This window comes from Aeromonas sp. MR16 (assembly GCF_022549315.1).
In the GTDB taxonomy this organism is placed as follows: domain Bacteria; phylum Pseudomonadota; class Gammaproteobacteria; order Enterobacterales; family Aeromonadaceae; genus Aeromonas; species Aeromonas aquatica.
Genome location: NZ_JAKZFK010000008.1, coordinates 1 through 114,567, shown reverse-complemented (window position 1 = coordinate 114,567; position 114,567 = coordinate 1). Strand labels below are relative to the sequence as shown.

Annotated in this window: 99 protein-coding genes, 1 tRNA gene and 2 pseudogenes (1 of these 102 only partly in view); 43 read left to right on the top strand and 59 right to left on the bottom strand. The window is 61.4% G+C overall.

From position 1 onward, the window contains the following. From MM194_RS08595 to MM194_RS08585, 3 genes are all read right to left on the bottom strand, one after another. Positions 1–195, bottom strand: the beginning of a protein-coding gene (locus tag MM194_RS08595; protein WP_241343327.1) for a hypothetical protein. 603 nt of this gene lie to the left of the window's left edge; the window shows 195 of its 798 coding nt (coding positions 1–195); it begins with the start codon at positions 193–195; its stop codon lies off the left edge, out of view. 142 nt (positions 196–337) lie between these two features. Continuing rightward, complete coding sequence (locus tag MM194_RS08590; RefSeq protein ID WP_241343326.1) at positions 338–625, bottom strand: hypothetical protein; 288 nt, start codon at positions 623–625, stop codon at positions 338–340. A 244-nt stretch (positions 626–869) separates the two neighbouring features. Further along, positions 870–2,762, bottom strand: a complete 1,893-nt coding sequence (locus tag MM194_RS08585; RefSeq protein ID WP_241343325.1) for a PTS fructose transporter subunit EIIC — start codon at positions 2,760–2,762, stop codon at positions 870–872. 555 nt (positions 2,763–3,317) lie between these two features. Between MM194_RS08585 and MM194_RS08580 the strand changes: the two genes are divergently transcribed. Then, positions 3,318–3,467: a hypothetical protein gene (locus MM194_RS08580; protein ID WP_152599150.1), complete on the top strand. Its 150-nt coding sequence runs from the start codon at positions 3,318–3,320 to the stop codon at positions 3,465–3,467. Positions 3,468–3,599: 132 nt separating this feature from the next. On the opposite strand, the gene MM194_RS08575 is transcribed toward MM194_RS08580, so the two are convergent. Further along, positions 3,600–4,091: a YgjV family protein gene (locus tag MM194_RS08575; protein ID WP_277605085.1), complete on the bottom strand. Its 492-nt coding sequence runs from the start codon at positions 4,089–4,091 to the stop codon at positions 3,600–3,602. Positions 4,092–4,605: 514 nt separating this feature from the next. On the opposite strand from MM194_RS08575, the gene MM194_RS08570 reads away from it, so the two are divergent. Then, on the top strand, positions 4,606–5,130 hold the full coding sequence (locus MM194_RS08570) for a phospholipase D family protein (protein ID WP_033130344.1): 525 nt from the start codon (positions 4,606–4,608) through the stop codon (positions 5,128–5,130). 98 nt (positions 5,131–5,228) lie between these two features. Here MM194_RS08570 and manA read toward each other — a convergent pair whose 3' ends face one another. After that, positions 5,229–6,452, bottom strand: a complete 1,224-nt coding sequence (gene manA / locus MM194_RS08565; RefSeq protein ID WP_241343323.1) for a mannose-6-phosphate isomerase, class I — start codon at positions 6,450–6,452, stop codon at positions 5,229–5,231. 129 nt (positions 6,453–6,581) lie between these two features. Here manA and MM194_RS08560 point away from each other — a divergent pair, with 129 nt between their 5' ends. Both MM194_RS08560 and icd read left to right on the top strand, forming a co-directional pair. Beyond that, positions 6,582–7,457 (top strand): AraC family transcriptional regulator, encoded by an 876-nt coding sequence (locus MM194_RS08560; protein ID WP_241343322.1) that lies wholly within the window; start codon positions 6,582–6,584, stop codon positions 7,455–7,457. 200 nt (positions 7,458–7,657) lie between these two features. After that, positions 7,658–8,911, top strand: a complete 1,254-nt coding sequence (gene icd / locus MM194_RS08555) for an NADP-dependent isocitrate dehydrogenase (RefSeq protein ID WP_033130346.1) — start codon at positions 7,658–7,660, stop codon at positions 8,909–8,911. A 69-nt stretch (positions 8,912–8,980) separates the two neighbouring features. On the opposite strand, the gene MM194_RS08550 is transcribed toward icd, so the two are convergent. From MM194_RS08550 to dsdX, 3 genes are all read right to left on the bottom strand, one after another. Beyond that, a complete protein-coding gene (locus MM194_RS08550) occupies positions 8,981–9,157 on the bottom strand; it encodes a hypothetical protein (protein WP_152599154.1) in 177 nt (58 codons plus the stop codon). Positions 9,158–9,484: 327 nt separating this feature from the next. After that, on the bottom strand, positions 9,485–10,816 hold the full coding sequence (locus MM194_RS08545; protein WP_033130347.1) for a D-serine ammonia-lyase: 1,332 nt from the start codon (positions 10,814–10,816) through the stop codon (positions 9,485–9,487). Between the two features lie 16 nt (positions 10,817–10,832). Then, a complete protein-coding gene (gene dsdX / locus MM194_RS08540; protein ID WP_241343321.1) occupies positions 10,833–12,170 on the bottom strand; it encodes a D-serine transporter DsdX in 1,338 nt (445 codons plus the stop codon). Positions 12,171–12,401: 231 nt separating this feature from the next. Between dsdX and dsdC the strand changes: the two genes are divergently transcribed. Both dsdC and MM194_RS08530 read left to right on the top strand, forming a co-directional pair. Beyond that, complete coding sequence (gene dsdC / locus MM194_RS08535; protein ID WP_241343320.1) at positions 12,402–13,346, top strand: DNA-binding transcriptional regulator DsdC; 945 nt, start codon at positions 12,402–12,404, stop codon at positions 13,344–13,346. A gap of 407 nt (positions 13,347–13,753) precedes the next feature. After that, on the top strand, positions 13,754–14,161 hold the full coding sequence (locus MM194_RS08530) for an H-NS family nucleoid-associated regulatory protein (RefSeq protein WP_025327689.1): 408 nt from the start codon (positions 13,754–13,756) through the stop codon (positions 14,159–14,161). A 478-nt stretch (positions 14,162–14,639) separates the two neighbouring features. Here the strand turns inward: MM194_RS08530 and MM194_RS08525 are convergent, their stop codons facing one another. The 9 genes from MM194_RS08525 to nadK all read right to left on the bottom strand — a co-directional run bounded on the left by MM194_RS08525 (position 14,640) and on the right by nadK (position 26,329). After that, complete coding sequence (locus MM194_RS08525) at positions 14,640–15,746, bottom strand: 3-deoxy-7-phosphoheptulonate synthase (protein WP_241343319.1); 1,107 nt, start codon at positions 15,744–15,746, stop codon at positions 14,640–14,642. A gap of 257 nt (positions 15,747–16,003) precedes the next feature. Next, entirely contained in the window at positions 16,004–16,810 is an 807-nt protein-coding gene (locus tag MM194_RS08520) for a siderophore-interacting protein (protein ID WP_241343318.1), read from the bottom strand. Between the two features lie 138 nt (positions 16,811–16,948). Next, the gene (locus MM194_RS08515; RefSeq protein WP_241343317.1) at positions 16,949–18,343 is read right to left on the bottom strand and encodes an efflux transporter outer membrane subunit; all 1,395 of its coding nucleotides are present in this window, start codon (positions 18,341–18,343) and stop codon (positions 16,949–16,951) included. Between the two features lie 2 nt (positions 18,344–18,345). Beyond that, complete coding sequence (locus MM194_RS08510) at positions 18,346–20,340, bottom strand: MacB family efflux pump subunit (protein WP_277605084.1); 1,995 nt, start codon at positions 20,338–20,340, stop codon at positions 18,346–18,348. 8 nt (positions 20,341–20,348) lie between these two features. After that, on the bottom strand, positions 20,349–21,512 hold the full coding sequence (locus MM194_RS08505; RefSeq protein WP_241343315.1) for an efflux RND transporter periplasmic adaptor subunit: 1,164 nt from the start codon (positions 21,510–21,512) through the stop codon (positions 20,349–20,351). 239 nt (positions 21,513–21,751) lie between these two features. Next, entirely contained in the window at positions 21,752–22,192 is a 441-nt protein-coding gene (locus MM194_RS08500; RefSeq protein WP_241343314.1) for a universal stress protein, read from the bottom strand. Between the two features lie 313 nt (positions 22,193–22,505). Beyond that, positions 22,506–23,387 (bottom strand): DHHA2 domain-containing protein, encoded by an 882-nt coding sequence (locus tag MM194_RS08495; RefSeq protein WP_241343313.1) that lies wholly within the window; start codon positions 23,385–23,387, stop codon positions 22,506–22,508. Positions 23,388–23,665: 278 nt separating this feature from the next. Continuing rightward, on the bottom strand, positions 23,666–25,330 hold the full coding sequence (recN, locus tag MM194_RS08490) for a DNA repair protein RecN (RefSeq protein WP_241343312.1): 1,665 nt from the start codon (positions 25,328–25,330) through the stop codon (positions 23,666–23,668). 114 nt (positions 25,331–25,444) lie between these two features. Then, positions 25,445–26,329 carry an NAD(+) kinase gene (gene nadK, locus MM194_RS08485; RefSeq protein WP_241343311.1) on the bottom strand — a complete coding sequence of 295 codons (885 nt, stop codon included), beginning with the start codon at positions 26,327–26,329 and terminating at the stop codon, positions 25,445–25,447. Positions 26,330–26,814: 485 nt separating this feature from the next. Here nadK and grpE point away from each other — a divergent pair, with 485 nt between their 5' ends. From grpE to dnaJ, 3 genes are all read left to right on the top strand, one after another. Further along, positions 26,815–27,390 carry a nucleotide exchange factor GrpE gene (gene grpE, locus MM194_RS08480; RefSeq protein WP_033130359.1) on the top strand — a complete coding sequence of 192 codons (576 nt, stop codon included), beginning with the start codon at positions 26,815–26,817 and terminating at the stop codon, positions 27,388–27,390. Between the two features lie 299 nt (positions 27,391–27,689). Next, the gene (gene dnaK, locus MM194_RS08475; RefSeq protein WP_033130360.1) at positions 27,690–29,606 is read left to right on the top strand and encodes a molecular chaperone DnaK; all 1,917 of its coding nucleotides are present in this window, start codon (positions 27,690–27,692) and stop codon (positions 29,604–29,606) included. Positions 29,607–29,719: 113 nt separating this feature from the next. Continuing rightward, complete coding sequence (gene dnaJ / locus MM194_RS08470) at positions 29,720–30,862, top strand: molecular chaperone DnaJ (protein ID WP_033130361.1); 1,143 nt, start codon at positions 29,720–29,722, stop codon at positions 30,860–30,862. Between the two features lie 90 nt (positions 30,863–30,952). On the opposite strand, the gene MM194_RS08465 is transcribed toward dnaJ, so the two are convergent. Together MM194_RS08465 and MM194_RS08460 are read right to left on the bottom strand one after the other, a co-directional pair. Next, positions 30,953–31,681, bottom strand: coding sequence for an MgtC/SapB family protein (locus MM194_RS08465; RefSeq protein WP_033130404.1), 729 nt, complete (start codon positions 31,679–31,681; stop codon positions 30,953–30,955). Between the two features lie 204 nt (positions 31,682–31,885). Further along, positions 31,886–32,254, bottom strand: a complete 369-nt coding sequence (locus MM194_RS08460) for a hypothetical protein (protein WP_033130362.1) — start codon at positions 32,252–32,254, stop codon at positions 31,886–31,888. Between the two features lie 530 nt (positions 32,255–32,784). Here MM194_RS08460 and MM194_RS08455 point away from each other — a divergent pair. The 4 genes from MM194_RS08455 (at position 32,785) to MM194_RS08440 (ending at position 36,632) form a co-directional block, all read left to right on the top strand. Then, complete coding sequence (locus MM194_RS08455) at positions 32,785–33,198, top strand: YeeE/YedE thiosulfate transporter family protein (protein WP_033130363.1); 414 nt, start codon at positions 32,785–32,787, stop codon at positions 33,196–33,198. 11 nt (positions 33,199–33,209) lie between these two features. Further along, complete coding sequence (locus MM194_RS08450; RefSeq protein ID WP_241343310.1) at positions 33,210–33,644, top strand: YeeE/YedE family protein; 435 nt, start codon at positions 33,210–33,212, stop codon at positions 33,642–33,644. A 99-nt stretch (positions 33,645–33,743) separates the two neighbouring features. Further along, entirely contained in the window at positions 33,744–34,760 is a 1,017-nt protein-coding gene (locus MM194_RS08445; protein WP_241343309.1) for a lipoate--protein ligase A, read from the top strand. Between the two features lie 177 nt (positions 34,761–34,937). Beyond that, complete coding sequence (locus tag MM194_RS08440) at positions 34,938–36,632, top strand: pyridoxal-dependent decarboxylase (RefSeq protein ID WP_241343308.1); 1,695 nt, start codon at positions 34,938–34,940, stop codon at positions 36,630–36,632. Positions 36,633–36,701: 69 nt separating this feature from the next. Here MM194_RS08440 and MM194_RS08435 read toward each other — a convergent pair whose 3' ends face one another. From MM194_RS08435 to MM194_RS08390, 10 genes are all read right to left on the bottom strand, one after another. After that, entirely contained in the window at positions 36,702–37,058 is a 357-nt protein-coding gene (locus tag MM194_RS08435) for a copper-binding protein (protein WP_241343307.1), read from the bottom strand. A gap of 46 nt (positions 37,059–37,104) precedes the next feature. Beyond that, positions 37,105–40,224 (bottom strand): efflux RND transporter permease subunit, encoded by a 3,120-nt coding sequence (locus MM194_RS08430; protein ID WP_241343306.1) that lies wholly within the window; start codon positions 40,222–40,224, stop codon positions 37,105–37,107. A gap of 73 nt (positions 40,225–40,297) precedes the next feature. Next, positions 40,298–41,788 (bottom strand): efflux RND transporter periplasmic adaptor subunit, encoded by a 1,491-nt coding sequence (locus MM194_RS08425; protein WP_241343305.1) that lies wholly within the window; start codon positions 41,786–41,788, stop codon positions 40,298–40,300. A 331-nt stretch (positions 41,789–42,119) separates the two neighbouring features. After that, entirely contained in the window at positions 42,120–42,554 is a 435-nt protein-coding gene (locus tag MM194_RS08420) for a hypothetical protein (protein WP_033130370.1), read from the bottom strand. 156 nt (positions 42,555–42,710) lie between these two features. Beyond that, a complete protein-coding gene (locus MM194_RS08415; RefSeq protein WP_033130371.1) occupies positions 42,711–45,839 on the bottom strand; it encodes an efflux RND transporter permease subunit in 3,129 nt (1,042 codons plus the stop codon). A gap of 9 nt (positions 45,840–45,848) precedes the next feature. After that, positions 45,849–47,048, bottom strand: a complete 1,200-nt coding sequence (locus MM194_RS08410) for an efflux RND transporter periplasmic adaptor subunit (RefSeq protein ID WP_033130372.1) — start codon at positions 47,046–47,048, stop codon at positions 45,849–45,851. A gap of 284 nt (positions 47,049–47,332) precedes the next feature. Further along, positions 47,333–48,139 carry an exodeoxyribonuclease III gene (gene xthA / locus MM194_RS08405; RefSeq protein WP_033130373.1) on the bottom strand — a complete coding sequence of 269 codons (807 nt, stop codon included), beginning with the start codon at positions 48,137–48,139 and terminating at the stop codon, positions 47,333–47,335. A 138-nt stretch (positions 48,140–48,277) separates the two neighbouring features. Beyond that, positions 48,278–49,240, bottom strand: coding sequence for an ion channel (locus tag MM194_RS08400; RefSeq protein ID WP_241343304.1), 963 nt, complete (start codon positions 49,238–49,240; stop codon positions 48,278–48,280). A gap of 58 nt (positions 49,241–49,298) precedes the next feature. Beyond that, complete coding sequence (locus MM194_RS08395; protein ID WP_241343303.1) at positions 49,299–50,945, bottom strand: tetratricopeptide repeat-containing response regulator; 1,647 nt, start codon at positions 50,943–50,945, stop codon at positions 49,299–49,301. Between the two features lie 167 nt (positions 50,946–51,112). Further along, complete coding sequence (locus tag MM194_RS08390; RefSeq protein WP_241343302.1) at positions 51,113–52,177, bottom strand: FAD:protein FMN transferase; 1,065 nt, start codon at positions 52,175–52,177, stop codon at positions 51,113–51,115. A gap of 315 nt (positions 52,178–52,492) precedes the next feature. Here MM194_RS08390 and azu point away from each other — a divergent pair, with 315 nt between their 5' ends. Continuing rightward, positions 52,493–52,933, top strand: a complete 441-nt coding sequence (gene azu / locus MM194_RS08385; protein ID WP_033130406.1) for an azurin — start codon at positions 52,493–52,495, stop codon at positions 52,931–52,933. Between the two features lie 189 nt (positions 52,934–53,122). Next, on the top strand, positions 53,123–53,326 hold the full coding sequence (locus MM194_RS08380) for a hypothetical protein (protein ID WP_033130376.1): 204 nt from the start codon (positions 53,123–53,125) through the stop codon (positions 53,324–53,326). 13 nt (positions 53,327–53,339) lie between these two features. Here the strand turns inward: MM194_RS08380 and MM194_RS08375 are convergent, their stop codons facing one another. Then, on the bottom strand, positions 53,340–53,948 hold the full coding sequence (locus MM194_RS08375) for a HutD family protein (protein WP_277605080.1): 609 nt from the start codon (positions 53,946–53,948) through the stop codon (positions 53,340–53,342). 226 nt (positions 53,949–54,174) lie between these two features. Between MM194_RS08375 and MM194_RS08370 the strand changes: the two genes are divergently transcribed. Beyond that, complete coding sequence (locus MM194_RS08370) at positions 54,175–55,143, top strand: nucleoside hydrolase (protein WP_241343301.1); 969 nt, start codon at positions 54,175–54,177, stop codon at positions 55,141–55,143. Between the two features lie 87 nt (positions 55,144–55,230). Continuing rightward, positions 55,231–55,560: a DUF3634 family protein gene (locus MM194_RS08365; RefSeq protein WP_241343300.1), complete on the top strand. Its 330-nt coding sequence runs from the start codon at positions 55,231–55,233 to the stop codon at positions 55,558–55,560. A 65-nt stretch (positions 55,561–55,625) separates the two neighbouring features. Here the strand turns inward: MM194_RS08365 and MM194_RS08360 are convergent, their stop codons facing one another. After that, entirely contained in the window at positions 55,626–56,537 is a 912-nt protein-coding gene (locus tag MM194_RS08360; protein ID WP_241343299.1) for a LysR family transcriptional regulator, read from the bottom strand. A 120-nt stretch (positions 56,538–56,657) separates the two neighbouring features. Between MM194_RS08360 and MM194_RS08355 the strand changes: the two genes are divergently transcribed. The 8 genes from MM194_RS08355 to MM194_RS08320 all read left to right on the top strand — a co-directional run bounded on the left by MM194_RS08355 (position 56,658) and on the right by MM194_RS08320 (position 64,517). Next, a complete protein-coding gene (locus tag MM194_RS08355; protein WP_241343298.1) occupies positions 56,658–57,101 on the top strand; it encodes a carboxymuconolactone decarboxylase family protein in 444 nt (147 codons plus the stop codon). Positions 57,102–57,657: 556 nt separating this feature from the next. Continuing rightward, positions 57,658–58,692, top strand: a complete 1,035-nt coding sequence (gene cyoA / locus MM194_RS08350; protein WP_241343297.1) for a cytochrome o ubiquinol oxidase subunit II — start codon at positions 57,658–57,660, stop codon at positions 58,690–58,692. Between the two features lie 3 nt (positions 58,693–58,695). Then, entirely contained in the window at positions 58,696–60,672 is a 1,977-nt protein-coding gene (gene cyoB, locus MM194_RS08345) for a cytochrome o ubiquinol oxidase subunit I (RefSeq protein WP_033130383.1), read from the top strand. A 4-nt stretch (positions 60,673–60,676) separates the two neighbouring features. Beyond that, the gene (locus MM194_RS08340; RefSeq protein ID WP_033130384.1) at positions 60,677–61,291 is read left to right on the top strand and encodes a cytochrome o ubiquinol oxidase subunit III; all 615 of its coding nucleotides are present in this window, start codon (positions 60,677–60,679) and stop codon (positions 61,289–61,291) included. After that, a complete protein-coding gene (locus MM194_RS08335; RefSeq protein WP_042640022.1) occupies positions 61,292–61,621 on the top strand; it encodes a cytochrome o ubiquinol oxidase subunit IV in 330 nt (109 codons plus the stop codon). A 13-nt stretch (positions 61,622–61,634) separates the two neighbouring features. Beyond that, positions 61,635–62,525, top strand: coding sequence for a heme o synthase (cyoE, locus tag MM194_RS08330; protein ID WP_081966109.1), 891 nt, complete (start codon positions 61,635–61,637; stop codon positions 62,523–62,525). Positions 62,526–62,708: 183 nt separating this feature from the next. Further along, positions 62,709–64,070, top strand: a complete 1,362-nt coding sequence (locus MM194_RS08325) for an MFS transporter (RefSeq protein WP_241343296.1) — start codon at positions 62,709–62,711, stop codon at positions 64,068–64,070. A gap of 78 nt (positions 64,071–64,148) precedes the next feature. Beyond that, the gene (locus MM194_RS08320) at positions 64,149–64,517 is read left to right on the top strand and encodes a DUF1428 domain-containing protein (RefSeq protein ID WP_033130388.1); all 369 of its coding nucleotides are present in this window, start codon (positions 64,149–64,151) and stop codon (positions 64,515–64,517) included. A gap of 64 nt (positions 64,518–64,581) precedes the next feature. Here the strand turns inward: MM194_RS08320 and tauD are convergent, their stop codons facing one another. From tauD to MM194_RS08290, 6 genes are all read right to left on the bottom strand, one after another. Further along, entirely contained in the window at positions 64,582–65,433 is an 852-nt protein-coding gene (tauD, locus tag MM194_RS08315) for a taurine dioxygenase (RefSeq protein ID WP_241343295.1), read from the bottom strand. Between the two features lie 127 nt (positions 65,434–65,560). Then, positions 65,561–66,388, bottom strand: a complete 828-nt coding sequence (gene tauC / locus MM194_RS08310; RefSeq protein WP_241343294.1) for a taurine ABC transporter permease TauC — start codon at positions 66,386–66,388, stop codon at positions 65,561–65,563. Continuing rightward, on the bottom strand, positions 66,385–67,152 hold the full coding sequence (tauB, locus tag MM194_RS08305) for a taurine ABC transporter ATP-binding subunit (protein ID WP_241343293.1): 768 nt from the start codon (positions 67,150–67,152) through the stop codon (positions 66,385–66,387). Before tauB ends, tauC begins: the two co-directional genes overlap by 4 nt. 16 nt (positions 67,153–67,168) lie before the next feature. Further along, positions 67,169–68,143, bottom strand: a complete 975-nt coding sequence (gene tauA / locus MM194_RS08300; protein WP_241343292.1) for a taurine ABC transporter substrate-binding protein — start codon at positions 68,141–68,143, stop codon at positions 67,169–67,171. A gap of 343 nt (positions 68,144–68,486) precedes the next feature. Continuing rightward, on the bottom strand, positions 68,487–69,590 hold the full coding sequence (locus tag MM194_RS08295) for a YdcF family protein (RefSeq protein ID WP_241343291.1): 1,104 nt from the start codon (positions 69,588–69,590) through the stop codon (positions 68,487–68,489). Between the two features lie 146 nt (positions 69,591–69,736). Then, positions 69,737–70,630: a LysR family transcriptional regulator gene (locus tag MM194_RS08290; protein ID WP_241343290.1), complete on the bottom strand. Its 894-nt coding sequence runs from the start codon at positions 70,628–70,630 to the stop codon at positions 69,737–69,739. A gap of 100 nt (positions 70,631–70,730) precedes the next feature. On the opposite strand from MM194_RS08290, the gene MM194_RS08285 reads away from it, so the two are divergent. Both MM194_RS08285 and MM194_RS08280 read left to right on the top strand, forming a co-directional pair. Next, the gene (locus tag MM194_RS08285; RefSeq protein ID WP_241343289.1) at positions 70,731–71,219 is read left to right on the top strand and encodes a DMT family transporter; all 489 of its coding nucleotides are present in this window, start codon (positions 70,731–70,733) and stop codon (positions 71,217–71,219) included. 98 nt (positions 71,220–71,317) lie between these two features. Next, the gene (locus MM194_RS08280; protein ID WP_241343288.1) at positions 71,318–71,752 is read left to right on the top strand and encodes a DMT family transporter; all 435 of its coding nucleotides are present in this window, start codon (positions 71,318–71,320) and stop codon (positions 71,750–71,752) included. Between the two features lie 221 nt (positions 71,753–71,973). Here the strand turns inward: MM194_RS08280 and MM194_RS08275 are convergent, their stop codons facing one another. The 3 genes from MM194_RS08275 to MM194_RS08265 form a co-directional block, all read right to left on the bottom strand. Beyond that, a complete protein-coding gene (locus tag MM194_RS08275) occupies positions 71,974–72,216 on the bottom strand; it encodes a DUF3297 family protein (protein ID WP_033130396.1) in 243 nt (80 codons plus the stop codon). Positions 72,217–72,314: 98 nt separating this feature from the next. Continuing rightward, positions 72,315–73,631: a HipA domain-containing protein gene (locus tag MM194_RS08270; RefSeq protein ID WP_081966113.1), complete on the bottom strand. Its 1,317-nt coding sequence runs from the start codon at positions 73,629–73,631 to the stop codon at positions 72,315–72,317. Further along, positions 73,615–73,908 carry a helix-turn-helix domain-containing protein gene (locus tag MM194_RS08265; RefSeq protein WP_241343287.1) on the bottom strand — a complete coding sequence of 98 codons (294 nt, stop codon included), beginning with the start codon at positions 73,906–73,908 and terminating at the stop codon, positions 73,615–73,617. Before MM194_RS08265 ends, MM194_RS08270 begins: the two co-directional genes overlap by 17 nt. Positions 73,909–74,189: 281 nt before the next feature. Here MM194_RS08265 and MM194_RS08260 point away from each other — a divergent pair. Beyond that, positions 74,190–74,726: pseudogene (locus MM194_RS08260) on the top strand (metal-dependent hydrolase); the annotation flags it as partial. Here MM194_RS08260 and MM194_RS08255 read toward each other — a convergent pair. The 10 genes from MM194_RS08255 to MM194_RS08210 all read right to left on the bottom strand — a co-directional run bounded on the left by MM194_RS08255 (position 74,720) and on the right by MM194_RS08210 (position 84,998). Further along, a complete protein-coding gene (locus MM194_RS08255; protein WP_277605083.1) occupies positions 74,720–74,989 on the bottom strand; it encodes a hypothetical protein in 270 nt (89 codons plus the stop codon). The pseudogene MM194_RS08260 and the gene MM194_RS08255 overlap by 7 nt on opposite strands. Positions 74,990–75,110: 121 nt before the next feature. Continuing rightward, positions 75,111–75,725, bottom strand: a complete 615-nt coding sequence (locus MM194_RS08250; protein WP_241343284.1) for a DUF5710 domain-containing protein — start codon at positions 75,723–75,725, stop codon at positions 75,111–75,113. Between the two features lie 842 nt (positions 75,726–76,567). Further along, positions 76,568–77,320: a hypothetical protein gene (locus MM194_RS08245; RefSeq protein WP_241343283.1), complete on the bottom strand. Its 753-nt coding sequence runs from the start codon at positions 77,318–77,320 to the stop codon at positions 76,568–76,570. Then, the gene (locus tag MM194_RS08240; RefSeq protein ID WP_241343282.1) at positions 77,317–77,559 is read right to left on the bottom strand and encodes a hypothetical protein; all 243 of its coding nucleotides are present in this window, start codon (positions 77,557–77,559) and stop codon (positions 77,317–77,319) included. The genes MM194_RS08245 and MM194_RS08240 overlap by 4 nt, the downstream gene beginning before the upstream one ends. 577 nt (positions 77,560–78,136) lie before the next feature. After that, positions 78,137–78,946, bottom strand: a complete 810-nt coding sequence (gene trpA, locus MM194_RS08235) for a tryptophan synthase subunit alpha (protein ID WP_241343281.1) — start codon at positions 78,944–78,946, stop codon at positions 78,137–78,139. Further along, complete coding sequence (gene trpB, locus MM194_RS08230; RefSeq protein ID WP_042640049.1) at positions 78,943–80,136, bottom strand: tryptophan synthase subunit beta; 1,194 nt, start codon at positions 80,134–80,136, stop codon at positions 78,943–78,945. Before trpB ends, trpA begins: the two co-directional genes overlap by 4 nt. Before the next feature lie 74 nt (positions 80,137–80,210). After that, complete coding sequence (gene trpCF, locus MM194_RS08225) at positions 80,211–81,719, bottom strand: bifunctional indole-3-glycerol-phosphate synthase TrpC/phosphoribosylanthranilate isomerase TrpF (RefSeq protein ID WP_241343280.1); 1,509 nt, start codon at positions 81,717–81,719, stop codon at positions 80,211–80,213. Beyond that, positions 81,719–82,732: an anthranilate phosphoribosyltransferase gene (trpD, locus tag MM194_RS08220; protein WP_241343279.1), complete on the bottom strand. Its 1,014-nt coding sequence runs from the start codon at positions 82,730–82,732 to the stop codon at positions 81,719–81,721. The genes trpCF and trpD overlap by 1 nt, the downstream gene beginning before the upstream one ends. A 9-nt stretch (positions 82,733–82,741) precedes the next feature. Further along, positions 82,742–83,341, bottom strand: coding sequence for an aminodeoxychorismate/anthranilate synthase component II (locus MM194_RS08215; protein WP_033129899.1), 600 nt, complete (start codon positions 83,339–83,341; stop codon positions 82,742–82,744). After that, on the bottom strand, positions 83,334–84,998 hold the full coding sequence (locus MM194_RS08210) for an anthranilate synthase component 1 (RefSeq protein WP_241343278.1): 1,665 nt from the start codon (positions 84,996–84,998) through the stop codon (positions 83,334–83,336). The genes MM194_RS08215 and MM194_RS08210 overlap by 8 nt, the downstream gene beginning before the upstream one ends. Before the next feature lie 441 nt (positions 84,999–85,439). Here MM194_RS08210 and MM194_RS08205 point away from each other — a divergent pair, with 441 nt between their 5' ends. The 6 genes from MM194_RS08205 (at position 85,440) to tesB (ending at position 90,800) form a co-directional block, all read left to right on the top strand. Then, complete coding sequence (locus MM194_RS08205; RefSeq protein ID WP_241343277.1) at positions 85,440–86,321, top strand: PHP domain-containing protein; 882 nt, start codon at positions 85,440–85,442, stop codon at positions 86,319–86,321. Between the two features lie 151 nt (positions 86,322–86,472). Beyond that, positions 86,473–87,093: an L-threonylcarbamoyladenylate synthase gene (locus MM194_RS08200; RefSeq protein ID WP_033129896.1), complete on the top strand. Its 621-nt coding sequence runs from the start codon at positions 86,473–86,475 to the stop codon at positions 87,091–87,093. Between the two features lie 22 nt (positions 87,094–87,115). After that, complete coding sequence (locus tag MM194_RS08195) at positions 87,116–87,970, top strand: ScpA family protein (RefSeq protein ID WP_218290827.1); 855 nt, start codon at positions 87,116–87,118, stop codon at positions 87,968–87,970. Between the two features lie 74 nt (positions 87,971–88,044). Then, positions 88,045–88,608 (top strand): SMC-Scp complex subunit ScpB, encoded by a 564-nt coding sequence (gene scpB / locus MM194_RS08190; RefSeq protein ID WP_277605082.1) that lies wholly within the window; start codon positions 88,045–88,047, stop codon positions 88,606–88,608. 151 nt (positions 88,609–88,759) lie between these two features. Beyond that, a complete protein-coding gene (gene rluB, locus MM194_RS08185) occupies positions 88,760–89,683 on the top strand; it encodes a 23S rRNA pseudouridine(2605) synthase RluB (protein ID WP_033129894.1) in 924 nt (307 codons plus the stop codon). A gap of 253 nt (positions 89,684–89,936) precedes the next feature. Further along, on the top strand, positions 89,937–90,800 hold the full coding sequence (gene tesB / locus MM194_RS08180) for an acyl-CoA thioesterase II (RefSeq protein WP_033129893.1): 864 nt from the start codon (positions 89,937–89,939) through the stop codon (positions 90,798–90,800). 68 nt (positions 90,801–90,868) lie between these two features. Here the strand turns inward: tesB and MM194_RS08175 are convergent, their stop codons facing one another. The 3 genes from MM194_RS08175 to MM194_RS08165 all read right to left on the bottom strand — a co-directional run bounded on the left by MM194_RS08175 (position 90,869) and on the right by MM194_RS08165 (position 93,617). Continuing rightward, positions 90,869–92,047 (bottom strand): dicarboxylate/amino acid:cation symporter, encoded by a 1,179-nt coding sequence (locus MM194_RS08175; protein WP_033129892.1) that lies wholly within the window; start codon positions 92,045–92,047, stop codon positions 90,869–90,871. Between the two features lie 195 nt (positions 92,048–92,242). Beyond that, positions 92,243–92,815, bottom strand: coding sequence for a class I SAM-dependent methyltransferase (locus MM194_RS08170; protein ID WP_241343275.1), 573 nt, complete (start codon positions 92,813–92,815; stop codon positions 92,243–92,245). Between the two features lie 160 nt (positions 92,816–92,975). Beyond that, positions 92,976–93,617: a TetR family transcriptional regulator gene (locus MM194_RS08165; RefSeq protein WP_241343274.1), complete on the bottom strand. Its 642-nt coding sequence runs from the start codon at positions 93,615–93,617 to the stop codon at positions 92,976–92,978. Between the two features lie 162 nt (positions 93,618–93,779). On the opposite strand from MM194_RS08165, the gene MM194_RS08160 reads away from it, so the two are divergent. The 4 genes from MM194_RS08160 (at position 93,780) to MM194_RS08145 (ending at position 100,880) form a co-directional block, all read left to right on the top strand. Further along, positions 93,780–94,970: an efflux RND transporter periplasmic adaptor subunit gene (locus MM194_RS08160; protein ID WP_241343273.1), complete on the top strand. Its 1,191-nt coding sequence runs from the start codon at positions 93,780–93,782 to the stop codon at positions 94,968–94,970. Between the two features lie 18 nt (positions 94,971–94,988). Then, positions 94,989–98,138 carry an efflux RND transporter permease subunit gene (locus tag MM194_RS08155; protein WP_033129889.1) on the top strand — a complete coding sequence of 1,050 codons (3,150 nt, stop codon included), beginning with the start codon at positions 94,989–94,991 and terminating at the stop codon, positions 98,136–98,138. Continuing rightward, the gene (locus MM194_RS08150; protein WP_241343272.1) at positions 98,131–99,546 is read left to right on the top strand and encodes an efflux transporter outer membrane subunit; all 1,416 of its coding nucleotides are present in this window, start codon (positions 98,131–98,133) and stop codon (positions 99,544–99,546) included. The genes MM194_RS08155 and MM194_RS08150 overlap by 8 nt, the downstream gene beginning before the upstream one ends. Before the next feature lie 338 nt (positions 99,547–99,884). After that, complete coding sequence (locus tag MM194_RS08145; protein WP_241343271.1) at positions 99,885–100,880, top strand: sulfate ABC transporter substrate-binding protein; 996 nt, start codon at positions 99,885–99,887, stop codon at positions 100,878–100,880. Positions 100,881–101,132: 252 nt separating this feature from the next. On the opposite strand, the gene MM194_RS08140 is transcribed toward MM194_RS08145, so the two are convergent. Together MM194_RS08140 and MM194_RS08135 are read right to left on the bottom strand one after the other, a co-directional pair. Continuing rightward, positions 101,133–101,208: transfer RNA gene (locus MM194_RS08140), tRNA-Thr, on the bottom strand. Positions 101,209–101,294: 86 nt separating this feature from the next. Then, on the bottom strand, positions 101,295–102,035 hold the full coding sequence (locus tag MM194_RS08135) for a phosphatase (RefSeq protein WP_033129886.1): 741 nt from the start codon (positions 102,033–102,035) through the stop codon (positions 101,295–101,297). Between the two features lie 477 nt (positions 102,036–102,512). Here MM194_RS08135 and MM194_RS08130 point away from each other — a divergent pair. Continuing rightward, a pseudogene (locus tag MM194_RS08130) lies at positions 102,513–103,166 on the top strand (TetR/AcrR family transcriptional regulator); the annotation flags it as partial. Between the two features lie 48 nt (positions 103,167–103,214). Next, complete coding sequence (locus MM194_RS08125; RefSeq protein ID WP_241343270.1) at positions 103,215–105,539, top strand: acyl-CoA dehydrogenase; 2,325 nt, start codon at positions 103,215–103,217, stop codon at positions 105,537–105,539. 200 nt (positions 105,540–105,739) lie between these two features. Here the strand turns inward: MM194_RS08125 and pyk are convergent, their stop codons facing one another. Together pyk and MM194_RS08115 are read right to left on the bottom strand one after the other, a co-directional pair. Beyond that, a complete protein-coding gene (pyk, locus tag MM194_RS08120) occupies positions 105,740–107,179 on the bottom strand; it encodes a pyruvate kinase (protein WP_033129883.1) in 1,440 nt (479 codons plus the stop codon). Between the two features lie 163 nt (positions 107,180–107,342). After that, the gene (locus tag MM194_RS08115) at positions 107,343–108,197 is read right to left on the bottom strand and encodes a MurR/RpiR family transcriptional regulator (RefSeq protein ID WP_193354252.1); all 855 of its coding nucleotides are present in this window, start codon (positions 108,195–108,197) and stop codon (positions 107,343–107,345) included. Positions 108,198–108,545: 348 nt separating this feature from the next. Here MM194_RS08115 and glk point away from each other — a divergent pair, with 348 nt between their 5' ends. Then, positions 108,546–109,514, top strand: coding sequence for a glucokinase (glk, locus tag MM194_RS08110; RefSeq protein ID WP_241343269.1), 969 nt, complete (start codon positions 108,546–108,548; stop codon positions 109,512–109,514). A 545-nt stretch (positions 109,515–110,059) separates the two neighbouring features. Here the strand turns inward: glk and MM194_RS08105 are convergent. Both MM194_RS08105 and MM194_RS08100 read right to left on the bottom strand, forming a co-directional pair. Beyond that, the gene (locus MM194_RS08105) at positions 110,060–111,418 is read right to left on the bottom strand and encodes an ATP-binding protein (protein ID WP_152599071.1); all 1,359 of its coding nucleotides are present in this window, start codon (positions 111,416–111,418) and stop codon (positions 110,060–110,062) included. Positions 111,419–111,452: 34 nt separating this feature from the next. Then, positions 111,453–112,127, bottom strand: a complete 675-nt coding sequence (locus MM194_RS08100; RefSeq protein ID WP_033129908.1) for a response regulator transcription factor — start codon at positions 112,125–112,127, stop codon at positions 111,453–111,455. A 797-nt stretch (positions 112,128–112,924) separates the two neighbouring features. Between MM194_RS08100 and rfbB the strand changes: the two genes are divergently transcribed. Both rfbB and rfbD read left to right on the top strand, forming a co-directional pair. Next, positions 112,925–114,010 (top strand): dTDP-glucose 4,6-dehydratase, encoded by a 1,086-nt coding sequence (gene rfbB / locus MM194_RS08095; protein WP_241343268.1) that lies wholly within the window; start codon positions 112,925–112,927, stop codon positions 114,008–114,010. Beyond that, the coding region (gene rfbD, locus MM194_RS08090) for a dTDP-4-dehydrorhamnose reductase (RefSeq protein ID WP_241343267.1) at positions 114,010–114,567 on the top strand (558 nt) is incomplete at its 3' end. The genes rfbB and rfbD, both read left to right, overlap by 1 nt.

Below are 114,567 nucleotides of genomic sequence, written 5' to 3'. Positions count from 1 at the left end.
TTGCCCCAGGTAACCTTGGTAATAGCGCATTCCCACAAAGTACACAGTTGCCGTCAGCAAGGGGATCAGAGCGCATAGAATGCCGACAAAACGCAGCATTCCCCCTTTCTCTTCCTCTTCGTTTTTCGCGGCTCGCAGCTCTCGCAGGTGTTTTTTAAGCCAGCGTCTGTGCAAAGTCGCCAAATCCCATTCCATTGATCCCTTTCTCCTTTATTCACCTGAATAGTCAGCGCTGTCTTGAAGGCTTTTACCGACACAAGCGTTTCGGTGACGTCGCGACCCCGATCGCCAGCGTAACTCTGGGAGTGGGCAAATTAGCATGGCCACGTTCCTGCGCTCAGAGAATGGCGCTACTGCGAAACAACGCCTTGCCGCATGACAGACAAGTGTGGCGAAGGCGGTAATCGCCGGTGCCGGTGAGGGGGTGAAATAGCACCTTGTCGGAGCCGCAGGCATAACAGCGGGCATTCTCGTCATCGTCGGTGACACACTCGGGGTGCAGGCGAAGATACTCCAGCAGGGTGGGCAGCGCCTCCCAGTCGGGCTGGCCGGTAGATCGGTTCCAGAGGATGATGCCAGCGGTCGCGAGACCCGCCAGGGTAAGAAACAGTTCGCTCAGTTGCATGCGGTTCAAGGCTCCATCATACGAAGGCTGTGCCCGTGTCGATGAGATAGGAAATACGATCTCGTTGCAGCCAGCCAGAAGCCCATATGCTATCGAGCGAGCTGCCGTCTCAGCCATCCCCACTTGGGTCAGCAAAGTCATTGACAGGCGGGCCCTGTCCGCCCGTTCTTTCAACGATGGGGCACCGACCACGCAGATAAGAAAAGGGGCCTTGCGGCCCCTCGTCATGTCAGTCGGCGGTGGCTCAGGCCACCTTGCTGCTTGCCAGGGTGCGGGCCAATAATCCATCTGGATTATGGATAGCATCCTTCGTTTTAACATCGATAATTTCGATATTATTGAAGCGCTCCCGGTTCTTGATGGCCACGTCGTGGGCCAGGATGACGCAGCGGGCGTTCGCCACGTCCTTTGCCGTGATGCGGTTGATGATGCCGTTGGCGCCTTGTGTCTCCACTTTGAGCTTGATGCCGGCCTTGGCGGCCGCTTTTTGCAGGCTCTTGGCGGCGAGGAAGGTGTGGGCCACCCCTGAGGGGCAGGCGGTGATGGCGAGCACTTCTGCCTCACCTTCCGCTTCGATGACGTCATAACCGCCATCCGGGGTGGCTACCTCTTCCTCTTCGGTCACCGGCTTTTTCAGCAGGTTGACGATGAGGGCCGTGGTCAGGGCGCCGAGCACTGTGCCCAGGATATAGCCCATCTTGCCTTCCACCACCGGCAGCACTATCCAGCCGCCCCAGGGGGCGTGGTTGATGCTGTGCATCATGAAGCCGGTGATGTTGCCGACTATGCCCCCCGCAACGATGGCCGGGATGACCCGCACCGGGTCGGCGGCGGCAAAGGGAATGGCCCCCTCGCTGATGCCGATCATGCCCATGATGGCGGCCGCCTTGCCCGCTTCACGCTCTTCCTTCTTGTAGCGCTTGGGTGAGAGCAGGGTCGCCAGCGCCATGCCGAGCGGCGGTACGCAGATGGCGATGCCGACGCCCCCCATCAGCCAGGGCTGGGTGTTGACCTGGGTCTGGGCGAACAGGGTGGCCACCTTGTTGACCGGGCCACCCATGTCGAAGGCGGTCATGCCGCCGAGGATGGCGCCCAGCATCACCTTGCCGGAGCCTGCCATGCTGGAGAGCCAGTTGTTCATCCCGTCCATCATGGCGGCGATGGGGGCGCCTATCACCCACATCACTATGCCGCACACCAGGAAGGTGCCGATCAGCGGATAGATGAAGATGGAGCCGAGCGAACTCATGGAGTCCGGTAGTTTGATGCGTTTGAGCTGATTGACGATGAGGCCCGCGATGAAGCCCACCAGGATGGCACCGAGAAAACCGGTGTGGAACTGCTGCACTGCTATCCAGGAGCCGATCATGCCGGGCGCCAGGCCCGGTTTGTCCGCCATGGAGTAGGCGATGTAGCCGCCGAGCACGGCGGTAAACAGGGTGAGCCCCGCTATCCCCATGTCGGCCATGTCCTTGAGCACGCCCGCCTCGGGCACGGCGCCCTTGCCGCTCATCATCACCGACAGCGACAGCAGCACGCCCCCCGCGACGATGAAGGGGATCATGTGGGAGGTGCCGAACAGCAGGTGCTGCTTGAGGGTGCCGAGCTGGGCCTTGATGCTGCGATCCTGGGGCTCGGGGGCACTGACTTGAGATGCCCGGCTCACCGGTGAGGGCGCCGCTTTGGCGCCGCCCGTGGCCGAGAGCAGTGACAGCACCTCGGCCTTGCTGGTGGCCGATTGCATGCGGGGGATGAAATCGGGCTCCAGCAGCTTGGTGGAGAGCTCCGCCAGCACCTCGATATGGTGGTTGGCGGCGCCGGTGGGGGAGGCAATCATGAAGAACAGGCGGGAGGGCAGGCCATCCTCGGCGCCGTAGTCGATCCCCTGACGGCTGATGCCGATGACGATGGCGGGGGCCATCACCACCTCGCTCTTGGCGTGGGGCAGGGCGACACCTTGCTCGAAACCGGTGTTGCCGAGATTCTCCCGTGCCCAGAGATCGCGCACGAAACTATCCTGATCGGCTATCTTGCCGCTTTTTTTCAGCTGGGCAGCCAGCTCGACAAAGAGCCCCTGCTTGTCGCGAGCGGCAAGGTCGAGGCAGATCAGTCCTTCATCTATCAAGGAGGTGAGCATTGGTGTCTCCTGGCTCCTGCGAGCCTTGGTGAGGTGATTCATGGATGGAGCAAACGATTGACCCCTCTATTGTTTCGTCCAACCCCTCTCACCGAAATCGGACATATGTGCCCTTTACTGGAGTTTTGTGTCAATGCCCTCGGCCTGTGACTCTGCTCGCATTTTGGTGTGTGGGTTAAAACCTGACGAATGGAAGATAAATTCAATTTAAAACAGTTAGTTAGTTTTGAGGTGGTCATGGATTAAAAACGCGACGAGGGCCACCATCACCCTGGGCGGTACCGTCTGAATGGAGATTTGTGCGCCCCGACCTGGCCTTGAAATGTGAGCCGTTTGGCAAAAGCCGACCCCATGACCCATGGGCATGACGGCTTGCGACGAGGGGAGTCGCCGCCCTGCCGGATTGTGTTAATCCAACTTTCAGATTGGGTATGGTTTAATCAATCGCTTATTTCGTTGGGCATTCGGGGAGATCCGCTTGTCCAACGGAGTGAGCAGGTTGGCCAAACAGTGCCGTCAGCCAGTGTGTAACCCGAGATGTAAGGAGACATCCTGATGGAAAAACTTGACCAAGAGATCGACACCATGCGCCAGGAGTTTGAGTCACAGGGGCAAAAACAGGCCCACGACAAATGGCAAGCCAGGGTCGATGAACTGCAGCGGGAGCGCACCGAGACGCCCCAGCCGGAAGCGGCAGAAAACTAGCCAGGGGATGGTCACTGAGGAGTGACCATCGTCAGCTTGATAAAAAAACCACCGCCCGGAGAGGGCGGTGGTTTTTTTTCAGGCTGACTGGGATATGCGGCTCAGTCAGGTTTCATGGATGCAGGCCGAGCCTTAGGTGGGGGTCGTCAGCGGTTGGCGCCACATGTGGTACATGGTGTGGCAGTTGACGAACAGGAAACTGAGCTCGATCAGGCTGCCGCCGATGGAGCCTATCAAGATGTTGTGGCTGGTCCAGCAAAACCCTCCCGCCAGCATGCAGAGCCGCAGCGCTATGCCCTGAGTACGGAACAGGCCCCAGGTGCCGACAGTTGTGCCTATGATGGGGAGCCACTGCACCGGGCTGGTGATCCCGGGGATGCCGAGCCCCCACACCAGCACCAGGAAGAACAGCATCACCCAGGGGCTGCGGGTGCGCCCCGAGATGAGGGTGCGAGCGCAGCTGAGGCCCGCGCTGAGGCCCGCCGTGCTGGCCCCCATCAGCAGGAAGTGAAGGGCGATGGCCCCCTGATAGAGGCACAGCCGCAGTCGAAAACGCCCGTCATCCCGCTGCCGGAAGGCGCTGATGCCGACCAGCATGGCGGCGAGGCCGATACCCTGGGCCAGGGGTTGTTGCTGGAACAGGGTCCAGACAGGTGCCAGCCAGCTCAGTGCCGTGTCCACAGGGAGACCTCCCCTGTGAAGAGTGCCGATGCCTTGGCGTGATAAGGGGCGCCGCCGAGTGTGGCTGTGAGATCGACGTAGGGTGTCAGCGGGTCAGTCATGAAAAACCTTGGGTCCTGGTGCCGCATTGAAGTGGATATCATGCAGCTTGCGTCTGGCCCGCTCGCAGTGGATGGCGGGTTGGACAAGGGGGGCAGGCCGTCGGGAGGGCCTGTCCGGTGGAAATCGTACCCATGTAACCGGTTCCAGTCAATGCGTCTCTCATCGCCGCCTCGTGGCCTGAAGACCGCCAGCAAACCGACCAGAGCCCATGGGATGGTTCTGGTCGGTGTATGCAGGGCCTGACCGCTTGCCACGGGGGAAAAGGGGGCGCACATTGACAGGCCCACAGGGTGGCCGTGCCGGTGATCGAGGATCCCGGGAGGCGGCCCCCGCTTCCCTCATCGAGGTAGACACGATGAAGATCCTTGGATACGCCATGGCGGCGGCGCTGTTCATCTTGCCGGCCATCTCCCAGGCCGCCCCCGGTGTTCAGGTCGGTTTCTCGCCGGAAGGCTCGGCCCGGGTGCTGGTGCTGGCGACCATAGCGGGTGCCAGACACCACATCCGCATGCTCGCCTACGCCTTTCAGGCTCCCGATATAGTACAGGCGCTGGTGGCGGCGAAAAAACGCGGGGTCGAGGTGCAGGTGGTGATCGACAAGAGGCGCAATCAGGGCAAGGCGAGCAGGGCGGCCATGGAGGCTGCGACCCGCGGCGGGGTGGCGCTGCGCACCAACGATCGCTTCCACATCCATCACGACAAGACGATCATCGTCGATGACAGCACGGTCGAGACCGGCTCCTTCAACTTCGCCCCCTCCGCCGAGACGCTCAACTCGGAGAACGTGATCGTTATGCGCGATATGCCGGACGTCACTCGCCAATACTTGGCACACTGGCAGTCCAGATGGGCACAAGGCGTGCCTTATCCTGCGACTTGAGAGGCGTCTTGGCTCGGGGCCAAGCTGCCAGAGAGTGCTGCAACAACGAGGGCCATCGATGATGGCCCTCGTTTTTTATCTGTCCGGCTTGTCACGGCTTAACTGCGGTTACCCGCACGGGCGACCCGGCCCTCGGCCAGCAGCTGGTAGCGGCCGGTGGTGGCGGGGACGAAGGCGGATTGTCCTTTCTCCAGCCGCAGTGTCTCATCACCCTGCTTGAGCAGGACGTCACCATCGATGGCAAACAGGATCTCGGCGCTGGCGGTGGTGAGTGCATGCTCACCGGCCGGATAGACGCTGAAGGTGAAGTCCGGCACCGGCACCTCGAAGTGCTGCACCATGTTCTCGGTCATGCCCTCGACGCGGGGGGCAAGCAGGATCTGATCGTCCGGTTTGGCCACGCAGCGGGTGCAGTCCAGCAGCTCTGCCACGTCTATGTATTTGGGGGTCAGGCCTGCGCGCAGCACGTTGTCGGAGTTCGCCATGATCTCGAGGCCGGTGCCGCGCACATAGGCGTGGGGCGTGCAGGCGTCGAGGAACATGGCCTGGCCCGGCTCGAGGGTCACAACGTTCAGCAGCAGCGGTGAGAACAGCCCCACATCCCCCGGGTACTGGGCGGCCAGGTTGGCGATGAGTGCGAAGGTCTCTTCGTCCTGATGCTCGCAGGCATAGGCCAGCAGGTCCGTCAGGGCGGCTTCCTTGCGCGCGCCGTCCAGGATCAGCAGCTGGTGGAAGAAGTGCTGCAACCCGGCTTCGTTCTGGTTGGCGGCGAGGGCCGCGACCAGATCGGCGATGGCCGCCAGCTTGACCCGCTCGAACAGCGCCAGGATGGCGGGAATGGTGCGAAAACCGTTCATCGCCTGATAGGGGGTGAGGGCGAACACCAGCTCCGGCTTGTGGTTAGGGTCTTTGTAGTTGCGATTGCCCGCCTTGAGGGGGATGCCGGCGGCTTCCTCCCTGGCAAAACCGGCTTCGGCCTGGGCCTTGCTGGGGTGCACCTGGATGGAGAGCGCCTTCTCGGCGCACAGCACCTTGAACAGGAAGGGCAGGCTGCCGAAGCGGGCCAGGGTGGCGTCCCCCAGCACGGCGGCGGGGGCGGCCTCGATCAGGATCGAGAGTTTCTGCGTACTGCCCGCGACGCTCACCTCGGAGCAGCCGTTCGGATGGGCGCCCATCCACAGCTCGGCCTGGGGTTTGTCATCGGGATTGGGGATGCCAAACAGGCGGGTGAGGGCGTCATGGCTGCCCCAGTCGTAGCCCTGGATCGGGTTGTGCATCGGCAGGAAAGGGGGCAGTGAAGAGGGCAAATCGCGACTGCTCATAAGGGACGCCTCATGTAATTTGAAAAAACTCGAGTGAAGAAAAAGGTGGAATTGACCCGCAGAGCCGGACTATAACATGGGCGGTCGCGCGCGCCGCAATCGCTTGCCTCTCTCTTGATCGGGATCATCATGTCACTCATCTTCAGCCAGCTGCTCGACGGCGCCCTCCATGAACAGGTTCCCTTTGAGCAGATCTGGTTTGCCAGCGAGCAGGGCGTGCCCCCGGGTTTCAGTTATCAGGTCAACTTTCCCCGCCTCGAGCTGGTGTTCAGCGGCGAATACTTAAACCAGATCTGGGACAAGGAGCAGGGCAGCAAGCAAGTCAGCGTGTTGCCGGGACAGGCGCTCTACATACCGCCAAACGGCTGGAACAAGCCGCAGTGGAGCACCGACTGCTCGGTGCTGAGCCTGCTGTTTGGCAAGCGCCAGCTCGGTTTCAGCCTGGTGAGCAAGCGCCGTGACGAGCCCGATTTTTTCGACGTGCAAAAACACAGCATCATGGCCCGGGCGGGGCACGTGATCGAACACATACTGGCGGCGCTCAATACACTGACCGAGGATCCCGGTCGCTCCCCCACCGACAACCATCTGCTGCAGGCGCTGCTCACCAGCGCCCGCCAGCTGCTGGCCGAGTCCACCTTCGATCGGCCGAGGGGGGCTGACCTGTTTCACGGCATCTGCATCTACATCCAGGAGAATTTCCACCGCCCCATCAGCCGCGACTCCATCGCGCACCGCTTCAACGTCTCGGCCAGCCATCTCTCCCACCTGTTTCGCGAGCAGGGCCACATGCGCCTGGCCGATTACATCAGCTGGGTGCGGATCGACAGGGCCAAGTTCATGCTGAAAAAATACCGGTTTCGGCTGGAAGAGGTGGCGAACCGCTGTGGTTACGTCGATGTAAATTATTTTTGCCGGGTGTTCAAGCAGAAGACCGGGCTGACCCCCTCCCAATACCGCTCCCTGAGCCAGCCGCAGGGCCAAACCGATGGCCTGGCAGGATGAGGGAGGGCGCTCTCAAGCCCGAGCAGAACAGGCTTTGGATGCGGTTCGGGTTGATCGAACCTGAACCGGTCGGGCGCATTGTGATCCAGTGCTCGACTATGGTCGGACATGCGCGCCCGCCATTTGATTATGAAAATGGATGGGCTAAGATGGCCGCGCTCAATGACATATTTATAACAAACGGAAGTTAGGAGATGCCGATGGAAAGCAGAGTAGTTATCCCGACCACAGGTCAAAAAATCACAGTCGATGCCAACGGCAAGCTGCAGGTTCCCCACAATCCGATCATCCCGTTCATCGAAGGGGATGGCATCGGTGTGGACGTGACCCCGGCCATGTTGAATGTGGTGAATGCCGCGGTCGAGAAAGCCTACAAGGGCGAGCGTTCTATCGCCTGGATGGAGATCTTTACCGGCGAGAAATCGACTCATGTCTATGGCGAAGGCGCCTGGCTGCCGGCGGAGACCCTGGATTTCATTCGTGAATACTGCGTGGCCATCAAGGGCCCGCTGACCACTCCGGTCGGTGGCGGTATTCGCTCCCTCAACGTGGCCCTGCGTCAGGAGCTGGATCTTTACATCTGCCTGCGCCCGGTCCGTTACTACGAAGGCACCCCGAGCCCGGTCAAGCGCCCGGACCTGACCGACATGGTGATCTTCCGCGAGAACGCCGAAGACATCTACGCCGGTATCGAGTGGAAGGCGGACAGCGATGAAGCCAAGAAGGTCATCGCCTTCCTGCAAAACGAGATGGGCGTGAAGAAAATTCGCTTCCCCGAGTCCTGCGGCATCGGCATCAAGCCCATGTCCAAGGCCGGTACCGAGCGTCTGGTCCGTGCCGCCATCGAGTACGCCATCGACAACGATCGCGACTCCGTGACCCTGGTGCACAAGGGCAACATCATGAAGTTCACCGAAGGTGCCTTCAAGGATTGGGGCTATGCCCTGGCCCAGAAAGAGTACGATGCCCAACTGATCGACGGCGGCCCCTGGTGTTCCTTCAAGAACCCGAAGACCGGCAAGACCATCGTCGTCAAAGACGTCATCGCCGACGCCTTCCTGCAACAGATCCTGCTGCGCCCGGCCGAGTACGATGTCATCGCCTGCATGAACTTGAACGGTGACTACATCTCCGACGCCCTGGCCGCTCAGGTCGGTGGCATCGGCATCGCCCCGGGCGCCAACATCGGCGACGGCGTGGCGCTGTTCGAAGCAACCCACGGCACCGCGCCCAAGTACGCCGGTCAGGACAAGGTCAACCCGGGTTCGCTGATCCTCTCCGCCGAGATGATGCTGCGCCACCTGGGCTGGACCGAGGCGGCCGATCTCATCATCAAGGGGATGGAAGCGGCCATCGCCAACAAGACCGTCACCTATGACTTCGAGCGACTGATGGAAGGCGCCACCCTGCGCTCCTGCTCCCAGTTCGCCCAGGACATGGTCGATCAGATGTAAGCGGTAAGACTGAAATGCAAAACCGGCGCCATGAGCGCCGGTTTTTTTATGGGTGAAGAGCTAAGGGACTTACTGCGCCTGCTCTACGTGTTGCTGATAGCGCTGCTGCCATTTGCTGCTTTCGGCTTCGTCGCCCTGGGTCTGCCAGAACTCGCAGATGGAGCTGGCGAGTTCGGATGCCATGGCATGATCGCCATCGCGGCGGCTCATCAGGTATTGTCCCAGCCAGCTTTGATACTGTTTCATAGTCCGATCTCCTTATCTAAGGTGCTCTTGGTGGTTGCCGTCCGGCGGGTTTCCCCAGTCAGACTGGCTCATCCAGGTCACTTTTTGGATTGTGTACCGGCTCGTCACAAGCAGTGAAATTGCCCCTGATCTTGCTGGATCAGGGCGACAACGATACGCAATTGTCAAAAAACGGCCACTATCGTATCACAAAATAACCAACTTGGGGGGATTAGCATCAAACAGACAGGCGCGGGGGCTTGCAGGCACAGATCAAAAGATGTGCCATCTTGCTGATCCATGAAGAGAAAACCCGCCATGAAGGCGGGTTTGGCAGTTGAAAAAAACTTAAATCTTGGCCGTGGCCAGATATTTCTCCATCTCTTCCGCAGGCACCATGCCGCCGCCGGTGGCCCACACCAGGTGGGTGGCCTGTGCCATGCGCCGGGTATCCAGACCGCGCGCTGCCTGCCACTCGCCATCGGCGCTGACCCGCCAGGGGCCCGGCATGCCGGCGAGGGCTGAGGGCTCGAGGCGGATCTGCTCGTCCCGCGCCAGCAGCCCCAGCAGATCGTACATCTCCTGATCGCTTAAGGTGTAGAAGCCATCCAGCAACCGCTCCATGGCGCGGCCGACGAAACCGGAGGCGCGCCCCACCGCCAGGCCATCGGCGGCGGTGAGGTTGTCGATGCCCAGATCCTGCACCGAAATCGCATCGTGCAGGCCGGTGTGCACCCCGAGCAGCATGCAGGGGGAGTGGGTGGGCTCGGCGAAGAAGCAGTGAACGTTATCCCCGAACGCGAGTTTCAGGCCAAACGCCACCCCGCCCGGACCGCCGCCCACTCCGCAGGGCAGGTAGACGAACAGCGGGTGCTCGGCATCCACCTCGATGCCCATCTCATCGAACTGCTGTTTCAGCCGTTCACCCGCCACCGAGTAGCCGAGGAACAGGGTGCGGGAGTTCTCGTCATCGATGAAGAAGCAGTTGGGATCGCGCTCGGCCTCCTTGCGTCCCTGCTCCACGGCGACCCCGTAATCCTCGGCGTATTCCACCACTATGACCCCGTGTTCGCGCAACTTGCGCTTCTTCCACTCCCGGGCATCGGCAGACATGTGCACGGTGACGGTGAAGCCGAGCTTGGCGCTCATGATGCCGATGGACATACCGAGGTTGCCGGTCGAGCCCACGGCGATGCTGTACTGGCCGAAGAAGCGGCGGAACTCATCGCTGAACAGCTTGCTGTAGTCGTCGTCTTCGCGCAGCAACCCAGCTTTGAGCGCCAGCTGCTCGGCGTGGGTCAGCACCTCGTAGATGCCGCCACGGGCCTTGATGGAGCCGGAGATCGGCAGGTGGCTGTCTTTTTTCAGCAGCAGCCGGCCGGTGACGTCAACGCCGTAACGCTCATTGAGAGTCGCTTGCATGGCCGGGATAACCGCGACTTCTGACTCCAACATGCCCTGCATGGCACGGGTCTCGGGGAAGGCCTGGCACAAGTAGGGGGCGAAGCGGGCCAGGCGGGCTGAGGCGTCCGCGACGTCGCGTTGATCCAGCCCCACGTAGGGCAGGCCGGCCGCCAATGTGGTGGCATTGGGGTTGAACCAGGTCACAGGCTCGAGAGAGATCAGCGTCTGAACCAGCGGGTACTGAGAAATGAGCTGCGCAATGTCGGTATTTTTCATGGGATGTCTCTGTCTTTTACACGATATAGGAGAGCAGGAAGGTGCCGGCCAGCGCCATCAGGGAGGCGAGGAGGGTGGCACTGGTGTAGTACTTGAGCGTTTCGTTCAGGGTAGCGCCGCAATACTGCTTCACCAGCCAGAACAGGGAGTCGGTCACCATGGTGCAGCCGATGGCGCCTGAGCCGATGGCCAGCGTCATGATCTCCGGGCTGATGTTCGGGTAGTGCACCATGATGGGGGCGACGATGGCGGTGGCCCCCATCATGGCGACGGTGGCGGAGCCGACGGCAGCGTGCAGCACTATGGCCACCAGCCAGGCCAGCAGTATGGGGTGCATGTCCAGCTGGGAGAGGATGGTGGCGAGGCTGTCCCCCAGGCCACTGGCCTTGAGCACGCCGTTGAAGGCGCCGCCCGCCCCGATGATCAGCAGTATGTTGGCGATGGAGGAGAAGCACTGCTCCGTCTTGTCCAGCAGCCCTTCCATCTTCATGCTCTGGCGGATCCCCAGCACGTAGTAGGCGGTGAAGGCGGCGATGAACATGGCGGTGATGGGGTTGCCGATAAACTCCAGCAGGGTATAGAGGGCGGAGTCATGCGCCATGTTCAGCTCGGCCACCGTCTTGGCCAGCATCAGCAGTATGGGCAGCAGCACGGTGAAGAGGGAGGCGCCGAGGGAGGGGAGCTCGGCCTCATCGCGCGCTTGGATGTCGGCAAAGGCGGCGGGCACGCCCTTGAACGGCACCCGCTTGCCGAGCAGCTTCAGGAACAGGGGGCCGCCGACCAGGGAGGCAAAGAGCCCGACCGCGAGGCCGTAGACGATGACGGATCCGATGTCGGCACCCAGCTGATTGGTGACGTAGAGCGCGGCCGGGTGGGGCGGTACTATGCAGTGCACGGCCATCAGGGCGGTGCAGAGCGGGATGGCCAGGGTCAGCAGCGAGGTCCTGGTCTTGCGGGCGATGGAGAAGGCCAGCGGAATGAGCAGCACGACTCCCACTTCGACAAACAACGTGATGCCGCACACCAGACCAACCAGCACCATGATCACCTGAGGCGAGAGCCAGCGGCACTTTTGCAGGGCGAGACCTATGCGCTCGGCGGCGCCCGATACCTCCATCATCTTGCCGAGTATGGTGCCAAGGCCGATGACGGCGGCGAGGAAGCCCAGGGTGCCGCCTATGCCCTCTTCCATGGCATTGACCATCTTGACCGGGTTCATCCCCATCATGGTGCCGACATAGAAGCTCGCCAACAGCAGGGCGAGGAAGGGGTGGATCCTGCCCTTCACTATGGTGAAGACGATCAGGATGATGCTAGTCAGCAAGGTACCGACGACCCACATTTCAGAATTCATACTGCGCCTCGACAAGGGTGATAAGAGATGAACGATGGGCCTATTGAACGGGAATGGTGCCGGGCTGACAAATGATGAAAATGGCGTCTTGGATGAGCTGGGTTGATGCAAGAGTGCCACATTCATCACATTTTCCTGGGATGTGGTGATTTGGGTTCGCTTGTCGCATCCAAAAGAGCGTGCAGCGGGATATGATGGCGGCATGACCCGGCCCCCTGGTGAGAGATGCGGATGTATACCGAAGACAACTATGTGTCGAGAAACAAGCTGCTCAATGGCTATCAGCTTGCCAAGTTGCATACCTTCGAGGCGGCGGCCCGTCACAGCTCCTTCGCCCTGGCGGCCGATGAACTGGCGCTCAGCCCGAGCGCGGTGAGCCACAGAATAAGCGCCCTGGAGGAAGAGCTCGGCTTCAAGCTGTTCCAGCGTTTTCACCGCAAGGTGGTGCTGACGACGGAGGGGCAGCGGATATTCTGGGCACTCAAGTCGTCGCTGGAGTTCATCAATCAGGAGATCCTGGAGATCAAGAATCAGGAGCTGTCCGGTTCCCTGACCGTCTACTCCCGCCCCTCCATCGCCCAGTGCTGGCTGGTGCCAAGGCTCGCAGACTTCTCCCGCCTGCATCCCCAGATCGATCTCAACATCATGACCGGCAACGAGAACATCAACCTGCACGGTTATGGCATCGACTTGACGCTCTATTTTGACGACAAGACGCCGGAGCGGCTCGCCATTCACCCGCTGATGGACGAATACATGGTGCCGGTGTGCAGCCCGGAATATGCCGAACAACACCAGTTGCTCGGTAACCCGGGCAATCTGCAGCACTGCCGGCTGCTGCATGACAGGCAGGCCTGGGGGCATGACTCAGAGACCGACGAATGGCAGAGTTGGGCTCGCCAATCCGGCCTCGTCATCGACGGCAGTCAGGCAAACATGGGCTTCGATCGCTCCGATCTCGCCATCATCGCCGCCATGAACCATGCCGGCATCGCCATGGGCCGCAAGCACCTGGTGAGCAAGCGGTTGGCAAGGAACGAGTTGGTGGCCCCCTTCCCGGACAAGGAGGTACGCTGCGAGCAGCGTTATTACCTCGCCACGCTCCCCAACCGCCAGTGTCCCAAGATCCAGGCCTTCATCGACTGGATCAGAGCCCAGGCGCAATTGGCAAGTTGAACCGGGAACTATGTTGGGAGTTCATACCGGCATGAGGGTCACGCCATCCGTCGGTAGCGTATTAGCGTGGGAATGAAAAACTCGCGCATCATTTGTGCAAGGCGGCCAACCGTATTGGTCGAACGCTTGCCCCTGGCGGGTGACCGGATTGCGGCGTCGGCATTTATCTGTTCGACAAATGTTATGGGGAAACTGACCCGGCATTAACCTGCGCTGAAGAACATATTGTCTATGGTGCTGGTTTTTCAATAAGTTCAGGAGTGTGAATTAGCCCCAGAAAATAATGAATATGATGTTGTCAATAATCCTTCTACAGTTATAAAATCATTATGTTGTTATCGAGCAGACATGCTATTCTCAAAATGAGTCATCCCTGTGACATACAAAAATAATTCTGTGAGGAAGTAATGAACGAATTTCTAAAGGTTCTGCTGAACATTCGTAGCTTGCGCGCTGCCATCCGTGAATTGCCGTTTGAGCAACTGCAAGAAGCGAAAGAGAAGTTTGATCTGGTATATAACGAGCGTGCCGAGTCTGTTGAACAAGAGCGGGCCGAGCAGGAAGAGCGCCAGCGCAAGCTGAGCGAGTTCACCGAGATGCTGCAGCAAGCTGGTATCGATCCCCGTGAATTGATCGGCAGCGTGGCCACTCCGGCTGCCGCAGGCGCGACCAAGAGCAAGCGTGCTCCGCGTCCTGCCAAATACAAGTATCAGGAAGATGGCCAGGAAAAGACCTGGACTGGTCAGGGCCGTATGCCCAAAGCCATTGCCGAGCAGGTTGCGCTGGGCAAGGATCTGAATGACTTCCTGATCTGATTGTCTTGATCAATTCAGCGATAATGCCGCCTCTTGGGCGGCATTATTATTTTTGAGATCATGTTGCGGTACCACTGCATGGGCTAGAGCAGATATTTACCTCGTGGTCATGGGAATAGCCATGGTCAGCACAGGGCAATAAAAAGATATCTGTCAGTAGTGAGACTGTACTCAACATCAGCCATTCCATTCTTAATCCTCTAGCGAGGACTCACACAACCCTCTTCTGTTGCCGATGATCCTGATGGATAAATGCAAGATCCGCTCGACTCGATGAAATAAGCAAACTCACTTTCGGTCGCTCCTCTCTGTCGCTGCACCCATTTTCTTGGAGATGTTATCCCTGTCAGGCTTAGGCTCCCGTTATCTCTGCCCTATTTGGCACCCTTGCACTGGATATATATGAGGGCAGTCGACGAAGGCGATGATTTTTTAATACGGGGTCTGCTGACCCCGTCGTGAATAAGGAGGGCGTGGGTCAACTCACTAGCTGGATATCCTCACTCTGGCGCGAGCTCGACGACATTCTTGCCAAGCGGCGACGAGCCAGGACGGCATCGGCCAGCATGGCAAGCAAAGCCTGACTATCTTCCCAGCACAGACAGGCATCGGTGATCGACTGGCCATATTGCAGCTCATCCAGCGGTGCCGGCTTTTGGCTGCCTTCTTGCAGGAAACTCTCGATCATGACGGCGGCGATGGCATCGCTCCCTTCGCCCAGTTGGCGGCAGAGCTCGCCGGCGACCCGCATCTGATTCTTGTGCTGCTTCTGGCTGTTGCCGTGGCTGCAATCCACCATCAGCCGATGGTTGAGCCCCAGGCGCGCCAGCTGCTCTGCGGCATCCTCTACGTCGCTCTGGTGGTAATTGGGAAGGGTGCCACCACGCAATATGATGTGCCCGCTCGGGTTGCCCTCGCTCTTGATAACCACAATACCGCCCTGGCTACCGGGCGCGGTAAACAAGTGGGACGCTTCGCTGGCCTGGATGGCATCGATGGCCACCCGGATGTTGCCGTCGGTGCCGTTCTTGAAGCCGACAGGACAGGGCAGGGCCGAGGCGAGCTGCCTGTGTACCTGAGATTCAGTAGTGCGTGCCCCAATCGCTCCCCAGCTGATGAGATCGGCCAGATAGAGGAAGCTGGTGGTATCGAGAAACTCGGTGGCGGTGGCCAATCCCAGCTGATTGATGTCCAGCAGCAGTTGGCGGGCCAGATGAAGGCCTTGACCTATGTCGTTGCTGCCATCCAGGTGAGGATCGAACACTAGCCCCTTCCAGCCGACCGTGGTGCGCGGCTTCTCGAAGTAGGTGCGCATCACGACGAGCAAGCGGTCCTGATACTCAGCGGCCAGCCTGGCCAGGCGCCTTGCATAGTCGAGCGCGGCGAGAGGGTCGTGGATGGAGCAGGGACCTATCACCACCAACAGGCGATCATCGGCGCCGCTGAGGATCTGGCGCATTTGATGTCGATGTTCTTCTATTTTCTCCGCCATCTCCGTGGGGCAGGGGTGCTGTGCCAACAGATCGGCGGGAGTGGGGAGAGCCTCGACCGCGAAGGCGCGCATTACCGAATTCAAAACTGCCATCTGGATTACCTTGCTGTACCTGGGGGTAAGTGAGCTGTTTACGGCTCAGGACCCTGAATGTCAGGGATCGGAGCGCGATGACAGATCACATTATTGAGAGTGATTATCATTATCTTGTTGTCTCTCTCGAATGCAAGCCCTGCAGAGGGGATCACCAAGATGGGGGGGAGGAGAAAAAAAGAGTGGAAATTGGCTCTTGAACAGGCCTGTCTCCTGTCGGAGATAGGCCTGATTTATATAGGGAAAATAAGGTGTTATCAGCTGTCCATCACGGTGTGGCGATCCTGATGATAGGCATCTTCATCCTTGCCATGGCGCCAGTAAGGCACCGCATAGACCCGTTGGCGGTCCACATCCAGAGTGCGTCTGACATGGCGGCGCAGCGGTACCACCAGACCCTCCTCCCCACCGAACCAGAAATAGCTCTGATCCGCCACCATGGGCAGGGCGGTGAAATAGCTCACTAGTTGTTCGGTCTGCTCGGGAGCGCCGACAAACCAGCGCAGGCTGACTCCTGCTGGCAGCGACAGATCCTGCACATCTTCCTGATGGGGCACCAGCAGGGCGATATGGCCCTGAGCCTTGGCGGGCATCACCTCGGCCATGGCGCTGATGGCGGGCAAAGAGGTGAGATCCCCCACCATGTAATAGTGCAGGGCCAGCTGCAGCATGGGATCCGGACCGCCTGGACCCGAGATGGCCAACCGATCCCCCGGCTGCACATGCAGGGCAAAACGGCTAGCGGGGCCAATATCGCCGTGCAGGGCGAAATCGATATCCAGCTCCAGGGCCTCGCGGCGGAAGGCGCGGATGCTGAAGGTACGGATGATGGGTTTCTGGCTTGGGTCTTCCCAGCGGGGCCCCTTGGGGGTTGGCGTCGGCAGTACCGCATGCTCTTGACCCGGTTGGGGCAACATGATCTTGATATGGGCGCCGCCGCAGCTGAAAGGATAATCGGCCAGCTCGGAGCTGGTCAGGCAGATCCGACGCAGATGCGGGCCCACATCATGGACATGTTTGACGGTGAGCAGACGAGGGCGATTGACCGGGGCGGGCTGTGACATATGAGTACTCCTGGCAGACGATGGCGCCATTTTTCATCAAATGAAAATTATTATCAATTGCTTTGTGGGGAGGGGGAGGGCTGCCTGAGCCAGGGTGAAGTCCACCCCGGCCCAGGTGAAGAGAGGAAGTGCCAGAGGCTAGGATCCCCGATCACTGCCCCCCAGCGCCTGATAGATCCCGGCCATGGTCTTGAGCTGGGTCTGCTGCTGGTTGAGCAGACTCAGCTCGGCGTCCCACAGGCGGTTTTGCTCATCCAGCCAGGGCTGCACCCCGGTCGCCCCCGCCTGGAAGCGCGCCTCGGCCAGCCGCTCGGCCTCTTTGGCGTAATCCCGCTGCTGTGTCAGGTAGCGCAGTTGCTGCTCGCCCTGATGACGAGCCGACAGACCATCTTCCACCTCCAGCAGGGCGGTGTAGAGCTGCTTGCGAAACTCGGTCTCGGCAATCTGGTAATCGAGCTCGGAGCTCGCGATGGAGAGCCGGGTCTGATTGTACTCGAGGAAGGGCAGGGCCAGGGTCGCCCCCAGTGTCCCCACCGGGTTGCTCAGCATCTGGGTCAGGGTGTCCGAGGTGGTGCTGGCATTGCCGGTGAGGCTCAGGGTGGGATAAAAGCCGGTGCGGATCTCGTCCCCCTTGGCCAGCGTCTTGCGCAGCCGCAACTCGGCGGCCCGCACATCGGGACGGCGGGCCAGCACGTCGGCCGGGATGCCGACCGCCAGGGTAGGGATGGGGGCCATGACCAGTTCGGTCGGGGCAAACTCCAGCGGGCCACTGCTGCGGCCGAGCAGCAGGCGCAGGGCGTTGGCGGCCTGCTCCCGTTGCTGTATGAGGGCGGCAAGCTCCGCCTGTTTACCGACTTTCTGCTGGCTGGCCTGCACCAGATCGAGCCGGGTGATGGCACCCGCCTCATACTTGGCCCGGGTCAATCGCTCGGCCCGCTCGTAGTTGAGCAACTGCTGCTCACCGAGGGTGATGGCCGAGCCGAGATAGGCCAGCTGCCAGTATTGTTCCAGCGCCTTGCCGATCAGCATCAGGCGGGTCGCCGCCAGATCCTGCTCGCTGGCCTCTGCCTCCCAGCTCGCCTGATCCCGCACCGAGGCGAGCCGCCCCCAGAGATCCACCTCGTAGCTCAGGTTGAGCGAGGGCCCCAGGTTGCTGCTGGTGCTGCCATCCTTCATGTTCTTGGAGCCGCTCGCCCCCAGATTGGCACTGATCTCAGGGGTGAGATTGGTATCGGCCAGATCCGCGCCGAGCAGGGCGCTCCTGAGCCTGAGCCCCGCCACCTGCATGTCCGGGTTGGCGGCCAGCACGGCATCGACCAGCCTGTCGAGGGCGGGATCCTTGAACCCCTGCCACCAGGGACCCGCCTGCTGCTGGGTGAGTTCCTCGTCGGCCTGCTGCCAGTTCGGCGCCACGACCAGATCCGGTTGGTGATAGGTGCTCTGCTGACTGCAGGCGCCGAGGACAAGGCTGACGGCGAGGCAGAGCCCTGTTTTGGAGAAGAGGCAGAGCCTCTGTCTGAATAGGTTGTGCATCATCATTCCCTCGCCAGTGCCTCGACCGGATCGAGCCTGGCCGCGTTGCGGGCGGGCAGGTAACCAAACAGGATCCCGATGAGCGAGGAGCAGCCAAAGGCCATCAGGATGGAGAAGAGCGAGAAGTGCATCTGGAAGCTCTCCACGAACAGGGAGAAGACAAACCCGATGAGCAGGGCCAGGCCGATGCCGAGCAGGCCTCCCAGCAGGCTGACCATCACGGCCTCGATCAGGAACTGCTGCAGTATGTCGGACTGACGGGCGCCCACCGCGATGCGGATCCCTATCTCCCTGGTGCGTTCCACCACCGAGACCAGCATGATGTTCATCACCCCGACCCCGCCGACGATGAGCGAGATCACCGCGATGGCGGAGACCAGCAGCGTCATGGTGGCGGTGGTCTTCTCCACCGACTTGATGATGCTGTCGCTGCTGAAGGTGAAGAAGTCCTTCACCCCGTGGCGCTGGGTCAGCAGGGCCACCGCGGCTTGTTCCGCCAGGGCGGGCTGGATCCCGTCTTTGACTCTGATGGTGATCTGGCTGAAATGGTTCTGGGAGATGAGGCGACTCATCACGGCGCTGTAGGGCAGCCAGATGCTGACCGATTGGCTGCTGCGGCCAAAGCCGGTCTCCTGCGTCACCACGCCTATGATGCGCACCGGGAGAGTACCGACCAGCACTACCTGACCGATGGGATCCTCCTTGCCGAGCAGGCTCTCGATGGTTTTACCGTCCACCACGGCCACCGCCGTCCGATTCTGGATATCCCGTTCATCGAGCAGGCGGCCCTGGGTGAGGGTCATCCCCTTGACCCGGAAGAAGTCGCTGCCGACCCCCACCACATTGCCGCTGCTGGTCTTGTTGCGAAAACGCAGCTGGCCCGAGGTGGCAATCTGGGGGCTGGCCCCCTCCAGATAGGGTTGGCCGAGCAGGGCATCGAGATCCCGCTCGTTCAGGGTCTGGATACTGGCCGCCTTCTCATCCCCCCAGTCCTTGCCGGGGAAGATATCGATGGTGTTGGTGCCCATGGCGTTGATGTCGTTGATCACCTTGGCGCGGGCGCCCTGACCGAGGGCGACCACGCTGACCACGGCAGCGATGCCGATGATGATGCCGAGCATGGTGAGGAAGGTGCGCATGCGGTGGGCGAGCATGGCGTGCAGGGCCATGCGGGCGGCCTCCCGGTAGCGATCCCAGCCCTGGCTGGCGGCCCTGGCAGCCGTGGCTTGGGGGCTGGCTTCTACCTTCTGTTCATCAGGTTGGGAGACGATCTGCTCGGTTGGGTTGGCAGTGGTCGCAGCCTTGGTCGTGGTCACCGTTTTGGCTTGGGTGCTGTCTTCGACTACCCGTCCGTCACGCAATGTAATGATGCGATCCGCATGATTGGCGACTGCCATGTCGTGGGTCACCAGGATGATGGTGTGGCCCTGAGCGTGCAGCTCTTTGAGGATGGCCATCACCTCCTTGCCGCTGTGGCTGTCGAGGGCCCCGGTGGGCTCATCGGCCAGGATCACCTCGCCGCCGTTGGCAAGGGCACGGGCTATGCTGACCCGTTGCTGCTGGCCGCCGGAGAGCTGGCCCGGTCTGTGGTGGCTGCGATCGGCGAGGCCCAGGCGCGACAGCAGCGCGCGAGCACGGGCCTGGCGATCGGTGCGAGAGGTGCCCGCATAGACGGCCGGGATCTCCACGTTGGCGGCCGCATCGAGGTGGGGCAGCAGGTGGTAGCGCTGAAAGATGAAGCCGAAGTGGTGGCAACGAAGCCTCGCGAGGGCGAGTGCATCCAGATGGGCGGTATCCTGCCCGCGAAACAGATATTGCCCGCCACTCGGCCTGTCGAGGCAACCCAGCAGGTTCATCAGGGTGGACTTGCCGGAGCCGGAGGCGCCGACGATGGCGACCATCTCCCCCGCCTGGATGCAGAGATCCAGCGGGTGCAGCACTGTGACCTCCTGCTCCCCGCTCTGGTAGCGACGCTCTATGCCCTTGAGCCGGATCAGGGGCTCGCTCACGGCCTCATCTCCCCGTCATCGTCCTGGACGGGTTTGCCTTGATCCAGGATCACCTTGTCCTGTTCGTTCAGGCCGCTTTGCACCTCGATCTTGATGTCGTCCTTCATGCCGGTCTTGATGCGGCGAGTCTCACGCTGCTGATCGTCCTTCAGCAGGGAGACCTCGTATTCGTTGTCACCGAGCTTTTTGCCGAGCGCGGTCTGGGGGATGGCCAGCACCTGCTTGCGCTCACCCAGCACTATGGTGACCTGAGTCGTCATGGCGACCCTCAGCTGGTGATCCGGGTTGGGCACGTCGAACAGGGCATAGTAATAGATGGCGGCATTGCTGGTGGTCGTGGTGCTGGCGGTCTGCTCGTTGATGTTGGTGGGGGCCAGCTCGACCGTGCGCAGGGTGGCGTGATAGCGGGTATCCGGATCCCCGATCAGGGTGAAGTAGACCGGCATACCGGCCCTGACCTTGGTCACGTCGGCCTCGGAGATCTGGGCCTTGACCGTCATGGTATCCAGATTGGCGAGCTTGAGCAGGGTCGGTACCGTCTGACTGGCGGCCAGGGTCTGACCCTGGCGGGTCACGATGGAGACCACGGTGCCATCCATGGGGGCCTGAATACGGTTATAACCGAGCTCCGTCTTGGTGCGCTCCACCTTGATGAAGGCGCTGTCGATATCGGCCTGGGCGCTTTGCAGCTCGGCGCGGGTGACGGCCAGCTGCGCCTCGGCGCTTTCCAGATCGGCCCGGGAACTCGCCTCCTGGCTGAACATCTGCTGCTGACGACGCCAAGTCAACTCGTTCTGCTTGAGCTGCGCCTGCTTGATCTTGAGCTGGGCGCGGCGGCTGGCAAGCTCTGCCTCTGCGGTCTTGAGGTTGTTCTGGGCTATCAGGGGATCTATCTCCGCCAGCAGATCCCCCTGCTTGACCCGTTGCCCGGCCTCGACCGCCAGATAGGTGACCTGACCCGAGACCTGGGCACCCACATCCACCTGTTCGATGGCCTGCAGGACACCGCTGGCCAGTACGGTTTGCTCCACGTCCTGGCGGGTCACCGATGCAGTCAATACGGGATCTGGCGTCTTGCCGGGCCACACCAGCCAAACGAGGATGGCGAGCGGAATGAGGATGAACAGGGCGAGCTTGCCCTGTCTGGGGAGAGTTTTCATTTTCCACCTGAATGAAACATGTGAAGGCGCGCGAGGCAAACATCCTGCAGCAAACGGGGCCTAAACAAAAGCGAGCAATGTGTAAGAAAACATGTAGATGAATTTGTCACTAGAGGTGGCTGCGGCGAGGCGTGCAGGAGGGCGAGGAGATCCGCGGTGCGGGAATAAAGGGAGGCGAGCGGCAAGAACAAGGGGAGGCCCCGCAGAACGAGCGGGTCCTCCCTGATCTCAGGCAGCCATCAACCGACGGCTTTTAGCTGTTCGGTATAGGGTTCGTGGCAGATCTGGATATCGACGGGCAGCTTGTAGATGAGCAGGCGCGCCAGGGAGCCTTCCATCCAGTGGTGACGGCTGCCAACCAGCAGCAGCGCGGTCGGGTGTGATGCCAGCCAACGGCTCAAGTCTGCTACCACGTCATCCACCACCAGACACTGGTAATCGACCGGGTGGGGCAGGAGGGTGATGAGCTGACTGATGATGGCCTTGGCATCCAGGGTGCCCTGGGCACTGCGCTCTTCTTGTGATAGCGACAGACTGTTGCGCCGGACTTTGCTGCTGTGGGTCAGGTGCAGCAGGGTCAGCTCGCAGCCCATTCCTTGCGCCAGCCGACTCGCCTTGGCCAGCGTCTCCTGCTCGTAATCCTTGCCTTCCAGCAACAGCACAATATTGGTTGGGGTCATAAGCAGTTCTCCTTCTCAGGTGCGGGTCAAGGAGGATGAGGCCCTTGTCTCTCACCATCCCGAGCCCGCGGGATAGTCCCATCAAACGAACCCGTCTCACTCGTTCAGCGTCACCTCTTGTCGGCGATGCCAGCACGCATCAGGTCCGTTTACATCATCATAACAGATTGAGTTGAATGGAAAATGAAGGGATTGGGGGGCAGGGCCGCGAATGGATTCAAAATGTGGCCCGAGCCCTCATGGGGCTGACATGAGATGAGGGTTCGGGCGAGGGTTATCAAGCGGTCCGCCGATGGGCGAGTCTGTCTGGCCGTCAGGCGAAATGCCTGGCGAGCCAGGGCAATCCTTCCTTCTTGCGGCTGACGGCACCGGCAAGGTGGACAGGATCCCTTGGCAAGGCTCCCTGGCTGGCGAAATGGAGTTCGCTGTCCCCCTTGGCCAAGTCCGTCAGCATCAGCACATAGCCATCCAGACCATCTTGCGCCACGCGAGCTTGCATCGCCTGATCCAGCTCGGTTTGACGCGCCTGGATTTCGGCCGGGTTCATCACGCAGATCTGGCTGACGAACAGCTTGTGGCCGGCAATCTGGTACTCCTTTTCGTCCAAAATCAGCAGATCGGCCAGGGCGGCATCACCGATCTGGGTGCGACGCTCCAGCAGAGTCTGGGCAAAGGGGGCCAGCGCAATCTCGGCGATGGGGAGCAGCCGGTCGACCGCGACCCTGTCCTGCGCCGTGGTGGTGGGGGAGGTGAAGTTGAAGGTATCGCTGACGATGGCACCCAGCAGCAGACGGGCCTGGGCGCGGGACAGCTTGTCATAGCCCATCAGTTCCAGCAGCACTGTGGCACTGCAGCCGACCGCCCTGACCCAGGCATCGAGCGGGCCACGGGTGATCAGGGTGCCGATGCGGTGGTGATCGATGAGGCCCTGTACGTCGGCGTCGGCCAGCCCTTCCGGCCCCTGCTCCAGCTCGCTGAAATCCACCAGAAAGACCGGCTTGTCGGCCACGCTGCCGGTGAGCACGGGGGGCGCCTCCACTCCAGCTGTTTCCAGAATGAAGCGCGTCTCGGCGATGGGCGTCCCCAGCGCAAAGGCCTGGGCAGGGCGGCCCTGGCCGTTCAGCCAGTCGGCGGCGACCAGTGCGGTGCAGATGCTGTCGCTATCGGGATTCTTGTGACCAAAGACATGAAGCATGGACGGTTCCTGAGTTGCTGGGCCTGGCAGGGGATCCGTTGCCGGGCTCGGGTAAAAGGGGTGGGCTGATGATGACAGTGTACACGGGGCAGCCCCATAGCCGTCACTCTACCGCTCGGAGGAGAGGGAGAAAATCCAGAGTGAGTGCGTGGCAGTAGCTTGAGATGTTGAAGATTAATCGTTTTGTGGTTGTACCTGTGTTGTTGGTGCGCTTGGCGTATTGAATATTCTGATGAAGGTGAGTGGGAAGGAGAAATATCCCCCTTCCCGTGCGGTACTCAGCAGGTCAGCAACTCGCGCGCGTTGGCCAGGGTATTGTCGGTGATCTGATCCCCCCCCAGCAGACGGGCCAGCTCCTTGAGACGGGCGCCCGGGTTGAGGGCCTGCATCTGGGTTTCCGTGGTCTTGCCGTCCGTGTGCTTGCTGACCACCATGTGCTGGTGACCCTTGCCCGCCACCTGCGGCAGGTGGGTGACCACCATCACCTGGGTGGACTCGCCGAGCTGGCGCAGCAGACGGCCGACCACGGCCGCGGTCGGGCCGCTGATCCCCACGTCCACCTCGTCGAAAATCAGGGTGGGGGTGGAGATCTTGCGGGCGCTGATCACCACGATGGCGAGGCTGATCCGCGACAGTTCCCCCCCCGAGGCAACCTTGCCGAGCGGCTGGATGGGCTGACCCGGGTTGGTGGTGACCATAAACTCCACCCTATCAATGCCGAGGGGAGAGAGACTGCTCTGGGCATCGGCTCTGACCTCGATGGCGAAGCGGCCATCGGGCATGGCCAGCTCGTGCATGCTGCTGGTCACCTTGGCGCCGAGTTCTTCGGCATAGCGCTGACGACTCTGACTGAGCACCTCCGCCGCCTGCACGAAGGACACCCGCGCCTGGGTCAACTCTTCCTCCATCCCCTCCAGCCGCTCTTCATCGGAATTGAGACGGGCGAGATCGCAGGCTAGATCCTGGTGATGCAGCGCCAGCTCGGCGGGTTTGACGTGGTGCTTGCGGGCCAGGTTGATGGCTTTGGAGAGGCGGGCCTCCAGCTCGTTGAAACGCTCGGGATCCAGCTCCAGCAGATCCAGATAGCTGCGCAGCTCGCTGTGGCTCTCTTGCACGCCGATCAGGGCCTCGTTGAGCATGCCGAGCACGTTGCCAAGGCGGCTGTCCATGGCGACCAGGGTCTCCGCCCTGTCCACCGCCACCTGCAGCAGGCCGGCGATGGTGGTCTCCTCGTTGTCATAGAGCAGGTCGAGGCATTGGCCGCACTCTTGCATCAGCTCGGTGCCGTTGGCGAGCCGCTGGTGCTCCTCTTCGATGGTTTCAAACTCCCCCGGTTGCAGGGCGAATTCATCCAGCTCCTGCACCTGGTATTCGATCAGCTGGCGGCGAGCCTCCCGCTGCTGCTGCTCGGCCTTGAGGCGGTTGAGCTCGTTTTGCAGCTGGCGCCACTGCTGGTAGTGCTGGCGCACCTCGTCCAGCAGCAGATGGTGGCCGGCGTACCCATCCAGCAGGGCAAGTTGATAATCGGGCTTGAGCAGCATCTGGTGAGCATGCTGGCCGTGCACGTTGACCAGCAACTGGCCAAGGCTGCGCAGCTGTACCAGGGGCACGGGTACCCCGTTGATGTAGCTGCGGGAGCGCCCCTCGGCGGAGAGCACCCGCCGCACTATGCATTCCCCCTCGTTTTCCAGCTCGTTGGCGGTGAGCCAGGCGCGGGCGGCCGGGTTGCCGTCCAGCAGGAAACGCGCGCTGACCTCGGCCTTGTCGCTGCCCGGTCGCACCATGCTGGCCTCGGCCCGCTCGCCGAGGCAGAGGCCGAGCGCATCGATGGCAATGGATTTGCCTGCGCCGGTTTCACCCGTGATGCAGGTCATGCCGGATTGCAGATCGAGTTCGAGAAACTTGACGATAGCGAAGTTGGTGACGGTCAGCTGGGTCAGCATGGTCTCATCCTATATGGGCCAACATTACTGTGTATGCATCCAGTATATACTGGTTTTCCATACAGTAAAGTGTCGGCCCATCACAGGAGGGGGGAGCGGGTGCGAGTCCGGGGCTTAAAACAGCTTGCTGCCCCAGCCGAGCTTGTTGCGCAACACGTGGAAGTAGCTGTAATCGAGGGGATGCACCAGATGCAGCTTGTGGTGGCTCTTCTTGATGAGGATCTCGTCCCCCGGGTGCACCGCCAGGGTCACCTGGCCGTCGCAGCTCACCTGCATGGCGTCATCCTGATTGTCGGGGGAGACCAGCAAACGCACCTCGCTGTCTGCATCGAGCACTATGGGGCGGCTGCTCAGGGTGTGCGGGAACATGGGGACGAGCGTGATGGCATTGAGTTTGGGGGTGAGGATAGCGCCGCCCGCCGACAGGGAATAGGCGGTCGAGCCGGTCGGGGTGGCGACTATGATGCCGTCCGAGCGCTGGCTGTACATGAAGCTGCCATCGATGTAGACCTCGAACTCGATCATGTGGGCGATTTTGCCCGGGTGCAGCACCGCCTCGTTCACCGCCAGGTTGCTGGACTTGCGCTCGCCGTGACGATAGACGGCGGCCTCCAGCAGGAAGCGGTGCTCGCTCTTGAAGTGGCCGGACAGCACCTGCTCCAGCGGCAGCAGATAATCCTGCGGCGAGAGATCGGTCAGGAAGCCGAGGTTGCCGCGGTTCACGCCGATCACCGCCACGTCGAAGCGCGACAGTACCCGGGCAGCCCCCAGCATGTTGCCGTCACCGCCGACGACGATGGCGAGATCCGCCTGCTCCCCGAGCTGCACCAGATCCATCACGTCATCGTTCTGGATGCCGAGGGTCTGGGCGACCCGACTCTCGAGCAGCACCCGAAAGCCGCGGCTGCTGAGATATTGATAGAGGCCGTTGAGAGTCTGGTTGGCCCCTTCATGATGGGGCTTGCCGATAAGGGCAACGGTTTTGAACGGAGAATCCATGGGTGTCGGGTCTGGAATGAGTATTGAGCGGAGTATACCGCGCTTTGCCGGAGATTTGTCTGTCGCCATGCGAGCTTGGCTTATCTGGCGCTGAACGGCGACGAAATACTCGGCCCGGGAGGCTGATCCGCCATGATCTGGCCTTTTCCCCTTGAAAGCGGGGGCGACGTCCCCATAATAGCGCCAACATAGGGTCTGTTGATGTTTCGTCGCGACCGCGACGGAGTCAGTTTTTGCGCGGAGCTAGGCGCGAGACGCGAAGTTTGGTCATCCAAATGAGCTGTCGAGTAACGACGTTACACGCAAAAACTGACCCGTCCCTGCGGGTTGCGCCGCAAATGAGGTCATGCGTTGTTGCGGAACTTGCCAAGGGAACAACCATTGCCAGCGTTTCGCGCCTAGCCTGACGTCATTTGTTGCAGCAATGCGGCTTGCGCCTAAACGTCAACAGACCCTAACAAGTAACCCTGAATATTGGAGATGTCATGAACCACGAAGAACAAAAGGTTGAAGCGATGGAGCAAGTGGAAGTCCAGCCAGTCGAGCCGACCGATGTAGACAGTGAAGTGACAGCCGAACAGGCCCGCATTGCCGAGCTGGAAGCCCAGCTGGAAGCTGCCCAGCAGGCCGCTGCCGACGAGCGCGAGCGTGCCATTCGCGCCGCCGCCGAGATGGAAAACCTGCGTCGCCGCGTCGCCCAGGACGTGGAGAAGGCACACAAGTTCGCGCTGGAGAAGTTTGCCGGGGAACTGTTGCCGGTGCTGGACAACCTGGAGCGGGCCATCGAGCTGGCAGACAAAGAAGACGAAGCCCTCAAGCCGATGATCGAAGGGGTCGAGTTGACCCTCAAGTCCATGCAGAGCTCGGTGGGCAAGTTCGGTCTGGTCGCGCTGGATCCCCTGAACCAGCCGTTCGACCCCAATGCCCATCAGGCCATCAGCATGATCGAGAATGCCGAGCTGGCACCCAACACCGTCATCGCCGTGATGCAGAAGGGCTACGAGCTCAACGGTCGGGTCATTCGTCCGGCCATGGTGATGGTCTCCAAGGCCCCTGCCTGAGACGCATCCCCCCATTGAGCCCGCCGCTCGGCGGGCTTTTTATTGGGATCCGCGGCGAGTGGGTGAAAATGTGGCCGCTGACCGACAAGTTGGTACGGTTTTTTATGCGCAGGACTTGAAGCTCAACATCGCGGCCCCATATAGGTGGCAAGGCCACGGCGGCACAGACTATTGCACTGTACAGTGGCAAGAATTTGATGTCGGGAGCTTGAAAGCCACAGTGGCAGCCCCCACCTAGCCGTTAACGTATTAAGGCGAGCACCTCGCCAGTTTATTCAAAGTATTTGGAGATTCGTCAAATGGGTAAAATCATCGGTATTGACCTGGGTACTACCAACTCCTGTGTTGCTATTCTGGATGGCGACCATGCTCGCGTGATCGAGAACGCGGAAGGCGATCGTACTACTCCGTCCATCATTGCCTATGCCGATGACGGCGAAATCCTGGTTGGTCAGCCGGCTAAGCGTCAGGCCATCACCAACCCGAAGAACACGCTGTTCGCAATCAAGCGTCTGATCGGCCGTCGTTTCGAAGATGAAGAAGTACAGCGCGATCTGAAGATCATGCCGTACGCCATCGCCAAGGCCGACAACGGTGACGCCTGGGTAGAAGTCAAAGGCAAGAAGATGGCACCGCCGCAGATCTCTGCCGAAGTGCTGAAGAAGATGAAGAAGACCGCCGAGGATTACCTGGGCGAGCCGGTGACCGAAGCCGTCATCACTGTACCGGCCTACTTCAACGACGCCCAGCGTCAGGCCACCAAGGATGCCGGTCGCATCGCCGGTCTGGACGTCAAGCGCATCATCAACGAGCCGACCGCTGCGGCCTTCGCCTACGGCGTGAACAAGGTCAAGGGTGAGCGCAAGGTTGCCGTGTATGACCTGGGGGGCGGTACCTTCGACATCTCCATCATCGAGATCGACGAAGTCGAAGGGGAAACCACCTTCGAAGTACTGGCGACCAACGGTAACACCCACCTGGGTGGTGAAGACTTCGACAACCGTGTCATCAACTATCTGGTTGACGAGTTCAAGCGTGAGCAGGGCATCGACCTGCGCAACGACCAGCTGGCCCTGCAGCGTCTGAAAGATGCCGCCGAGAAAGCCAAGATCGAACTCTCTTCCGCCCAGCAGACCGACGTGAACCTGCCGTACATCACCGCAGATGCCACCGGTCCCAAGCACATGAACATCAAGGTGACCCGCGCCAAGCTGGAATCCCTGGTGGAAGACATGGTGAAAGACTCCCTGGAGCCGGTCCGTGTCGCCCTGAAAGACTCCGGTCTGGCAGTTGGCGAGATCGACGACGTCATCCTGGTGGGTGGTCAGACCCGTATGCCGCTGGTACAGAAGACCGTGGCTGACTTCTTCGGCAAAGAGCCGCGCAAAGACGTCAACCCGGACGAAGCCGTGGCCATGGGTGCTGCCATTCAGGGTGCGGTACTGTCCGGTGAGAAGACCGACGTGCTGCTGCTGGACGTCACCCCGCTCTCCTTGGGTATCGAGACCATGGGTAGTGTGATGACGGCGCTGATCGAGAAGAACACCACCATTCCGACTAAGAAGTCCCAGGTGTTCTCCACTGCCGAAGACAACCAGTCTGCCGTGACCATTCACGTGCTGCAGGGTGAGCGCAAGCGCGCCAGCGACAACAAGTCTCTGGGCCAGTTCAACCTGGAAGGCATCCGTCCGGCACAGCGCGGTCTGCCGCAGATCGAAGTGACCTTCGATATCGATGCCAACGGCATCCTGCACGTCTCCGCCAAGGACAAGGAGACCAACAAGGAGCAGAAGATCACCATCCAGGCTTCTTCCGGTCTGTCCGACGAGGAGATCGAACGCATGGTACGCGAGGCGGAAGCCAACGCGGCCGAAGACAAGAAGTTCGAGGAGCTGGTGCAGACCCGCAACCAGGCTGACGGTCTGGTCCACTCGGTCCGCAAGCAGATCACCGAAGCCGGTGACGCCCTGCCCGCCGACGAGAAGACCAAGATCGAAACCGCACTGAGCGAGCTGGAAGCCGTCATCAAGGGTGACGACAAGGCGGCCATCGAAGCCAAGCAACAGGCTTTGCTGGAAGCGTCCCAGAAGCTGATGGAGCTTGCCCAGCAGCAGTCACAGGGCGCTGGTGCCGATGCCGGTCAGACTTCTTCTGCCAAGGCCGAAGACGACGTGGTCGACGCCGAGTTCGAAGAAGTGAAAGACGACAAGAAATAAGCCATACCCAGCTGGGCAGAGTTCGCTCTGCCCATTGGCTTAGTCACTGAATTTGCGGGCGTTGGGTGACCAACGCCCGTCTGCATAACTGTTTAAGTAGCAACAGGATGAGTATGTCGAAGCGCGATTTCTATGAAGTGCTCGGGGTGTCGAAAGGTGCCGATGAGCGCGAGATCAAGAAGGCGTACAAGCGTCTGGCGATGAAGTATCACCCGGATCGCAACCAGGGTGATGCCGCATCCGAAGAGAAGTTCAAAGAGGTCAAGGAAGCCTACGAGGTGCTGACCGACGAGAACCTGCGCGCCCGCTATGACCAGTACGGTCATGCCGGGGTGGATCAGAGCCAGGGTGGCGGTGGTCACGGCGGCTTTGGCGGCGGCGCGGACTTCGGTGATGCATTCGGCGATATCTTTGGTGACATCTTCGGTGGCCGCAGTGGCGGTGGCCGTCGTGGCCCGGCCCGTGGCTCCGACCTGCGCTACAACATGGAGCTGACCCTGGAAGAGGCGGTACGTGGGGTCTCCAAGGAGATCAAGATACCGACTCAGGTCCACTGCGAGGTCTGTAACGGCTCGGGTGCCCACACCGGCAGCCAGGCCCATACCTGTCCGACCTGCCACGGTGCGGGTCAGGTGCAGATGCGCCAGGGCTTCTTCGCGGTGCAGCAGGCCTGCCCGCATTGCCACGGTCGTGGCAAGATCATCAAGGATCCGTGCCGCAAGTGTCACGGTGAAGGTCGCTACCAGAAGACCAAGACTCTGTCGGTCAAGATCCCGGCCGGGGTCGATACCGGCGACCGCATCCGTCTCTCCGGTGAAGGGGAAGCGGGGGAAGCGGGGGCCTCGGCAGGAGATCTGTACGTACAGGTACACGTCAAGGAGCACGAGATCTTCGTGCGTGACGGCAACGATCTCTACTGCGAAGTGCCCATCAGCTTCACCACGGCGGCGCTCGGCGGCGAGATCGAAGTGCCGACCCTGGATGGTCGGGTCAAGCTCAAGGTCACGGCGGAAACCCAGACTGGCAAGCTGTTCCGCCTGCGGGGCAAGGGCGTCAAGTCCGTGCGCTCCGGCCAGGTCGGCGATCTGATGTGCAAGGTGGTGATCGAGACCCCGGTCAAGCTGACCGAGACCCAGCGAGAGCTGCTGCGTCAGCTGGACGAGTCGTTCAGCGGTGCCGCCGCCAAGACCCACAAGCCAAAATCGGAAGGCTTCTTCGAAGGGGTGAAACGCTTCTTCGATGATCTGACCAAGTAATCACCGCAAGCGTGATGCAAGCCGGCCTCTGTGCCGGCTTTCTTTTTGTCTGCGGGGCCCCCCCCGGTGCCCCTGACTCGCTCCCAGCTATCAATCCGTGATGCTGGTGCGCCAGAAGATCTGCCGGATGCAGGGGTGCTGCCCCAGGGTCTGCATCAGGGCATCCAGCTCGACGCCGTCGATGGAGGTGGCCAGCAGCACCGCCGAGATCTCCAGATCCTGCTCCCCGAAGGGTTCGATATCCAGCTCGCTCAGGGGGTAGTTGGCCTGATCCAGCATCTTCTCCAGCCAGGGCAGTACCTCCTTCTGGTGCTCGCGCCGGATGAGGGCGGTGACGCGATAGGTCACCTCGGTGTCGGTGTTGTCCACCGGCCGGCGATTGATCTGATTGACCAGCGGCCGCAGCAGGGTGTTGGCGGCCAGCACGAACAGGGCGCCAAGCACAGCCTCCATGGCCAGCCCGGCACCGCAGGCGGCCCCGACCGCGGCCACGCCCCACAGGGTGGCGGCGGTGTTGATGCCGCGAATGTTGCCGGACTCGCGCATGATGACGCCGGCACCGAGAAAGCCGATGCCGGAGACGATGTAGGCCACCACGTGGACCACGTTGTAGTTGCCGCCGTGCAGGTCATAGATGCGCTGGGCCAGGCTGACGAACAGGGCCGCCCCCACGGCGACCAGCACGTTGGTGCGCAGGCCGGCGGTACGCTGGCGGTACTGGCGCTCCAGCCCGACCAGGCTGCCCAGCACGAAGGCCAGCAGCAGGCTGGCCAGGGTGTCGAGCAGGGAAATCATGTCTAGTTGTTGCCACATTCTCATGGCGTACTCCTTCTGGTTGAAGATGGCCTTCGGCATGGATGAGGGGGCCGTCGGATGCCCCGATAAATGGCGTCTGAGCGGTGAAGGCCATCATGATGATGGAAAGCGGGCGCACAGGCCGAGCCGGCCCGCGTTCTCAGACCGTCGGCGGGCGGGCACTAAAGTGTGATTGAACGGGGCCAACCAAGTTGGCCCCTTTTTCATTTAATTGAGCCGGGGCTCGTCACCCCGCCGCGGGTGCAGCTCCCAACGAACGGGGTGAGCGACCCCGACCTGATGGACGAACTGCACCAGGTAACGGCGCTGGGAAGGGGTGCAGCTCAGGTTGAGCACCAGCTCCCGGCCATCGCCGCGGCCCGGCCGCAGCGACTGCATGGGGCGCAGCCCGGCCGGTTGCAGGCTGTGGGCCACCATGCCCAGCACCAGCTCCATGTCGGCGCGATCCTGACAACGGATCTGCAGCCGGTAGTGGTGCTGGCGCTGCTTGCCGCGCGGCCAGCGTGGCAACAGGCCCAGCCTGCTCAGCAGTGGACGGGTCTGGGTTGAGGTCAATAATGTCGAAACAAAGCGCATAGCAGCCTCCTTGTGGGAAGCAGAAACTATGCAGGCAAGGTGGCCGCCAACATGGGCAGGAGCTCACCTGACGTCAAGTGTAAAACGAGAGAAGAGGGGAGTGGATTTCCGCTTCTCGCAGGTTTGCGAGAGGGCGGCAGAGGCAACGCTGCGGCTATCTCGCGACCTGGGTGCCGACGATCAGGGTCGGCCTGTCACTGTCACTTGATGAATTGCCCACTGATGGTCTCCGCTGTTGATGGACGGCCAGATGGTACCCATCCGCGGCGCCGAGGTAAAGCCCTCTCCTAACGCGGCAACATTCGGAAACAAGTTCACCGACCCGGCACCCTCAAGGGCGACGCCACCACGGCAGGGTGCGCCTGCCGCCGGCAGCGGCTATAAATTAGCGGTTGCTAATGTTTTCTCGGATCGTAGAATGACCAAACATTAGCAATCACTAATTTATTAATAATCCCCGCCGTCGCAGTGGGCGGGCCAAGCCACGGGGCCCGCCTGCCAGCAGGCTGAGCCCGTTACCAGGAGTGCCTATGTTTGAGAGCCAATGGCTGTTTGCCTTGGGGGGCGGCATGTTGATCGGATCCGCCGCCCTGATACTGTTGCTGTTCAATGCCAAGGTGGCCGGCATCAGCGGCATCCTGGCTGGCGCCCTGCAGCAGACGGATGCCTGGCGCTGGCTGTTCCTGCTTGGGCTGGGCGGCGGGGCGCTGCTGGCGTTTCGCCTGGCGTGGGTCCCGATGCCGAGCTTCGCGACGCTGCCGGCCTGGCCGCTGGTGCTGCTGGCCGGGCTGCTGGTCGGGATGGGCACCCGCCTCGGCAATGGCTGCACCAGCGGTCACGGTATCTGCGGGGTGGGGAGGCTGTCCCGTCGCTCCCTCGCCGCCACCCTCACCTTCATGGCCACCGGTGCGCTCACCGTGTTCGTCAGTCACCATCTGCTGTAAGGAGCTCCGGGATGAAACTGCTGATCAGTCTGTTGTCCGGCCTGCTGTTCGGGCTCGGCCTCGCTCTCTCCGGCATGGTGGATCCGGCCAGGATCCTGGGCTTTCTCGACGTGGCGGGGGCCTGGGACCCCAGCCTGGCATTCGTGATGGGCGGGGCCCTGCTGGTGTTCATGCCAGGCTACTTCCTGCTGGTCAAACCCCGCAGCCACGGCTTGCTGGGTGACGCCATCTGCGCCCTGCCCGCATCCGTGCTGGATGCGCGTCTCCTCGGCGGCTCGGCGCTGTTTGGCATCGGCTGGGGCATGGCCGGGATCTGCCCGGGCCCGGCGTTGAGCCTGCTCGTCAGCGGCCAGCCCATGATAGGGCTGTTCGTGGCCGCCATGGTGGCCGGCGTCCTGCTCATCGATCGAACGCTGCCCTGGCTGCAGCAGCGCAACCAGCCCTGATGTCACCCGGGCCTATCGCGCCGCTGGCAGGCGCGACGGCTCCCTCCCGAGGCTGAAGGTGGTAACATCGGAGCCCCGTTGTTTTGACAAGGCTTGCCCATGCTGCCCCTGCGCCTGCTTATCTCAGATTCTCACGATCCCCTGTTCAACCTGGCGGTGGAGGAGTGCATCTTCCGCCAGATGGATCCCGCCCAGCGGGTGCTGTTCCTGTGGCGCAACGCCAATACCGTGGTGATCGGCCGCGCCCAGAACCCCTGGAAGGAGTGCAACACCCGCCGCATGGAAGAGGATGGGGTGACCCTGGCCCGCCGCAGCAGCGGGGGCGGGGCCGTGTTTCACGACCTTGGCAACAGCTGCTTCACCTTCATGGCCGGCAAGCCCGGCTATGACAAGAGCCTCTCCACCGCCATCGTGTTGTCAGCCCTGAAACAGCTCGGGGTGGAGGCTTTCGCCTCCGGTCGCAACGATCTGCTGGTGGCGACCCCGGACGGGGATCGCAAGGTCTCGGGCTCGGCCTATAGAGAGACCCATGATCGCGGTTTTCATCACGGCACCCTGCTGCTGGACGCTGACTTGAGCCGACTCGCGAACTACTTGAACCCGGATCCCAAGAAGCTGGCGGCCAAGGGGATCACCTCGGTGCGCAGCCGGGTCGCCAACCTCTGCGAGCTGCTGCCGGGAATCGATCATGAGCGGGTCGTCCAGGCGCTGACTGATGCCTTCTTTGCGCATCATGGTGCCCGGGTCGCCCCTGAGCACATCTCCCCCGAACAGCTGCCGGACTTACCCGGCTTCGCCGAGACCTTCGCCCGTCAGCGCAGCTGGGAGTGGAACTTCGGCCACGCACCCGCCTTCAGTCACCAGCTGGATGAGCGCTTCGGCTGGGGCGGGGTCGAGCTGCACTTCGACGTGGAGAAGGGGCTCATCGGCCGGGTGCAGATCTTCAGCGACAGCCTGGATCCGGCGCCGCTGGATGCCCTGGCCGAACGGCTGCCGGGCACTGCCTATCGACCCGAGGCCGTCGCGGCCCTGTTGCGCCAGTTGGGGCTAGCGTTTCCTGCCCAGGCGGGCGAGCTGGCAGAACTCGAGGCCTGGCTGGTGGCGGCGCTGCGCTGAAGCGGGCATGACCCGGATCACGAAACGGCATCGGACCGGCCAGGGGCGGCTCGCCGCCAGCCCTTGGCCTGCCGCTGCCATGATAAAAAGTAGGGCAGGCCATTAGATATTGTCGCTGTCTCAAGTGCCGCCCCGGGGGTATAACCGGGGCACCTTTGCAGTACTAATGGTCTTATCATGAGCGATTTTGTCTATCTGAAAGATGACGGCGTCAACGCCGTCCACCCCGAGTTCTCCGCCCGTTTCGCCACCGTCAAAGCCAACTTCTTCTCCCGCAATCCCGAGCTCTGGCCGGTGTTCCGCGAACCCGGTTTCGCCACCCTCAACGAGTTTCGTGCCCGTGGCCTGGCCCCGGACGCGCGGCTGAACGCCTGGCCCGATGGCCGGGCCCGGCTCGCGGATCTGTGCGAGACCATGCCGGTGCCCCAGGCCATGCGTGCCCCGGGCGAGCCCATGGCCGAGCTGCTGTTTGCCGGCGCCCTCTCCAAGGACTGGGAGAACCCCTCCAGCGTCGAGAACGTCATCACCATGTCGGCGGATCCCGCCATCTACGGCGCCCAGCTCGGCATCCTGGCCAACCCCAACCTGGTCTACTCCGAGTATGCCGGGGTGGCCGAGGAGCTGGAGAAGAAGGTGGTGCGCCAGATAGCCCTGCTGGCGGGCTACGATCCGGCCCGCGCCACCGGCATCTTCACCCAGGGGGGGACCTTCTGTAACCTCTACGGCTACCTGCTCGGCATCCGCAAGAGCCTGCCCGAGGCCAAGCACAAGGGGCTCGGCCACTATCAGGATTACCGCATCATCAACTCCCAGGGCGGCCACTACTCCAACATCACCAACCTCTCCCTGCTAGGGGTGGACATAGAGCACAAGACCATTCGCATCCAGGTCGGCGAGAACAACGACATAGATCTGCTGGATCTCGAGCGCACCCTGACCGCCTGCTTCGCCCTCAAACACGTGGTCCCCACCATCATGCTCACCATGGGCACCACGGACACCTTCGGGGTAGACCAGGTCAAACCGGTGGTCGAGCTGCGGGATCGGCTCTGCGAGCGCTTCGAGGTGGCGGTCAAGCCCCACATCCACGTGGATGCGGCCATCGGCTGGTCGATGATCTTCTTCCTGGATTACGACTTTGGCGCCAACCCGCTCGCCATCAACGCCGCCACCCTGGCGGGGATAGAGCGCAACGTGGCGCGCTTCGCCGAGCTGAAATACGCCGACTCCTTCACCGTCGACTTCCAGAAGTGGGGCTATGTGCCCTACACCTCCAGCCTGGTGATGATCAAGGAGCAAGAGGATCTCAAGGCGATGGAGAACGATCCGGAGAACTTCTCCTACTTCGAGCGGGACATCCAGGGTCAGACCCACCTGCAGTCCACCATCGAGTGTTCCCGGGGGGCCAGCGGGCTGTTCGGCGCCTATGCGGCGCTCAACTACATGGGGGTCGAGGGCTATCGCACCGTGCTGGCGCACTGCCTGCAGAATGCGAACTACTTCCGCTTCCGCCTGAGCCAGCTCGGCAACGTCAAGCTGGTGGCCCAGGAGAACCAGGGGCCGAGCGTGGGCTTCAAGATCTACAACCCGGAGTGGGTGCAGGATCCGGAGGCCGAGTTCGCCTTCGAGCTGGCGCGCACCTCGGATGCGGCCTACAAGGCGAGGCTGGCGCGCAACACCGACTATCACCGCAGCCTGTTCAAGGGGCGCGGCAAGGTGGGGCTGTTCACCAACTGGGTGGAGGCGGTGGCGCGCTCGGACTATGACGCCCGCGGCAAGTACTCCTACATCGCCGGCGAGAAGGCGGTGTTCATGAACCCGGCCTGTGGCCGCGAGCAGATCGACGCCTTCATCGACCATATTCGCGGCTGAATCCGGCCGAGAGAGCAGATAAAGAAACGGCGGGCCCAGTGCCCGCCGTCTTCTTGTCCGGTACGTATCTTACTGTTTCTGCAAGCGGGTGATGGTCAGCTTGCCGGCCGGGTTCTCGGCGTGGAAGCCGACCGCATCCCCCACCTGCAGGCCCTGGAGCAGGGCCGGGTCGGCCAGCACGAACACCATGGTCATGGGGGGCATCTTGAGGTTGGCGATGGCCTCGTGCTTGATCCCGACCTTCTGGCTCGCCTCGTCGATGCGGCTGATGACCCCCTTGGTCATCACGATCTCCTCTGTCGGTTTCATCTCCATCCCCTCCATCTGGGACATGTCGTGCCCCTCGTGGTTCATGGTCATCTCGGCCCGGGCCTGGAGAGAGGCGAGGCCAAGCAGCAGGGTCAGGGTCAGCGTCTTGTAGTTCATGGTGTTTTCCTTGAGTCGTTTATGCAGAGTCGGTGGTGAATTCGGATCATTCGGCCTGCCCGGGCGCAAGGCCACGGCGGCGCCACAGATAGAAGGCCGCGGGCAGCACCAGCAGGGTCAGCACCAGGGCCGTCACCATGCCGCCTATCATGGGCGCGGCGATGCGCTGCATCACCTCGGAGCCGGTGCCGTGGCTCCACATGATGGGCAGCAAGCCGGCGATGATGGTGACCACCGTCATCATCTTGGGGCGCAGCCGCAGGGCGGCGCCCTGGATGACGGCCTGATGCAGGCCGCGCAAGTCGGGTTTGCCACGGGCCACCAGATCGTCCCAGGCGTGGTTGAGGTAGACCAGCATCAGTACGCCGGTCTCCACCGCCACCCCGGCCAGGGCGATGAAACCCACCCCCACCGCCACCGAGAGGTTGAAGTCCAGCAGCCAGACGGTCCAGATACCGCCGACTACGGCGAGCGGCAGTGTGGTGAGGATCAGCAGCACCTCCTGCATGCGGCGGAACGCCAGATAGAGCAGCAGCACTATGATGGCGAGGGTAAGCGGCACCACGTAGGCGAGGCGCGCCTTGGCCCGCTCCATGTACTCGTACTGACCGGACCAGGTGAGGGCGTAGCCCGCCGGCAGCACCAGCTGCTTGTCCACCTGGGCCTTGGCATCGGCCACGAAGGAGCCGATGTCCCGCTCGCGGATATCCACGTAGACCCAGCCGTTGAGGCGCGCGTTCTCGCTGCGCAGCATGGGGGCCTCGTCGCTGATGTAGACCTTGGCCACGTCCGCCAGGGCGATCCGCTCCCCCTTGGGGGTCACCAGGGGCAGCAGCTCCAGGCTGCCTACCGAGTCGCGGTAGCTCTGGGGATAGCGCAGGTTGATGGGGTAGCGCTCGCGCCCCTCGATGGTCTGGCCCACGTCCATGCCGCCCACCGCGGTGGCGAGCACCGCCTGCACCTCGGCGATGTTGAGGCCGTAGCGAGCGGCTTTGAGCCGGTCGATATCCACCTTGACGTAGCGGCCACCGGCTACCCGCTCGGCGTAGACGGACGATGCCCCCTCCACCTTGCCGACGATCTGCTCCAATTGTTGGCCTATCCCCTGAATGACCTTGAGATCCGGCCCCGCTATCTTGATGCCCACCGGGGTCTTGATGCCGGTGGCCAGCATGTCGATGCGGGTCTTGATGGGGGGCACCCAGGCGTTGGTAAGGCCGGGGAAGCGGATAAGGGAATCCAACTCTTCTTTGAGCTTCTCCGGGGTCATGCCGGGGCGCCACTGGTCGCGATCTTTAAGCTGGATGCTGGTCTCCATCATCACCAGATCGGCAGGGTCGGTGGCGCTGTCGGCGCGCCCCGCCTTGCCGAACACGTTCTGCACTTCGGGCACGGTGCGGATCAGCTTGTCGGTCTGTTGCAGTATCTCCCTGGCCTTGCCCACCGAGATATTGGCCGCGGTGGTGGGCATGTACATGATGTCCCCCTCATCGAACGGCGGTATGAACTCGGAGCCCAGATATCTGAGCGGCCAGAAGCCGATGACGGTCACCGCCAGCGCCAGCAGCAAGGTGGTCTTGGGGCGGGCCAGCACGGCGTTGAGCAGCGGGATATAGCCCTGACTTAAGCCACGGTTGAGGGGGTTGGCCTGTTCCGCCAGCACCTTGCCGCGAATGAAGTAACCCATGATCACCGGAACCAGGGTGATGGAGAGCCCGGCCGCCGCCGCCATGGCGTAGGTCTTGGTGTAGGCGAGGGGATGGAACATACGCCCCTCCTGCGCCTCCAGCGCGAACACCGGCAGGAAGCTCATGGTGATGATGAGCAGGGAGAAGAAGATGGCGGGCCCCACCTCTATGCTCGCCTCGACGATCACCTGCCAGCGGTTCTTGTCGGTGAGTTCGGTGCGCTCCATATGTTTGTGGACGTTCTCTATCATCACGATGGCGCCATCCACCATGGCGCCGATGGCGATGGCGATGCCGCCAAGGGACATGATGTTGGCGTTGATCCCCTGCAGATGCATGACGATAAAGGCCACCAGAATCGCGATGGGCAGTGTGATGACCACCACCAGCGAGGATCTCAGGTGGAACAGGAAGGCCAGACAGACCAGCACCACCACCGCGAACTCCTCGATGAGCTTGCCGGAGAGGTTGTCGATGGCGCGCTGGATGAGGTCGGAGCGGTCATAGACGGTGACCACCTCCACCCCCTCCGGCAGGCTGCTCTTGAGCTCGGCCAGCCGCGTCTTGACACCGTCTATGGTGCGCTGGGCGTTCTCGCCGAAACGCATGACGATGATGCCGCCCACCACCTCGCCCTCGCCGTTGAGCTCGGCGACGCCGCGCCGGCTCTGGGGGCCGGTGACCACATCCGCCACGTCTCCCAGCAGCAGGGGGGCGCCCCGCACCTGGGTGCCGAGGGGTATCTGCTTGAGATCTTCGACGCTCTTCAGATAGCCGTTGGAGCGCACCATATACTCGGCTTCCGCCATCTCGATGACGGAGGCGCCTGTCTCCTGGTTGCCCTGCTCGATGGCGGTCTGGATGAGGGAGAGCGGGATGCCGTAGGCGCGCAGCTTGTCCGGATCGACCCGCACCTGGTACTGGCGCACCATGCCGCCCACGGTCGCCACCTCTGAGACCCCGTTCACCGTCTGCAGCTCGTATTTCAGGAACCAGTTCTGCAGGGAGGTGAGTTCGCTCAGATCGTGTTTGCCGCTCCTGTCCACCAGGGCGTATTGGTAGACCCAGCCCACCCCGGTGGCGTCGGGGCCGAGCTGGGGCTGCGCCGAACCGGGCAGGCTGGGGGCCACCTGGCTCAGGTACTCCAGCACCCGGGCGCGGGCCCAGTAGAGATCGGTGCTGTCGTCAAACAGCACATAGACGAAGGAGTCGCCGAAGAAGGAGTAGCCGCGCACCGTAGTGGCGCCCGGCACCGCCAGCATGGCGGTGGTGAGCGGGTAGGTGACCTGATCCTCCACCACCTGGGGCGCCTGGCCCGGGTAGGCCGTCTTGATGATCACCTGCACGTCGGAGAGGTCCGGCAGGGCATCGACCGGGGTCTGCTTGACCGACCAGAGCCCCCAGGCGGTCAGCATGAGGGTGAGCAGCAACACCAGGAAGCGGTTGCCGACGGACCAGCGGATGACAGATGGGATCATGGCTTGACTCCTCTCGCTTGGCGCGCAGGCAGCAGGACTCGGTTGCCGGCAAAGCGGCAGATGATGGACGGGATCATGGCTTGTCCCCCATCTGGTGCTGGCTGTGGTCCATGCCGTCCATGCCCTTTATCTCATCCTTGGCAGGGGCATCCTCGACATGGATGTTGACGATGCGGTACTCATCCCCCTGCTGCTCGACCTGCAGGTGCAGGCGCTGCCCCTGGACGAGCTTGCTCATGTCGACGCCATCTGCCACGGCGAAGTCCATCTCCATGGCGGGCCACTGCCACTCGGGGATCGGCTGGTGGGCGACGGTCAGGGTGCGGCTCGCCAGATCCAGCGACTGGATCTCCCCCTGGGTCCAGATCTGCTGCGGCCGCACTGCCGTCATGCGTTGGAAGTCGGAGTCGATGCTGGACTCGGAGTCGAGCAGGAACTGGGCCGAGCTGACTATGTTGTCCCCCGGCTCGACCCCGTCGAGGATGGCGACCCTGTCACCGAACTGGGCGCCCAGGGTGACCGCCACCGACTTGAAGCCGCCATCCCCCAGTGCCAGCACCAGCCGGTTCTGACTGCCGGTGCGGATCACCGCCTCACTCGGTACCACCATCTGGGGCTCGCCCTTGCCGCTGCGAATGCTCACCTTGGCGAACATGTTGGGTTTCAAAAACTCGTCCGGGTTGTCGAAGCGCAGTCGCACCTTGAGGGTGCGGGTGGCGGCGTCCAGGGTGGGGTAGAGGTAATCCACCTTGCCCTGCCAGCGCCGGCCGGGGGCGTAATCCAGGGTCATGGTGACAGGGTCGCCCACCTTCAGCTGGCCGGCCTGGCGCTCGAACACTTCGGCGCTGACCCACACCTGCTGCAGGGTGCTGATGTTGAACAGGGCGGCGGCGGGCTCCACGTACTGGCCCTCGCGCACCTTGAGATCGGAGACATAGCCGCTGCTGGGGGCATAGATGCGCACCGTCTCGCTCACCTGGCGGCTGCGCTTGAGGGAGGCTATCTGATCCGCCGGTACCTGCAGGGACTTGAGCTTGCCCTCGGCGGCGCGCAGCAGCAGCGGGTTGGCAGTGTTGAGGGCCAGCAGATATTCGTGCTGGGCGTTGACCAGATCCGGCGCGTAGAGCTCATAGATGAGGCTCCCCTTTGTAACCTTCTGCCCCTCGCTCTTGATGGCCAGGGTGCGGATCCATCCCGCCATACGGGCGTTGATGGCCTCCAGCCGGTCTTCGTCATAGCCGACATAACCCACCGTCTCGATCTGCTGGTGGAGGGGCTGGCGCTCCACCTTGGCGAGCCGTACCCCCAGGTTCTGCTGGATCTCGGGGCTGATGGTGACGGTGCCGGGGGAGCCGCTCTTCTGCTCCTCATAGACGGGGATGAAGTCCATCCCCATGTTGTCCTTGGCGGGGGCGTCGCGCCTGTCACGCGGATCCATGGGGTTGACCCAGTAGAGCGGGGCCTTCGCCTCAGGCCCACTGCCGGCGGTCTGGCTGGCGGCCCAGTAGCCGCCACCGGCGCCGAGGGCGAGCAGCAGCGCAGACATCAGCAGGGTCTTGTTCATAGCAGGCCTCCGGCGCGGATCTGCATGCAGAAAGTGCAGGAGGATGGGGCGCCCGGGGAGGCGACAAAGTTGGCTGGTGACATGGTACATCTTCTCTTCTGTCAGGCCGCGAGCGCTGAGGGAGTCTGTGAGATGGCGCAGCCCTCATGGGGTTGGCACCGGTCACGGCGACCTGAACGACAGGCTTGGCGGCAAACGGGGCGTCACTGACGAGTCAGCAGACGCACGGCACCTTGCGCCCTCGGGGCATGGCCAATCGGGGCAAGATCAGGCAAGGCGCGGGATCCCGTGCAAGACAAGGCTTGCAACGGGCGCGCAGGAGAAGGTCTGTCTAATGGCGTAGCACAGAGAGCATCAGATGCCGTCTGGGCCAGGAAGGGGGGTGAGTGCCACGCAGGCGCAGGAGCGGATCCCGTAACCAGTGATCCAGTACGGCGGTGAGGGTGCGGGGTTGCAGCAACAGGGGGAGGACCAGCAGGGTCAGCAGCGCCGCCAGCAAGAGCAGGCCACTGCCGCCGGGGGAGGTGAGGCCGCCGTGCATCTGGCAATCCCCCTGGCTCAGGGTCGCGCCGGCTTGTCCGTCATCGCTCCCATGGCAGGCGAGCCCCTGCATGGCAGGCATCTCTGCGTCTGTGTTCATCACCAGGTTGGTCGGGGTGGCATTCGTCACTCCATGCCAACTGACGCAGAGGGTGAGATTGCAGACGAGCACCAGCGCCAGCAACAGCCGGGCGATGAGCTCTGTGGGCAGTCTCGAGGACAACATGGATATTTTCCCTGTGATGAATAGGGTGAATTTAAACCTTACCGAAAGGAGAAGGTCAAGGCATGACGTCATCAGATGGGAAACCGGTGACAGGAATGGCGCGGCCGTCACATTGGCAGGCAAAAAAAGCCCCCGCATGGCGGGGGCTCGTCAGTCTCAGTGTTTCTCCTCGGGCGCGGGAGCGCCTTTTTGCTCCGATCGCCGCATGATGAGGCGGAAGAAGAGCGGGATGAAGAAGATGGCGATGAAGGTGGCCGCCAGCATGCCGCCGATGACGGGCCAGCCGAGGGCGTGACGGCTGGCGGCGCCGGCACCGCTCGAGGTGACCAGGGGCACACAACCGAGGATGAAGGCGAGCGAGGTCATGACGATGGGACGAAAACGCAGCCGCGCCGCCTCCAGCGCCGATTCCAGCAGGCTCATCCCCTCTTCGTGTTTCATCACCGCAAACTCGACGATCAGGATGGCGTTCTTGGCGGCGAGGCCAACCAGTGTCACCAGCCCTATCTGGAAGTAGACGTTGTTGGTGAGCCCTACCGCCCAGGTGGCGAAGAGGGCGCCAAACAGGGCGAAGGGTACGGCGGTGATGACCGCGAAGGGCAGGGTCCAGCGCTCGTACTGGGCCGCCAGGATCAGGAACACCATGATGATGCCAAAGCCAAAGGCGGTGCCGGCACTGCCTGCCGCCTCTTTCTCCTGATAGGCGGAGCCCGTCCACTCCAGCTTGGCTTCGTTGCCCAGGGTCTCGTCAGCCACCTGCTCCAGCGCGGCGATGGCCTGACCCGAGCTGTAGCCGGGGGCTGGCTGCGCCATGATCTTGGCCGCCGGGAAGATGTTGAAGCGCTCGACCAGCTCGGGGCCGGTGGCATCGCGTACCGTCACCAGGCTGGTGAGGGGGATCATGTCGCCCTTGTCGGAGCGCACATAGACGTTGCGAATGTCACTCTTGTGGGCCCGGTAGTCCGCCTCGGACTGCAACTGGACCCGGTAGGTACGACCGAACTGGTTGAAGTCGTTGACATAGACCTGGCCGAAGGTGGCCTGCATGGTGTCAAACACCGCGTTGATGGGCAGCCCCAGCGCCTTGGCCTTCTCCCTGTCGAGATCCAGAAAGACCTGGGGCACATTGGCCCGGTAGGTGGTGGTGACACTGGCCAGCTCGGGCCGTTGTTTGGCCGCTTCCAGCAGGCGATCCACCTCGCCGGCGAAGGCCTTGGTATCACCCGATCCCCGATCTTGCAGATAGCCTTCCAGTCCGCCCGTGGTGGACATGCCCTGGATGGGGGGCGGGTTGAAGGAGGCGACGACGCCATCGGATTGCCCCATGACGCTGAACCCCTGCAGCGTCTTGGCGAGGGAGAAGGAGTCCTGGCCCTCGCCCTGACGCTCGCCCCAGTCCTTGAGGGTGATGAAGCTCAGGCCCCGGTTGCTGATGATGGCGCTCGACAGTATGTCAAAGCCCGAGAAGGTGACCACGTCCTGCACGTTGGGGTTGGCCATGGCAATCTTGTCGAACTGATCCGCGACGGCCTGGGTGCGGGTGAGGGCGGAGGCGTCCGGCAGCATGACCGAGGAGATGAGGTAACCCTGATCCTCGTCGGGCACCAGGGCGCCGGGCACCTTCAGCAAGAGCACATAGATCCCGGCCAGGATGAGCACGATGATGGTGAAGGCGATGCCGACCCGGCGGTTGAGGAAGGCCACCCCCCGCACGTAGCGGGAGGTCAGCTTGTCAAACTGGGCGTTAAACCAGACGAAGAAGCGCGCCGGTTTATGGTGTCCCTCCTTGAGCAGGATGGCGCACAGAGCCGGAGAGAGGGTCAGCGCCACCAGACCCGAGATGGTCACGGAGACGGCGATGGTGATGGCGAACTGCTTGTACATGACCCCGGTCATGCCGCCCATGAAGGCGACCGGCAGGAACACGGCGCACAGCACCAGCACGATGGCGACCACGGGGCCGGAGACCTCCTGCATGGCGAGGATGGCGGCCTCCTTGGGCGAACACTTCTTCTCCTGCATGATCCGCTCGACGTTCTCCAGTACCACTATGGCGTCATCCACGACGATGCCGATGGCGAGCACCATGCCGAACAGGGTCAGCAAGTTGATGGAGAAGCCCAGCACCAGCATGCCGGCGAAGGTCCCGATCAGCGACACCGGCACCGCGATACAGGGGATCAGGGTGGCGCGCAGGTTCTGCAGGAACAGATAGACCACGCAGAACACCAGCACGATCGCCTCGATCAGGGTATGTACCACCTCCTCGATGGAGATCTTCACGAACTCAGTGGTGTCGTAGGGGATCCTGTACTCCATCCCCAGGGGGAAGCGGGTCTTGAGGGAAGCCATGGTGCTGTTGATCTGATCCGACACCGCGACCGCGTTGGCGCCGGGTTGCAGGTAGATGGCGATGCCGATGGCCTGCTTGCCGTTGGCCTTGGCAGTCACGTCATAGTCCTTGCCCCCGAGCTCCACCCTGGCCACGTCTTTCACCCGGATCTTGGAGCCGTCCGGCATGGAGCGGATGATGATGTTCTGGAACTCGGTCACATCCTCGAGCCGCCCCTTGGTCTGCACCGTGTAGGTGAAGTCGATGGGGGCCGAGGTGGGCTGAGCCCCTATCTTGCCGGCCGCGAACTGGGTGTTCTGCTCACGAATGGCGCTGACCACATCGCTGGTGGTCAGGCCAAGCTGGGCCAGCCGGTCCGGCCTGAGCCAGATGCGCATGGCATAGTCGGTGCCGCCAAACAGCGTGGTATCGCCGACCCCGGGGATACGCTTGAGCTCATCGATGATGTTGAGCAGGGCGTAGTTGGAGAGATAGGTGGTATCAAAGGTGGCTTCCGGCGACTCCAGGGTGATCACCTGCAGTATGGAGGTGGACTTCTTGCGCACCGTCACTCCCTGCTGCTTCACGTCGTCGGGCAACTGGGCCATGGCGGCCGAGACCCGGTTGTTGACGTTGATGGTGGCCTGATCCGGATCCGTGCCGATGCTGAAGTAGACGTTCAGGTTCATCTGGCCGTTGGAGGCGGAGCCGGACTGCATGTAGATCATGTCCTCGACGCCGTTGATCTGCTGCTCGATGGGGGCGGCGACCGTCTGGGAGATGACCTCGGGGGTGGCGCCTGAATAGTAGGCTGTGACCTGCACCACGGGCGGGGTGATCTGCGGATACTGCTCGATGGAGAGGGAGCGCATCGCTGCCAGGCCCGCCAGCACGATGATGATCGAGATCACGCTGGCAAAGATGGGGCGTTCGATGAAGAACTTGGAAAACATACGAACTCCTTATTTGCCTGCGCTGTGGTCAATGACCTTGGTGGTGATGGTTTGCATCTGCTCGGCGGAGACGGGTTTGACCAGGGCGCCGGGACGGGCCTTCATCAGCCCCTCGACCACATACTGCTCCCCGGGGTTGAGGCCGCTGGTGACCAGCACCTTGTCCTCTATGCCCTGGCCCAGCTTGACCACCCTGGGTTCGACTTTGTTCTCGGCATTGACCACCATCACCATGCGATCGGCCTGGGATTGCACTATGGCGCGGGAGGGCACCAGGATGGCGTTCTGGCGTACCCCCAGTTCTATGGTCATGCGCACGAACTGGCCGGGCAGCAGAGTCCCCTGCTTGTTATCGAAGATGGCGCGCGCGCGTATGGTGCCGGTCTGGGGATCGACCCTGTTGTCGGAGAAGTTGAGATGGCCCGGCTGGGGATAGACGGAGCCGTCGGTCAGCCGGATATGGGTGCGCCAGTTGGCATCCGTGTTGGCCTTGACCTGACCACTCTTGAGGAAATTATCGAAGATGAGGCGATCCTGCTCCGAATAGGAGAAGTTCACATAGAGAGGATCGAACTGGGTGATGGTGGTCAAGAGGCCATTGTCACCGCTGGTGGAGATGAGGCTGCCCTCGGACTGGGAGCTCTTGCTCGCCATGCCATCGATGGGGGCCGTGACCTGGGTGTAACCAAGGTTGAGCGCGGCCTCCTTTACCTGGGCCTGGGCCGCCTGCAGGGAGGCAACGGCCGCCTCATAGTTGGCGATGGTATCGTCGTAGTCCTTACGGCTCACCACCTGGCGACGGTAGAGCGGGATGATCCGTTCCCGGTCGGCGCGGGCCTTGTTGAGGCGGGCCTGCTCCTGGGCCAGACTGCCCTGGGCCTGCTCCAGCGCGGCCTGGTAGGGGGCCGGGTCGATCAGGAACAGCTCCTGATTGGCCTTGACCGGTTGGCCCTCCACATAGGTGCGTTTGAGCAGTATGCCGCTCACCCTGGAGCGCACCTCTATCTCGCGAAAGCCGGCCGTTTCGCCGACCACGTCGGTGGTGAGGGGCACATCGGCCGGGGTAACGGTGGCCACCACCACGGGGACCTGAGGTTGGGCCTGGGCATCGCCGTCTTTGTTATCGCCACAGCCCGCCAGCACACTAGCCAGTGCCAGGGCCATGCAACCGCGTTTGAATGTATTTTTCCTGATGCCTGAAACTTTCATCTTCACACTCCTGCCGATTGGGCCACGTATGGCTGTGCGCAATTTTATTATCAATGTGGCTTGTTAACGACATGTTTGCACATTTAACGCTTTGCTATATAACGGTTTTTTAATAATGGAGTGACAAAGTTGAACCGGAGCTGTTGTGCCTTGGCGGCAATGGGGGGAGAGGGCTGGGGAAGAGGGGAGGTCGCGACAGTCTGTGACGGGGAGGGCGAAGGGATAAACAGCAGCAAGACGTGGGGCAATTCCCGTGGGGGCCAGGGGCCCCCACGGGTGGCACATCAGGCGAAGCAGGCCCAGATGGGGGCGTGATCGGAGGGTTTCTCGATGCCGCGCAGCTCGTAATCGATGCCGGTCTCGGTCACTTTGTCCTTGAGCGCGTTGGACGCCATGATGAGATCGATGCGCAGGCCGCGGTTCTCGTCAAAGCCCTTGGAGCGGTAGTCAAACCAGGAGAAGCGCTCGCACTCGGTGGGGTTAGCGGCGCGGAAGGTGTCGGTCAGCCCGAAGCCTTTCAGGCGCTCCATCCACTCGCGTTCTATGGGCAGGAAGGAGCACTTGCCATCCCGCAGCCAGCGCTTGCGGTTCGCCTCGCCGATGCCGATGTCGAGATCGGTGGGGGAGATGTTCACATCGCCGATCAGCACCAGCGGATCGTCCGGGGTGTGGTGGGTCTCCAGGTAGTGCTGCAGGTCCTCGTAGAACTTCTGCTTGGCCGGGAACTTGGTCTCGTGATCCTGGCTCTCCCCTTGCGGGAAGTAGCCGTTCATTACCTTGATGAGGGAGCCGTCCTCGCGTTTGAAGCTGGCCATGATCATGCGGCGCTGGGCATCCTCGGGATCGGTCGGGAAGCCTTTTTGCACCTCGAGGGGCGGCTGCTTGCTCATGATCGCCACCCCGTAGTGACCCTTCTGGCCATGGAACACCACGTGATAGCCCATGGCCTCCACGTCGGCCACCGGGAAGGCGTCGTCGTGGACCTTGATCTCCTGCAGGCCGATCACATCCGGCTGGTGCTTGTCGATGATGGCTTGCAGCTGATGAAGACGGGCGCGCAGGCCATTGATATTGAAAGAGATGATCTTCATGTCCGGGATGCTCATGTCGTTTTTATTAGTCGCTATTGGACTAGGAATCCGCCGTGGATGCAAGTTCAGGGGCCGGGTGGCTGTGCCTGACCCGGCCTAGGTGAACCGGGCCGGGCCTTCGCAGCGGCGGCAGAGTGCTCAGCGGGTCATCTTCTTGACAAACACCACCACAAACAGCGCCAGCGTGAAGCTGCCGGTGAAGGCCTCGAAGGCGGCAAAGATCCGCGACAGGCCGATGGGGGTGAAGTCGCCGTAGCCCAGGGTGGTGAAGGTGACCACGCTGTAGTAGAGGCATTCGAGCAGGAAGATGGCGTTCTGCTCGAGGGACGCCTCGGGGCGGTAGATGAGGTGGTTGCCGTTGAAGCTCAGGCCGAAGAAGAAGTAGAAGATGCTGCAGATGAGGATCAGCAACAGGGAGAACAGCACCACCCGCATCGGCGCCTCGCCGTAGCCGCAGAACAGATCCACTATCCAGGAGGCGAAACGCTGGTAGGAGCAGAGCGGCAGTTGCAGCCGGCGCATGGTCAGCTCCTGCTGGATGTAGCGGCCGGACATGGTGAAGATGCCCTGGGCCTCCGAGGCCTTGCGCAGATCCCGGTAGGTCTCCTCCGCCTCCTTGAACCAGATGCGGGCCTGCGCCGGATCCCGCTCCTTGCGCCCCTTGCGGTCCTGCATCAGCCGCTTGCCGGTATCCAGATTGTCGAGCCGGGTGTTCTTCCAGCGCAGGCCGAGCAGGTTGATGTCGTGAAGCTGGGCGCAGTGCAGGTTGGCGTCGCTGAGGTCCGCCTTCATCAGGCTGCCGCCGCGAAAGCGGATGCCGTAGAGGTGGGCGCCGCGCAGGTTGGCGCGATAGAGGTTGCACTGCTCCAGCAGGAAGCCCTGGGGATCCTGCTTGTTCACCAGGTTGAGGCCGGCCAGCTCGGCGCGGGCCAGCTGCAGGCCGTGGCAGAGCCCGCCCTGGCGAACGTAGTTCTCCAGCGCCTGGGCGGTGTCGGGGGATTGGTGATCGGCCTGGGGATCGTGCCAGCGGCACAAGTCGTGATCCCCCGCCTCTTCGCTGCAGTGGCGGCCATCCGCCACCAGATATCGGCACATCGCCATGCTGTCGCCTCTCCTTGCTGAGTCTGTATCAGCATAGGTGAGGCGCCGGCTCGGCTGGCTAGTTGAACTGGTTAAATTCCTGGCGCAGCTTGCGGAAGCGATCCTGCTGGGCGGGATTCAAGGGGATGCCTTCCAGCACCTCCAGGGTCTCCTTGCACTCGGCGCCGAATTCCGGGCTCTTGCGGTTCTTCTGCATCAGCTGCAGCAGCACCTGGATCTTGTTGAGGGCGGCGCCGGTATTGGCGGGAGCCCGGCGCAGCGCCTCGCGGAAGTGGCCGAGGGCCTGCTCCAGCTCCCCGCCCTGATAGGCCTTGATGCCAAGGTCGTTGAGCTGTTGATAGCGCTGGCGGCGCTCCTGCACCGTCTTGTCATCCCGGGTGACCTGAATGCAGGTGGTCAGCAGCCTGTCCTCGTCCTCCGCCAGCAGCGCCTGCAGGCTCTCGGCATACTCGAACTCGCCGAGCTGGTAGAGCGCCAGTATGGTCTCGCCGAGCAAGGCGGGGGGCATGGTCGCCGGTTGATCCAGCCAGTTCTGGTTCGCGCGATAGAGCATCTTCTTGCCTTTGAGCAGCTCGCCGAGGGCGATCTGCACCCTGGCCTGGCAGATCTGCTCGAACACCGGGTAGTTGAACTCCGCCATCATCAGGGAATCGCGGATCCGCGACAGCGCCGAGTTCACCTGCTTCTGCAGGTTGGCGATGTGGTAGCCGTCGTTGCTGTTGAGGGCATAGAGGGTGAGGGTCTGGATGTAGGCCCCCAGGTAGTGCGGGGTGCGGTGGATGGAGTTGCGCGACAGATCGATGAGGGAGAGCAGCACATCCTTGGCCTGGCCGTAGTCGTGGCGCAGCAGACACACCTCCGCCAGGCGGCGGGAGAGTTGCACCGACTGGGGGGAGATGTCCACCGCCCGCCGCAGCTCCTGCTGGGCGAGCTCCCCCTTGCCAAGGGCCAGCTGGGATTCCGCCAGCCAGAGGTGGGCCTCCACCATCAGCGGGGTGTTCCTGAGGGTCGCCTGCAGGTGGCTCACCGCCTCCTCGTGCAGCCCGAGCGTGTGGCAGGCCTTGCCCAGGGTCAGCCGGGCCCAGCTGTTCTCCTGCCCGGCCAGCAGTTGGCGCATCAGGCTGCGCGCCTCCCTGGCCTGACCGAGCTTGAGCTGGGTATCGGCCTGCAGGCAGCGGCAGAAGTTGGCGAAGCGCGGCACAGTATCGGCCTGGGCGGCGCAGGCCTCGATGAGCGCCGGCAGATCGTTTTGGGTGAGGGCGATGAAGACGCTCTCCAACGCCTGACGGCGGGCGAGGGCCCGCTTCAGGCGAAACGAGAACTGCTCCTGGGAGAAGGGCTTCATCAGGTATTCGTCGGGCTCGGCCTCGAGGGCGCTCAGCACCATGGCCCTCGAGCTGTCGCTGCTGACCATGATCACCACGCTCTGGGGCGGGATCAGTTGCTGGTTGCGCAGGCTCTCCAGCAGTTGGCGACCATTTTCGCCTGCTCCCAGCTCGTAGTCGAGCAGGTAGATGTCGAAGGTCTCTTTCTGGCAGCGACGACGCGCCTCGTCGGCCGAGTTGATGTAGGTGATGCGGTTGATGCCGATGTTGATCAGCATCGCCTTCATCATCATCTGGAAGGAGCGCTGTTCATTGACCAGCAGGATGCGCTTGGGTTTGGGTTGGGCTTTCTTCTCTGGCTCGGGATCCGGTGTCTGCATCAGTCTTGAGTCAAGGCGCTACGGGCGGGTGAATGAAGTGTGCCACCAAAGTCTGCAGGCAGGCAATCCGATGGCGCAATTGCCCCGCGCTTTCCCTCCCAAATCGGCGACCGATCATCGCTGTCCGGTCGCCGTGTGCGGCGCTCACTGCGCTTGAAGATGTCAGCTCAAGGCTTCTTCTGCTGCAAGTAGGGGGCAAACTGGGGGGTATACCGGCTCTCGAAGCCCTGCGCCGTCTTGACGATGAGATAGACCGCGAGCCGGTGGGCCCTGGCAAACGCCATCGCCTGCTCGGGCCCCATCACCATGAGTGCGGTATCCAGGGCGTCGGCTTCCAGCGCCGTCGGGGTCAACACGCTGGCGGAGACCAGCCTGTGGGTCACGGGCTGACCGGTGGCGGGGTCGATGATGTGGGAGTAACGCTGGCCATCCAGCTCGTAATAGTTGCGATAGCTGCCGGCGGTGCTGAGTGCCATGCCGTTCGGGACAACCACGTCCTCGATGGCGCCCGGGTTGTCCGAGGGCTCGACGATGGCCACCCGCCAGCGGTTGCCCTGGCTGTTATGGCCCTTGCTGCGCACCGCGCCCGCCACCTCGATGAGGTAGTTGTTGACCCCCTTGCCCTCCAGCAGGGCGGCTATCTCGTCGGCGGCGGCCCCCTCTCCCAGGGTGGAGAGATCCAGATACAGATCCGGGATGGACTTGCCGAGCAGGAAGCGTTCCCCTTGCCGGCTCAGGCTCAGCTTGTCGATGCCCACCCGCTGGCGGGCCTCGGCGATCTGCTCGTCGCTGGGGCGCTTGACTGGGCGCTTGTCCGGCCCAAAGCCCCACAAATTGACCAGGGGCCCCACTGTCACATCCAGCTTGCCGCCGGTGAGGTGCCCGGCGGCTATGCCCTGCTGCACTATCTTCGCCATGCCGGCCGGGATGCGCATGGGCTCCTTGCCCGTGCTTTGATTGAAGCGGGAGATGAGGGAGCCCGGATCATAGGTAGAGATCTCCTTGTTCATCCGTGCCAGCAGGGTATCGAGCTCGCGTTGCAACGCCTCCTTGCCGCCAGGGAAAGGATCGTTCACCGTCACCACGTAGTAAGTGCCCATGGTGTTGCCCTGAATGCGGGTCAGGGGTGGCGAGGCGGGCTGGCAGGCACCGAGCAGCAACGTCAGGGCTAACAGCAGGCCGCGCAGGGCAGGGGCCTTGGTGGGAACATGGGCTTGGGAAGGGAGGCGCATCCAGTATTCTCGCGGGACAAGATTAGGCAGGAAGGCAGCTTAGCCAAGGGGGCTCGGGCTGACGAGTCTCCTGCCTGTACAGGCGGTGGAAATAATTAAGCGGTTCAGGGTGTTGACCGGCCAAATCTGTTCCAAAGTTGAATGTGTCCGGGCTCAAACAGGTGACTTGGTCCGCAGCTTTGAGCAAAAGCCATAGTCGAATGACGACAGTTAAGTACAATAATGAAGATCGATTATGACAGCATCTTTGCCCATCGCCGGTGCGAGTTTGCAGGCAAGCGTGTTGCCATTCATTGCCAATCAAAGGAGAAGATGATGAAGAAGGTAATTACCCTGCTGTTTCTGAGTGCCCTGGCCGCCCCGGCCCTGGCCGATGAGTGCGCATTGGTCATCGAGGGCAATGATGCCATGCAGTACAACCTCAAGGAAATGAGCGTCCCCGCCACCTGCAAAGAGGTGACCATCACCCTCAATCACACGGGCAAGATGCCGGTGACCGCCATGGGTCATAACTGGGTACTGGCGAACACCGCCGATTATCAGGCCGTCGCCACCGCCGGCATGAGCGCCGGTGCCGATCACGATTACCTGCCCAAGGAAGATGCCCGGATCCTGGCGCACACCAAGCTGGTGGGCGGTGGCGAGAGTGCCAGCGTCACCTTCAAGACCGATGGCCTTGCTGGCAAGGATCTCACCTTCTTCTGCTCCTTCCCCGGTCACTTCGCCATGATGAAGGGCAGCTTCAAGGTCAACTAAGCCGCTCGTCCTCGTCATGAAAAAAGCCGGGTTCTCCCGGCTTTTTTATTGTTTGCCGTGCTGAGCCATGGGCCAAGCAGAAACAGGCGCCCGTTTCGTGATCTGACGGGCATCGGCCGGAGGTAGGCCGGGATAGGGTAGGTCTCAAACGGGCCAGAGTCCCGCCGATGAACCGAACGGATAGAGAGAATGAGAGCAGTCAAATGGGTGCTCGGCTGCTGCCTGATGCTGATGTGTGCTATCGCGTTGGCGGCGGAGCCCCCGGTCAAGAAGAGCCGCAACGGCATCTGCCACCCCAAGGGCGGCACCTACTACAGCCGCACCAAGTACTATGAACCCTACGACAGCATGCAGGCTTGCCTCGATAGTGGGGGCCGGGCCCCCAAACGCTGATCTTGCCTGCTGTTTAGCCGAGTGGCTGCAGGGTAAAGAAGGCGATGGCCGTCTTCTTCTGACACTCCAGTCGTATGCTCTCTTCCCCCGTGACCAGCAGCGTCTCGTTGACCGCGACGGCTCGGCCATCCACCTCGAGCTGGCCGCTCAGCAGATGGCAGAGGTAGGTCTTGTCTGTATCCAGACTGAGGCTCAGCGGGAAGGGCACATTGAGCACCCGCACGTTGGCGCTGATGCGCTCGGGATCATAGATGAGCCCCAGATCCGTCACCTCTTTCTTCAGCAGCTCGCAGTGGGTCTCGTCATCGCCGCTGAAATGGGCGGCCTCAAAGGTGGCGTAAGGGTGGCCGTTGAGCACGAAACCGGCCCCGCCGATGGGCAGCAGGATGCGCTGATAACCGGGAAACTTGGAGAAGGGGCCTGCCCCCTTGATGGGGGCCGAGCTGAGTCGGTAGTCAAAATCGAGCTTGTCCAGACTCGCCCCCCTGGGGGAGATGAGGATCTGGGCCGTGGTGCCCTGCTTGTTCTTCCAGGGCATCTTCAGTTGGTCAGACTCTTTAATCAGGGTGATCACTATGGCGCCTCGGCTGTGGGAGTGGGCAAGGAGGCCAAGTGATACCATCCCGCGGACGGGCCCACAAGGCGGCCCGCGCCCCGCGGTGTGCGGTTGCCCACTATTTCGACACTCTGGCCTGCTTTGTGGCCGCGACGCCCTCCTTGCCACCGCCGCTGCTCAAAATGGCGCCAGTCGGTGCGGATGGAGCAAACGAAACCGCGAGGCTGTGATCCCGGCGCTGTTAAACCGGCCATGGGCCGCTACACTGGCAGCTCTGTCGTATGGAGGCACCATGACCCACAAGATCATTCTGGATACGGATCCCGGCATCGACGATGCCATGGCAATACTCTTCGCCGAGGCGCACCCCGCCATCGAGCTGCTCGCCATCACCACCGTCTTTGGCAATGCCACCATCGAACATGGCACCCACAACGCGCTCTGGCTCAAGCAGAAATATGGCATGAAGGCCGACGTGGCCCAGGGCGCCGCAGCGCCGCTAAAACGCGCGCCGGTGGGGCCGACCACTGTGGTGCACGGTCCCACCGGTTTTGGGGACGTGACGGCCGGGGAGGTGAGCATCAGCGCAGACTCCCGCCCGGCCTGGCAATATATCGTCGAGGCCCTGAAGGCCGCCCCCGGCGAGATCACCCTGGTGACCATAGGGCCGCTTACCAACCTGGCATTGGCACTGGCGCAGGCACCCGAGATCACCAAGTTGGTGAAGCAGGTGGTGGTGATGGGAGGCGCCTTTGGCGTCAACGGCCATCGCGGCAACGTGACCCCCTATGCGGAGGCCAATATCCACGACGATCCCGAGGCCGCGGATGCGGTGTTCACTGCCGACTGGCCCGTGGTGATCATCGGACTGGACGTGACCCAGCAGAGCTTCTTCAGCGGCGCTTATCTGGATGCCCTGCGGGACGAGGCGGGAGAGCCGGGCCGATTCCTGTGGGACGTTAGCCGTTTCTACCTGCGCTTCTACTCGGAGCGGATCGGTCTGGACGGTTGCCATGTGCACGATCCCTCCGCCATCGCCTATGTGGTCGACCCCGAGCTGTTCACCCTGCGAGATGGGCCGGTGCGGGTCATCGACAGTGGCCCCGCCATCGGGCATACCCTGCAAAAATTCGATGGCAAGTCCCATCCCCACGATGAGTGGGCCGACTATCCCGCCCAGCGGGTCGGGGTGGCGGTGCGGGATCAGGCCCTGCTCTCGCTCTATCGCGAGACGCTGGTGGCCTGGGGCAAGGGGCACTGAGGCCGATAGGCAAAGCGTGATGCCCACCCGATAATTGCGCGTCGGTGCGGCCTATACTGGCGAAAACGAGGTTCAAGGAGGAGTCAAATGGCCTGGTTGTCTTTGCTGGTGGCGATTGCCCTGATCTGGTGGCTGATGAAACTGGGCCGTGGTGCCCTGTTCGAGATCCGGCTGCAGCCGGGCAAGCTGGTGGTGAAGCGGGGCTCGGTACCGCCACGCTTCCTGGCCCAGGCCAAGCAGATCCTGCAGCAGGATCCGGTACGGGGGCGTATCCTGGGCCAGCGCGATGGCAACGGCGTCAGGCTGGTGTTCTCCCGCTCCATCCCCGAACCCGTGGCCCAACGGCTGCGCAATGTCTTCCCCTATGCCGACTATCGTGGTGCCGCAGCCGCGCCGGATGGGCGCAAGCCCCGTTAGCCGCAGATGAACAATAAAAAGCCGGGCCATTGCCCGGCTTTTGCTTTCTCACTGCCTGGCCTGCATCAGCGGGTTTCCTCCTGCAAGGGGGCTATCGCCTCGATCAGGAAGTCGATGAAGGCGCGGGTCTGGGGCTTCAGGAAGCGGCCGCCGCGAAACACCGCGTAGATCTCGTCGTGGCGATCCTCATAAGGAGAGGCTTGCCAGTCGGGCAGCACGGATTGCAGGGAGCCGTCGTCCAGTCCTTGCTGCACCATCCAGCTCGACAGCAACAAGAGGCCGCAGCCCGCCTGGGCAGCGCACAATAACGGCGTGCCCCCGACGGAGGCGAGGTTGCCTTGCACCGCGACCTTGCGCCGCTCTGCTCCCCGCCGAAAATGCCAGTGCTGGCGCTGTCGCCCCTGACCGCGGATCAGGCAGTTGTGGGTGGCAAGCTCATCGGGGTGGCCGGGCTTGCCCTGTTGCGCCAGGTAGCCGGGGGAGGCGACCAGCAGGGTGCGGTTGGTGAGCAACTTGCGGGCATGCAGGCCGCTGTCGGCCGGGCGTCCGATGCGAACGGCCACATCCACGTTGTCGGCATCGAGATCCACCAGTCGGTTGTCGAGCTCAATCTCGAGTCGCACCCCGGGATAGCGGGCCAGAAACGCGGGCAGCCGTGGCGCCAGCCAGGCCGCCCCGAAGCTTTCGAACACCGAGACCCGTAGCGGCCCTCGGGGAGCCTCCGGCAGGGGCTGGAGGGATTGCACCAGCTGATCGGCCTCCTCCAGCAGGCGCACCGAACGGGCGAGGAAGTACTCCCCCTGCTCGGTCAGCACCAACTGGCGGGTGCTGCGTTTGAACAGCGGCACCCCGAGCTGCTGTTCAAGGGTGTCTATGGTACGGGTCACCGAGGAGGGGGCCAGGTTGAGGGCGCGGGCGGCGCGGGAGAAGCTGCCGGATTCCACCACCTGGGCCAGGATGCGAATGCGATCCAGCATGAGGATACCTTTGCGTTTAATGCAAAACTGTTGCCGATGATGACGATATTCTATTCATAAGTGGAAAGGTGAACAATGCCGTCATCGCCCAAGAGGGGCGCTCACCTCAGGAGTCTTGCCATGTCAGATCGTATCCAACTCGCCAACCAGGCCCCCGCCGCCATCAAGGCCATGATGGGCCTCGAATCCTATCTCGGCGGGAGCGACATTTCGCCCGTCCTCAAGGAGCTCATCAAGCTGCGGGCCTCGATGATCAACGGCTGTGCCTACTGCATCGAGATGCACGCCGAGGTGGCGATGCAGCAGCAGGAGAGCCCGCAACGCCTGCTGGCGTTGGCCGCCTGGCGGGAGTCCCCCCTGTTTGATGCCAGGGAGCGGGCCGTGCTGGCCCTGACCGACGAGGTGACCCGGATCGCAGACCATGGCTTGAGCGAGGAGACTTATCGGCAGGGGCTGGTGCAACTCGGTGAAACCCTGCTGGCCCAGTGCCTGATACAGATCGTCACCATCAATGCCTGGAACCGGATCGCGGTCGCCACCAGAATGGAGCATCAGCACCGCTGAGGCAGGATTTATCGCTGCCATGACGGCGACTTTCTGGCAATAAATGTTGCAAATCTCGTCGCATAAGGCACGTAACGGGTCTCACTGGGAGACCCGTTTTTCATCTGGTCCCGAGGAGACGAGAGGATTTTATGCTGGTTGAAGGGCCCCCTTTGGAGCTCAGTCAGAAGTTAATCATACCATTGTTTGATTAATTAATTTTTGTTTTTAGCCGAAAAAACCCTGATCCAAATCAAGGTTGTGGTCGTGGGTAAATGCTCATGAAGGGTTATTAATGAGGAAGATCAGGTATTGACGATGAAAATAATAAGGCTTGGCAGACGTGTCGCTCAATTGTTGAGCAATTAAGAAGGGGAGTGTAATTAACGGAAGATGAATTGCCAGCTTGTGACTTCGATAAAGTCGGGCCTGTCAAGTCATTAACATTTGTAGCACGCCAATAGCCTCAAAAAACACAATTGATGGATTAATTTTTCATGTTGTTCACATGCCGTTCAGATGCAATAAAATGCCGCATTTTTATGACATCAACGCCTTCGGAAGGTGAGGACACGGCATGAGACCTGGTGATTTGAAGAGGGGTTTGGGTGCTTTGCTGTTGATTACAGTCACCGGCTTGCTGAGTGGTTGTGACATGGCTCTGATGAGCCCTAAAGGGCAGGTAGGTCTGGAACAGCGATCACTGATATTAACGGCCCTTGGGCTGATGTTAATTGTGGTGATCCCGGTGATTGTGATGGCGGTGGTATTCTCTCGTAAATACAGAGCATCCAATACCGACGCCACATATACCCCGAATTGGGCCCACTCCACCAAGATTGAGGCCGTCGTCTGGACGGTTCCCGTCATTATCATCGTCATTCTGGCGATCATTACCTGGAAAACGTCCCACGATCTGGACCCTTACAAACCGCTGGAATCGGATGTCAAACCGATCCAGGTCGATGTTATTTCCCTCGACTGGAAGTGGCTGTTTGTCTATCCGGAACTGGGCATCGCCTCGGTCAATGAATTGGCCTTCCCGATCAATACCCCCATCAATTTCCGGGTGACCTCGGATACCGTGATGAACTCCTTCTTCATTCCGCAACTCGGTGGCCAGATCTACGCCATGGCCGGCATGCAGACCAAGCTGCACCTGATCGCCAACGAGGCGGGCCAGTACAAGGGGATCTCGGGCAGCTACAGCGGCGCCGGATTCTCGGGCATGAAGTTCAAGGCCATCGCCACTCAGGATCAAGCCGGTTTCGACGCCTGGGTTGCCAAGGTAAAGCAGTCGCCGAAGATGCTGAGCACCATGGGTGAGTTCGATACCCTGGCCAAGAAGAGCGAAAACCACCCGGTGGAGTATTTCGCGAGCGCCGATCCCAAGCTGTTCGTCAATGTGATCAACAAGTTCATGGGTGACATGAAACCCGCGGATCACAAGGGCATGAAACACGAAGCCGCCGCTGCCAAGCAGGGCGACGAGATGGATGAGATGGCAGGGATGGATCACGGCGACATGGCACAGGCCGGACATGAAGATCATGCCGGGCACATGGCCATGCCGATGGATGACAAGAGTGTGAAAGCAGGATCCGAGGAATAATCGATGTTTGGAAAATTGACACTCGAGGCTGTCCCGTACCATGAACCCATTATCATGGTCACGATAGCCGGTATCATTTTGGGTGGGCTGGCCATCGCCGGTCTCATCACCTATTACGGCAAGTGGCGGTACCTGTGGCAGGAGTGGTTCACCTCGGTGGATCACAAGCGCCTCGGTATCATGTATCTCATCCTGGGCATGGTCATGCTGCTGCGCGGCTTCGCCGATGCGGTGATGATGCGTACCCAGCAGGTCATGGCCTCGGCCGGGGGCGAGGGCATATTGCCGCCGCACCACTACGACCAGATCTTCACCGCCCACGGCGTCATCATGATCTTCTTCGTGGCCATGCCGCTGGTGATCGGCCTGATGAACATCGTCGTGCCGCTGCAGATCGGCGCCCGTGACGTCGCCTTCCCCTTCCTGAACAACCTGAGCTTCTGGTTTACCGCCGCAGCCGTGGTGCTGATCAACGTCTCCCTCGGGGTCGGTGAATTCGCCCAGACCGGCTGGCTGGCCTATCCGCCCTTGTCGGGGCTGGAGTTCAGTCCGGGCGTCGGGGTCGATTACTGGATCTGGAGTCTGCAGATCTCGGGTCTGGGGACCCTGCTGACCGGTGTCAACTTCTTTGCCACCATCATCCGGATGCGTACCCCGGGCATGACCATGATGCGTCTGCCGGTGTTCACCTGGACCGCATTGTGCGCCAACATCCTGATCATCGCCTCCTTCCCGATCCTGACCGTCACCATCGCCCTGCTGACCGCAGACCGCTACCTGGGTACCCATTTCTTTACCAATGACATGGGTGGCAACATGATGATGTACATCAACCTGATCTGGGCCTGGGGTCACCCCGAGGTGTATATCCTGGTGCTGCCGGTGTTCGGGGTCTTCTCCGAGGTGGTGGCGACCTTCTGCAAGAAGAAGCTGTTCGGTTACACCTCCCTGGTGTGGGCTACCCTGGCCATCACCGTGCTGGCCTTCGTGGTCTGGTTGCACCACTTCTTCACCATGGGTTCCGGCGCCAACGTGAATGCCTTCTTCGGCATCGCCACCATGATCATCTCCATCCCGACCGGGGTGAAGATCTTCAACTGGCTGTTCACCATGTACCGCGGTCGCATCGAGTTCAGCTCGCCCATGCTGTGGACCGTCGGCTTCATCATCACCTTCACCGTCGGTGGCATGACCGGGGTACTGCTCTCCGTGCCGGCCGCCAACTTCGTGCTGCACAACAGCCTGTTCCTGATCGCGCACTTCCACAACGTCATCATCGGCGGCGTGGTGTTCGGTTGCTTTGCCGGTATCACCTACTGGTTCCCCAAAGCGTTCGGCTTCAAGCTGGATGACGTCTGGGGCAAGCGTGCCTTCTGGTTCTGGATCACCGGCTTCTTCGTCGCCTTCATGCCGCTCTACGTACTGGGCTTCATGGGCATGACCCGTCGCGTCAGCCAGAACATCGAGCCCGAGTACCACGGTTGGTTGGTGGTGGCCGCTTGCGGCGCCGGCCTGATTGCCATCGGCGTCCTGTGCCAGCTGATCCAGGTCGTGGTCAGTATCCGTGACCGCGAGAAGAACCGCGATCTGACCGGCGATCCCTGGGGTGGCCGTACCCTGGAGTGGTCTACCTCCTCGCCGCCGCCGTTCTACAACTTCGCCATCGAACCGCAGGTCAAGGGTCTGGATGCGTTCTGGGAAGCCAAGGAAGACGGTAGCGCCTACCGTCAGCCGGCCCAGTATGCCCCCATCCACATGCCGAAGAACTCCGGTGCCGGTGTCATCATCGCCGCCTTCAGCGTGGTGTTTGGTTTTGCCATGATCTGGCACATCTGGTGGATGGCCATCGCCGGCTTCGTCGGCATGATCGGCACCTGGATCATCCACAGCTTCAACGACGATGTGGACTACTACGTACAGGTTGACGAGATCGAACGTATCGAAGGTCAGCATTTCGACAACATCAACAAGGTAGCCTGACGCTATGGCAACGGACGTTTTACATCACATTCACGGCGCCCATGAGGATCATGGGCACCACGATGCCGGTGCCACCAAGGTGTTCGGCTTCTGGATCTACCTGATGAGCGACTGCATCCTGTTTGCGACCCTGTTCGCAACCTATGCAGTGCTGGTCAACGGCACCGCCGGTGGTCCCACCGGCAAGGACATCTTCGAGCTGCCGTTCGTGTTCGCCGAAACCATGTTGCTGCTGCTGAGCTCCATCACCTTCGGCTTTGGCATGCTGGCCATGAACAAGAACAAGGTAGCCGCCGTCAACGGCTGGCTGCTGGTGACCTTCCTGTTCGGTGCCGGCTTCATCGCCATGGAGATCTACGAGTTCCATCACCTGATCGCCGAAGGCTTCGGCCCGCAGCGCAGCGGCTTCCTGTCCGCCTTCTTCACCCTGGTCGGTACCCACGGTATCCACGTGACCAGCGGCCTTATCTGGATCATCGTGATGATGGTGCTGATCTCTAAGAAGGGGCTGACCGAGCGCAACCGAACTCGCCTGATGTGCCTGAGCCTGTTCTGGCACTTCCTGGACGTGGTGTGGATCTGCGTCTTCACCGTGGTCTACCTGATGGGGGTCATGTAAATGAGTCATTCAGTTGATAATCACGGCGCCAGCCACGGCAGCGCCAAGTCCTACATGATCGGCTTCGTGCTGTCACTCATCCTGACCGCGATCCCGTTCTGGATGGTGATGGACGGCAGCGCCTCCCACGCCGTGGTGCTCGGCACCGTGGTCGGGATGGCGGTGATCCAGATCTTCGTACACCTGGCTTACTTCCTGCACATGAATACCTCCTCCGAGGAGCGCTGGAACCTGGTGGCACTGGTCTTCACCGTGCTCATCATCGCCATCGTGGTGGTGGGTTCCCTGTGGATCATGTACAACCTCAACATCAACATGATGATTCACTGAGCGGGTTGATGTGATGATGAAGCAATACCTGCAAGTGACCAAGCCGGGCATCATCTTCGGTAACCTCATCTCGGTTATCGGTGGATTCTTGCTGGCCTCCAAGGGGAGCCTGGACGTCCCCCTGTTCATCCTGACCATGGTCGGGGTGTCACTGGTGGTCGCATCCGGCTGTGTGTTCAACAACTACATCGACCGGGACATCGACTGCATCATGGAGCGCACCAAGAATCGCGCCCTGGTGAAGGGGCTGATCGCCCCTGGCGTCTCGCTCTGGTATGCGAGCGCGCTGGGCGTTGCGGGCATTGCCCTGCTGTACTTCGCGGCCAATCCGTTGGCCGCCTTGCTGGCAGTGCTGGGCTTCCTGGTCTATGTGGGGGTCTACAGCCTCTACATGAAGCGTCACTCGGTCTATGGCACCCTGGTCGGCAGCCTCTCCGGCGCCGCGCCACCGGTCATCGGCTACTGCGCGGTGAGCGGTCAGTTCGACTCGGGGGCCTTGATCCTGCTGGCGATCTTCAGCCTGTGGCAGATGCCGCACTCCTATGCGATCGCCATCTTCCGCTTCAAGGATTATCAGGCGGCCAACATTCCGGTGTTGCCGGTGGTGAAGGGGATCTCCGTGGCCAAACACCACATCACCCTCTACATCCTGGCCTTTATGGTGCCGACCCTGATGCTGTTCCTCGGCGGTTATGCCGGTTACAAGTACCTGATCGTCGCCACCGCGGTGAGTGTCTGGTGGTTGGGGATGGCGCTGTCTGGCTACAAGCAGGCGGTCGATGACTCCCTCTGGGCCCGCAAGCTGTTCATGTTCTCGATTGTCACCATCACCTGCCTGAGCGTGATGATGTCGGTGGACTTCCAGCCGGACGCAGCGCCCGTGCTGGTGAGCATGCTGCCCTGAGGCATCGCCAATCCGGATGCCAGTGTTGTGATATGACACAGGAAAATCAGTAGAATCCAGAGCCGGGAACCTTCCCGGCTCTGTTATTATGGGGCCGCCCCGTCGGGGCTCTTTCTTCTGTGGCTCGGCCGAGCAGGCTGCCATCTCCTTCTTCCCCCTCTTTTTCTGATTGATGAGGCCATCATGAATGATTTCACCATGACGAGGAGCGAGCGCCGGGCAACCTGGGCGCTCGGTTCCGTCTTCTCACTGCGCATGCTCGGCATGTTCATGGTGCTGCCGGTGCTGACCACCTACGGCATGTCCCTGGCCGGTGCGTCCGAGACGCTGATCGGGCTCGCCATCGGTGTCTATGGCATGGCCCAGGCCCTGCTGCAGATCCCGTTCGGGCTGCTCTCCGATCGTATCGGCAGAAAACCCCTCATCGTCGGCGGCCTGCTGATGTTTGCCATTGGCAGCGTCATCGCCGCCATGAGCGACTCCATCTGGGGGGTCATCGTCGGTCGCGCCCTGCAGGGCAGCGGCGCCATCTCCGCCGCCGTCATGGCGCTGCTCTCGGATCTCACCCGGGAGCAGAATCGCACCAAGGCGATGGCCTTCATCGGGGTGAGCTTTGGCATCACCTTCGCCATCGCCATGGTGACCGGGCCGCTCATCACCCATGCCCTGGGATTGTCGGGCCTGTTCTGGCTTATCGCCCTGCTGGCGCTCGGCGGCATCGGCATCACCCTGTGGTGGGTGCCGGAGCCGAAGGGCCATCTGCTCAACCGCGAGTCGGCCATGGTGAAGGGGGGCATTCGTACCGTGCTGGCCAATCCACGCCTGCTCAAGCTCAACCTCGGCATCCTCTGCGTGCACACTCTGCTGATGTCGAGCTTCGTGGCGCTGCCGCCGCTGCTCGAACAGGCCGGGCTGCCCCGGGAGCAGCAGTGGCAGGCCTACCTCGTCACCATGCTGGTCGCCTTCGTGAGCGTGGTACCCTTCATCCTCTACGCCGAGAAGCGCCGGAAGATGAAACTGGTGTTCCAGATTTGTGTGCTGGTGATGCTGGTTGCCGAAGTGGTGCTGTGGCAGGCCGGGTTGCAGCTCTGGGGCCTGCTGGCGGGGCTGCAGATCTTCTTCATCGGCTTCAACGTGATGGAGGCATTGCTGCCATCCCTCATCAGCAAGGAGTCGCCACCGGGTTACAAGGGCACCGCCATGGGGGTTTACTCCACCAGTCAGTTTATCGGGGTCGCCATCGGCGGCAGCCTGGGTGGCCTGCTCTACAGCCAAGGGGGGGCACCCCTGGTGTTCGGTGGCTGCGCCGCCCTGGCGCTGCTCTGGCTCGGGGTCAGCCTCACCATGCAAGAACCTCCCTATGTCAGCAGCCTGCGCATCGTGCTGCCGGAAGGGGTTGAGGCGAGCCCGGCACTGGAGCAGAAGATCCGCGCCTGCGACGGGGTGAGCGACGTACTGCTGGTGAGTGAGGAGCATTCGGTGTATGTGAAGGTGGACACCAAACACCTCACGCGCAGCGATCTGGAGCGGCTGATCGTCGCCTGATGCCCCCCCATGGCGGGGTCGGGCGATGGCCCGACCCCCTTGCTATGCTGAGATCCTCATTAACAGGAGGACGCTCTCATGTCATACGTGGATGGATTCGTGATCGCCGTGCCCACGGCGAACAAGCAGGCCATGATCGATCATGCGAAGTACATCGATCCCATTTTCCTGGAGCTCGGTGCGACCCGGGTGCTGGAGTGCTGGGGGGACGACGTGCCCCACGGCAAGCAGACCGATTTCTACCGCGCCGTGGCGGCGAAAGAAGATGAAACCGTGGTCTTCTCCTGGGTGGAGTGGCCGGACAAGGCGACCCGGGACGAGGCCATGCAAAAGATGATGCAGGATCCCAGAATGGCTCCGGGCGGTCCCCTGCATCAGCAGATGCCGTTCGACGGCGCCCGCATGATCTTCGGCGGATTCAGTACGGTGCTGGAACTCAAGGCCTGATTTGTTCAGAAGATAAACGGAAGAAAGCCCGCCATCGGCGGGCTTTTTCATGGAGGGGGCAGGCTCAGGCCGCACGCCAGAAGGGCTTGTCCCCGAGTATGGTGGCCCTGTGCATCACCCGTCGTGCCGGCAGGTAGTCGGCGTTGGCATAGTGCTGGGTCACCCTGTTGTCCCAGATGGCGATGTCGTTCTCCTGCCAGCGCCAGCGCACCTGAAACTCGGGGCGGGTGATGTGATCGAACAGGAAGCCGAGCAGCGCCTCGCTCTCCCGGGCCGGCAGATCCGGCAGACGGGTGGTAAAGCCTTGGTTGACGAACAGCGCCTGCCTGCCGCTCACCGGGTGAGTGCGGATCACCGGGTGGCGCAGGGGTGGGTTGTTGGCCACGGCGGCCTGCCAGCGCTGGCGCTCGGCCTCGCTGCCGTTGTGACGGTGAGCCGGGAACGACTTGGTGAAGTCGTGCTCCGCCTCCAGCCCCGCCAGCAGCTTCTGCAGGGGCGGGGAGAGCGCCGCGAGCGCCGCTATGCCGCTGGCCCAGAGGGTGTCGCCCCCGGTCGGCGGCAACTGCTTGGCGGCCAGGATGGCGAGCGCCGGCGGCGTCTCGATGAAGGTCAGGTCGGTGTGCCAGTTGTCGTTGTCCGGCGGGTTGTCGTCGTGGGTGTCGAGCACGATGATCTCTTCGGCTTCCTCGCTGTGGGGGTAGACGGGGTGGATGTGCAAGTCCCCGAAGCGGTTCGCGAGTGCCCGCTGTTGCCTGGGGCTGATGGGTTGATCCCGCAGAAACAGCACCTGGTACTTGAGCAGCGCACGGTGGAGCTGCTCGAATTGGCCCTGGGTCAGGGGCTCGGCCAGCGCGAGACCGGCGATCTCGGCGCCGATATGGGGTCCCAGAGGGGTAATGGTCAGCTTGTCGTTCATTGTCCTTCTCCATGCCAAGGCGTCAGTCGGCGCTGCAATGCGAATGTGCGTAAGCCCAATTCCAATACGAAGGCGATATTTGGACGATCACCATGGGGCCCCAGAGGGGTAATGGTCAGCTTGTGGTTCATTGTCCTTCTCCATGCCAGGGTGTCAGCCTGCGCTGCAGTGCGCGTAAACCCAATTCCAATACGAAGGCGATCACGGCGATCACCAGAATGCCTGCCAGCACCACATCGGTGGCGAGAAACTCGCCGGCAGATTGCACCATGAAGCCCACCCCCCGGGTGGCGGCGATGAGCTCGGCTGCCACCAGGGTGGACCAGCCCACCCCGAGGCCGATGCGCAGCCCGGTCAGGATCTCCGGCAGGGCCCCCGGCAGGATCACGTGCCAGAGCACCTGGGCCGGTGAGGCGCCCAGCGCCCGGGCCGCCCGCAGCCGCACCGGCTTGGCGCTCTGCACCCCCGCCAGGGTCGCCATGGCCACGGGGGCGAAGATGGCCAGATAGATGAGCAACACCTTGGCGGTCTCGCCTATGCCGAACCAGATCACCATGAGCGGCAGGTAGGCAAGGGGCGGCACCGGCCGGTAGAGCTCGATCAGCGGATCCAGCATGCCCCGCACCGTGGGGCTCAGCCCCATGGCGATGCCGGCTGCGATGCCGAAGAAGGCCGCCGCCACCAGGGCGATGAGGATGCGTCCAAGACTCGCTCCCAGGTGTTGCCACAGGGTGGCGTCCATGAAGCCTTGCGGCCCTGCAATGGTGATGAGCTGGGCCAGCACCTTGGCCGGGGGCGGCAGGAACAGCGGATCTACCCAGCCTATGCTTGCCACCAGCCACCACAGGGCCAGCAAGGCGGCCAGGGTGGCGAGGCTCAGGGTCAGCCGCCTCGGCAGCGGCCAGTGCAGGGCCCGCTTGCGGGGGCTGGCGGCGCGGGTGAGGGCGATGCTCATGCGAAGGCCTCCCGCTGCTCGAACACCCGGCCGAGCACGTACTCGCGGCGCTCGATGAAGGCCGGATCGGATTTGATGCTGCGGCAGGGTTCGCCGGCGGCGAAGCGGCGACCGAAATCCAGGGTCAGCCGCTCCATGACCCGGCCGGGGGAGGGGGAGAGCAGCACCAGCTCGGTCGCCAGAAACACCGCCTCCTCGATGTCGTGGGTGATGAGCAGCACCTGGCGGCGCCCCTGATGCCACAATCGCAATAACAGGGTCTGCATCTGCTCGCGGGTGAAGGCGTCCAGGGCGCCGAATGGCTCGTCCAGCAGCAACAGCTGGGGTTGGGTGGCCAGGGCGCGGGCGATGCCGACCCGCTGGCGCTGGCCGCCGGAGAGCTGCCAGATGGGGCGATCCCCTGCTCCCTCCAGCCCCACGCTACTCAGCAATGCTTGCGCCTGCTCCTCCCGATCGGCCTTGGGCACCCCGGCCAGTTGCAGGCCGAGGGCGACGTTGTCCCGTACGTTGCGCCAGGGGAGTAACCCCTCACTCTGGAACACCACGCCGCGCTCGGCGCCGGGCCCCTTCACCTGTTTGCCCTGCAAACGGATGTGGCCGTGCTGGCAGGGCTCGAAGCCGGCGACCAGGTTGAGCAGGGTGGTCTTGCCGCAGCCGGAGGGGCCGAGCACCACCATCAACTCGCCCTCAGGGAGGGAGAGGCTGATGTTGTCGAGCACCTTCTTGCCGGCGTACTCGGCGGACACATAAGAGAGCTGCAGCATGATCGTCTCCTGTGGCTTATTGGGGCACGGATTTCACGAAGCGATCCGTCACGAACTGGCTGTAGTCGGTGGCGGCGTTCGCGACCTTGCCCTCGGCCTCGAGGAAGCGGGCGGTGTCGATGATGGTCTGGTTCACCAGGCCGCTCAGCTCTGCGCTCTGGGTGCGGGCGTCGAGGTAGGTGTTGCCCTTGACCAGGCCGGGCACGTCGGCCTCGGGGACGCCGCTCAGTTTTGACAGCTTGCCGAGGTTATCCGCCTTGGCCAGCCAGCCATCGGGGTTGTCGAGGTAGCCACGCTGGGCCGCCAGGGTGCTACTCACGAAGGCCTGCACCACCTCGGGATGGGCCTTGGCGAAGTCCTTGCGCACCACCCAGACATCCAGGGTCGGGGCGCCCCATTCACCGACCTGGGCCGAGTCGGTCAACACTTTGCCCTCTTTGGTGAGCTGGTTGAGGGCCGGGGCCCAGACATAGGCGCCGTCGATGTCACCGCGCTGCCAGGCGGCGATGATGGCCGGTGGTTGCAGGTTCACTATCTGCAGCTTGGCCGGATCGACGCCCCAGTGCTTGAGGGCCGCCAGCAGGCTGTAGTGGGTGGTGGAGGTGTAGGGCACGGCGATGCGCTTGCCCACCAGATCCTGGGGGTTGGCGAGTCCTTGCTTCACCACCAGCGCCTCGGAGTCGCCGAGCTTGGAGGCGAGCAGGAACACCTCGATGGGCACGTTCTGGCTGGCCGCCACCGCCAGCGGGCTGGAGCCGATGTTGCCTATCTGCACGTCGCCCGAGGCGAGCGCCCGCACCACGCTGGCGCCGCTGTCAAACTTGCGCCAGTCCACCTTGGCACCGCTCTCCTTGGCGAAGGTGTTGTCGGCCTGGGCCACCTTGGCCGGTTCCGCCGAGGTTTGGTAGGCGACCGTGACCTCGACCGCCAGGGCCGATTGGCTGACCAGGGCGAGTGCCGCCAGCCAGAGGGAAGTTCCTTTTCCTTTCATGATGCGTTCCTTCATTCGGGTGATTGAGGCCTCATCTTTCCCCGAACAGCGCCGGGAAATGAAGGAACGAGAAGGCAGCTGTCATGAGTTATGGTTCTTAGAAAAAGAACGGTGAATCAATGAGGTAATTCAGATATGCCGAGTTGTGAAGAGGTTATTCGCGCACTGGCAATCGGACTTTTTTGTGGGAAAAAGAAGCGGGAAGGAAAAGGCAGTCTGAAGGGGGAGAGCGGGGAGAGGAGGTAGGGATCTGAGCCGGCCAAGATGGTCAGATAAGGGTGGCCAGATAAGAGAAGCCCGCCAGTGGGCGGGCTCCAGAGGTGGTGGGAAGCAACCCCCTGGATCAGCGCTCGATAAGGGGCGCCGAGCGATAACTCCAGAGGCCGTAGGTGCGCAGGGCATCCCGGTAGATACCGAGCAGCTCGCCGTCGCTCACCTTGGCCAGGGTCGACAGCGGCTTGTCCGGGTAGCTGACGCTGTCTATCTGGATCCCGGCAGGGCCGCTCTGCCAGCAGGCTATTTCCAGCAGGGTCTGTCCCCGGCGCACATGGCTGGCGGAGCTCACCAGGGTGGCATATTCAATCTGGTGGCGGGCGAGGGCATAGCCGCTGTAGAGGGCGTTCTCCACCGTGCTGGTGGCGTAGTTCTCCTCGATGATGCGGGATCTGTCTATGCCCTTCTTCGCCAGCCAGTCCGCCATCAGCTTGCCCTCGGTCTGGCGGTTCTGGGGCACGCCGCCGGTGAGGATGATGAGGGCCGCCGGGTTGGCCTGGGCCAGGGCCCGGGTGGTCTCGAGCCGGCCCAGCAGGATGTCGTGCATGCTGCCGTCGGGGTTGAGGGCATAGCCCAGGGTGACGATGGCGCGGCGGCCCTTCTTCTCGCCCCGTCCCTGCTGCTCCTTGAGCGGGGTGGCGTTAACCCTGTCCACGGTGTCGAAGAGGCGCTGCAAGTCGGCGGCGCGACCGGCATTGAGCTCGCCGACCCGCTTGACGTAGCCATCGGATTTGGCCTGATCGCCCTTGAAGCGCTGCCAGGTGGCGAGATAGGTGTTGAGATCCAGATCGTCCGGCGCGGCAGTGAGCGCCTGCTCGAACAGGGCGATGGCTCTGTCCACGTTGCCGTTGTAGATCTGGGCATTAGCTGCCGAGATCAGCAAGTCGGTGCGGTAGGGCTCGAGTTGATAGGCCTGCAGCAGCAGCTCGGTGACCCGCTCCATGTTGCTCGGCATCTTGGCGGTGAAGCCGGCGTCCGAGACCCGGGCCGGCGACTTGAAGACGTGCAAGGCATCCGCCAGCAGCTGATCCACCACCTGGCGCTTGCTGATGTACTGATCGTAATTCTGCTCCTTTTGCAGGGAGCGCACCGGGGTGGCCCAGGCGACGGAGGGGAAAAACGCCGGCAGTGCCAACAGGCTGGCCAGGGTCAGGGCAATCGCGGTTCTTTTCATCATGGAGTTCCATCGAGGGTTGAGGGCGCCATGCCATTGCATTACCCCTAGGGGCTTTTTCAATAAAAACATGAACTTGGTTATGTGTGATTGTACGCCCTTTGGCAGCAAAAAACGTGAACCGCTTCGGTTATCCCGGTAACCCCCTAGCGCAGACCCAGACGCTCGTGGAGAAACCCCAGCCAGGCCTCCACCTTGGCGGGCAGGTGGCGGCGCTTCGGATAGAGGCACCAGATGCCGTGCTCGGGCAGGGCGTGGTCTGGCAGCAGGGGCACCAGCCGACCGGTGGCGAGATCCCGCTCCACGATAAAGTCCGGCATGTTGCCTATGCCGAGCCCCGCCAGCAGCGCCGTGTGGATGGCATCGCTGTTGTTGACCTCGAAATTGCCGCGCGGGGTGATGGCCACCTCCCCCTCGGGGCCTTGCAGCCGCCACTGGGTGCCGCCGCGAAACAGGGAGTAGAAGAGGCAGTTGTGGTGCTCGAGATCCGCCGGGGTACGGGGCGTGCCGGCCCGCGCCAGGTAGGCGGGGGCGGCGCACAATGTGCTGTGACAGGGGGCAAGGCGGCGGGCGACCAGGCTCGAATCTTCCAGCTCGCCGATGCGCACCGCCACATCGAACCCCTCGGCCACCAGATCCTGCCGGGCGTCGCTCATCTCGAGCTGCAACTGCACCTCGGGGTGGAGGGCGAGAAATTCGGGGATAAGGGGGGCGATGTGGCGCCGGCCATAGACCATGGGCACCGTCACCCGCAGCAGGCCGCGGGGCGCCGATTGCAGGGCGCCGATGGCATCTTCCCCCTCGCTTGCCAGGCGCACCGCATGGCGCACCGCCTCGAAGTAGCGCTCCCCCGCCTCGGTCAGGGCGAGGGAGCGGGTGGTGCGGTAGATAAGCTGGCAACCGAGCTGCTGCTCAAGCTGGCTCACCTTCTTGCTCAGCACCGACTTGCTGAGGCCGAGCTGACGGGCGGCGCCGGAGAAAGTGCCCGCCTCCACCACGGCGACGAAGGCGGGGAGCAGGGCGAAGGCATCCTGGTTCATGTTGTTCTCAATTTGGAAACAATGTTGTTCCAATAGGGTAGATTATCCTCATATCGAAAACAATTTACCCTGCTCCTCTGTTCAACCAAGGAGTGACCCCATGATCCCCCCTCTTATCGACCGCCGCCCCGGACGCCTCGCCTTCGGCCAGACACTTGGCCAGACCATAGGTGCTCTGGCCGCCTTCGCCGCCGGCCTGCTGCTGGCGCTGATGATCGCCCAGAACGGCGCCCTGGCCCGCGCCACCGACCCCTGGCTCGGGAGCTGGCTGGCCCACGGGGTCGGCACCCTGGTGGCCGCGCTCCTGTGGTGTCTCGCCCCACGGCCCCCACAGCCAGAAGCTGCCCCGCCCTGGGCCTGGCTCGGCGGCCTGCCGGGGGCGCTCACCGTGGTGCTGGCGGCCCTCTGCCTCAACTCCCCCCTCGGCATGGCGGGCACCCTGGCCCTGCTGCTGCTCGGCCAGCAGCTGTTTGGCGCCCTGTGCGACGCCAGAGGCTGGTTCGGGCTGACCCGCCGCCGCCCCTCGGGGAAGGACGCGCTCGCCGCTCTGCTGGTGCTGGCCGGCGCCCTGCTTATCGTGCTCGGTTAGGAGAAACACCATGACCCTCCTGATCCTGTTGGGACTGCTCGCCGCCTTGCTGGTGATGGCCGGCGCCCTGTTCATCGTGCTGCGTTAGGAGAAACACCATGACCCTTCTGATCCTGCTGGGACTGCTTAACGGCGTGGCGGTGAGTCTGTCGCGCACCCTCAATGGCCGCCTCGCCAGCGCCCGGGGCGCCTTTACCGCGTCTCTTGCCAATCACCTGCTCGGCTTTGGGCTGCTCGGCGCCCTGCTCATCCTCAAGGGAGCGCCCTGGGAGCAGCTCGCCGGGCTCGATCCCTGGCTGCTGCTCGGCGGTGTGCTGGGGGCGCTGTTCGTCGCCATCAGCAGCTGGGCCATCGGCCGGGTCGGTGCCCTGGCCTGTGCCCTGCTGATCGTCGCGGGTCAACTGGCGGGGGGCGCCCTGCTCGATGCCCTGGCCGGACGGCTGGCGGCGAGCGATCTGCTCGGCATTGTGCTGGTGCTGGCCGGCGCCGCGCTGCAACGCTGGCAGGCCGGCAAGCCGCGCCCTTCAACATGAGGGGAGCTGGCGTGGCGACATCTGGGAGGCCTACGCGCCGCCCTTGCCTTGGCAAGGACCAACCAGATCACGCCCTGGCGGAAGGGAAAAGGCGAAAGGAAGAGAAATGAAGGGAAAGAAAGAGAGGCCGCCTGTGGGCCAGGGCCAGCCCAAAACGCAGAACACCGGCGCTAGGCCGGTGTTCTGGAATAACAGGGTCGGGGTGTCGCAGTCTGGGCGACTTAGGCGTAGAAGGCCTCGACGGTGCCCTTGACGGTGATCAGCATGGGGTTGCCGTAGCGATCCTTTGCCTTGGGGGAGGGGATCTTCACCCAGCCTTCGCTGATGCAGTACTCCTCGACATTGGTGCGCTCCTTGCCGTTGAGGCGAATGCCGATCTCGTGCTCGAAGCAGGCTGCCACATGGTGCGGGCTGCGCGGGTTGGCCGCCAGACGGTCGGGCAGTGCAGGTTTGTTGTCGCTCATTTTATAGACCTGAGTGTGATAAAAAGTGGGTCATTGTAGGCAATGCCCGCCACGGGCTCAAGGCTGGGTTGCGTCCCATGCGGGTGGACAAGGTCTGGCTACAGTTGCAGCTCGGGCAACAGCGTCGCCTGCTCCTGAAAATGGTGGCAACGGCGCTTAACGTCGTCTCGGTAGCCTGCCAGATAAGCCAGCTCGGCGGTATGGTCTGTCTCAACCAGGGCGATGGCGGTATCAAGATGATGCAGTATGTCGCTGGCTATCTTGTGCAGGGTTTGCTGCAACAGGCGTTTGGGCAAATCACATGCTTCGGCCATCTCCAGCAACTGCCATGCGTTGACCGCCTCGGGAGCAAACTCGTTGCCGATGGCCATGGCCAGATGCTGGTTGAACTCGGGGTAAAGCCCCACATTGACCAGATCGTACCAGGGGGTGGGCGTCAGCCCTGCCCGCGAGACGAAGAAGCTGTAGTTCTTGCCGTGGGCATCGTGATTGTTGACGCAGAGGTTGAAGAGCAGCCATTGCAGCATGTCCAGTCTGGCCTGCGCCGGATTGACACAGAGGGCGCTGAGACTGAACAGCCGTGGCAGGCTCACCCCTTCCCGAATATGGGCCACGTCCCGCCCGTCACCGAAGTTGCGTTCATATTTTCGGGCGACGGGAAACCCCAGCCCCTGACAGGCATCGATCATGTGACGACGGCGCACCCTCAAGCCACCCTCGTCAAGGCGCCGATCGAAGCGTTCTACCAGCAAGCTTCGGTGGGACTTATCGCCTTGACCTACCCTGTGCAGTTCGACCTGTGCCACCTGCATGCCCAGCAGTGCGGCCAGCCGCATGGTCACAAACTCATTGATCACCAGATGAGGGTGATGCTCGAACTTGAGGAGGTGGGTGGAACAGAGCTCGCCCTCGCCAAATCCCAGCGTCCCCTCGAGTCGCAGCAGGTTGAGCTTGGCCTGCACGCCCGCAACCGAGAGGCGGGGGCGACCATCCCAGACTTCCAGCGGCCAGATCTCGGGCTGATCGAGGCGCAGCAACAGCTCTTCCGGGGTGATGGGGCGAAAATGGGTGGGGACGTCGGGCTCTGCGGGCAGGGTAAAGGTGACAGCCCCGGAGACATCGCGACCGATGCCGTGGATCAGGGCAAAGAGATTGCTGCGCGAAACGGAGAGCGCCTCAATCAGGTGCTCCAGCCCGTGATTTTCTGGTAGCAAATTGCCCAGATATGCCCGGACTTGGGCGCTGCTGGCCGAGCCATCCAGCGCCAGCGGGGGAGAGAGCGGGAATCCGCGCGCCTGCCACGCAGGTGTATAGCCGAGCTGAAACGCATCCCGGCTGGAGTCATATTCGAGATGGCCGATCAGCTGATTACCCAGCCGAAGTTCCAGCCGATGGTGCTCAGAACCACTCATCATCACCGACCTCGGGTTGGCTGTTGCCGTTCGCTACCTGTGAGCCCGCTTCTTGCACCAGTTGCAACCTCAGCCCCAGCGCCTTCATCACCTGCAGCAGGGTCGAGAGGTAGACATCCCCCCCCTTTTCAATCTTGATCAGGGTCTTCTTGGAGATGCCGCACAGTGAGGCCGTCACCTCCTGGGTCATCCTGGCTGCCTTGCGTCTCTCGCGGATCGCCAGCCCCAGCGAGGCGGGATCCAGTTCTTTCGGGCCGGTTTGCAACGATGCGTCTGCCATCATGATCACGGGAAAAAGTGTAGGTTGTTACACCTTAACCCATGGTAAGAGAAAACAGTAATCAAAAGTGTACGATGATGCACTTTTTATGGTCCTGGTGCTGGTTGCGAGATAAAAGTGTAGAGGAGTTCACTTTTTAGGGCGGAAAAGTTGGTGAGGGATGGTCCGGGGGATGGCCGAGGGGCAGGGAGGGGCTCGCTTGCAGAGCCGCAGTGCACTTCATGTTCACTTCACCGAACGGGATTAGGGTAAGCACCAGTTTTCAGTTGGAGCTTCACCCTGTGCCCACCATAGTCACTCACGCCGCCGTACCCCTCTGCCTTGGGCTCGGGCTCGGCAGCCGGATTATTCCGCCCCGCTTGCTGCTGGCGGGGGTTGCCATCGCCATGCTGCCCGATGCCGATGTGCTCGCCTTCAAACTGGGAGTCGACTACGGCCATGTCTTTGGCCACCGCGGCTTTACCCACTCCCTGCTGTTCGCCTTTGCCCTGCCCACTCTGGCTATGCTGTTTCAGCGCCAGCTTAGGGCCAGCGCCGTCACCGTCTGGTCGTTTCTGCTGGTCTCGCTGCTTTCCCACAGTCTGCTCGACTCGCTCACCACCGGTGGCAAGGGAGTGGGCTGGCTCTGGCCGTGGTGGGATGAGCGTTTCTTTGCCCCCTGGCAGGTGATCCGGGTCGCCCCCTTCAAGCTGGAGGCCTATCTCACCGCACGAGGCGAAGCGGTGCTCCTCTCCGAGCTCTACTGGGTCTGGCTGCCGGGGGTTGTAGTGATGCTGGTGTTGATGGGGTGGCGGGTGTGGGGCTGGGGTCGTCAGTGAATGCTGAGACTGGCGGCCAGGTGATGAAGATAGTCATAACTGTGCCACTGTACTGCGCAGAGGGCGAGCAGGGCTGAGGCCCCCAAGGCACCTTGATCCCAGTGCCGTAGCAATATCCGCAACGCATGCACTATGCAAAGACCCAAGCTCACCAGATATATGAGAGCTAACGCCACTTCAATCAAATCCGAGATACCGTAGGGATCATTCGGATTGTGATAAAGCAGGTCATAGCCAAATGCACGAAATCCGAGTCTGATCAGAAACAGGAAGGTGCAGAGAATGGCTAATCGTTTTGTTTTTCGGTTGATATCTATCACGCAACTTCTCAAATATCCCAACGTTTGCTTGTGTGGCTGGAATGCAGTACCCAGTTAGAAACTGTTATATTTGTGCTCTTTGTGCATCGGACTCGATGTAACAAGGGGATCTAAGACCCTCGTTACCATTAAGATAGCACTCATCATTAATATTCTTAATTTCAAATAACGTAATTCCTTTCCCTTCAGTTGGGGTGAGAGGCTGGAATGCCCCACCAGGCTCATTGTGCATATAAAAATCACCTAACTTTGCATTACAGTATTGACAATGGTTCATATAATATACGCTGCCAGCTTTTTGCGAGTAGTCTTGATTATATTTTGGTGCATGTATTTTCAAAGCCCTCGCTAAATTTTCACTCAAAACCTTAATGTTTGAAAATGTTGAAAACTCATCATATTCAAAATCGCTATTTATAAAACCTGAAGCAGCTAAGCAATATACATCAGAAATACCAGCACATCGCCAACAAGGCTCTTTCGATTTAACTAAAAAAACAGGATGAAGCAGTTCGGTGCAATTGTATTTTTCTTTGTCAGATAACATCCATTTTGAAAATAGTGCTTCATTTACACCGTCTAATATAAACCATGACTTTTTTTGTGGATCCCACTTAGCACCTTTGGATTTAGCATCTTCTTTCTCTGCATAAGGAACATTGATGAATATCTTTTTCATGGTTTTATCTCTATGTGTAAATTGTATTTATGGGGAATTTAATACTGGATCTACTAGTGTTTTTAACTCTTATTTCAACGCTAGGACACTCTCCTCGCGAAACAACGTCTTGCGCCGAAAGGTGGATGTCATCATGTTTCTTTTATTGATTTTCAGGTAGCTTTGGCACCAAGGCCAATATCAAGGTTGTAACTGGACCTAAAGACAATGAAATGAAAAACCAGAATAAACCGCTACGATTCTTCCCCTGAACGAGGACAGCATTAATCAACATTAATGTTCCCCACCCAACAAAATACTGCTTGCCTACTTCAACGTATTCTGGGCTAAAAATATTTTCCTTTTCTTTTTTGCTAACTCGATGTGAAGGGACGGGGGGCTCATCCCAGAAAACTGAAATGGGGCACCAAATTTCTGTGGACCAGCTGTACAGCTGCGTGATCAGAAAGGTGAGAGTCCAAATTCTCTAAATGCCAACTACCAGCGGTGCGCGCCTTTGGCCGTCCGTTGGATAGTTTTGTTAGCTCTTTATAGCTAATCCACCCTGATCAATACTTCTAAGGAAAAGGCGACCCAGCGGGGTAACTTCATATGTTACTAATGATTTGTGCATCACCATGAATTGAACTGCCTTTCTTTGCCTCTTGTAAATATCTGAAGCTAGTTCTTATATTTATGTATTTCCAAATATGTTACTTTCTCAACTATCTCTCCAAGTATTCATAACGCCGTATTAAGGTGTGAGCAACGCTACCACCTAACCTAAACCGTACCACCGTAAACACGAAACCCAACCTTGAACTGAAAATGCCAAGCGTTGTGAATCACTCTTAAATGCTTTGTTAGAACCAATTCGCAAAGTATGTGATAAGTCCTAAAACAGCAGAAAGCATGCCTAAAGATAATGTCAATGATTCCTTTGCCACTTTCCTCAGCCCAACTTCGTGTGGTTCGTTGGGTTTAACGCCGAGCATGACAACATCTTTGGTGAATTTCATAACAACGGAAACAGCTAGCTGGGAGAAGCACTTCTCTAGCTTTGCGATGGGATAAGGCAACAATGCTGTACAGACGGCAGTAGAAAAGACAAAAAACAACCTAAGCTCTTCAAAGTCCAGTGAGATGCTTTCCGACACTTTAAATGGTATCGGTATATGGCCTATAAATTGTGGAAAGACAGTATATGTCATAAACGATATAATGATTAAAAAATAAACTAGATTCTCTTTGTAAAACAAGTAACCTTTGTCATGAGGAGTTAAAAATGAAAAGAAAAAAAAGAAAAACAGTATGGATCCACCATAATCAACTAGGTAGGTAGAAAACAGGCCCGTTACCAACAATAATACCGAAACACAGATAACAGAAATAAACGATATAATTTTTGCCCAATCTGCATTCTTACTGGATTTGACCAATGGCGCCACACGCTCTAGCTTATTTGATATGTTGAGCAATAACTTATACCTGTTGTAGGATTCAGGGGATGCCTCTATTGACTCTCTTTCATCAACTACAACTCCAATTAATCTAACATAATAAATCAGCAACCCAACTAGGGTTCCTAAGCATGCTAAGGTTATATTTAGAATCACTTATGCTCGCCTTTCTTCTCTAGTAATTCGTCCAACTCATTAGTTTTTTCATCCTTACCCTCTTCAATTTTTCGTGCTGTTTTAAATGAAGATACAGCTAGGAGAGCATAAAGTACTAGATACGTTAATCCCTCATCAGCTGTGATGAAACTCGCTATATATGGAGCTACGAAATATATAAAAACTCCAGCAAATATTGTCCCTAATATATGTGTAACCAAAGCCATTTGTTGTCCCATTTGTATCTCCTTAGTTCTAATAGTGATTCGATGGAAGGCGGTATAAGTCCGATAATGGAGCCTTCCATATAACTCCGTCACACCCTCATTACTACCGTTAAAAACTCATTTAAATCATTACGTTACCAGCCTATCTCTGGAGCTGAACGTGATCGCTTGACTTCCTCGTTTAACGCTTCCATTACCACTGTGTAGAGAAACAGTGAGGGCGCCGGTTATGACAAGCGTCGGCCAAGCTACCGCCCCTGAGTTACAGCCCCCAGTTCGCTGCTTTCACCTGCGAGATAGCAACAATCGTTGCCATGGTGCTTTCCCGAGAGCTGGATTGTCGATTGCTATATTAAGGGGCCGGATTGAGACATGGAAAGAAGGCGTTGATAGAAATCTGAGCAGCCTCAACCAATTAGTGGGCAACCGCTGCTTTGAGCGGGCTGCTGGGAGGGAGAGTGTGCGGAAATCCCCTTCGCCCAGCCCTCTCCTAGGGGGAGCAGACGAGGGAATAGAAAAGGGAGCCCATTCGGGCTCCCTTGTTGCTTAGGGTCAGGATTGTGGGGCCAAGCCAGGCCCGGCCTGAGGATCAGGGATGGCGGGTCGCCGCCTTCATCCCTTCCACAAACTCCTTGAGGCGGGTGAGCATGTGCTCAGGGTTCTTGTGGTGGGTCTCGATGATCTTCACCACGGCGGAGCCGGAGATGGCGCCGGCGGCGCCGGCCTTGATGGCGTCACGCACCTGGGCCGGTTCGCTGATGCCAAAGCCGAGCAGGGCGGGGGGCGCCTTGAACTCGCGCAGGGTATTGATCAGCCCATCCACCGGCATGCCGGCCTTGGTCTCGGCGCCGGTGACGCCGGCACGGCTCACCAGATAGGTGTAACCACTGCCCAGTTCCGCCACCGCCTTGAGGGTCTCGGCATCGCCGTTGGGCGGGGCGATAAAGATACTGTCGATGCCGAACTTGTCGGCAGCGGCCTTGTAGGGCTCGCACATCTGCACCGGCACGTCCGCCACCAGCACGGAGTCGACCCCGGCTTGCTGGCACTTCTCGTAGAAGCCGTCGATCTTGCGCACATAGACCAGGTTGGCGTAGACCAGCAGGCCGATGGGCAGCTGCGGGTACTTGGCGCGGATCTTGGCCAGCAGCTCGAAGCAGCCATCCGGGGTGGTGTGGCTCTCGAAGGCGCGCAGGGCGGCACCCTGAATGGTGGGGCCGTCCGCCACCGGATCGGAGAAGGGAATGCCGAGCTCCAGGGCATCGGCGCCCCCTTCGACCAGCGCATCGACGATGGCCAGGGAGAGTTCGGGGGTGGGATCCCCCAGCATCACGAAGGGGACGAAGGCGCCCTGATTGGCAGCATCCAGCCGGGAGAAGAGTTGTGCGTAGCGATTCATGACAGGGTTCCTTCTTTTTCGAAGATGTCGGCGACGGTGAAGATGTCCTTGTCGCCACGGCCGGAGAGGTTGACGATCAGCACCTGCTCCTTCTCGGGTTCGCTGCGGGCCATCTTGAGGGCATGGGCCAGGGCGTGGGAGGACTCCAGCGCAGGGATTATCCCCTCGGATTTGGCCAGCTCCTGGAAGGCGTCCAGCGCCTCCTTATCGGTGATGGAGACGTAGTCTGCCCGGCCGATGGCGGCCAGATGGGCGTGCTGGGGGCCGACGGAGGGGAAATCCAGCCCCGCCGAGACGGAGTAGGACTCCTGAATTTGACCCTGCTCGTCCTGCATCAAGTAGGAGTGCATGCCAAAGAAGACCCCCTTGCTGCCGTGACCGAGCGGCGCGCCGTGCTCGCCGCTCTCGATGCCATGACCACCGGGTTCGACGCCGATGAGGCGCACCGATTCATTCTCGATGAAGTCCGCGAAGATGCCGATGGCATTGGAGCCGCCGCCGACACAGGCGATCACCGCATCGGGCAGGCGCTCTTCCTTCTCGAAGCACTGGGCCTTGGCCTCTTCCCCTATCATCTTCTGGAACTCCCGCACTATGGTGGGGAAGGGGTGGGGGCCGGCGGCGGTGCCGAGCAGGTAGTGGGCGCTGTCGTAGTTGGCGGCCCAGTCTCGCAGTGCCTCGTTGCAGGCATCCTTCAGGGTGCTGGAGCCGGAATGCACCGGAATGACGGTGGCCCCCATCAACTTCATGCGAAACACGTTGGGCTTCTGGCGCTCGCAATCCTTGGCACCCATGTAGACCCGGCACTTGAGGCCGAGCAGGGCGCAGGCCAGGGCGGTGGCGACTCCGTGCTGACCGGCGCCGGTCTCGGCGATGATCTCGGTCTTGCCCATGCGCTTGGCGAGCAGGGCCTGGCCCAGCACCTGGTTGGTCTTGTGGGCGCCGCCGTGCAGCAAGTCTTCCCGCTTCAGATAGAGCCGGGTCTTGGTGCCCTTGGTCAGATTGCGGGTCAGGGTGAGGGGGGTCGGGCGACCGGCGTACTCGGTCAAGAGCTCTTCAAACTCGGCGACGAAGGCCGGATCTTCCTTGGCATCGACGAAGGCCTTCTCCAGTTGGAGCAGGGCGGGGATGAGGATCTGGGGCACATACATGCCACCAAATTCACCGAAAAACGGGTTGAGCAGAGTCATAGTCTATTCCTTGTATCTATAGGCGAAAGCGATTCATCAATTTGGTGCATGTTCAGAGGGCCCGCAGGGCACGCTTACAGTTGGCGCAGGGCGCCAAAGGCCGCGGCGAGCTTTTGGGGATCCTTCTGGCCCGGGGCCGTCTCCACCCCGGAGTTGAAATCGAGGCCGAGACAACCCACCTGGGCGGCGCGCAGGGCGTTGTCCGGGTTGAGGCCCCCCGCCAGCATCAGGCGCGATTTGTCGAGGCTTGCCAGCATGGCCCAGTCGAACGCCTGGCCGGTGCCGCCGCTCTGGCTGCCGACTTTCGTATCGAGCAGCAGGCGATCCGCCGGATAGTCGAGGGCGGGCAGCGGCTCGCCGCTTGTCTTATCGAGAGTAATGCCGACCGCCTTCCAGATCTCGCAGCCCTCGGGCAGCAGAGTACGCAGCGCCTCGATATAGGCGGCGTCTTCGTCCCCATGCAGCTGCACCGCGGCGAGCCCGAGGGCCTCGACCGTCAGGGCTATGGTCTGGGGCTGGGCATTGCGAAACACCCCCACATAGTTGAGCGGGGCGCCGGCCATCACGGCACGGGCGCCGGGGATGTCCACGTAGCGCGGGCTCTTGGCCACGAAGATAAGGCCGCCAAATACCGCACCTGCCTGATGGGCGGCGGCGGCATCTTCGGCGCGGGTCAGGCCACATACCTTGTTCTGGCCGAGGGTGAGCTTGCGCACAGCGGCCTCCAGATCGGCCTCCTCCATCAGGGAGGAGCCCACCAGGAAGCCCTTGGCATGCTGGCGCAGACGGGCGACCTGGCTGCGATCCCGGATGCCGGATTCGCTGATGACCACGCGATCGGCGGGAATGTCGGCGGCCAGCTGGCCGGTGCGGGCGAGATCCACGCTGAGATCCCGCAGGTCTCGGTTATTGATGCCGATCACCGGCGCCCCCAGGGCGATGGCGCGGGTCAGCTCCTCTTCGTTGCTCACCTCGGTCAGCACCCCGAGGCCCAGCTCCTTGGCAACCTTGAACAGGGCGCGGTAGCCCTCGTCGGTGAGCACCGAGAGCATCAGCAGGATGGCGTCCGCCTGATAGTGGCGAGCCAGATAGACCTGATAGGGGTCGATCATGAAGTCCTTGCACAGCACCGGTTGGCTGACCCTGGCCCGCACCCTTGGCAGGAAGGCGAAATCACCCTGGAAGAACTTCTCGTCGGTCAGCACCGAGATGGCGGTGGCGTAACGGCCATAGACGTCGGCGATGGCCTCCAGATCGAAGTCATTGCGGATCAACCCCTTGGAGGGGGAGGCCTTCTTGCACTCCAGAATAAAGCGGGTGCCGCCGGCGCGAAGTTGCCCCTCGAAGTCCCGATCGCTTTGAGTGAGCGCGGCCTGGAAGCTCTCCAGCGGCTGTGCCTGCTTGCGGGCCGCCACCCACGCCTGTTTGGCGGCCACTATCTTGCCGAGTATGGTCTGGTTGATGGAGGCCATGTTCAGGAAGCCATGGGGGGCAATAAGGTCTGACATCTCGTTATCCTTGCGAAGCTGGCTACTGCCTTGTGGGCTCTCTTGTTGGGTGCTGTGCTGAGCGGTGACTGACATCATGCCTCCTGATGGCTCAGGGTGGCGAGTGCCTGGGCGAGCGCGCTGGTCTCACCGCTGGCCAGCTTGGCCAGCACCAGGGCGGCGGCCTGCCTGAAGTCCGGGGCCTTGCCCGCCATCACCAGCAGCGGCGCCACATTGGCGGCGATGGCGGCGTTGTGGGCCGGGCTGCCTTCGCCGGCCAGGATGGCGGCGGTGATGGCGCGATTCTCTTCCGGCTCCCCCCCTTGAATGGCGCTGACCGGGTAGGTCTCGAGGCCAAAGTCGGCCGGGGTGAGCAGGTACTCACGGATCTCGCCGTCCCGGATCTCGGCCACCTGGGTCGGGCCGTGGATGGCCACCTCGTCCAGCCCGGCGCCGTGTACCACCATACCGGTTTTCAGCCCCAGTGCCAGCAGGGTTTCGGCGATGGGGCGCACCAGCTCGGGGGCATAGACCCCCATCAGCTGATAGCTGGGGCGGGCGGGGTTGATAAGCGGCCCCAAGACGTTGAATAGCGTCCTGGTTTTCAAGGCCTGGCGCACCGGCATTGCGTGGCGCACCCCGGCGTGATACTGGGGGGCAAACAGGAAACAGATGCCGAGCTGGTCCAGACAGCGGCGGGCCAGCTCAGGGCTCATGTCGAGCCTGATGCCCATCTTGTCCAGCAGATCGCTGGAGCCAGACTTGCTCGAGACCGAGCGGTTGCCGTGCTTGGCCACTTTCAGGCCGCAGGCGGCGGCGACCAGCGCCGAGGTGGTGGAGACATTGATGGTGTTGAGGCCATCACCGCCGGTGCCGACGATGTCGCAGAAGGCGTAGTCCGGGCGCGGGAAAGGACGAGCCTCGGCCAGCAGGGCGTCGGCGGCGCCGGCGATCTCCTCCGGGGTCTCCCCCTTGAGCTTGAGGGCGGTGAGCAGGCTGGCGAGGACGATGGGATCCACTTCGCCGCGTACCACCTGACCGAAGGCGTCACGGGCTTCGTCGCGGGAGAGAGACTGCCCCTGATAGAGGGTGTTGAGATGATGATGCATGGGGTCTCCTTACCGCACGTGGCTTTCTGGGCGGGTGATATGGGCGAGCGCCTGGGTGAGCAGGCGGGCCCCTTCGCTGGTCATGATGGATTCCGGGTGGAACTGGAAGCCCAGCACCCGCTCGTCCCGTTGCTCGATGGCCATGGGCATGCCCTGGTAGTGGGCAATCACCTGCAGCTCTTCCGGCACATAGGTGGCGACCAGGGAGTGGTAACGGGCCACCGGCAGCGGGCTCGGCAGGCCGGCGAAGGCGCCGTGGCCATGGTGCTCGATGAGGGAGCGCTTGCCGTGGACTATCTCCTCCGCCGCGCCGACGGTGCCGCCGTAGGCTTCGCACAGCGCCTGATGACCGAGGCAGATGCCGAGGATCGGCACCCGGCCGCGGGCCAGCTTGATGAGATCGATGAGGCAGCCGGCCTCGTGGGGGGCGCCCGGTCCCGGCGAGAGCACCAGCACCGCATCCCCGTCACAGGCTTCGATCTCCTGCATGATGCGGGTCGCCGGCAGGCTGTTGCGGTAGATGCGCACCGGATAGCCGAGGGTGCGGAACTGATCCACCAGGTTATAAGTGAACGAATCGAAGTTATCGAGCAGGAAGATGTTAGTCATGGCGCGCCGCCTTGGTTTTCTCGGACTGCTGGTGTTCTTGCAGGCTGAGGGCCTGCAGGGAGGTGCCATGGCTGGCGGCGATGGCGGCCAGCACGGCGGCGGCCTTGGCACGGGTTTCGTCCGCTTCCATCTGGGGCTTGGAGTCATAGACCACGCCGGCACCGGCCTGGACATGGGCCACGCCCTCCTTGACGAAGGCGGAGCGGATCACGATGCAGGTGTCCATCTCGCCTACGCCGTTGAGATAGCCGACGGCGCCGCCGTAGCTGCCCCGTCTGCGACCCTCCACGGCGCGAATGAGTTCGCTGGCGCGCAGCTTGGGAGCGCCGGTGAGGGTGCCCATGTTCATGCAGGCCTGATAGGCGTGCAGGGCGTCGAGATCGGCTCTCAGGGTGCCGACCACCCGGGAGACCAGGTGCATCACGTGGCTGTAGCGATCCACCTTGAGCAGGTCCTTCACGTAGCGGGTGCCGGGCTCGGAGATGCGGGCTATGTCGTTGCGGCCGAGATCCACCAGCATCAGGTGCTCGGCCACCTCCTTCTCGTCCTGGCGCAGCTCCAGCTCGATGCGGCCATCCAGATCCAGGTTGATGCTGCCATCCGGGTTGAGGCCACGGCGGCGGGTGCCGGCGATGGGGTACATCTCCACCTGGCGGCTGCCGGCTTCAAACTTGACCGCGCTCTCCGGTGAGGCGCCAAACAGGGTGAAGCCCTCATCCTGCACGTAGAACATGTAGGGGCTGGGGTTGGTCTGCTTGAGGCGGCGGTAGGCGGCGATGGGCTCGGGGCAGGGCAGGGAGAAGCTGCGTGAGGGCACCACCTGGAAGATGTCGCCCCGACGGATAAAGCCCTTGAGCTTCTCTACCTCGGCGCAGAACTGCTTGTCGCTCTTGTCGACGCAGAGCGCGCCGGTCAGCGGCTGGGCCGTCTGAGGCCGGGGTTGTGGCTGCTGACAGGCTTGCTTGAAGCTCTCGAGTCGGCTGAGCAGGCGAGCGTAGCGCGCCTCCTGCTGGCTCTCTTCCTGCTCGTCGTCGCCACTGTTACCGCCAAACAGGCAGGCCACCAGCTGGGTGCTCTGTTTGATGTGATCTATGGTGATCAGGGTCTCGGCCACATAGAAGCAGTAGTCGGGGCAGTCGTTGCTGCCTTCCGGTACTTCTGGCAGATCCTCGAACGAGGCGATGAGGTCGTAGGCGAAGCTGCCGGCCATGAACAGCGCTTCTTTACCTACTGGGCATTGCAGTTGCTGTTGCAGGGTGCGCAGCACGTCCAGCACGCTGATGCCCTTGAGGCGGCTGTCTTCGTCAAGCTCCCGATCGGAGGCCGGGAACTCGAGGTGCAGCTCCCCCTTCACCAGGCTGCGGCGGATCGGGGCCGGCAGCTGTTCGCCGAGCAGGATCTGCAACTGGGCGCCGTTGTCGTTGAGGGCGCGTACCTGCACGGTGCGGCCACGGCACTCGATGCGCAGGCAGGCGTCCACCAGCAGCAGGCTCTGGGTGCCGGCCTTGGAGTCGATCTCTACCGATTCCAGCAACAGGTTGTTGGGGCGGCCCTGGCACAGCTGGCTGTAGAGCGCCAGGGGGTCGGTGACATAGGGGGCATTGAGCCTGAGGGTATCGAACTCGCCCAGGGATAACCGGGTCTTGCTGGCTGTCATAATGCGTTCCCTTGCGTGTGATGGTGATGACCAATGTTCATGACGTTGCATACCTTGAAAGAATGCCTTGAAAATTAAGGTGGTTGAGGCGGTTTCAGTAGGGTCGCCATCGCCAGGTCTGTGTGCTGGTCTGAATTCTCGGTTTCATCACATGTCCATTTGCCGGATAATAAAAAAGCCCGCTGGGGTCAGCGGGCTTTTTCTCTGGGTTCTTAATTTGCTGTCAGATCACAGGTACAGCAACGACCACACGCCCGCATGTTAGGGAATGTGCCACCACCAGTTCTGGTTCAGGGTGATTGTCGTTTGCATGATAGAATCCTGTAACGTTCTGTTTGCAGTTGAAGTGTCTACAGAAAACGATAAAGCCGCGGCCAAGTCAAGTCGCTTTTTTGCCTTCTTTTTTCCAAAGTGGCCTGTTCATGAGAGCGAAATAAGCCGATGAGATTCGATCTTCACTGTCATACCACCGCCTCCGACGGGGTGCTGGCACCCCGTGACCTGGTGCGGCGCGCCGCCGAGAAAGGGGTCGAGGTGTTAGCGGTCACTGACCACGATACCCTCGCCGGGCTTGATGAGATCCGCGCAACGATCAACGCCGAGCTACTGCCGCTGCGGCTGGTGAGCGGGGTCGAGATCTCCACCGGTTGGGAGCATCACGAGATCCATATAGTGGCGCTGGGAGTGGATGAAAAAAATCCGCAGCTGGTGGCCTTTCTGGCCGCCCAGCTGGCCCGCCGCGAGGCGCGCGCCGAGGAGATAGGGCGCCGTCTGGAGAAGTGCCAGCTCCCTGGCACCTACGAAGAGGCCAAGGCCCTGGCCGGTGACGCCGCCGTGACCCGCGCCCATTTTGCCCGGGTGCTGATGGCGCGCGGGGTGGCCGATACCATGCAGAAGGTATTCAAGAAGTACCTGAGCCGGGGCAACAAGGGCTATGTGCCCGCCGAGTGGCTCGAGATGGCGGTTGCCATCGAGGCCATTCATGGCGCCGGCGGCCTGGCGGTGCTGGCGCACCCCAGCCGTTATGGTCTCACCGCCAAGTGGATCAAGCGGTTGCTGGTGGCCTTCAAGGCCGCCGGGGGGGATGCCATGGAGGTCTCCTTGCCCCAGCAGAGTCCCCAGGAGCGGGCCAACCTGGGCCAGTGGGCCAAGGAGCACGATCTTTACATTTCGGTGGGATCGGATTTTCATTTCCCCTCCAACTGGACCGAGCTGGGTCGCCATCTCTGGCTGCCCAAAGAGGGCATGCCACTCTGGCTGGGGTATCCCGGCCATTTCGGTCTCACCACCGAGGAGCATGCCAGCCTGCTGGCCAGCCGCTGACGGCGGTGTGGATCCGGCGGGTTCGACCTTCGGCGCGAGCGAGTCTGCGTCAAAGGGGTTAAGGTAGTGTCATGGGCCAAGGGGCCCGTGACCATGCTCTAGTTTGGGAATTACAGGCAGGCCTGCCCTGTCGCTATCGCGAGAACAGTTTATGAGTCAGCATTTTTACGTACATCCGGATAATCCCCAGGTCCGCCTCATCGGCCAGGCGGTTCAGATCCTGCAAAACGGGGGCGTCATCGCCTATCCCACCGACTCCGGCTACGCCCTGGGTTGTCAGATGGGTAACAAGGACGCGCTGGAGCGCATCTGCCGCATCCGCCGCATCGATCCGACCCACGACTTCACCCTGGTGTGCCGGGATCTCTCCGAGATCTCCACCTATGCCAAGGTGGACAACACGGCGTTTCGGCTGGTCAAGAACAACACCCCCGGCGCCTACACCTTCATCTTCAAGGCCACCAAGGAAGTGCCGCGCCGGCTGATGAACGAGAAGAAGAAGACCATCGGCATCCGGGTGCCGGCCAACAACATAGCGCTGGCCCTGCTGGAGGGGCTCGGCGAGCCGCTGCTCTCCACCACCCTGATCCTGCCGGGCTCCGAGATGGCCGAGTTCGACCCGGAAGAGATCTTCGACAAGCTGGGCAAGCAGCTGGATCTGGTGGTCAACGGTGGCTATCTGGGCGAGCAGCCCACCACCGTAGTGGACTTCTCCGACGACGAGCCCGTGCTGCGCCGTCGCGGTGCCGGGGATCCCACGCCGTTTGAGTGATACCGCCGAGCCCGTACCCGAGCTGCTGACGCCGGCGCCGGGTGCGAGCGGGGAGGCAAGCCTTCCCCTGCCCATCGCCAAAGTCCTGGGGCAGCCCTATCATGAGCTGCCCCAGGATTTGTTTATTCCGCCCGATGCGCTGGAGGTGTTTCTCGACACCTTCGAGGGGCCGCTCGATCTGCTGCTCTACCTCATCCGGCGCCAGCAGCTGGACATCCTGAACCTGCCGATCCTGCAGATCACCGCCCAGTACATGGAGTACGTGGAGCTGATGCAGGGGCTCAACCTGGAGCTGGCGGCCGAATACCTGCTGATGGCGGCCTGGCTGGCGGAGATAAAATCCCGCCTGCTGCTGCCCAGGGCCCCGGAGCTGGAAGAGGAGGACGAGGGGGAAGATCCCCGCGTCACCCTCATTCGCCGGCTGCAGGAGTACGAGCGTTTCAAGGTCGGCGCCGAGCGGGTGAACGAGTTGCCGCGGGTGGAGCGGGAGATCTATCTCGCCGCCGCCCTGCCGCCGGATTTTGGTGCCCTCAAGCCGCTGGCCCCCGATGTTTCACTGGTTGAGCTCGCCCTTTACATGCAAAGTGTGGTAAAACGCGCGACTCATTTCGAACATCACCAGATCCGCCGCGAGCAGATCCCGACCCGGGTGCGGATGGCCGAGATCCTCGCCATGCTCTCCCTCGGGCAGACCCTGCGCCTGGAGCAGGTGCTCAGGGCAGAGGAGGGGCGGATGGGGGTGTTGGTGACCTTTCTGGCCCTGCTGGAGCTGTGCAAGGAGTCCCTGATCTGGATCCTGCAGGCGGAACCCCTTGGGCCTATCCATTTCGCCCTGGCCAGTGCAGAGGAGGAGGGGAAGCGTGAACATGTGCATTGAGTCAGCCTCCTGGTCGCCAGCGCGCCAGCGGCCGGTTGCGTTGGCAAACCCGCGTGAGGAGGGCACCCGTGGCGCTGCCCGCTGAACGGCTCAAGACGCTGATCGAGGCCGCGCTCTTCGTCGCCGGGCGCCCGTTGACCGCGAGCGAGCTCAAGGCCAGCGTGCTGGCCGACTACCCGGTCACCGGCCGCTATGTGCAACTGCTGCTGGCCGAGCTGAAACAGGATTACAGCGCGCGGGGGGTGGAGCTCAAGGAGGTCGCCTCCGGCTGGCGCTTCCAGGCGCGCCAGGAGTATGCCGACGAGCTCTCCCGGCTGTGGAGCGAGCGGGCGCCGCGCTATTCTCGCGCCGTGATGGAGACGCTGACCCTGATCGCCTATCGTCAGCCCATCACCCGGGCCGAGATCGAAGCCATCCGCGGGGTGGCGGTGTCGAGCCAGATAGTGAATACCCTGAAGGATCGAGGCTGGGTGCGCAGCGTCGGTCACAAGGAGGTGGTGGGTCGCCCCGAGTTGCTCGCCACCACCAGAGATTTTCTGGACTATTTCAATCTGCAGAGTCTGGAGCAGCTCCCCGAGCTGGCTCCCGAGCTGCAACAACCCTTGCCCGGTTTGCCGGGCGAGGGCAGCGATGCCTAGTCTGCGCTGCCACTTTCTCAATGAAGGTTGGCAAAGAGTGCGACCGGGTGAAATGATCAATGCGATGGCGGATCGCCCAGACGGGATCCGGCATGGCAATAACCGTTGTCCGTTATGTTAGCGGGCAGCGATCAACAATCAGGTAACCCCGATGAGTGAAAAACTGCAAAAAGTGTTGGCCCGCGCGGGTCAAGGCTCCCGTCGTGAGATGGAGGCCCTGATCACCGCAGGTCGGGTCAGTGTGGATGGCAAGGCCGCTACGCTGGGAGATCGCGTCGAAGCAAACGCCGTGATCCGGGTGGATGGCCACCAGATCAAGACCCGTGCGGCTGAAGAGCAGATCTGCCGCGTGCTGGCGTATCACAAGCCCGAAGGGGAGATGTGTACCCGTCACGATCCGGAAGGTCGTCCTACCGTGTTTGATCGTCTGCCCAAGATGGACGGTGCCCGCTGGATCGCGGTCGGCCGCCTCGACGTCAACACCTCGGGTCTGCTGCTGTTCACCACCGACGGTGAACTGGCCAACCGGCTGATGCACCCGAGCCACGAAGTGGAGCGGGAATACGCGGTGCGGGTGTTCGGCGAGATCACCGAAGCCATGCTGCAACGCCTGCGCAAGGGCGTGCAGCTGGAAGACGGCATCGCCAAGTTCAACAAGATCAAGCCGGCCGGCGGTGAAGGCCTGAACCAGTGGTTCAACGTCACCCTGACCGAGGGTCGCAACCGTGAAGTGCGCCGTCTGTGGGAATCCCAGGAAGTGCAGGTGAGCCGTCTGATGCGGATCCGTTACGGTGACGTGACCCTGGATCGCGGCATCCCCCGCGGTGGCTGGAAAGAGCTCAAGCTGCCGGAGGTGAACTACCTGCGCGGTCTGGTGCACATGAACTACGAGACCGAATCCAAGGTCGACCTGCAGCAGGATGGCAAGACCACCCGCCACAAGCAGGCCGCCCAGATCCGCCGCGCGGTCAAGCGCCACAAGGACATGCAGGGCATGGAGCCGCGCGCGCGCAGCACCACCGCCCGCCGCAAGCCGACCTCCTCGACCCGCAACTCGGGCACCGGCAGCAAGTAATCCGACGCTTCTGGCCTGATGTCATCGGCCCCGACCAGCAAAAGCCCGCACCCTCTGGTGCGGGCTTTTTCGTGATGGGAGGGGGACTTCATGCCAGCCTGTTTTGTTGCCGGGGAATGATCGATGTACATTAATCGTACTAATGAATGTTTATATCGATAAAATTTCCTGCTGAACCTGACCAGGGTGAGGGAGAGGTTGCTCTGCCAGGGCTGGCTTGTTAGCCTTTCCCGCACTGATACAGGAGAGACGAATGAGCAAGGTACTGGATGAGCTGCTGGCGTTGCTGGCGCTGGAGAAGATCGAGGAGGGCCTGTTTCGGGGCCAGAGCCAGGATCTCGGATTGCGATCCGTGTTTGGCGGACAGGTGATGGGGCAGGCCTTGTCAGCCGCCAAGCAGACGGTCGCGGGTGATCGTCAGGTGCACAGTTTCCACTCCTACTTCCTGCGCCCAGGGGATGCCAACAAGCCCATCGTCTACGACGTGGAGAACATCCGCGACGGCCAGACCGTCTCCACCCGCCGGGTCAAGGCCATCCAGGGCGGCAAGCCCATCTTCTACCTCAACGCCTCCTTCCAGATAGAGGCCGAGGGGTTCGAGCACCAGGCCGCCATGCCAGAGGGCATCACCCCGCCCGAGCAGCTCAAGAGCGAGCTGGAGCTGGTGCGTCCCTACGAGCAACTGATCCCGCCGGCCCTGCGGGACAAGATCCTGTGTGAGAAGCCGCTCGAGATCCGCCCCGTGACCCTGGTCGACCCGATCCGCCCGGATGTGCACGAGCCCCTGCGTTACACCTGGTTCAAGGCCAACGGCCAGATGCCCGACGATCAGCGGGTACATAAATACCTGCTGGCCTATGCCTCGGACTTCCACTTCCTGTTCGCCGCCCTGCAGCCCCACGGGGTCTCTTACTGGGAGCCGGACATGCAGGTGGCGACCATAGATCACTCCATGTGGTTCCACCGGGACTTCCGGCTCGACGACTGGCTGCTCTACGTGGTGGACAGCCCGAGCGCCAGCGGCGGCCGTGGCCTGGTGCGCGGTCAGTTCTTCACCCGTGACGGCGTGCTGGTGGCCAGCACGGTGCAGGAAGGGGTGATCCGCCGGCGCGGTTGACCTCAGATGCCAGCCATAAAAAAACGGGAGCCACTGGCTCCCGTTTTTGTATGTGCTTGCTTGCCGTATCAGGCTGCATCCTGCTCGGTGCCGAGCGCTGTCTCGCCGCTTTGGGCGAAACGATCGGCCCAGAGCGCGATGACGCCGTCACCCGTGACGTTGCAGGCGGTGCCGAAGCTGTCCTGGGCCAGGTAGAGGGCGATCATCAGGGCGATGGAGGCATCACCGAAGCCGAGCATGGAGGTGAGCAGGCCCAGGGCCGACATCACGGCGCCACCCGGGGCGCCCGGGGCCGCGATCATCACCACACCCAGCATCATGATAAAGGGGAAGATCTCGAGCAGGCTGGGAATGGCCAGGTGCTCGGAGAGGAACATGACGGCGGTGGCGCAGGTCACCAGGGTGATGGTGGAGCCGGAGAGGTGGATGGTGGCGCACAGGGGCACGGTGAAGTTGGCGATGGCATCGCTCACGCCGTTGTTCTTGCTGGCCTTGAGGGCGACCGGGATGGTGGCGGCGCTGGACATGGTGCCGATGGCGGTGAAGTAGGCCGGCAGCATGTTCTTGATCAGGGTGGCCGGGGAGCGACCGAGCGCCAGCCCGGTGCCGACGAACAGCACGGAGAGCCAGAGCCAGTGCATGACGATGGCCATCACCAGTACCACGCCGAAGGTCTTCAGGGTGGTGAAGACGGTGCCCTCGACCGTCATCTCGACGAAGACGCCGGCGATGTAGAACGGCAGCAGCGGGATGATCACCTTGGCCAGCAGCAGATCGATGATGTCACGCCCCTGATCGGCCACGCTGCGCAGATCCCGCGCACCGGTGGCGGAGATGCCGATGCCGAACACGAAGGCGGCGGCCAGGGCCGACATCACCCCGAACAGCGGCGGAATTTCCATGGTGATGTAGGAGGCGAGCTTGGTGCCCTCCTGGCTGGTCATGGTGGCCTCGCTGGTCAGCAGCGGGATGAGCTGGCTGGCGATCAGGAAGGCCAGGGTGCCGGCCACCAGGGTGGAGCCATAGGCGAGGGCAACGGTATTACCCAACAACCGACCCGAGTTCTTCGGCAGGCTGGCGATGCCGCTGGTGATGAAGAACAGGATGATGAGCGGGATGGTGAAGCTGATCAGCTGACCGATGACGGTCTTGGCGGTGAACAGCACGCGTGCGACCCATTCCGGGGCGTAGAGGCCTAACAGGAGACCGGCGAGGATGCCGGCAATCAGTTTCAGGACAAGTTTCATGTGATGTTCCAGGTGTTGTTGTCGGTCTTATTATTTAATCTTGATTATATCGCTGCTTTTTAACACGACAGCCGCATCTTGTCTGCCTGATGCTGGTTAATTTGGAGTTAAATATTGTTAAATGTGATCATGCCGACGTATGTCGCCAGCGGGGAAGGGGAGGGCAAAATTGATGATGAATTATACAGCGTCGATTCAGGGTTGCCGGAGCAGCAGGGCATGCAGCCAGCGGCCATTGACTCCATCTTCGGCGCACCAGAGTCGCGGCACCTCGAACGGGAGCGGCGCCATCAGCGCCCTCAGTCCGGCCTCGTCGAGCCAGACGCGCAGCGGGTAGTCGCCCTCGGGTGAGCCGGCGCCCTGTGCGCCATCGAGGTGGGGGAAGGAGCAGTAGAGCGGCGCCCCGGGTTTGAGCAGGCTGGCGAGGTGAGTCAGCACGGGGGCGAGCTCCTGCTCGTGCAGGCAGGGCAGGGAGGCGCTGGCCCAGATGCCATCGAAGGGCAGGACGCTGTGCATCTGGTTGAAGTGACAGACCCGTACCGGCTGGCCGCACAGGCGCGAGGCGGCACTGGCCTGCTCCCGGCTGGCATCGAAGGCGGTCACCACGTATCCCAGCTCACGGAAATAGTGCAGGTCTTCCCCCGCGCCACAGCCGGCTTCCAGCAGATGGGCCCCCGTGCGCAGCCGGGCCAGGAAGGGGGCATGGGCTTCCCCTGTGCGAGCCGGGCGTGGGTGCTGGTTGTCGGGGGAGGGGGCGAAAGCGGGCATGGGGTCATCTCGAAAGCGGGTCGGGTGAGGGCCGCTACTCTAGCAAATTTTGTCGCCCACTTGATCGCCGATCCTGGCCTGTGTCGGGCCTTGATCCCATGGCATGCCGGCTTGATGGCTCTGAAGGGCAGGGCGGGCCAAGGAACTGACCCGCTTCACCTTAGCTGCGCCGCACCGCCGGGCCCTGCGGCTGGGCGATGAGGGCGAACAGGGTGTCCAGCAGGAAGTCGGCATCCCGGATCAGGTTGATGCGCTCCGGGAAGTGCAGCCAGTTGATGATGTAGCCATCCAGGGTGCAGTGCATCAGGGTCGCGCCCCTGCGCAGATCGAGGTCTGCCGGCAACTGGCCGAGGCGCACCGCATTGGCCAGGGTGAGCTCCAGATCCTGGAAGAAGTTGAGGGACTGGGCGCGCATGTGCTCGCGCAGGGTGCTGGCTTCCCCTTCCAGGGACTCCAGATTGAACATGATGGTGAACATCTGCTGGTGGGCGGGTTCGAGGCTTATCTTGCACATCACGTCTTTGAGGAAGACCCGCAGCTTGCCGAGGGGATCCGGCTCCTGTTCATCGACGCAGGCGTCGAGCTGATGGGAGAGGGGGGAGCAGAGCTCCTCCCACAGGGAGATAAACAGCTCTTCCTTGTTCTTGAAATGCCAGTAGATGGCACCCCGGGTCAGCTCGGCGGCGTTGGCAATATCGGTCAGGCTGGTCTTGGCCAGCCCCTGTTGGCAGAACAGAGTCAGGGCCGTGCTCATGATGTGGCAGCGGGTCTGCTGCGCTTCTTCTTTGGTTCGTCTGGCCATCGGATCCATTCCTGTCTAAAAGGGTCAAAAGTTTCTTACATACATTTATGAATGTATGTATATTGCCTCATCTTTACGCTTTTACCAACAGGGACCCCATAAACCCTGTGGTTTTATTGACTTTTTTGTTTGAAACATTTGAAACAGAGGCTTAGAAATCTCATGCATAAACATATTCTCGCACGTTCAGTGGGCCTTGCCCTGCTGGCAAGCGGTCTGCTGTCCGGTTGTGGCGACAAGGGAGAAGCCCAGCAGGCCATGGGGGAGATGCCCCCTGCCGCCGTGGACGTGGTGACCCTCCATACCGCCCCGCTGCAACTCATGTCCGAACTCACCGGCCGCACCGCGCCCCTGCGCGTCGCCGAGGTGCGTCCCCAGGTCAATGGCATCATCCTCAAGCGTTTGTTCACCGAGGGTAGCGACGTCAAGGCCGGTCAGTTGTTGTACCAGATCGATCCCGCCGTCTATCAGGCCGCCGTCGCCAGTGCCAAGGCGAATCTCGCCAAGGCCGAAGCCAACGAGCGCAGCGCCCGCCTCAAGGCCCAGCGTTATGCCGAGCTGGTGAAGGTCAAGGCCATCAGCCGCCAGGAATATGACGACGCCGACGCCGCCTGGAAGCAGCAGGTCGCCGAGATAGGGGCCGCCAAGGCTGCCTTGCAGAGCGCCAACATCAACCTGGCCTATACCCGCATCACGGCTCCTATCAGTGGCCGCATCGGCAAGTCTGCGGTGACCGAGGGTGCCCTGGTCACCGCCCAGCAGGCCGACAGCCTCACCACCATCTCGCAGCTCGATCCCATGTATGTGGATGTGCGCCAGTCCACCGCCGATCTGCTGCGCCTCAAGCGCCAGGTCGCCGCCGGCAAGCTGACCCAGGGTCAGCAGGATGGCGCCAAGGTCAGCTTCCTGCTGGAAGATGGCAGCCAGTACGGCGAACAGGGCGCGTTGCAGTTCTCCGACGTGACCGTGGACGAGACCACCGGCATGGTGACCCTGCGGGTGATAGTGCCGAACCCGGATCGGCTGCTGCTACCCGGCATGTTCATGCGTGCGACCCTGCAAGAGGGTGAGCGTCCCGAGGGACTGCTGGTGCCGCAGACCGCCGTGACCCGTACCCCGAACGGGGGCGCCACCGTCATGGTGGTGACGGCGGACAACAAGGTTGAGCTGCGCAACGTGCAACTCAGCCGCGTCGTTGGCGACAGCTGGGTGGTGGAGTCCGGCCTCAATGCCGGCGAGAAGGTGATCGTTGCCGGTCTGCAGAAGGTCAAACCCGGTGCCCAGGTCGCGCCCGCTGAACGCAAGAGCGACAGCGCCGCCACTAATGCCCAGCAGACCCCGGCCAACAAGTAAGGATGGAGTAGTCGCCTCATGGCACGATTTTTCATAGACAGACCCATTTTCGCCTGGGTGATTGCCCTGGTGATCATGCTGGCCGGGACCATGGCGATCATCGGCTTGCCGGTCGCCCAGTACCCGACCATAGCCCCGCCCGCCGTCGGCATCTCCGCCAGCTACCCGGGCGCCTCCGCTAAAACCGTGGAAGACTCGGTGACCCAGATCATCGAGCAGAACATGACGGGGCTGGATCACCTGCTCTACATGTCCGCTCAATCCGATTCTTCCGGCAACGTCAGCGTGACCCTCACGTTCCAGCCGGGCACCGATCCCGACATCGCCCAGGTGCAGGTGCAAAACAAGCTGCAGCAGGCCATGTCGCTGCTGCCCCAGGAAGTACAACAGCAGGGGATCCGGGTTCAGAAGACCTCCAGCAGCTTCCTGATGGTGGCCGCCTTCATCTCCAGCGATGGCAGCATGACCAACGATGACCTCGCCGACTACGTGGTGAGCAACATCAAGGAGCCCCTGAGCCGCCTGGACGGGGTGGGTGACATCACCCTGTTCGGCAGCCAGTACTCCATGCGTATCTGGCTGGATCCGCACAAGCTCAACCGGGTGCAGATGACCCCAGGGGACATTCAGGCCGCCATCAAGGCGCAGAATACCCAGGTGGCGTTCGGCAAGCTGGGGGGCACCCCGGCGGTGAGCGATCAGCAATTTACCGCCACCATCATGGGGCAGACCCGGCTCTCCACCCCGGAGGAGTTCAACAACATCCTGCTGCGGGTGAACCAGGACGGCTCCAAGGTGCTGCTCAAAGACGTGGCTCGGGTCGAGCTCGCCGGTGAAAGCTACGACGCCTCTGCGCTCTACAACGGTCAGGCCACGGCGGCGCTCGCCATCAAGCTGGCGACCGGGGCCAACGCCCTCAACACCGCCGCCGAGGTGCGCACCAAGCTGGGTGAACTCTCCGAGTACTTCCCGGCCAACATGAAGATCGTCTACCCCTACGACACCACGCCCTTCGTGAAGATCTCCATCGAGGAGGTGGTGCAGACCCTGGTGGAAGCCATCTTCCTGGTGTTCTGCGTCATGTATCTGTTCTTGCAGAACTTCCGGGCGACCCTTATCCCGACTATCGCGGTGCCCGTGGTGCTGCTCGGGACCTTCGGCGTCATGGCGGCGTTCGGCTTCTCCATCAACACCCTGACCATGTTCGGCCTGGTGCTGGCCATCGGCCTGCTGGTGGATGACGCCATCGTGGTGGTGGAGAACGTGGAGCGGCTGATGAGCGAGGAGGGACTCTCCCCGCTGGAAGCGACCCGCAAGTCGATGACCCAGATCACCGGCGCCCTGGTGGGGATAGCCCTGGTGCTGTCGGCGGTGTTCGTGCCCATGGCCTTCTTCGGTGGCTCGACCGGTGCCATCTATCGCCAGTTCTCCCTGACCATCGTCTCGGCCATGGTGCTCTCGGTGCTGGTGGCGCTGATCCTGACGCCGGCCCTGTGTGCCACCCTGCTCAAGCCGATGCAACATGGCGAGTTTGGCGCCAAGCGCGGCTTCTTTGGCTGGTTCAACCGCTTCTTCGACGCCAGCGCCAACCGCTACCAGAGCAGCGTGCGCAAGGTGATCAAACAGGGTACCCGCTACAGCGTCATCTATGTCGCCATGCTGGCGGTGCTGGCCATCCTGTTCATGCGACTGCCCACCTCCTTCCTGCCGGAAGAGGATCAGGGGGTCATCATGTCCATGGTGCAGCTGCCGGTCGGGGCGACCAAAGAGCGTACCGAGGTGGTGCTGGCGCAGATGCGCGACTACTTCCTCGAGACCGAGAAGGACAATGTCGATTCCGTGCTGACGGTGGCGGGCTTCAGCTTCGCTGGTAGCGGTCAGAACAGCGGTATGGCCTTCATCAAGCTCAAGGACTGGAGCGAGCGTAAAGGGGAGGAGCGCAGTGCCAATGCCATCATAGGCCGCGCCATGGGCTACCTGTTCAGCATCAAGGAAGCCCAGGTCTTCGCCTTCAACCTGCCTCCGATCCCGGAGCTCGGTACCGCCACCGGTTTTGACTTCTTCTTGCAAGACCGCGGCGGCCTTGGCCACGAGAAGCTGATGCAAGCCCGTAACCAGCTGCTCGGCATGGCGGCGCAGGATCCCAACCTGGTGCGGGTACGCCCGAACGGGATGGAAGACACGCCCCAGCTCGACATCAAGATCGACTACGAGAAGGCGCTGGCCCAGGGCCTCTCCATCACCGACATCAACAACACCCTGTCGGCGGCCTGGGGCTCGTCCTATGTGAACGACTTCGTCGATCGCAGCCGGGTCAAGAAGGTCTATCTGCAGGCGGATGCCCAATTCCGGATGAACCCGGAAGATCTCAAGCTGTGGTATGTGCGCAACAGTGCGGGTCAGATGGTGCCCTTCTCCGCCTTCGCCAGCACCGACTGGAGCTTCGGTTCTCCTCGTCTGGAGCGCTACAACGGCGTCTCCGCCATGGAGATCGTCGGTGAGGCGGCCCCCGGCAAGAGTACAGGTGACGCCATGGCGGCCATCGAGCAGATGGTGAAGCAACTGCCGGAAGGGGTTGGCATCGAGTGGACCGGTCTCTCCTTCCAGGAGCGGCAGGCCGGCTCTCAGGCGCCTGCCTTGTACGCCATCTCGCTGCTGGTGGTCTTCCTCTGTCTGGCGGCGCTCTATGAGAGCTGGAGCATTCCGTTCTCGGTCATGCTGGTCGTGCCGCTCGGGGTACTGGGTGCCATCCTGGCGGCGACCATGCGGGGGCTGGAGAACGACGTCTACTTCCAGGTGGGCCTGCTCACCACCATAGGGCTCTCGGCCAAGAACGCGATCCTGATCGTGGAATTTGCCAAGGAGCTCTATGACAAGGGCATGGGGCTGGGGGAAGCCGTGGTCGAGGCAGCGCGCCTGCGTCTGCGTCCGATCCTGATGACCTCGCTCGCCTTCATCCTCGGTGTGCTGCCGCTGGTGGTAAGCTCGGGCGCCGGCGCCAGCAGCCGTAACGCCATCGGTACCGGCGTGATGGGGGGGATGATCAGTGCGACCGTGCTGGCCATCTTCTTCGTGCCGCTGTTCTTCGTGCTGGTGATGCGTTACTTCACCAAGCACCAGTCCGCCGAAGAGCGCGTGGCTCATGCCAAGGAGATCAAACATGACTAAGACCCTGGTCGCCCTGAGCGTGACCCTGCTGCTGGGGGCCTGCTCCATGGCCCCCGACTACCAGCGTCCGGAGTTGCCGCAAGGCGCCTCCTGGCAGGACAACCTCGCCGCCAAGGGGGATACCGCCCCCTGGCAGCAACAGTTCCTCGATCCGGCCCTGCAGAAGCTGATCGGCACGGCGCTCGACAACAACCGGGATCTGCGGCTCGCGGCCCTCAACGTCGAGGCCTATGAGGCCAGATACCGGATCCAGCGGGCGGCCCAGTTGCCGACCCTGGCCGCCAGCGGCTCTGGCACCCGCCAGCAGGGATCCGACGATCTCAGCGCCACCGGGCAGGGCAGGATCAGCAGCCAGTATGGCGCCGACATCGGCATCACCGCCTACGAGCTGGACCTGTTTGGCCGGATCCAGAGCCTGAAAGATCAGGCGCTGGAGAACTATCTGGCGCAAATCGAGACCCAGCGCAGCACCCAGATCGCGCTGGTCGCCTCGGTGGCGAACGCCTACTTCACCCTGCTGGCGGATCAGGAGTTGCTGGCACTGAGCCAGGCAACCCTGGCCACCGAGCAGGAGAGCTACGCCCTGACCCAGCACAAATACCGGCTGGGGGCCGCCTCCGAGATGGAGCTGGCTCAGGGGCGCACCGCGCTCGAAAACGCCAGGGTCAGCCAGGCGCAATACCAGCGTCAGGTGAAACAGGACAGAAATGGCCTGGCCCTGCTGCTCGGCACCGAGGTACCGGTGCTGGAGGGGCAACCCAAGACCCTGGATGAGGTGCAACTGGCGGCCATTCCGGTGGGCGCCCCCTCCAGCCTGTTGCAACAGCGGCCGGATATCCTGGCGGCGGAGCACAGCCTGAAGGCGGCCAATGCCAATATCGGTGCGGCCCGCGCGGCCTTCTTCCCGACCATCTCGCTGACCGCGACGGCGGGCACCGCCAGCAACCAGCTGAGTGGCTTGTTTGACGGCGGCACCGGCACCTGGACCTTCATGCCCCAGATCAATCTGCCTATCTTCGACGGTGGCAAGCGGGTGGCCGATCTGGACGTGGCCGAGGTCGGCACCAAGCAGGCGGTGGCGAGCTACGAGAAGAGCATCCAGACCGCCTTCAAGGAGGTCGCCGATACTCTGGGCGCCCAGGCCGATTATCAGCAACAGCTGCAGGCCCAGCAGGATCTGGTGGATGCGAACCAGACCTACTTCAAGCTGGCGGAGTTCCGCTATGAGCAGGGGGTGGACAGCTACCTGACTCGCCTCGATGCCCAGCGCTCCCTGTTCAGCGCCAGGCAGGGGCTGATCAGCACCCGTCTGGCCCAGCTTAGCAATCAGGTCGCGCTCTACAAGGCGGTCGGTGGCGGCTGGCAGGCCCCCAAGGAAGCCTCATCTGCAGCCGAAGGGCAGGGCTAGTCTCTCTCCTCGTTGACACGGTGACAGCAACAGGGCGAACCATTGGGTTCGCCCTGTTTTTATATGTGATGACACCAACCCATATGGGAGAGTTAGAGATTTACTCGACAAACATGGGATCAGCCAGCACAAGTGCTACCGATGATATGCATCAGCCTCTCCTGTCTTCATCTAGCTGCGAAAACCGGTAGCCTAATCACTGCCACCATCCATCTCATCCACTGAACCCAGCCAGAGTCATGCCACAAATTGCATAAGCTGCGAACTTATTATTCTTTCAAAGAATAATTGAGGGAATCATATAGTTGGTCACTCGACACTCATTCCAAGGACGTGCAATGAAACGACTACTGCCCGCCACCCTGCTCGCCGCAGGCCTGGCCCTCGCCCCACTGGCCCAGGCTGCCACCCTGCTCAACGCCTCCTACGACGTGATGCGTGACTTCTACAAGGACTACAACGCAGCCTTCCAGAAACACTGGCAGGCAGAAGGCGGTCAGCCGCTGCAGATCAATATGTCCCACGGCGGCTCGAGCAAGCAGGCACGCGCCGTCATCGACGGCCTGCCCGCCGACGTGATCACCATGAACATGGCCACCGACATCAACGCCCTCGCCGAGCATGGCGGCCTGGTACCGAAAGAGTGGGCGACCCTCCTGCCGGACAACAGCGCGCCCTTCACCTCGGCCACCGTGTTCATCGTGCGCAAGGGCAACCCCAAGGGCCTGAAGGACTGGCCCGATCTGCTCAAAGAGGGCGTGCGGGTGATAGTGCCCAACCCCAAGACCTCGGGTAATGGCCGCTACACCTACCTGTCGGCCTGGGGCTATGTACTGGAGAAGGGTGGCGATGAGAAGGCGGCCAAGGCGTTCGTCGGCAAGCTGTTCAAGCAAGTCCCTGTACTCGACACCGGTGGCCGCGCCGCCACCACTACTTTCATCCAGAACCGGATAGGCGACGTGCTGATCACCTTCGAGAACGAAGCCGAGATGATCGCCCGCGAGTTCGGCCGTGGCAACTTCGAGGTGGTCTACCCCAGCGTCACCGCCGTGGCCGAGCTCCCGGTGGCGGTGGTCGACAAGGTCGTCGACAAGCAGGACACCCGTCAGGAGGCCGAGGCCTATCTGAAATACCTGTGGTCTGACGAAGGCCAGCGCATCGCCGCCAACAACTACCTGCGCCCGCGCAACCCGGCGATCCTCGCCGAATTCGCCGACCGCTTCCCGACAGTCACCTTCCTCAACGTGGTGAAGACCTTCGGCGAGTGGCCGCTGATCCAGAGCACTCACTTCAAGGAGGGTGGTGTGTTCGACCAGGTCTACGTCGTGCAGTAAGACGCGTCTTGGATGAAAGAATCCCGGCCAGGTGCCGTTATGCAGGGGCGATTCACCCGTGGGAGCCTCACTCCTTGACCGTCATAGGTCCCGGTTGGCTTGTCAGGGATCCCATGGAAGAGCAGGTCATGGCCGGCATGTGAAGGGAGCGGGTTGGTCTCTAGCGGTATTGATCCTGGGCCCCTAACGGGGCCCAAATGACAAAAAGCACAAAGGGTTAGCCTCATGATGAAGCTAACCCTTTGTTTTAATTGGTGCCGGTAAGAGGAGTTGAACCCCCGACCTTCGCATTACGAATGCGCTGCTCTACCAACTGAGCTATACCGGCCTGTCATTAGATTCCCGAAAATGTCCTGGCAAGTCAATGAGTCTGAATCGATTTCATGTGTCAGCTCATGGAGTTACAGGCGCTCTTCAGAGATCCACAAACTCCGGAATATGGGCGCGGCCACGGCTCTCGAGAAAGGCGAGCAGGGCGCGAGGGGAACGAGCCAGGATCCGCTCCTCGGGGAAGCCGGCCTCGTTGACCAGTCGCTGGCAGTGTTCAAAATCCCCCAGGCTGAAGGCCACATGAGAGTCGGAACCAAAGGTGAGATAGGCGCCCAGATCGCGCGCCGCCTCGACGATGGCGCGGCAGTTGCCTTCGCTGCCGGGGCGGGAGTGGATGAATGAGGAGTTGTTGAGCTCCAGCGCTACCCGATATTCGGCCGCTGCCTTGACCACCGCCTGGATGTCGATGGGGAAGGCGGGGTTGCCGGGGTGGCTTATCATGTCGACCCGGCCACTCTTGATGGCGTTGATCATGGCCTGGGTGTGGGTGGCCTGATCGCAGGGGGGAAACACCGGCTCATGGAAACCGGCCATGATCATGTCGAGCCGCGACTCGTAGCGCTCGGGGAAGTCGATCTCGCCGTCGATGTTCTTGATGTTGGCTTCGATGCCGCGCAGGATGCCGACCCCGTCGACTACCCTGGGCAGCACATGCAGGTTGACGAAATGCCAGAAATGGGGGGCATCGGCCATGTCGGGGCCGTGATCCGTGGTGGCGAACAGCTTGATCCCTTTCGCCTTGGCGATGGGCAGGTAGTCATGAATGGTGCTGTAGGCGTGGGTGCTGGCGACGGTGTGAGTGTGGGTATCGACCTGGTACTTCATCTTATCTCCCCTCTGGCATGAGGCGTCAGCATAGCAAGATTGGCGGGGTCGGGCCATGTGGTGACCTGCCATACTTTGTCACAAATTACGGCGAGACTGACAAAGTCTGACCATCTTTACCTGTCAGGATAGGGCCATCGATGCAAGCCTGAACACCCATCGATGAGCCGGATCAGGATGGTTTGGCTCTCTTTTCCCCACCGTCGCCCCTGCGACGGTTTTTTTTGCCCGATTTTTAACCGAAAGGCCGCCATCGTGCCTTGCCGGATAAAAAAAGGCCCAACGAGCATGGCGCAGGTTGGGCGAGACTTAATGTTTAATTGCAGTGGCATAGATATAGAGTCCCGTTGGTCAGCTAAGTTCCCGCCCTGTTCTTCCTTTTTTGATTAAAACATTTCGCCAACACTCGTTCACATTCTCTTGACATGAGTGTGCATGAAACGTACTTTTTAAACATTCGTTTAAGTGAGGTGTCCAGTGAGTAAAATCGATACCAAAAACCGTATTCTCGATGCCGCCGAGGTGTTGTTCGCCGAACGGGGGTTCGCCGATACCTCCCTGCGTCTGATCACCAGCGAAGCCGACGTCAACCTGGCGTCGGTCAACTACCACTTCGGCTCCAAGAAGGAGCTGATCCAGGCGGTGCTCGATCGCTATCTGAGCCTGTTCATGCCGGAGCTGGATGCGCGCTTGCATACCCTGATGGCGCAGGAGCAGCTGACCCTGCTGCAGGTGTTCGAGAGCTTTGTCGAGCCCCTGATGAAGCTGGTGGCGGTGCGTGCCAATGGCCCCGCCATCTTCATGCAACTGCTGGGCCGTGGCTACATCGACAGCCAGGGTCACCTGCGTCGCTTCATCACCACCCACTATGGCGCGACCCTGCAGCGGATCACCCAGGCGATTTCCAAGGCCAATCCGGCGCTGTCGCCGGCGGATCTCTTCTGGCGCCTGCACTTCACCCTGGGCACGGTCGTGTTCACCATGGCCTCCGCCGATGCCCTGCGGGACATCGCCCAGGCCGACTTCGGCCAGCAGCTCGATGTGGAAGGGCTGGTGCGCAACGTTATTCCTTACCTGGCGTCCGGTGTCGGGGCGCCCGTGGAGTCGACCAGGCTCTCCCTGGCCGTGTAACCGCTAACAATAAATCAACGGAAACAGTGAAATAGAAGGAACTTGAGTATGATCACATTGCTTATCCTGCTGGTGCTGGCGATAGCCGTTGTGCTCGGCGTGCCCGCCATCCGTAAAAAGGTGGTGACCCGTCCCGTGTTTGGCGTCTTCAAGAAGATACTGCCGCCCCTGTCGGCCACCGAGCGGGAGGCCATGGAAGCCGGCTCCGTCTGGTGGGATGGCGAGTTGTTTCGCGGCAACCCCGACTGGAAGAAGCTGCACGGCTACGGCAAGGCCGAGTTGAGCGCCGAGGAGCAGGCCTTCATCGACCATCAGGTCGAGACCCTGCTCGCCATGGTGGACGACTTCAAGATCGTCAACGAGACCAAGGAGCTGCCAGAGCAGGTCTGGGACTATCTGAAGAAGGAAGGCTTCTTCGCCCTGATCATCCCAAAATCCTACGGTGGCCGTGAGTTCTCCGCCATCGCCAACTCCACCATAGTCACCCGCATCGCCACCAAGAGCCTGAGCGTGGCGGTCACCGTCATGGTGCCCAACTCCCTCGGCCCGGGCGAGCTGCTGATGCACTACGGTACCCAGGCCCAGAAGGATTTCTGGCTGCCGGGGCTGGCCAATGGCAAAGAGGTGCCCTGTTTCGCCCTGACCGGCCCGGAAGCGGGCTCGGATGCGGGCGCCATCCCGGACAAGGGGATCGTCTGCAAGGGGCTGTACAAGGGTGAGGAAGTGCTCGGCATCCGCCTGAACTGGAACAAGCGTTACATCACCCTGGCGCCGCGCGCCACCGTGCTGGGGCTGGCGTTCAAGCTGTATGACCCGGAGAAGCTGCTGGGTGGCAAGGAAGAGCTCGGCATCACCTGTGCCCTGATCCCGACCAGCCACCCGGGTGTGCGGGTCGGCGATCGCCACTATCCCATGGGGCTGGCGTTCCTGAACGGCCCGACCTTCGGCAAGGACGTGTTCATTCCGCTGGACTGGATCATCGGCGGCCCGGAATACGCCGGTCGTGGCTGGCGCATGCTGGTCGAATGTCTCTCCGCCGGCCGCGGCATCTCCCTGCCTGCGCTCGGTACCGCCTGTGGTCACATGGCCAGCCGCACCGTGAGCGCCTACTCCTATGTGCGCAAGCAGTTCGGCATGTCCATCGGCAAGTTCGAGGGAGTGCAGGAGGCGCTGGCCCGCATCGGTGGTCTGACCTATCAGCTGGAAGGGGCTCGTCGCATGACCGCAGGCTCGCTGGACTTGGGCCAGGCGCCGGCCATCGTCACCGCCATCTCCAAGTACCACATGACCGAAATGGCGCGCCAGATCATGGATGACTCCATGGACATCCACGCCGGTCGCGCCATCCAGCTGGGGCCGAAGAACTACACCGGCTACGCCTACATGGGCATTCCGGTGGCCATCACGGTGGAGGGGGCCAACATCCTGACCCGCAACCTGATGATCTTCGGCCAGGGGGCGACCCGTTGCCATCCCTACGTGTTTGCCGAGCTGGAAGCGGCGGCCGACACCGACGTGGAACGCGGTCTCAAGAAGTTCGACGGCCTGCTGATGAAGCACGTCGCGTTCGGTGCCGGCAACTTCTTCGGCGCCCTGTTCCAGGGGCTGACCCTGGGCCAGTTCAACGGCGCCCCGGTGGGGGGCGAGACCGCCCGCTACTACAAGCAGCTGTCCCGCATGAGTAAAGGGCTGGCCCTGTGCGCCGACGTCTCCATGCTGATGCTGGGGGGCGATCTCAAGCGCAAGGAGATGATCTCCGCCCGCCTGGGTGACGTGCTGAGCCACCTCTATCTGGCCTCTTCCACCCTCAAGCACTACGAGGATCAGGGCCGCATGGTCTCGGATCTGCCGTTCGTGCAGTATGCGGTGGAGCGCAACCTCTATCTGATCGGCAAGGCGTTCGAGGGCTTCTTCCAGAACTTCCCGAACAAGGTGGTGGGGGCCGTGCTCAAGCGGGTGGTGTTCCCGTTCGGCGTCGGTTACCAGATGCCGGCCGACGATCGTTGCCACGCCATCTGCTCGGCCATGATGAAGCCGGGCGAGTTCCGCGACCGTCTGACCGCGCTCTGCTATGTGGGCAAGGAGGAGTCGGATCCGGTTGGTCAGATGGAGCGTGCCTTCCTGGCCATGGTATCGGTACAACCCATCGAGAAGAAGCTGGTGCAGGCCCAGAAAGAGGGCAGGTTGCCACGCAAGATGGCGCTGCCGGAGCTGGTGGCTGCCGCCCTGTCCCAGTCCATCCTGAGCCAGGAGGAGGCCGACAAGCTGCTGGCCGCCGACGCCCTGCGTTATGAGGCCATCCAGGTCGACAACTTCGCCCCGGGCGAGCTGGAAGGACTGTCCCAACCCGCCCCTGCGGTGCACGCCGCTTAAGCCTGGAATAAAGGGCTCTGAAATAAGAGCACTGACATGAATCGAAAACCGGCCCCTGTGGCCGGTTTTTTTATTGGTATACAAGAAGAGGGGGGCAAGGCTGATGGCGTTGGGCGGCGAGGGGAGTGGAATGACAGTACCGACATTAGCCATAAAAAACGGCTCCGTGGGAGCCGCTTTTGCTGATGTGAAGCGAGTTATTACTCGACCATCATCACCTTGCAGGTATTGGTACTGCCCACGGTTTCCATCTTGTCGCCGTGAGTCAGCAGCACCATGTCGCCGCTTTGGACCAGGCCCTTGGCCTTGAGTGCATCCAGCGCCTCGCGGCACACCTCGTAGACCGGCTTGCTCTCGTCGCCGTCAAACAGCACCGGCGTGACGCCACGGTAGAGGTTGGTCCAGGCCAGGGTCTTGTTGTGGGGAGACATGGCGAAGATCGGCAGGCCGGAGCTGATGCGGGACATCAGCAGCGGGGTGGTGCCGGACTCGGTCAGTGCCACGATCGCCTTGACTCCTTCCAGGTGGTTGGCGGCATACATGGTGGACATGGCCACGGCCTCTTCCACCGAGGTGAAGGTGTAGCTCATGCGGTGGTTGGAGACGTTCAGGCTCGGGTGCTTCTCGGCGCCCACGCAGACGCTGGCCATGGAGGTCACCGTCTCGATGGGGAACTGACCGGCGGCGGTCTCGGCTGAGAGCATCACCGCATCGGTGCCGTCCAGCACGGCGTTGGCCACGTCCATGACCTCGGCACGGGTCGGCAGCGGGGCATTGATCATGGACTCCATCATCTGGGTCGCGGTGATCACCACCCGGTTCAGGCGACGGGAGTGACGGATCAGCTTCTTCTGCACGCCCACCAGTTCGGGATCACCGATCTCGACGCCCAGATCGCCACGGGCCACCATGACGGCGTCGGAGCCGAGGATGATGTCTTCCATCGCCTCGTCGGTGGCGACGGTTTCGGCGCGCTCGACCTTGGCCACTATCTTGGCGTTGGAGCCGGCCTCGCGGGCCAGTTCGCGGGCGTAACGCAGGTCGTCGCCGTTACGGGGGAAGGAGACAGCCAGGTAATCCACGTTCATGCGGGCCGCAGTCTTGATGTCTTCCTTATCCTTCTCGGTCAGGGCCGGGGCGGAGAGACCGCCGCCTTTCTTGTTGATGCCCTTGTTGTTGGAGAGGGGGCCAGCCACGGTCACCGCGGTGTGAATGCGGGTGCCTTCGACCTGTTCGACTCTCAGCTGTACCCGGCCGTCATCCAGCAACAGGATGTCGCCGGGGACCACGTCATTGGGCAGGCTCTTGTAGTCGATGCCGACCTGCTCCTGGCAGCCTTCACCCTTGCCAAGGGCGGCGTCGAGCACGAACTTGTCACCGATGGCCAGGTAGATCTTGCCATCCTTGAAGGTGGAGACACGGATCTTGGGGCCTTGCAGATCGCCCATGATGGCGACGTGGCGGCCGAGCTTGGCGGCGATTTCACGCACCTGGTTGGCGCGCAGGATATGATCTTCAGGAGTGCCGTGAGAGAAGTTCATCCGCACCATGTCGGCACCGGCGCGGATGATCCCCTCGAGGATGCCGTCGCGATCGGTGGCTGGACCCAGTGTGGTTACAATCTTTGTACGTCTTGGCATGAAAGACTCCGGTATGAAGTTGATATGACTTGAAATTCTGCCCCGTCAAGCGTGTGGGATTGGCGCCCGCTTGCAGGCCATCTGGGTGGCCTTTTGTTATTAAATTACAATACTACACCAAGCCAAGTGGCATAGACAGTCGGGGGGGTTGGCCCCCGGCTGGTCAGGAATTGTGCGGGGTATCGAAGCGGGATTCACGCAAACCTTCTTTGACTTTCTTCAGGTTTTCGCGAAATTTCATGCCACGGCGCAGGGTAAAACCGGTCGCCAGCACATCCACCAGGGCTAGCTGGGCGATGCGGGAGGCCATCGGCATATAGACGTCGGTGTCTTCCGGCACATCCATGGAGAGTACCAGGTTGCACTCGCGTGCCAGCGGGGAATCCTTGGCGGTCATGCCGATCACGGTGGCATCGTTTTCACGGGCGAGCGCGGCGATCTCGACCAGCGCCTTGGTGCGGCCGGTGTGGGAGATCAGCACCACCACATCCCCTTCGCTGCTGTTGATGCAGCTCATGCGCATCATGACGATGTCGTCGAAGCTCACCACCGGAATGTTGAAGCGGAAGAACTTGTTCTGGGCATCGCGGGCCACGGCCGAGGAGGCGCCCAGGCCAAAGAAGCTGATCTTCTTGGACTGGGTCAGGATGTCGACGCAGCGATTGATGGCGGAGATGTCCAGGCTGTTTTTGGCGGCATCAAGACAGGCCATGGTGGATTCGAAGATCTTGGCGGTGTAGGTGTCGGGACCGTCTTCAGCTTCCACGTGGCGATTCACATAGGGCGTACCGTTGGCCAGGCTCTGGGCCAGGTGCAGTTTGAAGTCGGGGAAGCCCTTGGTATCGAGGCGGCGGCAGAAGCGATTGACGGTCGGTTCACTGACGTCGGCCATCTTGGCGAGGGTGGCAATACTGGAGTGAATGGCGGTCTGGGGGGACGCCAGTATTACTTCAGCCACTTTACGCTCTGATTTACTGAAACTTTCCAAATTGTTCGTAATTTTATCGAGGGTATTCATCATTACCACCAGGCATTTTTGTAATTTAACTTCAGTGTCTGTGCACTAAATTCACAGCTCAAGCAGGTTTCCAATCAACTTGATGACTATACAAGACAAGCGCTTATCGGAACTAATCTCGGCCCCATAAAGTATGACTCATGTCTAATTATTTCGTATTTTTGGTTACAAACTTCCATTTGCCCTCTGAAAACGCTTACAAATGTTGCAAAGCAACAACACTGTGAGCGGGCGCACAGTTGCACCCATCAAACGCGCGGCCGGGTCTTGGGCTCGGGTAGAATCTTTGCCAAATAACAATGTCGGGACGGTAAGGGCCGCCCCGAGTCGGTAACGAAGGAGTTTGTTATGCAGCATACCCATGCGCTGGTCGGCGACGTCGGCGGCACCAATGCTCGGCTGGCCCTCTGTGAGTTGGCAAGCGGCACCATTTTCCAGGCAAAGACCTATTCCGGGCTGGCACACCCCAGCCTGGAAGCCGTGGTGCGCCTCTATCTGGAAGAGCATAAAACTGAGGTGAGCGAGGCCTGTATCGCCATCGCCTGTCCGATCAACGGCGACTGGGTCGCCATGACCAATCACAGCTGGGAATTCTCGATTCGTGAGATGCAGACCAACCTGGGCCTGGCCCGGCTGCAAGTCATCAACGACTTCACAGCCGTCTCCATGGCGGTGCCCGTGCTGGGTGAGGTCGACCGCATCCAGCTGGGCGGCACCGCCCCGGTGGCAGGCAAACCCATCGCCATCTACGGGGCCGGTACTGGCCTGGGGGTCGCTCACCTGGTACAGGCTGGAGATCTGTGGCTGAGCTTGCCGGGCGAGGGTGGCCACGTGGACTTTGCCGCCAACAGTGAGGAAGAGGATGCGGTGCTGCAGGTGATGCGCTCCGAGTTGGGCCATGTCTCGGCGGAGCGGCTGCTCTCGGGGCCGGGTCTGGTCAACATCTATCGTGGCCTGGTGAAGTCCGATGGCCGTGAACCCGAGGCCTTTGCCCCCAAAGACATCACCGAGCGGGCGTTGGCGGGGTCCTGCCTCGATTGTCGTCGCACCCTGAGCCTGTTCTGCGTGCTCATGGGCCGCTTTGCCGGCAATCTGGCGCTCAACCTGGGCACCTTCGGTGGTGTTTATATCGCCGGTGGCATAGTGCCGCGCTTCCAGGAGTTCTTCCTCGGTTCGGGCTTTCGGGTCGCCTTCGAGGACAAGGGACGCTTCAAGCCCTATCTGAAAGATATCCCCGTGTTCCTCATCACTCACGAGGGACCTGGCCTGCTCGGCGCCGGTGCTTACTTGCGTCAATCCCTCGGGATCCTGCTCTGAAAAACGAGCAGGGAAACGATTTCATCGTGGTTCAGTCCCGATTCAGTGACCATGGCGTAGAGTGAACTCACGTACTCAAGAGGGCAGGGCTTCATAAGGAATTGGAACCGGTCTTCATCCGCTGGGTGCGATTGTCACCTGACAAGCCTGAACTGTTTCACCGGCCCTCGCGGCCGGTTTTTTTATCTCTTTCTGCCAGCTGACTCTTCTCCAGACATAGCTTTCCATGCCGATGTTCCCCGTTGATGTAGGGAGAGGTTGTTCCCCCAAGCGTTGCTATTAGGCCGTCGATAATTGCCATCTTGCGAGCCTGCCTACGAATACAGCTCCTGCACCAATAAACAGTGCAGAAAGTGACTGATGAAGGGATAGAGAGGCATTGGCAGCGAGCGAATGCGGTTCGCCCCGTTATCTTGGAATGGCGGAGAGGATGGAAAGAAACGGGTGGGGCTTGAGAAGGCTTGCCAGAGCTGCATGCTCTCAGAGGTATATTCAGCGATGGCTCAATGGTACCCGCCCGGGCCAGTCAGGCGGGTATCTATGGATCAGGGGAGGGTCATCTGGAATCTGGCTCCACCGAGTGGGGACTCATCCACCCGAATGTCGCCGCCATAGCTGTGTACGATTTCGGTCACCACCGCGAGGCCTATGCCCTGACCGGGGGAACTGTCAGCCCGGACTCCGCGCTGGAAGATCTGTTCTGACTTGCCGGGCGCGATGCCGGGACCGTCGTCTTCCACCACGATGAGCAGACCGCTGCCCTGACGATGCACACGCACCTGGATTTCGCTGATGGCAAACTTGCAGGCATTGTCGAGCAGGTTACCCATCAGCTCCATCAGATCACCCTGCTCGCCATGAAAGAAAACATCGTCATCGAATTGGAAGCCGGTTTGCAGCTTCTTGTGACGATAGACCTTGGCGAGGCTCGCCAGCAGTTTCTCGATGAGCGGTACCGGCTCTGTGCCCTTGCTGGCGAGGCGCTTGCGGCCGGTGACGGCGCGGCGCAACTGGTACTGGATGATCTGATCCATGGTGGTGATCTGTTCATTGATGTTGTCATGGATGTCATGACCGAGCTTGAGCTCCTGCGCCGTGATCTGAATGAGTGCCAGCCGGGTTTTCAGACTGTGGGCCAGATCGTTCAGCGCGTGCTGGTAGCGCTGGGTCTGCTGGCGCTCGTTCTCCAGCAACTGGTTGACCGATTCTGTCAATGGCGTTAGCTCCCGCTCGTAGTCACTGGAGAGTGCCTCGCGTTTGCCGGCCCGGATGTCGTCTATCTGTCGTGCCATGGTACGCAAGGAGGAGAGGCTCCAGAAGCTGGTCAGCAGCAGCAAGGCGCCGAGCAGGCAATAGGAGAGCAGCGCCTGGCGAATGCACTGGTAGAGATATTCCCGGGACTGTAGCTGGTAGCCCTTGGCCGAGTCGACCATCACCACGTAGTAAGTGGTGGGACCGTCGCCGTGATTGCGCAGGAAACGCAGGCTGTAGATGAAGTAGCTCTCACCATTTTTGATGGTATGCAACTTGAAGAAGTAGTCCTGATCCAGGCCACCAAGATACTTCATCATATCTCGACAGATGGTTCCCTTGATGGTGATCACCTCTGGCATATGCAGGCTGGACCAGCTTAGCTCTCCGTCGGACCGACAGATCAGGGTATCGAGATTGGGGTCGATGGCGTCCGGGGTGATGTTGCTGAGATCGGTGATGGCATGGGGGTCCGGCTGCTTGGAGGAGAACAGTTTGGAGAGGTTCTCCTGCATACGAGCACTGGCCTTCTGGGCCTGCTCCTCGGTGTGACCTAGGTAGAGGATATAGACGGAAAAGGCCATGATGATCGCGATGACCAGCATGGCACTCAGCATCAGCTTGAGATGGAGAGAGTTGCGGATCAGATGCATGGGGCTCTGCATAGTTGTTGTCACAGCGGCTGATTTAGCTGCATGAAAGATTGAAGATATAACCCTGGCGGCGAATGGTGGAGATGGGCGATACCAATCCTTCCGGATCCAGTTTCTTGCGCAGTCGGCTCACCATGACTTCGATGGTATTCGGATCCCCTTCACCATCACCGTAGAGCTGGTCCAGCAGTTGCTGCTTGGAGACCACCTGACGGGCATTGCGCATCAGGTACTCCAGGATGAGATACTCGAAACTGGTGAGCACAGTAACTTCGCCAGCGATAGTCAGCTCCTTGCGGGACAGATCGAGCTCGTAGTCACCCGCCTTTACCTTGGGTGAAATAAAGCCGGCACTGCGACGCACCAAGGCGTTGAGGCGAGCAAGCAGCTCGTCTTTCTGGAACGGTTTGACCAGGTAATCATCGGCACCAGCCTCCAGGCCTTCCACCTTGTCCTGCCAGTTGCCACGAGCGGTCAGCACTATGATGGGGAAGGGGATCTGCTGCTCTCTTAGTTGGCTGATGAGCTGCAGGCCGTCCATGTCCGGCAGGCCGAGATCGATGATGGCCACATCGATGGGGTAGTCGCGAGCATAATGCAACGCTACCAAGGCACTGTCCGTGCTATGGACCTGATTCTGGGCCTCGGTCAACAGCGTGGTGAGATGATGATTGAGCAGCTTGTCGTCTTCGACCAAAAGGATTTTCATAAGATGCATGATGATGAGGGTCCAGGCTGTCAATTAGAGGGTGTATGGAGAGGAGAGTCAACGGGGATCCTACACAGAGCCCCCTGTATCGAGACTGAATCGCATATTCCTTTATTTCCTGAGAGTTTTCTTAATGCAAGTGCGATGGCCGATGTGTGTCCATTTGACGGATGTTCTAGGAGTCAATCCAGTGTCGTTGGCCTCTGATCCGTCCTCTTACGGAGAGCTTTGCGACTATTATGATCGCACCGAAAGGGCTGAACACTTGTTTCGGGACTCATGACTACAAGCGACCATTGCGCGGAGAGCATACTTGAGCGCATAAAACCCTTATCTATAACCATATAAAATGAAAAGGTTTTCTTTATACTCTGCTAAGTTTATCCAGGAATGGTTGGGAACCACCTCACACCAACGGGGTCGTTTGGAGCTCAACCTTAGGTGAGCGCTCTCTGATGTTTTAACTATTCATACTCGGGGGAAGCGAGATAGAATCAGGCGCGAATCGGGTATAGGGCTTTAAATGCCCAAGATGTGAACAATGCATGCTCTCGGGATGCTCAGATGTGCAACGTGATTTGGCACCATTGTGACACATCAATCAATACAAGAAGCTGGAGGATATGATGACCAACAGCGCGCACAATCAGGTTAAAAGCAGCATATTGGGAGCTGTAACTCAGGGGCGGTAGCCAACGCTACTGCCGAGATAAATAGGTTATCTTTCTTCCTCTATCATTTGTCTGCCTCCATTGCACCTTATTTAACTTAATTATTCTGTAAAGGCTCTCATCCATATGAAAATCCTCGTGACCGGTGGTGCCGGCTTTATTGGCTCTGCCGTTGTTCGCCATATCATCCGTGACACCCAAGACTCCGTCATCAATCTCGACAAGCTGACTTATGCGGGCAACCTGGAGTCCTTGGCAGAAGTATCGAGCAGCGAGCGCTATGCCTTCGAGCAGGTAGATATCTGCAACCGCGCCGAGCTGGATCGCGTCTTTGGCGCCCACCAACCCGATGCCGTGATGCATCTGGCCGCAGAGAGCCACGTCGATCGTTCCATCACCGGACCTGCCGATTTCATCGAAACCAATATCGTCGGCACCTACATGCTACTGGAAGCCGCCCGTGCATATTGGAACGGCCTGGACGAGACACGCAAGGCGGCCTTTCGCTTCCACCATATCTCTACCGATGAGGTATATGGCGACCTGCCCCATCCCGATGAGGTTAATGCCGGCGAGGCGCTGCCGCTCTTTACCGAAACGACTCCTTATGCCCCCAGCAGCCCCTACTCTGCGTCCAAGGCCTCCAGCGACCACCTGGTGCGCGCCTGGCGTCGTACCTACGGCTTGCCGACCGTGGTCACCAACTGCTCCAACAACTACGGCCCCTATCACTTCCCCGAGAAGCTGATCCCGCTGGTGATCCTGAACGCGCTGGATGGCAAGCCGCTGCCGGTGTATGGCAAGGGCGACCAGATCCGTGACTGGCTCTACGTGGAAGATCATGCCCGCGCGCTCTATGCCGTGGTGACCACTGGCGTGATGGGTGAGACCTACAACATCGGCGGTCACAACGAGAAGCAGAATCTGGAGGTGGTGCACACCATCTGCGATCTGCTCGATGAGATGGTGCCCAAGGCGGGCTCTTATCGCGATCAAATCACCTATGTCACGGACCGCCCAGGTCATGACCGTCGTTACGCCATCGATGCCAGCAAGATGAGTCGTGAGCTTGATTGGCAGCCGCAAGAGACCTTCGAGTCCGGCATTCGCAAGACGGTGCAGTGGTACCTGGAAAACACGCAGTGGGTCGGCAACGTCAAAAGCGGGGCCTATCAATCCTGGATCGAGCAAAACTACGGGGAGCGTGCCTGATGCATATCCTGCTGTTTGGTAAAAATGGCCAGGTGGGCTGGGAGCTGCAGCGTGCATTGGCGCCACTGGGGCGCATTACCGCCGTTGATTTTGACTCCACCGACTACTGCGGTGATTTCAGCAATCCGGCCGGGGTGGCCGAGACGGTGCGTCTGGTCAAGCCGGATGTGATTGTCAATGCCGCCGCCCATACTGCTGTCGACAAGGCAGAGAGCGAGCGGGAATTTGCCGAACTGCTCAACGCCACCAGCGTGGCTGCGATTGCCAAAGAAGCCGAGGCATTGGGGGCTTGGCTGGTACACTACTCCACTGATTACGTATTCGATGGCAGTGGCGAACGTCCCTGGGTCGAGAGCGACCAGACCGCCCCGCTCAACGTCTATGGCGAGACCAAGCTGGCGGGTGAACAAGCCGCCGCACTCTGTGCTCGTCACCTCATCTTCCGGACCAGCTGGGTGTATGCCGCCCGCGGTGCCAACTTTGCCAAGACCATGCTGCGTGTTGGCAAGGAGCGCAGCGAGATGTCGGTCATCAATGACCAGTTTGGTGCGCCGACC

What these genes read in the sequence shown, in the direction of transcription:
- MM194_RS08280 (WP_241343288.1), top strand. Translation starts at nt 71,318, where the DNA reads ATGACCCTTCTGATCCTGCTGGGACTGCTTAACGGCGTGGCGGTGAGT.
- grpE (WP_033130359.1), top strand. Translation starts at nt 26,815, where the DNA reads ATGAACCACGAAGAACAAAAGGTTGAAGCGATGGAGCAAGTGGAAGTC.
- dsdX (WP_241343321.1), bottom strand. Translation starts at nt 12,170, where the DNA reads ATGAATTCTGAAATGTGGGTCGTCGGTACCTTGCTGACTAGCATCATC.
- MM194_RS08240 (WP_241343282.1), bottom strand. Translation starts at nt 77,559, where the DNA reads ATGGGACAACAAATGGCTTTGGTTACACATATATTAGGGACAATATTT.
- MM194_RS08265 (WP_241343287.1), bottom strand. Translation starts at nt 73,908, where the DNA reads ATGGCAGACGCATCGTTGCAAACCGGCCCGAAAGAACTGGATCCCGCC.
- tauB (WP_241343293.1), bottom strand. Translation starts at nt 67,152, where the DNA reads ATGCTGCAGCTCTCTTATGTGTCCGCCGAGTACGCCGGCAAGAAGGTG.
- MM194_RS08360 (WP_241343299.1), bottom strand. Translation starts at nt 56,537, where the DNA reads ATGCTGGATCGCATTCGCATCCTGGCCCAGGTGGTGGAATCCGGCAGC.
- xthA (WP_033130373.1), bottom strand. Translation starts at nt 48,139, where the DNA reads ATGAAGATCATCTCTTTCAATATCAATGGCCTGCGCGCCCGTCTTCAT.
- MM194_RS08160 (WP_241343273.1), top strand. Translation starts at nt 93,780, where the DNA reads ATGCATAAACATATTCTCGCACGTTCAGTGGGCCTTGCCCTGCTGGCA.
- MM194_RS08585 (WP_241343325.1), bottom strand. Translation starts at nt 2,762, where the DNA reads ATGCTCACCTCCTTGATAGATGAAGGACTGATCTGCCTCGACCTTGCC.
- MM194_RS08295 (WP_241343291.1), bottom strand. Translation starts at nt 69,590, where the DNA reads ATGAAAAGAACCGCGATTGCCCTGACCCTGGCCAGCCTGTTGGCACTG.
- MM194_RS08560 (WP_241343322.1), top strand. Translation starts at nt 6,582, where the DNA reads ATGTCACTCATCTTCAGCCAGCTGCTCGACGGCGCCCTCCATGAACAG.
- MM194_RS08550 (WP_152599154.1), bottom strand. Translation starts at nt 9,157, where the DNA reads ATGAAACAGTATCAAAGCTGGCTGGGACAATACCTGATGAGCCGCCGC.
- MM194_RS08500 (WP_241343314.1), bottom strand. Translation starts at nt 22,192, where the DNA reads ATGACCCCAACCAATATTGTGCTGTTGCTGGAAGGCAAGGATTACGAG.
- MM194_RS08200 (WP_033129896.1), top strand. Translation starts at nt 86,473, where the DNA reads ATGAGTCAGCATTTTTACGTACATCCGGATAATCCCCAGGTCCGCCTC.
- MM194_RS08325 (WP_241343296.1), top strand. Translation starts at nt 62,709, where the DNA reads ATGAATGATTTCACCATGACGAGGAGCGAGCGCCGGGCAACCTGGGCG.
- MM194_RS08270 (WP_081966113.1), bottom strand. Translation starts at nt 73,631, where the DNA reads ATGATGAGTGGTTCTGAGCACCATCGGCTGGAACTTCGGCTGGGTAAT.
- MM194_RS08285 (WP_241343289.1), top strand. Translation starts at nt 70,731, where the DNA reads ATGATCCCCCCTCTTATCGACCGCCGCCCCGGACGCCTCGCCTTCGGC.
- tauD (WP_241343295.1), bottom strand. Translation starts at nt 65,433, where the DNA reads ATGAACGACAAGCTGACCATTACCCCTCTGGGACCCCATATCGGCGCC.
- azu (WP_033130406.1), top strand. Translation starts at nt 52,493, where the DNA reads ATGAAGAAGGTAATTACCCTGCTGTTTCTGAGTGCCCTGGCCGCCCCG.
- MM194_RS08210 (WP_241343278.1), bottom strand. Translation starts at nt 84,998, where the DNA reads ATGACAGCCAGCAAGACCCGGTTATCCCTGGGCGAGTTCGATACCCTC.
- MM194_RS08145 (WP_241343271.1), top strand. Translation starts at nt 99,885, where the DNA reads ATGAAACGACTACTGCCCGCCACCCTGCTCGCCGCAGGCCTGGCCCTC.
- pyk (WP_033129883.1), bottom strand. Translation starts at nt 107,179, where the DNA reads ATGCCAAGACGTACAAAGATTGTAACCACACTGGGTCCAGCCACCGAT.
- trpB (WP_042640049.1), bottom strand. Translation starts at nt 80,136, where the DNA reads ATGACTCTGCTCAACCCGTTTTTCGGTGAATTTGGTGGCATGTATGTG.
- MM194_RS08520 (WP_241343318.1), bottom strand. Translation starts at nt 16,810, where the DNA reads ATGTCACAGCCCGCCCCGGTCAATCGCCCTCGTCTGCTCACCGTCAAA.
- MM194_RS08205 (WP_241343277.1), top strand. Translation starts at nt 85,440, where the DNA reads ATGAGATTCGATCTTCACTGTCATACCACCGCCTCCGACGGGGTGCTG.
- recN (WP_241343312.1), bottom strand. Translation starts at nt 25,330, where the DNA reads ATGCTGACCCAGCTGACCGTCACCAACTTCGCTATCGTCAAGTTTCTC.
- rluB (WP_033129894.1), top strand. Translation starts at nt 88,760, where the DNA reads ATGAGTGAAAAACTGCAAAAAGTGTTGGCCCGCGCGGGTCAAGGCTCC.
- MM194_RS08320 (WP_033130388.1), top strand. Translation starts at nt 64,149, where the DNA reads ATGTCATACGTGGATGGATTCGTGATCGCCGTGCCCACGGCGAACAAG.
- dsdC (WP_241343320.1), top strand. Translation starts at nt 12,402, where the DNA reads ATGTATACCGAAGACAACTATGTGTCGAGAAACAAGCTGCTCAATGGC.
- MM194_RS08115 (WP_193354252.1), bottom strand. Translation starts at nt 108,197, where the DNA reads ATGAATACCCTCGATAAAATTACGAACAATTTGGAAAGTTTCAGTAAA.
- MM194_RS08435 (WP_241343307.1), bottom strand. Translation starts at nt 37,058, where the DNA reads ATGAACTACAAGACGCTGACCCTGACCCTGCTGCTTGGCCTCGCCTCT.
- MM194_RS08370 (WP_241343301.1), top strand. Translation starts at nt 54,175, where the DNA reads ATGACCCACAAGATCATTCTGGATACGGATCCCGGCATCGACGATGCC.
- MM194_RS08570 (WP_033130344.1), top strand. Translation starts at nt 4,606, where the DNA reads ATGAAGATCCTTGGATACGCCATGGCGGCGGCGCTGTTCATCTTGCCG.
- MM194_RS08125 (WP_241343270.1), top strand. Translation starts at nt 103,215, where the DNA reads ATGATCACATTGCTTATCCTGCTGGTGCTGGCGATAGCCGTTGTGCTC.
- MM194_RS08580 (WP_152599150.1), top strand. Translation starts at nt 3,318, where the DNA reads ATGGAAAAACTTGACCAAGAGATCGACACCATGCGCCAGGAGTTTGAG.
- MM194_RS08455 (WP_033130363.1), top strand. Translation starts at nt 32,785, where the DNA reads ATGTTTGAGAGCCAATGGCTGTTTGCCTTGGGGGGCGGCATGTTGATC.
- MM194_RS08365 (WP_241343300.1), top strand. Translation starts at nt 55,231, where the DNA reads ATGGCCTGGTTGTCTTTGCTGGTGGCGATTGCCCTGATCTGGTGGCTG.
- MM194_RS08155 (WP_033129889.1), top strand. Translation starts at nt 94,989, where the DNA reads ATGGCACGATTTTTCATAGACAGACCCATTTTCGCCTGGGTGATTGCC.
- MM194_RS08135 (WP_033129886.1), bottom strand. Translation starts at nt 102,035, where the DNA reads ATGAAGTACCAGGTCGATACCCACACTCACACCGTCGCCAGCACCCAC.
- MM194_RS08170 (WP_241343275.1), bottom strand. Translation starts at nt 92,815, where the DNA reads ATGCCCGCTTTCGCCCCCTCCCCCGACAACCAGCACCCACGCCCGGCT.
- MM194_RS08215 (WP_033129899.1), bottom strand. Translation starts at nt 83,341, where the DNA reads ATGACTAACATCTTCCTGCTCGATAACTTCGATTCGTTCACTTATAAC.
- MM194_RS08590 (WP_241343326.1), bottom strand. Translation starts at nt 625, where the DNA reads ATGCAACTGAGCGAACTGTTTCTTACCCTGGCGGGTCTCGCGACCGCT.
- MM194_RS08355 (WP_241343298.1), top strand. Translation starts at nt 56,658, where the DNA reads ATGTCAGATCGTATCCAACTCGCCAACCAGGCCCCCGCCGCCATCAAG.
- tesB (WP_033129893.1), top strand. Translation starts at nt 89,937, where the DNA reads ATGAGCAAGGTACTGGATGAGCTGCTGGCGTTGCTGGCGCTGGAGAAG.
- MM194_RS08395 (WP_241343303.1), bottom strand. Translation starts at nt 50,945, where the DNA reads ATGCAGACACCGGATCCCGAGCCAGAGAAGAAAGCCCAACCCAAACCC.
- MM194_RS08525 (WP_241343319.1), bottom strand. Translation starts at nt 15,746, where the DNA reads ATGGCAGTTTTGAATTCGGTAATGCGCGCCTTCGCGGTCGAGGCTCTC.
- MM194_RS08460 (WP_033130362.1), bottom strand. Translation starts at nt 32,254, where the DNA reads ATGCGCTTTGTTTCGACATTATTGACCTCAACCCAGACCCGTCCACTG.
- cyoE (WP_081966109.1), top strand. Translation starts at nt 61,635, where the DNA reads ATGATGAAGCAATACCTGCAAGTGACCAAGCCGGGCATCATCTTCGGT.
- manA (WP_241343323.1), bottom strand. Translation starts at nt 6,452, where the DNA reads ATGAGCAGTCGCGATTTGCCCTCTTCACTGCCCCCTTTCCTGCCGATG.
- MM194_RS08450 (WP_241343310.1), top strand. Translation starts at nt 33,210, where the DNA reads ATGAAACTGCTGATCAGTCTGTTGTCCGGCCTGCTGTTCGGGCTCGGC.
- MM194_RS08545 (WP_033130347.1), bottom strand. Translation starts at nt 10,816, where the DNA reads ATGAAAAATACCGACATTGCGCAGCTCATTTCTCAGTACCCGCTGGTT.
- trpA (WP_241343281.1), bottom strand. Translation starts at nt 78,946, where the DNA reads ATGAATCGCTACGCACAACTCTTCTCCCGGCTGGATGCTGCCAATCAG.
- MM194_RS08105 (WP_152599071.1), bottom strand. Translation starts at nt 111,418, where the DNA reads ATGCATCTGATCCGCAACTCTCTCCATCTCAAGCTGATGCTGAGTGCC.
- MM194_RS08250 (WP_241343284.1), bottom strand. Translation starts at nt 75,725, where the DNA reads ATGAAAAAGATATTCATCAATGTTCCTTATGCAGAGAAAGAAGATGCT.
- tauC (WP_241343294.1), bottom strand. Translation starts at nt 66,388, where the DNA reads ATGAGCATCGCCCTCACCCGCGCCGCCAGCCCCCGCAAGCGGGCCCTG.
- MM194_RS08380 (WP_033130376.1), top strand. Translation starts at nt 53,123, where the DNA reads ATGAGAGCAGTCAAATGGGTGCTCGGCTGCTGCCTGATGCTGATGTGT.
- trpD (WP_241343279.1), bottom strand. Translation starts at nt 82,732, where the DNA reads ATGCATCATCATCTCAACACCCTCTATCAGGGGCAGTCTCTCTCCCGC.
- MM194_RS08340 (WP_033130384.1), top strand. Translation starts at nt 60,677, where the DNA reads ATGGCAACGGACGTTTTACATCACATTCACGGCGCCCATGAGGATCAT.
- cyoB (WP_033130383.1), top strand. Translation starts at nt 58,696, where the DNA reads ATGTTTGGAAAATTGACACTCGAGGCTGTCCCGTACCATGAACCCATT.
- rfbB (WP_241343268.1), top strand. Translation starts at nt 112,925, where the DNA reads ATGAAAATCCTCGTGACCGGTGGTGCCGGCTTTATTGGCTCTGCCGTT.
- MM194_RS08515 (WP_241343317.1), bottom strand. Translation starts at nt 18,343, where the DNA reads ATGCACAACCTATTCAGACAGAGGCTCTGCCTCTTCTCCAAAACAGGG.
- glk (WP_241343269.1), top strand. Translation starts at nt 108,546, where the DNA reads ATGCAGCATACCCATGCGCTGGTCGGCGACGTCGGCGGCACCAATGCT.
- cyoA (WP_241343297.1), top strand. Translation starts at nt 57,658, where the DNA reads ATGAGACCTGGTGATTTGAAGAGGGGTTTGGGTGCTTTGCTGTTGATT.
- MM194_RS08290 (WP_241343290.1), bottom strand. Translation starts at nt 70,630, where the DNA reads ATGAACCAGGATGCCTTCGCCCTGCTCCCCGCCTTCGTCGCCGTGGTG.
- MM194_RS08150 (WP_241343272.1), top strand. Translation starts at nt 98,131, where the DNA reads ATGACTAAGACCCTGGTCGCCCTGAGCGTGACCCTGCTGCTGGGGGCC.
- MM194_RS08415 (WP_033130371.1), bottom strand. Translation starts at nt 45,839, where the DNA reads ATGTTTTCCAAGTTCTTCATCGAACGCCCCATCTTTGCCAGCGTGATC.
- MM194_RS08375 (WP_277605080.1), bottom strand. Translation starts at nt 53,948, where the DNA reads ATGGTATCACTTGGCCTCCTTGCCCACTCCCACAGCCGAGGCGCCATA.
- icd (WP_033130346.1), top strand. Translation starts at nt 7,658, where the DNA reads ATGGAAAGCAGAGTAGTTATCCCGACCACAGGTCAAAAAATCACAGTC.
- MM194_RS08100 (WP_033129908.1), bottom strand. Translation starts at nt 112,127, where the DNA reads ATGAAAATCCTTTTGGTCGAAGACGACAAGCTGCTCAATCATCATCTC.
- nadK (WP_241343311.1), bottom strand. Translation starts at nt 26,329, where the DNA reads ATGGATTCTCCGTTCAAAACCGTTGCCCTTATCGGCAAGCCCCATCAT.
- MM194_RS08440 (WP_241343308.1), top strand. Translation starts at nt 34,938, where the DNA reads ATGAGCGATTTTGTCTATCTGAAAGATGACGGCGTCAACGCCGTCCAC.
- MM194_RS08505 (WP_241343315.1), bottom strand. Translation starts at nt 21,512, where the DNA reads ATGAAAACTCTCCCCAGACAGGGCAAGCTCGCCCTGTTCATCCTCATT.
- dnaK (WP_033130360.1), top strand. Translation starts at nt 27,690, where the DNA reads ATGGGTAAAATCATCGGTATTGACCTGGGTACTACCAACTCCTGTGTT.
- MM194_RS08425 (WP_241343305.1), bottom strand. Translation starts at nt 41,788, where the DNA reads ATGAACAAGACCCTGCTGATGTCTGCGCTGCTGCTCGCCCTCGGCGCC.
- MM194_RS08465 (WP_033130404.1), bottom strand. Translation starts at nt 31,681, where the DNA reads ATGAGAATGTGGCAACAACTAGACATGATTTCCCTGCTCGACACCCTG.
- MM194_RS08175 (WP_033129892.1), bottom strand. Translation starts at nt 92,047, where the DNA reads ATGAAACTTGTCCTGAAACTGATTGCCGGCATCCTCGCCGGTCTCCTG.
- MM194_RS08530 (WP_025327689.1), top strand. Translation starts at nt 13,754, where the DNA reads ATGAACGAATTTCTAAAGGTTCTGCTGAACATTCGTAGCTTGCGCGCT.
- MM194_RS08165 (WP_241343274.1), bottom strand. Translation starts at nt 93,617, where the DNA reads ATGGCCAGACGAACCAAAGAAGAAGCGCAGCAGACCCGCTGCCACATC.
- MM194_RS08420 (WP_033130370.1), bottom strand. Translation starts at nt 42,554, where the DNA reads ATGTTGTCCTCGAGACTGCCCACAGAGCTCATCGCCCGGCTGTTGCTG.
- MM194_RS08410 (WP_033130372.1), bottom strand. Translation starts at nt 47,048, where the DNA reads ATGAAAGTTTCAGGCATCAGGAAAAATACATTCAAACGCGGTTGCATG.
- MM194_RS08400 (WP_241343304.1), bottom strand. Translation starts at nt 49,240, where the DNA reads ATGGCGATGTGCCGATATCTGGTGGCGGATGGCCGCCACTGCAGCGAA.
- MM194_RS08495 (WP_241343313.1), bottom strand. Translation starts at nt 23,387, where the DNA reads ATGCTTCATGTCTTTGGTCACAAGAATCCCGATAGCGACAGCATCTGC.
- MM194_RS08390 (WP_241343302.1), bottom strand. Translation starts at nt 52,177, where the DNA reads ATGCGCCTCCCTTCCCAAGCCCATGTTCCCACCAAGGCCCCTGCCCTG.
- MM194_RS08445 (WP_241343309.1), top strand. Translation starts at nt 33,744, where the DNA reads ATGCTGCCCCTGCGCCTGCTTATCTCAGATTCTCACGATCCCCTGTTC.
- dnaJ (WP_033130361.1), top strand. Translation starts at nt 29,720, where the DNA reads ATGTCGAAGCGCGATTTCTATGAAGTGCTCGGGGTGTCGAAAGGTGCC.
- tauA (WP_241343292.1), bottom strand. Translation starts at nt 68,143, where the DNA reads ATGAAAGGAAAAGGAACTTCCCTCTGGCTGGCGGCACTCGCCCTGGTC.
- MM194_RS08275 (WP_033130396.1), bottom strand. Translation starts at nt 72,216, where the DNA reads ATGAGCGACAACAAACCTGCACTGCCCGACCGTCTGGCGGCCAACCCG.
- MM194_RS08335 (WP_042640022.1), top strand. Translation starts at nt 61,292, where the DNA reads ATGAGTCATTCAGTTGATAATCACGGCGCCAGCCACGGCAGCGCCAAG.
- trpCF (WP_241343280.1), bottom strand. Translation starts at nt 81,719, where the DNA reads ATGTCAGTCACCGCTCAGCACAGCACCCAACAAGAGAGCCCACAAGGC.
- MM194_RS08430 (WP_241343306.1), bottom strand. Translation starts at nt 40,224, where the DNA reads ATGATCCCATCTGTCATCCGCTGGTCCGTCGGCAACCGCTTCCTGGTG.